The 111,636-nt window shown below is 63.6% G+C and carries 111 protein-coding genes, 3 tRNA genes and 2 pseudogenes (2 of these 116 only partly in view); 51 read left to right on the top strand and 65 right to left on the bottom strand.

Features of this window, described 5'->3' with window-relative positions; genetic code table 11:
• On the bottom strand, nt 1-129 hold the start of the coding sequence (locus BB934_RS17320; RefSeq protein ID WP_099510750.1) for a hypothetical protein. The gene continues 264 nt to the left of window position 1, outside the view; 129 of the gene's 393 nt are visible here — the first part of the coding sequence; the start codon lies at nt 127-129; the stop codon falls past the left edge of the window.
• A 230-nt stretch (nt 130-359) separates the two neighbouring features.
• Here BB934_RS17320 and BB934_RS17315 point away from each other — a divergent pair, with 230 nt between their 5' ends.
• Entirely contained in the window at nt 360-1,100 is a 741-nt protein-coding gene (locus tag BB934_RS17315) for an ankyrin repeat domain-containing protein (RefSeq protein ID WP_099510749.1), read from the top strand.
• A 4-nt stretch (nt 1,101-1,104) separates the two neighbouring features.
• Here BB934_RS17315 and BB934_RS17310 read toward each other — a convergent pair whose 3' ends face one another.
• On the bottom strand, nt 1,105-1,533 hold the full coding sequence (locus BB934_RS17310; protein WP_157934211.1) for a GFA family protein: 429 nt from the start codon (nt 1,531-1,533) through the stop codon (nt 1,105-1,107).
• Nucleotides 1,534-1,849: 316 nt separating this feature from the next.
• Between BB934_RS17310 and dnaK the strand changes: the two genes are divergently transcribed.
• The 11 genes from dnaK (at nt 1,850) to BB934_RS17255 (ending at nt 10,954) form a co-directional block, all read left to right on the top strand.
• Nucleotides 1,850-3,769: a molecular chaperone DnaK gene (gene dnaK / locus BB934_RS17305; RefSeq protein WP_099510747.1), complete on the top strand. Its 1,920-nt coding sequence runs from the start codon at nt 1,850-1,852 to the stop codon at nt 3,767-3,769.
• A gap of 87 nt (nt 3,770-3,856) precedes the next feature.
• Entirely contained in the window at nt 3,857-4,048 is a 192-nt protein-coding gene (locus BB934_RS17300) for a YdeI/OmpD-associated family protein (protein WP_099512961.1), read from the top strand.
• Nucleotide 4,049: 1 nt separating this feature from the next.
• Entirely contained in the window at nt 4,050-5,198 is a 1,149-nt protein-coding gene (dnaJ, locus tag BB934_RS17295; RefSeq protein ID WP_099510746.1) for a molecular chaperone DnaJ, read from the top strand.
• A gap of 65 nt (nt 5,199-5,263) precedes the next feature.
• Entirely contained in the window at nt 5,264-5,887 is a 624-nt protein-coding gene (locus BB934_RS17290; RefSeq protein WP_099510745.1) for a class I SAM-dependent methyltransferase, read from the top strand.
• A gap of 8 nt (nt 5,888-5,895) precedes the next feature.
• Nucleotides 5,896-6,621 carry an orotidine-5'-phosphate decarboxylase gene (gene pyrF, locus BB934_RS17285; protein ID WP_173909463.1) on the top strand — a complete coding sequence of 242 codons (726 nt, stop codon included), beginning with the start codon at nt 5,896-5,898 and terminating at the stop codon, nt 6,619-6,621.
• 160 nt (nt 6,622-6,781) lie between these two features.
• Nucleotides 6,782-7,069: a DUF1330 domain-containing protein gene (locus BB934_RS17280; protein WP_099510743.1), complete on the top strand. Its 288-nt coding sequence runs from the start codon at nt 6,782-6,784 to the stop codon at nt 7,067-7,069.
• Between the two features lie 3 nt (nt 7,070-7,072).
• Nucleotides 7,073-7,375, top strand: a complete 303-nt coding sequence (locus tag BB934_RS17275; protein ID WP_099510742.1) for a DUF1330 domain-containing protein — start codon at nt 7,073-7,075, stop codon at nt 7,373-7,375.
• Between the two features lie 224 nt (nt 7,376-7,599).
• Entirely contained in the window at nt 7,600-8,406 is an 807-nt protein-coding gene (gene dapB / locus BB934_RS17270; protein ID WP_099512959.1) for a 4-hydroxy-tetrahydrodipicolinate reductase, read from the top strand.
• A 187-nt stretch (nt 8,407-8,593) separates the two neighbouring features.
• Nucleotides 8,594-9,214 (top strand): 2,3-bisphosphoglycerate-dependent phosphoglycerate mutase, encoded by a 621-nt coding sequence (locus BB934_RS17265; RefSeq protein WP_099510741.1) that lies wholly within the window; start codon nt 8,594-8,596, stop codon nt 9,212-9,214.
• 114 nt (nt 9,215-9,328) lie between these two features.
• Nucleotides 9,329-9,985 carry an alpha-ketoglutarate-dependent dioxygenase AlkB family protein gene (locus BB934_RS17260; RefSeq protein ID WP_418294698.1) on the top strand — a complete coding sequence of 219 codons (657 nt, stop codon included), beginning with the start codon at nt 9,329-9,331 and terminating at the stop codon, nt 9,983-9,985.
• 30 nt (nt 9,986-10,015) lie between these two features.
• Nucleotides 10,016-10,954 carry a hypothetical protein gene (locus BB934_RS17255; RefSeq protein ID WP_099510740.1) on the top strand — a complete coding sequence of 313 codons (939 nt, stop codon included), beginning with the start codon at nt 10,016-10,018 and terminating at the stop codon, nt 10,952-10,954.
• 8 nt (nt 10,955-10,962) lie between these two features.
• Here BB934_RS17255 and BB934_RS17250 read toward each other — a convergent pair whose 3' ends face one another.
• From BB934_RS17250 to BB934_RS17240, 3 genes are all read right to left on the bottom strand, one after another.
• Nucleotides 10,963-11,598, bottom strand: coding sequence for a trimeric intracellular cation channel family protein (locus tag BB934_RS17250; RefSeq protein ID WP_237049998.1), 636 nt, complete (start codon nt 11,596-11,598; stop codon nt 10,963-10,965).
• Between the two features lie 210 nt (nt 11,599-11,808).
• On the bottom strand, nt 11,809-12,426 hold the full coding sequence (gene grpE / locus BB934_RS17245; RefSeq protein WP_099510739.1) for a nucleotide exchange factor GrpE: 618 nt from the start codon (nt 12,424-12,426) through the stop codon (nt 11,809-11,811).
• A 63-nt stretch (nt 12,427-12,489) separates the two neighbouring features.
• Nucleotides 12,490-15,240, bottom strand: a complete 2,751-nt coding sequence (locus BB934_RS17240) for a [protein-PII] uridylyltransferase (protein WP_099510738.1) — start codon at nt 15,238-15,240, stop codon at nt 12,490-12,492.
• A 251-nt stretch (nt 15,241-15,491) separates the two neighbouring features.
• Here BB934_RS17240 and BB934_RS17235 point away from each other — a divergent pair, with 251 nt between their 5' ends.
• The 4 genes from BB934_RS17235 (at nt 15,492) to BB934_RS17220 (ending at nt 18,829) form a co-directional block, all read left to right on the top strand.
• Nucleotides 15,492-16,460 carry an aliphatic sulfonate ABC transporter substrate-binding protein gene (locus tag BB934_RS17235; protein ID WP_099512953.1) on the top strand — a complete coding sequence of 323 codons (969 nt, stop codon included), beginning with the start codon at nt 15,492-15,494 and terminating at the stop codon, nt 16,458-16,460.
• Between the two features lie 23 nt (nt 16,461-16,483).
• Nucleotides 16,484-17,338, top strand: coding sequence for an ABC transporter permease (locus BB934_RS17230; protein WP_099510737.1), 855 nt, complete (start codon nt 16,484-16,486; stop codon nt 17,336-17,338).
• 170 nt (nt 17,339-17,508) lie between these two features.
• Nucleotides 17,509-18,297, top strand: coding sequence for an ABC transporter ATP-binding protein (locus BB934_RS17225; protein ID WP_099510736.1), 789 nt, complete (start codon nt 17,509-17,511; stop codon nt 18,295-18,297).
• Nucleotides 18,298-18,319: 22 nt separating this feature from the next.
• On the top strand, nt 18,320-18,829 hold the full coding sequence (locus BB934_RS17220) for an OsmC family protein (protein ID WP_099510735.1): 510 nt from the start codon (nt 18,320-18,322) through the stop codon (nt 18,827-18,829).
• 225 nt (nt 18,830-19,054) lie between these two features.
• Here the strand turns inward: BB934_RS17220 and BB934_RS17215 are convergent, their stop codons facing one another.
• Nucleotides 19,055-20,317 (bottom strand): penicillin-binding protein activator, encoded by a 1,263-nt coding sequence (locus BB934_RS17215; RefSeq protein ID WP_099510734.1) that lies wholly within the window; start codon nt 20,315-20,317, stop codon nt 19,055-19,057.
• A 134-nt stretch (nt 20,318-20,451) separates the two neighbouring features.
• Here BB934_RS17215 and rsmI point away from each other — a divergent pair, with 134 nt between their 5' ends.
• Both rsmI and BB934_RS17205 read left to right on the top strand, forming a co-directional pair.
• Complete coding sequence (gene rsmI, locus BB934_RS17210; protein ID WP_099510733.1) at nt 20,452-21,390, top strand: 16S rRNA (cytidine(1402)-2'-O)-methyltransferase; 939 nt, start codon at nt 20,452-20,454, stop codon at nt 21,388-21,390.
• Nucleotides 21,387-21,764 (top strand): YraN family protein, encoded by a 378-nt coding sequence (locus tag BB934_RS17205; RefSeq protein ID WP_099510732.1) that lies wholly within the window; start codon nt 21,387-21,389, stop codon nt 21,762-21,764. Before rsmI ends, BB934_RS17205 begins: the two co-directional genes overlap by 4 nt.
• 201 nt (nt 21,765-21,965) lie before the next feature.
• Here the strand turns inward: BB934_RS17205 and BB934_RS17200 are convergent, their stop codons facing one another.
• On the bottom strand, nt 21,966-22,838 hold the full coding sequence (locus BB934_RS17200; protein WP_099510731.1) for a LysR family transcriptional regulator: 873 nt from the start codon (nt 22,836-22,838) through the stop codon (nt 21,966-21,968).
• Between the two features lie 105 nt (nt 22,839-22,943).
• Here BB934_RS17200 and BB934_RS49125 point away from each other — a divergent pair, with 105 nt between their 5' ends.
• Nucleotides 22,944-23,153: a YjiS-like domain-containing protein gene (locus tag BB934_RS49125; RefSeq protein WP_237049997.1), complete on the top strand. Its 210-nt coding sequence runs from the start codon at nt 22,944-22,946 to the stop codon at nt 23,151-23,153.
• Nucleotides 23,154-23,156: 3 nt separating this feature from the next.
• Here the strand turns inward: BB934_RS49125 and BB934_RS17190 are convergent, their stop codons facing one another.
• A complete protein-coding gene (locus BB934_RS17190; RefSeq protein WP_099510730.1) occupies nt 23,157-24,032 on the bottom strand; it encodes a lipid kinase in 876 nt (291 codons plus the stop codon).
• Nucleotides 24,033-24,287: 255 nt separating this feature from the next.
• On the opposite strand from BB934_RS17190, the gene gshB reads away from it, so the two are divergent.
• Nucleotides 24,288-25,232 (top strand): glutathione synthase, encoded by a 945-nt coding sequence (gshB, locus tag BB934_RS17185; protein WP_099510729.1) that lies wholly within the window; start codon nt 24,288-24,290, stop codon nt 25,230-25,232.
• 183 nt (nt 25,233-25,415) lie between these two features.
• Here the strand turns inward: gshB and hemW are convergent, their stop codons facing one another.
• On the bottom strand, nt 25,416-26,576 hold the full coding sequence (gene hemW, locus BB934_RS17180) for a radical SAM family heme chaperone HemW (RefSeq protein ID WP_099512949.1): 1,161 nt from the start codon (nt 26,574-26,576) through the stop codon (nt 25,416-25,418).
• Nucleotides 26,577-26,998: 422 nt separating this feature from the next.
• On the opposite strand from hemW, the gene BB934_RS17175 reads away from it, so the two are divergent.
• Together BB934_RS17175 and BB934_RS17170 are read left to right on the top strand one after the other, a co-directional pair.
• Entirely contained in the window at nt 26,999-27,655 is a 657-nt protein-coding gene (locus BB934_RS17175; protein ID WP_099510728.1) for a TetR/AcrR family transcriptional regulator, read from the top strand.
• Nucleotides 27,656-27,746: 91 nt separating this feature from the next.
• Nucleotides 27,747-28,226, top strand: coding sequence for a DUF2852 domain-containing protein (locus tag BB934_RS17170; RefSeq protein WP_099510727.1), 480 nt, complete (start codon nt 27,747-27,749; stop codon nt 28,224-28,226).
• A 215-nt stretch (nt 28,227-28,441) separates the two neighbouring features.
• Here the strand turns inward: BB934_RS17170 and BB934_RS17165 are convergent, their stop codons facing one another.
• Together BB934_RS17165 and rph are read right to left on the bottom strand one after the other, a co-directional pair.
• Nucleotides 28,442-29,077: a non-canonical purine NTP pyrophosphatase gene (locus BB934_RS17165; RefSeq protein ID WP_099510726.1), complete on the bottom strand. Its 636-nt coding sequence runs from the start codon at nt 29,075-29,077 to the stop codon at nt 28,442-28,444.
• A gap of 133 nt (nt 29,078-29,210) precedes the next feature.
• The gene (gene rph / locus BB934_RS17160) at nt 29,211-29,924 is read right to left on the bottom strand and encodes a ribonuclease PH (RefSeq protein ID WP_099510725.1); all 714 of its coding nucleotides are present in this window, start codon (nt 29,922-29,924) and stop codon (nt 29,211-29,213) included.
• A 153-nt stretch (nt 29,925-30,077) separates the two neighbouring features.
• On the opposite strand from rph, the gene hrcA reads away from it, so the two are divergent.
• From hrcA to BB934_RS17140, 4 genes are all read left to right on the top strand, one after another.
• A complete protein-coding gene (hrcA, locus tag BB934_RS17155) occupies nt 30,078-31,169 on the top strand; it encodes a heat-inducible transcriptional repressor HrcA (RefSeq protein WP_099510724.1) in 1,092 nt (363 codons plus the stop codon).
• A gap of 111 nt (nt 31,170-31,280) precedes the next feature.
• On the top strand, nt 31,281-31,673 hold the full coding sequence (locus BB934_RS17150) for a hypothetical protein (RefSeq protein WP_099510723.1): 393 nt from the start codon (nt 31,281-31,283) through the stop codon (nt 31,671-31,673).
• A gap of 366 nt (nt 31,674-32,039) precedes the next feature.
• Nucleotides 32,040-33,845 carry a translation elongation factor 4 gene (lepA, locus tag BB934_RS17145; RefSeq protein ID WP_099510722.1) on the top strand — a complete coding sequence of 602 codons (1,806 nt, stop codon included), beginning with the start codon at nt 32,040-32,042 and terminating at the stop codon, nt 33,843-33,845.
• A 256-nt stretch (nt 33,846-34,101) separates the two neighbouring features.
• Nucleotides 34,102-35,337 carry an MFS transporter gene (locus tag BB934_RS17140; protein ID WP_099510721.1) on the top strand — a complete coding sequence of 412 codons (1,236 nt, stop codon included), beginning with the start codon at nt 34,102-34,104 and terminating at the stop codon, nt 35,335-35,337.
• 10 nt (nt 35,338-35,347) lie between these two features.
• Here the strand turns inward: BB934_RS17140 and BB934_RS17135 are convergent, their stop codons facing one another.
• The 9 genes from BB934_RS17135 to BB934_RS17095 form a co-directional block, all read right to left on the bottom strand.
• Nucleotides 35,348-36,124, bottom strand: coding sequence for an SDR family oxidoreductase (locus BB934_RS17135; protein ID WP_099510720.1), 777 nt, complete (start codon nt 36,122-36,124; stop codon nt 35,348-35,350).
• A 62-nt stretch (nt 36,125-36,186) separates the two neighbouring features.
• Nucleotides 36,187-36,612 (bottom strand): arsenate reductase (glutaredoxin), encoded by a 426-nt coding sequence (gene arsC, locus BB934_RS17130; RefSeq protein ID WP_099510719.1) that lies wholly within the window; start codon nt 36,610-36,612, stop codon nt 36,187-36,189.
• A gap of 81 nt (nt 36,613-36,693) precedes the next feature.
• Nucleotides 36,694-37,305, bottom strand: coding sequence for a hypothetical protein (locus BB934_RS17125; protein ID WP_157934210.1), 612 nt, complete (start codon nt 37,303-37,305; stop codon nt 36,694-36,696).
• Between the two features lie 156 nt (nt 37,306-37,461).
• A complete protein-coding gene (locus BB934_RS17120; protein ID WP_099512947.1) occupies nt 37,462-38,550 on the bottom strand; it encodes a TRAP transporter substrate-binding protein in 1,089 nt (362 codons plus the stop codon).
• A gap of 221 nt (nt 38,551-38,771) precedes the next feature.
• Complete coding sequence (locus BB934_RS17115) at nt 38,772-38,945, bottom strand: DUF1328 domain-containing protein (RefSeq protein WP_099510717.1); 174 nt, start codon at nt 38,943-38,945, stop codon at nt 38,772-38,774.
• Between the two features lie 93 nt (nt 38,946-39,038).
• Nucleotides 39,039-40,130 (bottom strand): ATP-dependent DNA helicase, encoded by a 1,092-nt coding sequence (locus tag BB934_RS17110; RefSeq protein ID WP_099510716.1) that lies wholly within the window; start codon nt 40,128-40,130, stop codon nt 39,039-39,041.
• A complete protein-coding gene (locus BB934_RS17105; protein WP_237049996.1) occupies nt 40,127-41,146 on the bottom strand; it encodes a DMT family transporter in 1,020 nt (339 codons plus the stop codon). The genes BB934_RS17110 and BB934_RS17105 overlap by 4 nt, the downstream gene beginning before the upstream one ends.
• Before the next feature lie 196 nt (nt 41,147-41,342).
• On the bottom strand, nt 41,343-42,221 hold the full coding sequence (locus BB934_RS17100; RefSeq protein ID WP_210422105.1) for a hypothetical protein: 879 nt from the start codon (nt 42,219-42,221) through the stop codon (nt 41,343-41,345).
• A 159-nt stretch (nt 42,222-42,380) separates the two neighbouring features.
• On the bottom strand, nt 42,381-42,791 hold the full coding sequence (locus BB934_RS17095; RefSeq protein ID WP_099510713.1) for a PRC-barrel domain-containing protein: 411 nt from the start codon (nt 42,789-42,791) through the stop codon (nt 42,381-42,383).
• Between the two features lie 186 nt (nt 42,792-42,977).
• On the opposite strand from BB934_RS17095, the gene BB934_RS17090 reads away from it, so the two are divergent.
• Both BB934_RS17090 and mepA read left to right on the top strand, forming a co-directional pair.
• Nucleotides 42,978-44,144, top strand: coding sequence for an SDR family oxidoreductase (locus tag BB934_RS17090; RefSeq protein ID WP_099510712.1), 1,167 nt, complete (start codon nt 42,978-42,980; stop codon nt 44,142-44,144).
• 180 nt (nt 44,145-44,324) lie between these two features.
• Nucleotides 44,325-45,236: a penicillin-insensitive murein endopeptidase gene (mepA, locus tag BB934_RS17085; protein ID WP_099510711.1), complete on the top strand. Its 912-nt coding sequence runs from the start codon at nt 44,325-44,327 to the stop codon at nt 45,234-45,236.
• 79 nt (nt 45,237-45,315) lie between these two features.
• Here the strand turns inward: mepA and msrA are convergent, their stop codons facing one another.
• Nucleotides 45,316-45,975 (bottom strand): peptide-methionine (S)-S-oxide reductase MsrA, encoded by a 660-nt coding sequence (gene msrA, locus BB934_RS17080; RefSeq protein WP_099510710.1) that lies wholly within the window; start codon nt 45,973-45,975, stop codon nt 45,316-45,318.
• An 85-nt stretch (nt 45,976-46,060) separates the two neighbouring features.
• Entirely contained in the window at nt 46,061-46,381 is a 321-nt protein-coding gene (locus tag BB934_RS17075; protein WP_099510709.1) for a PetM family of cytochrome b6f complex subunit 7, read from the bottom strand.
• A gap of 200 nt (nt 46,382-46,581) precedes the next feature.
• Between BB934_RS17075 and BB934_RS17070 the strand changes: the two genes are divergently transcribed.
• A tRNA-Ser gene (locus BB934_RS17070) sits at nt 46,582-46,671 on the top strand.
• A gap of 405 nt (nt 46,672-47,076) precedes the next feature.
• Here the strand turns inward: BB934_RS17070 and BB934_RS17060 are convergent.
• Entirely contained in the window at nt 47,077-47,259 is a 183-nt protein-coding gene (locus BB934_RS17060) for a helix-turn-helix domain-containing protein (protein ID WP_237049995.1), read from the bottom strand.
• 174 nt (nt 47,260-47,433) lie between these two features.
• Here BB934_RS17060 and BB934_RS17055 point away from each other — a divergent pair.
• The 4 genes from BB934_RS17055 to BB934_RS17040 all read left to right on the top strand — a co-directional run bounded on the left by BB934_RS17055 (nt 47,434) and on the right by BB934_RS17040 (nt 51,050).
• Nucleotides 47,434-47,518, top strand: a tRNA-Leu gene (locus tag BB934_RS17055).
• 12 nt (nt 47,519-47,530) lie between these two features.
• Nucleotides 47,531-47,607: transfer RNA gene (locus BB934_RS17050), tRNA-Asp, on the top strand.
• A gap of 339 nt (nt 47,608-47,946) precedes the next feature.
• Nucleotides 47,947-49,026 carry a calcium-binding protein gene (locus tag BB934_RS17045; RefSeq protein ID WP_162299173.1) on the top strand — a complete coding sequence of 360 codons (1,080 nt, stop codon included), beginning with the start codon at nt 47,947-47,949 and terminating at the stop codon, nt 49,024-49,026.
• 536 nt (nt 49,027-49,562) lie between these two features.
• The gene (locus BB934_RS17040; protein ID WP_099510707.1) at nt 49,563-51,050 is read left to right on the top strand and encodes a lectin-like protein; all 1,488 of its coding nucleotides are present in this window, start codon (nt 49,563-49,565) and stop codon (nt 51,048-51,050) included.
• A gap of 51 nt (nt 51,051-51,101) precedes the next feature.
• Here BB934_RS17040 and BB934_RS17035 read toward each other — a convergent pair whose 3' ends face one another.
• From BB934_RS17035 to BB934_RS16990, 9 genes are all read right to left on the bottom strand, one after another.
• Entirely contained in the window at nt 51,102-51,680 is a 579-nt protein-coding gene (locus BB934_RS17035) for a hypothetical protein (protein WP_099510706.1), read from the bottom strand.
• A 758-nt stretch (nt 51,681-52,438) separates the two neighbouring features.
• On the bottom strand, nt 52,439-52,750 hold the full coding sequence (locus BB934_RS17025; RefSeq protein ID WP_237049994.1) for a winged helix domain-containing protein: 312 nt from the start codon (nt 52,748-52,750) through the stop codon (nt 52,439-52,441).
• A gap of 290 nt (nt 52,751-53,040) precedes the next feature.
• A complete protein-coding gene (locus BB934_RS17020; protein WP_099510704.1) occupies nt 53,041-53,292 on the bottom strand; it encodes a helix-turn-helix transcriptional regulator in 252 nt (83 codons plus the stop codon).
• 456 nt (nt 53,293-53,748) lie between these two features.
• Nucleotides 53,749-54,960 (bottom strand): tyrosine-type recombinase/integrase, encoded by a 1,212-nt coding sequence (locus tag BB934_RS17015; protein ID WP_099510703.1) that lies wholly within the window; start codon nt 54,958-54,960, stop codon nt 53,749-53,751.
• Nucleotides 54,961-55,445: 485 nt separating this feature from the next.
• Nucleotides 55,446-55,697, bottom strand: a complete 252-nt coding sequence (locus BB934_RS17010; protein ID WP_099510702.1) for a ParB N-terminal domain-containing protein — start codon at nt 55,695-55,697, stop codon at nt 55,446-55,448.
• Nucleotides 55,698-56,053: 356 nt separating this feature from the next.
• Nucleotides 56,054-56,305, bottom strand: a complete 252-nt coding sequence (locus BB934_RS17005; RefSeq protein WP_099510701.1) for an SMc00767 family acetate metabolism repressor — start codon at nt 56,303-56,305, stop codon at nt 56,054-56,056.
• A 156-nt stretch (nt 56,306-56,461) separates the two neighbouring features.
• Nucleotides 56,462-58,051 carry an isocitrate lyase gene (locus BB934_RS17000; protein WP_099510700.1) on the bottom strand — a complete coding sequence of 530 codons (1,590 nt, stop codon included), beginning with the start codon at nt 58,049-58,051 and terminating at the stop codon, nt 56,462-56,464.
• Between the two features lie 420 nt (nt 58,052-58,471).
• The gene (locus BB934_RS16995; protein WP_099510699.1) at nt 58,472-59,290 is read right to left on the bottom strand and encodes a transglutaminase-like domain-containing protein; all 819 of its coding nucleotides are present in this window, start codon (nt 59,288-59,290) and stop codon (nt 58,472-58,474) included.
• Entirely contained in the window at nt 59,287-60,240 is a 954-nt protein-coding gene (locus tag BB934_RS16990) for a transglutaminase family protein (protein WP_099512941.1), read from the bottom strand. Before BB934_RS16990 ends, BB934_RS16995 begins: the two co-directional genes overlap by 4 nt.
• 287 nt (nt 60,241-60,527) lie before the next feature.
• Here BB934_RS16990 and BB934_RS16985 point away from each other — a divergent pair, with 287 nt between their 5' ends.
• From BB934_RS16985 to BB934_RS16975, 3 genes are all read left to right on the top strand, one after another.
• A complete protein-coding gene (locus BB934_RS16985) occupies nt 60,528-61,064 on the top strand; it encodes a P-loop NTPase family protein (protein WP_099510698.1) in 537 nt (178 codons plus the stop codon).
• A gap of 30 nt (nt 61,065-61,094) precedes the next feature.
• Entirely contained in the window at nt 61,095-61,400 is a 306-nt protein-coding gene (locus BB934_RS16980; RefSeq protein WP_210422104.1) for a helix-turn-helix domain-containing protein, read from the top strand.
• An 86-nt stretch (nt 61,401-61,486) separates the two neighbouring features.
• The gene (locus BB934_RS16975) at nt 61,487-61,795 is read left to right on the top strand and encodes a hypothetical protein (RefSeq protein ID WP_099510697.1); all 309 of its coding nucleotides are present in this window, start codon (nt 61,487-61,489) and stop codon (nt 61,793-61,795) included.
• Between the two features lie 53 nt (nt 61,796-61,848).
• On the opposite strand, the gene BB934_RS16970 is transcribed toward BB934_RS16975, so the two are convergent.
• Together BB934_RS16970 and BB934_RS16965 are read right to left on the bottom strand one after the other, a co-directional pair.
• Nucleotides 61,849-63,474 (bottom strand): phytoene desaturase family protein, encoded by a 1,626-nt coding sequence (locus tag BB934_RS16970; RefSeq protein ID WP_099510696.1) that lies wholly within the window; start codon nt 63,472-63,474, stop codon nt 61,849-61,851.
• A gap of 184 nt (nt 63,475-63,658) precedes the next feature.
• A complete protein-coding gene (locus BB934_RS16965; RefSeq protein WP_099512937.1) occupies nt 63,659-64,315 on the bottom strand; it encodes a dioxygenase family protein in 657 nt (218 codons plus the stop codon).
• A 315-nt stretch (nt 64,316-64,630) separates the two neighbouring features.
• Between BB934_RS16965 and BB934_RS16960 the strand changes: the two genes are divergently transcribed.
• A complete protein-coding gene (locus tag BB934_RS16960; RefSeq protein WP_099507925.1) occupies nt 64,631-65,614 on the top strand; it encodes an IS481 family transposase in 984 nt (327 codons plus the stop codon).
• Between the two features lie 18 nt (nt 65,615-65,632).
• Here BB934_RS16960 and BB934_RS16955 read toward each other — a convergent pair whose 3' ends face one another.
• A complete protein-coding gene (locus BB934_RS16955) occupies nt 65,633-65,914 on the bottom strand; it encodes an alpha/beta hydrolase (RefSeq protein ID WP_157934209.1) in 282 nt (93 codons plus the stop codon).
• Between the two features lie 79 nt (nt 65,915-65,993).
• Here BB934_RS16955 and BB934_RS16950 point away from each other — a divergent pair.
• A protein-coding gene (locus tag BB934_RS16950) for an IS3 family transposase (protein ID WP_418294697.1) occupies nt 65,994-67,135 on the top strand; the annotation gives its coding sequence in 2 pieces (ribosomal slippage) (nt 65,994-66,252 and nt 66,252-67,135; 1,143 coding nt in all).
• A gap of 18 nt (nt 67,136-67,153) precedes the next feature.
• Here the strand turns inward: BB934_RS16950 and BB934_RS16945 are convergent.
• The 3 genes and pseudogenes from BB934_RS16945 to BB934_RS16935 form a co-directional block, all read right to left on the bottom strand.
• Nucleotides 67,154-67,339 (bottom strand): hypothetical protein, encoded by a 186-nt coding sequence (locus BB934_RS16945; protein WP_099510693.1) that lies wholly within the window; start codon nt 67,337-67,339, stop codon nt 67,154-67,156.
• 197 nt (nt 67,340-67,536) lie between these two features.
• Complete coding sequence (locus BB934_RS16940) at nt 67,537-69,216, bottom strand: MFS transporter (protein ID WP_099510692.1); 1,680 nt, start codon at nt 69,214-69,216, stop codon at nt 67,537-67,539.
• Between the two features lie 440 nt (nt 69,217-69,656).
• Nucleotides 69,657-70,146 (bottom strand): annotated as a pseudogene (locus tag BB934_RS16935) (sulfatase-like hydrolase/transferase); the annotation flags it as partial.
• Between the two features lie 350 nt (nt 70,147-70,496).
• Here BB934_RS16935 and BB934_RS16930 point away from each other — a divergent pair.
• Nucleotides 70,497-70,916 carry a hypothetical protein gene (locus BB934_RS16930; protein ID WP_099510691.1) on the top strand — a complete coding sequence of 140 codons (420 nt, stop codon included), beginning with the start codon at nt 70,497-70,499 and terminating at the stop codon, nt 70,914-70,916.
• 233 nt (nt 70,917-71,149) lie between these two features.
• On the opposite strand, the gene BB934_RS16925 is transcribed toward BB934_RS16930, so the two are convergent.
• From BB934_RS16925 to BB934_RS16875, 11 genes are all read right to left on the bottom strand, one after another.
• Nucleotides 71,150-72,205, bottom strand: coding sequence for a malate/lactate/ureidoglycolate dehydrogenase (locus tag BB934_RS16925; protein WP_099510690.1), 1,056 nt, complete (start codon nt 72,203-72,205; stop codon nt 71,150-71,152).
• A gap of 73 nt (nt 72,206-72,278) precedes the next feature.
• Nucleotides 72,279-73,082 (bottom strand): transporter substrate-binding domain-containing protein, encoded by an 804-nt coding sequence (locus BB934_RS16920; protein WP_099510689.1) that lies wholly within the window; start codon nt 73,080-73,082, stop codon nt 72,279-72,281.
• Between the two features lie 87 nt (nt 73,083-73,169).
• Complete coding sequence (locus BB934_RS16915; RefSeq protein WP_099510688.1) at nt 73,170-73,838, bottom strand: amino acid ABC transporter permease; 669 nt, start codon at nt 73,836-73,838, stop codon at nt 73,170-73,172.
• 18 nt (nt 73,839-73,856) lie between these two features.
• Nucleotides 73,857-74,522 (bottom strand): amino acid ABC transporter permease, encoded by a 666-nt coding sequence (locus tag BB934_RS16910; RefSeq protein WP_099510687.1) that lies wholly within the window; start codon nt 74,520-74,522, stop codon nt 73,857-73,859.
• Between the two features lie 71 nt (nt 74,523-74,593).
• A complete protein-coding gene (locus BB934_RS16905; protein ID WP_099510686.1) occupies nt 74,594-75,616 on the bottom strand; it encodes a C-terminal binding protein in 1,023 nt (340 codons plus the stop codon).
• Entirely contained in the window at nt 75,616-78,036 is a 2,421-nt protein-coding gene (locus tag BB934_RS16900; protein ID WP_099510685.1) for a thiamine pyrophosphate-dependent enzyme, read from the bottom strand. Before BB934_RS16900 ends, BB934_RS16905 begins: the two co-directional genes overlap by 1 nt.
• 3 nt (nt 78,037-78,039) lie before the next feature.
• Complete coding sequence (locus tag BB934_RS16895) at nt 78,040-78,837, bottom strand: SDR family NAD(P)-dependent oxidoreductase (RefSeq protein WP_099510684.1); 798 nt, start codon at nt 78,835-78,837, stop codon at nt 78,040-78,042.
• 79 nt (nt 78,838-78,916) lie between these two features.
• Complete coding sequence (locus BB934_RS16890) at nt 78,917-79,777, bottom strand: GntR family transcriptional regulator (protein WP_099510683.1); 861 nt, start codon at nt 79,775-79,777, stop codon at nt 78,917-78,919.
• A gap of 348 nt (nt 79,778-80,125) precedes the next feature.
• Nucleotides 80,126-81,163 carry an amino acid ABC transporter substrate-binding protein gene (locus tag BB934_RS16885; protein WP_099510682.1) on the bottom strand — a complete coding sequence of 346 codons (1,038 nt, stop codon included), beginning with the start codon at nt 81,161-81,163 and terminating at the stop codon, nt 80,126-80,128.
• Between the two features lie 55 nt (nt 81,164-81,218).
• Complete coding sequence (locus BB934_RS16880; protein WP_099510681.1) at nt 81,219-81,824, bottom strand: L,D-transpeptidase; 606 nt, start codon at nt 81,822-81,824, stop codon at nt 81,219-81,221.
• Between the two features lie 70 nt (nt 81,825-81,894).
• Nucleotides 81,895-82,428 (bottom strand): hypothetical protein, encoded by a 534-nt coding sequence (locus BB934_RS16875; RefSeq protein ID WP_237049993.1) that lies wholly within the window; start codon nt 82,426-82,428, stop codon nt 81,895-81,897.
• A gap of 643 nt (nt 82,429-83,071) precedes the next feature.
• Here BB934_RS16875 and acnA point away from each other — a divergent pair.
• From acnA to BB934_RS16855, 4 genes are all read left to right on the top strand, one after another.
• A complete protein-coding gene (gene acnA, locus BB934_RS16870) occupies nt 83,072-85,762 on the top strand; it encodes an aconitate hydratase AcnA (RefSeq protein ID WP_099510680.1) in 2,691 nt (896 codons plus the stop codon).
• A 53-nt stretch (nt 85,763-85,815) separates the two neighbouring features.
• Nucleotides 85,816-86,781, top strand: coding sequence for a Bug family tripartite tricarboxylate transporter substrate binding protein (locus tag BB934_RS16865; protein WP_099510679.1), 966 nt, complete (start codon nt 85,816-85,818; stop codon nt 86,779-86,781).
• Between the two features lie 136 nt (nt 86,782-86,917).
• Nucleotides 86,918-87,835 (top strand): GntR family transcriptional regulator, encoded by a 918-nt coding sequence (locus BB934_RS16860; RefSeq protein WP_099510678.1) that lies wholly within the window; start codon nt 86,918-86,920, stop codon nt 87,833-87,835.
• A gap of 32 nt (nt 87,836-87,867) precedes the next feature.
• Entirely contained in the window at nt 87,868-88,254 is a 387-nt protein-coding gene (locus BB934_RS16855; RefSeq protein ID WP_099510677.1) for an acyl-CoA thioesterase, read from the top strand.
• A gap of 25 nt (nt 88,255-88,279) precedes the next feature.
• Here BB934_RS16855 and BB934_RS16850 read toward each other — a convergent pair whose 3' ends face one another.
• The 7 genes from BB934_RS16850 to BB934_RS16820 form a co-directional block, all read right to left on the bottom strand.
• A complete protein-coding gene (locus BB934_RS16850) occupies nt 88,280-88,603 on the bottom strand; it encodes a hypothetical protein (RefSeq protein ID WP_157934208.1) in 324 nt (107 codons plus the stop codon).
• 268 nt (nt 88,604-88,871) lie between these two features.
• Nucleotides 88,872-89,732, bottom strand: coding sequence for an endonuclease/exonuclease/phosphatase family protein (locus BB934_RS16845; protein ID WP_099510675.1), 861 nt, complete (start codon nt 89,730-89,732; stop codon nt 88,872-88,874).
• Nucleotides 89,732-90,541, bottom strand: a complete 810-nt coding sequence (locus tag BB934_RS16840; RefSeq protein WP_099510674.1) for a carbohydrate ABC transporter permease — start codon at nt 90,539-90,541, stop codon at nt 89,732-89,734. Before BB934_RS16840 ends, BB934_RS16845 begins: the two co-directional genes overlap by 1 nt.
• On the bottom strand, nt 90,538-91,455 hold the full coding sequence (locus BB934_RS16835; protein WP_418294696.1) for a carbohydrate ABC transporter permease: 918 nt from the start codon (nt 91,453-91,455) through the stop codon (nt 90,538-90,540). Before BB934_RS16835 ends, BB934_RS16840 begins: the two co-directional genes overlap by 4 nt.
• 65 nt (nt 91,456-91,520) lie before the next feature.
• The gene (locus BB934_RS16830) at nt 91,521-92,804 is read right to left on the bottom strand and encodes an ABC transporter substrate-binding protein (RefSeq protein ID WP_099510672.1); all 1,284 of its coding nucleotides are present in this window, start codon (nt 92,802-92,804) and stop codon (nt 91,521-91,523) included.
• A gap of 78 nt (nt 92,805-92,882) precedes the next feature.
• Complete coding sequence (locus BB934_RS16825) at nt 92,883-93,884, bottom strand: ABC transporter ATP-binding protein (protein WP_099510671.1); 1,002 nt, start codon at nt 93,882-93,884, stop codon at nt 92,883-92,885.
• Between the two features lie 27 nt (nt 93,885-93,911).
• Complete coding sequence (locus BB934_RS16820; protein ID WP_335645573.1) at nt 93,912-94,769, bottom strand: HAD-IIB family hydrolase; 858 nt, start codon at nt 94,767-94,769, stop codon at nt 93,912-93,914.
• A 144-nt stretch (nt 94,770-94,913) separates the two neighbouring features.
• On the opposite strand from BB934_RS16820, the gene BB934_RS16815 reads away from it, so the two are divergent.
• A complete protein-coding gene (locus BB934_RS16815; protein ID WP_099510670.1) occupies nt 94,914-95,711 on the top strand; it encodes a DeoR/GlpR family DNA-binding transcription regulator in 798 nt (265 codons plus the stop codon).
• A gap of 64 nt (nt 95,712-95,775) precedes the next feature.
• Here BB934_RS16815 and BB934_RS49120 read toward each other — a convergent pair.
• From BB934_RS49120 to hmgA, 5 genes and pseudogenes are all read right to left on the bottom strand, one after another.
• A pseudogene (locus BB934_RS49120) lies at nt 95,776-96,062 on the bottom strand (FAD-dependent oxidoreductase); the annotation flags it as partial.
• Nucleotides 96,063-96,263: 201 nt separating this feature from the next.
• Nucleotides 96,264-97,220: an MBL fold metallo-hydrolase gene (locus BB934_RS16805; RefSeq protein ID WP_099510668.1), complete on the bottom strand. Its 957-nt coding sequence runs from the start codon at nt 97,218-97,220 to the stop codon at nt 96,264-96,266.
• Nucleotides 97,221-97,235: 15 nt separating this feature from the next.
• The gene (locus BB934_RS16800) at nt 97,236-97,571 is read right to left on the bottom strand and encodes an oxidoreductase (protein WP_237049992.1); all 336 of its coding nucleotides are present in this window, start codon (nt 97,569-97,571) and stop codon (nt 97,236-97,238) included.
• An 86-nt stretch (nt 97,572-97,657) separates the two neighbouring features.
• On the bottom strand, nt 97,658-98,965 hold the full coding sequence (gene fahA, locus BB934_RS16795; RefSeq protein WP_099510667.1) for a fumarylacetoacetase: 1,308 nt from the start codon (nt 98,963-98,965) through the stop codon (nt 97,658-97,660).
• Between the two features lie 8 nt (nt 98,966-98,973).
• The gene (gene hmgA / locus BB934_RS16790; protein ID WP_099510666.1) at nt 98,974-100,332 is read right to left on the bottom strand and encodes a homogentisate 1,2-dioxygenase; all 1,359 of its coding nucleotides are present in this window, start codon (nt 100,330-100,332) and stop codon (nt 98,974-98,976) included.
• A 17-nt stretch (nt 100,333-100,349) separates the two neighbouring features.
• Here hmgA and BB934_RS16785 point away from each other — a divergent pair, with 17 nt between their 5' ends.
• The 4 genes from BB934_RS16785 to rocF all read left to right on the top strand — a co-directional run bounded on the left by BB934_RS16785 (nt 100,350) and on the right by rocF (nt 103,346).
• Nucleotides 100,350-100,826, top strand: a complete 477-nt coding sequence (locus BB934_RS16785) for a MarR family winged helix-turn-helix transcriptional regulator (RefSeq protein WP_335645572.1) — start codon at nt 100,350-100,352, stop codon at nt 100,824-100,826.
• A 269-nt stretch (nt 100,827-101,095) separates the two neighbouring features.
• The gene (locus BB934_RS16780) at nt 101,096-101,731 is read left to right on the top strand and encodes a L,D-transpeptidase (protein ID WP_099510665.1); all 636 of its coding nucleotides are present in this window, start codon (nt 101,096-101,098) and stop codon (nt 101,729-101,731) included.
• A 75-nt stretch (nt 101,732-101,806) separates the two neighbouring features.
• Complete coding sequence (locus BB934_RS16775) at nt 101,807-102,250, top strand: hypothetical protein (RefSeq protein WP_099510664.1); 444 nt, start codon at nt 101,807-101,809, stop codon at nt 102,248-102,250.
• 145 nt (nt 102,251-102,395) lie between these two features.
• Nucleotides 102,396-103,346, top strand: a complete 951-nt coding sequence (rocF, locus tag BB934_RS16770; RefSeq protein ID WP_099510663.1) for an arginase — start codon at nt 102,396-102,398, stop codon at nt 103,344-103,346.
• Between the two features lie 83 nt (nt 103,347-103,429).
• On the opposite strand, the gene BB934_RS16765 is transcribed toward rocF, so the two are convergent.
• From BB934_RS16765 to BB934_RS16750, 4 genes are read right to left on the bottom strand one after another with little or no spacing between them, the layout of a single operon-like run.
• Complete coding sequence (locus tag BB934_RS16765) at nt 103,430-104,284, bottom strand: PCC domain-containing protein (protein ID WP_099510662.1); 855 nt, start codon at nt 104,282-104,284, stop codon at nt 103,430-103,432.
• Between the two features lie 15 nt (nt 104,285-104,299).
• Nucleotides 104,300-105,103 (bottom strand): SDR family NAD(P)-dependent oxidoreductase, encoded by an 804-nt coding sequence (locus BB934_RS16760; RefSeq protein WP_099510661.1) that lies wholly within the window; start codon nt 105,101-105,103, stop codon nt 104,300-104,302.
• 56 nt (nt 105,104-105,159) lie between these two features.
• On the bottom strand, nt 105,160-106,170 hold the full coding sequence (locus BB934_RS16755) for a TRAP transporter substrate-binding protein (RefSeq protein ID WP_099510660.1): 1,011 nt from the start codon (nt 106,168-106,170) through the stop codon (nt 105,160-105,162).
• Nucleotides 106,171-106,225: 55 nt separating this feature from the next.
• Nucleotides 106,226-108,094 carry a TRAP transporter large permease gene (locus BB934_RS16750; RefSeq protein WP_099510659.1) on the bottom strand — a complete coding sequence of 623 codons (1,869 nt, stop codon included), beginning with the start codon at nt 108,092-108,094 and terminating at the stop codon, nt 106,226-106,228.
• Nucleotides 108,095-108,464: 370 nt separating this feature from the next.
• On the opposite strand from BB934_RS16750, the gene BB934_RS16745 reads away from it, so the two are divergent.
• The 3 genes in view from BB934_RS16745 to BB934_RS16735 are tightly spaced (at most 31 nt apart) and all read left to right on the top strand, a layout consistent with a single transcriptional unit that may run on beyond the window.
• Entirely contained in the window at nt 108,465-109,262 is a 798-nt protein-coding gene (locus BB934_RS16745) for an IclR family transcriptional regulator (protein ID WP_099510658.1), read from the top strand.
• 25 nt (nt 109,263-109,287) lie between these two features.
• Nucleotides 109,288-110,928: an acyl-CoA synthetase gene (locus BB934_RS16740; protein ID WP_099510657.1), complete on the top strand. Its 1,641-nt coding sequence runs from the start codon at nt 109,288-109,290 to the stop codon at nt 110,926-110,928.
• 31 nt (nt 110,929-110,959) lie between these two features.
• Nucleotides 110,960-111,636, top strand: partial view of an SDR family NAD(P)-dependent oxidoreductase gene (locus BB934_RS16735; RefSeq protein ID WP_099510656.1) — the 5' portion only. It continues 85 nt past the right edge of the window; only the first 677 of its 762 coding nucleotides appear in the window; it begins with the start codon at nt 110,960-110,962; the stop codon falls past the right edge of the window.

Genomic DNA, 111,636 nt, shown 5'->3' with positions numbered 1-111,636 from the left:
GCAATCCTTGTCGTCGCAACAGCTGTTGCCCCACGAATCCGTCAGATGCGAGTAGATGTCGTGGGCTTCGGTCGGATGGCAGAGCGCCACCGCAACGACGACTGAGGAGAGGAGAAGCTTAAGGGCCATGACCACTTCCGCGCGGGACGAGTCAGGGGCGCTCGTGAGAGCGTCGAGGGAACGCGACGAGGTCTCATTCTAACCCAGGCAGACACCGTCGGCACCCGGAAATACGGGGCATCCGCATCGCCGATTGTGAGCCGGGAGGTCCATGGATCTGCTACAGGCGCCAGGCGACGTGTGCTAAACTCCCGTCCGCAACGGAGGATCTGCGGATCCTGTGACGGGAGGGCGCCATCATGAAATGGCCGGTCCATCTCATCTCTGGCATGCTGGTTGCGTTTTCACTGCAAGATCCCGGACAGGCAGACGAGCTGCACGATGCGGTCATCGCCGGGAAAGCGGACGCCGTCGAAGCCCTGCTCATCGCCGGCGCCGACGTCAACGCGCCCGGGGACCTCGGATCGCCGCTCCATCTGGCCGCGTTCGACGGCAATGTCGAAATAGCCAGGCTCCTGATCGCCAAACAGGCTGACGTGAACGCGCGTCATGAGGCAGACGGCGCCCGCCCCTTGCATGTCGCCGCCAACTACAACCATGCAACCCTCGCGGCCCTGCTCCTGGACAATGGCGCCGAAATCGACGCCCGCGATGCGACCGCGCGAACCCCTTTGTTCGTGGCGGCGAGATTGGGCCATGTCGACACGGCGAGGCTGCTGCTGGCCAGAGGAGCCGACGTCAATGCGCGGAGTGCCAGTCAAATCACCCCCCTGCATCAGGCCATCGTGAACGACAAGATCGACATGCTCGGGCTGCTTCTCGACGCCCGCCCCGATCTTGAGGCCGCAAACCAGAACGGCGAGACGCCGCTGCATGTGGCGGCCTGGGTCGGCTCGCTGCGCGCGATAGAGCTTCTCGTGGCGAAGGGCGCCAAGCTGCAATCGCGCCGGTCGGACGGTCTGACGCCCATGCTGGAGGCCCAGGGCAGCCAGCATCCGGAAGCCGCGGACCTCCTCCGGCGGCTCGGAGCGACGGAATAGGACGCTAATCCGGCTCTTCCGGATATTGACGGGCGCTCTCCGGGATGATCACGCCGGTGAGCTTGCGGGAGGTCCAGATATGGATCGCGCCCGTCAGGTCGACCGGTTCGTCGAGGGAGCCGCCCTTGACGCTGACCTCGTCCTCCCGGTCCCTGTCCCCGTGCCAGACGCGCGATCCGCAGGCCGGGCAGAAGAAGCAGGCGAGAGTCCCTCCGGAATCGGTCATGCGGGTCCAATGCTCGAGCCGGCCCGAGACGAGCCGGACATCGGCGCTTCGGGCCATCGCGGAGATCCCGAAGGCCGAGGCCGACTGCTTCTGGCACTCCCGGCAATGGCAGACATAGATTGCGTGAGGAGGGGCTGCGAGCTCGTAGCGCACCTGGCCGCATTGGCAGCCGCCCTTGAGGGAATATTTCTCCTGTGGGGGTTCCATGACCTTCCCTTTTGCCGGGGCTGCATCGAGCGCAGCGCCGCCAGAGAGGACGGCCCCGCGGACGAAAAGTTTCAGCGGCCAAGCTGGGAAACCGCCTCCATGGCAGAAGTGCAACATATGCCCGATCGGACGAATTGCCCCAATCTAGCCCTCACGTTCGTCTTGCACCCCTCAAAACCCCTTCTTATATCAGCGCCAGCACGGGGCATGGCTCGGTTTGAGGCGGTCCCGGCATTTTTGTCAGCAACATCCAGTAAGCCATGGGCCGGGCTGCTTTTAGGGCCCGGCGGTCTGCTTGAAAGTGAGGGATCCCGCCATGGGTAAGGTCATCGGTATCGACCTCGGCACTACCAATTCCTGCGTCGCTGTCATGGAAGGCACGACGCCCAAAGTCATCGAAAACGCGGAAGGCGCGCGGACGACCCCGTCCATCGTGGCCTTCACGGACGAAGGCGAGCGCCTCGTCGGCCAGCCGGCCAAGCGTCAGGCGGTCACGAACCCGTCGCGCACCTTCTTCGCCATCAAGCGCCTGATCGGGCGCACCTTCGACGATCCCATGACCAAGAAGGACATGGGCCTCGTTCCCTATCACATCATCAAGGGTCCGAACGGCGACGCCTGGGTCGAGGCCGACGGCAAGCAGTATTCGCCCTCGCAGATCTCCGCCTTCACCCTTCAGAAGATGAAGGAGACCGCCGAGTCCTATCTCGGGCAGCCGGTCACCCAGGCCGTCATCACGGTTCCGGCCTACTTTAACGACGCCCAGCGCCAGGCTACCAAGGACGCCGGCAAGATCGCCGGCCTCGAGGTCCTGCGCATCATCAACGAGCCGACCGCTGCGGCCCTGGCCTACGGCCTGGACAAGAAGCAGACCGGCATGATCGCGGTCTACGATCTGGGCGGCGGCACCTTCGACGTGTCGGTGCTCGAGATCGGCGACGGCGTGTTCGAGGTGAAGTCGACGAACGGCGACACCTTCCTCGGTGGCGAGGACTTCGACATGCGCCTCGTCGAGTACCTGGCGGCCGAGTTCAAGAAGGAGCAGGGCATCGACCTGACCAAGGACAAGCTCGCCCTGCAGCGCCTGAAGGAAGCGGCCGAGAAGGCCAAGATCGAGCTCTCCTCCGCCTCGCAGACCGAGATCAACCTGCCCTACATCACGGCGGATGCCTCCGGTCCGAAGCACCTGGCGCTCAAGCTCTCGCGCGCCAAGTTCGAGCAGCTCGTCGACGATCTCGTGCAGAAGACGATCGAGCCCTGCCGCAAGGCCCTCAAGGATGCCGGCATCTCCGCCGGCGACATCGACGAGGTGGTCCTGGTCGGCGGCATGACCCGCATGCCCAAGATCCAGGAGGTCGTGAAGACCTTCTTCGGCAAGGAGCCCCACAAGGGCGTCAACCCGGATGAGGTCGTGGCCATCGGCGCGGCGATCCAGGCCGGCGTGCTCCAGGGCGACGTGAAGGACGTCCTGCTTCTCGACGTGACCCCGCTCTCGCTCGGCATCGAGACGCTCGGCGGCGTGTTCACCCGTCTGATCGATCGCAACACGACGATCCCGACCAAGAAGAGCCAGGTGTTCTCGACCGCGGAAGACAACCAGAACGCGGTCACCATCCGCGTCTTCCAGGGCGAGCGCGAAATGGCGGCGGACAACAAGCTGCTCGGTCAGTTCGACCTCATGGGCATCCCGCCGGCACCGCGCGGAGTGCCGCAGATCGAGGTGACCTTCGACATCGACGCGAACGGCATCGTGAACGTCACGGCGAAGGACAAGGCGACCGCCAAGGAGCACCAGATCCGCATCCAGGCCTCAGGTGGTCTCTCCGACGCCGACATCGACAAGATGGTCAAGGACGCCGAGGCGCACGCCGAGGAAGACAAGAAGCGCCGCGAGCTCGTCGAGGCCAAGAACCAGGGCGAGAGCCTGATCCATGCCACGGAGAAGTCGCTCGCCGATTACGGCGACAAGGTCTCCGAATCCGACAGGCAGGGCATCACGACCGCCATCGACGCCCTCCGTCAGGCTCTTGCGGCTGAGGATTCCGAGGTCGTCAAGGCCCGCACCACGGACCTGATGCAGGCTTCCATGAAGCTGGGCGAGGCTATGTATGCCGCGCAGGCGGCTACCGGCGAAGGCGGCGAGCAGGCTCCTGAAGGCGAGGCTGCCCAGAAGGACGACGTCATCGACGCCGACTTCCAGGAAGTCGACGAGGGCGACAAGAAGAAGCGCGCTTAAACCGCATGACCGCTCTTTGAGGAATTCGGCACCCGGTTTGATGCCCGGGTGCCGTTTTCATGAATGGCCGAAAGGCTGGCACCAACAATGATGGACGTACCGCCCGATATCCGCGATGCTTTGGCTAAAGATGCCGAGGCCCGCCGCGTCTTCGACAAGCTGCTCCCTTCTCACCAGCATGAGTGTCTGCGCTGGATCGAGGAGGCGAAGAGGCGAGAGACGCGATCGAAACGGATCGGCGGCATGATGGAGCGGCTAACCGCTCCGAGGGGCGCCTGATATGTCGAAGCGCGATTACTACGAGGTTCTCGGCGTCTCGAAGACCGCGACCGATGCGGAGATGAAATCCGCCTTCCGCAAGCTCGCGATGCAATATCATCCGGACCGCAACCCGGGCGATCACGAGGCGGAGGTCAAGTTCAAGGAACTCAACGAAGCCTACCAGACCCTCTCCGACGGCCAGAAGCGCGCGGCCTATGACCGCTTCGGCCATGCGGCCTTCGCCAATGGCGGACCGGGCGGTGCAGGGCCGGGCTTCGGCGGCGACTTCTCCGACTTCATGTCGGACATCTTCGAGAATTTCTTCGGCGATGCCACCGGACGCGGCGGGCGCGGTCGGAGCACCGGCGGGCGCGAGCGCGGCGCCGACATGCGCTACAACCTCGAGATCTCCCTCGACGAGGCCTTCCACGGCAAGACCGCCGAACTCAAGATCCCGACCTCCATCACCTGTGAGGCGTGCTCCGGTTCCGGCGCGAAGCCGGGCTCGAAGCCCAAGGCCTGCCCCACCTGCGGCGGCGCCGGGCGCGTGCGGGCGACGCAAGGGTTCTTCTCCATCGAACGCACCTGCCCGAACTGCCATGGGCGCGGCGAGGTGATCGACGATCCGTGCGGCTCCTGCGGCGGCGCCGGCCGGGTCACCCGCGAGCGCACGCTGTCCGTCAACATCCCGGCAGGCGTCGAGGACGGCACGCGCATCCGGCTCGCCGGCGAAGGCGAGGCCGGCCTGCGCGGCGGACCCGCGGGCGATCTCTACATCTTCCTGTCGATCAAGGCCCACCCCTTCTTCCAGCGCGACGGGGCGGACCTGTTCTGCCGCGTGCCGATCTCCATGGTCACGGCGGCGCTGGGGGGCGAGTTCAGTGTTCCGACGCTCAGCGGCACCGACGCCCTCGTGAAGGTGCCCGAGGGCACCCAGACCGGCAAGCAGTTCCGCCTCAGGGGCAAGGGCATGCCGGTGCTGCGTTCCAGGGACGTGGGCGACCTCTACATCCAGGTTGTTGTGGAAACCCCGCAGAAGCTCACCAAGCGCCAGCGCGAGCTCCTGACGGAGTTCGACCAGGAGTGCTCGAAGGAGAATCACCCGGAAAGTTCCGGCTTCTTCTCGCGTTTCCGGGAGTTTATCGACGGGCTCGGTGGATCAACTTAACTTGACGGTCGTTTTCTTTGGGTTCTAAACAGCCAATGTGATCCGCCGCGCAAGGGGCCTCCTCAGTGCATCAGTCGTTTCAACGGCCAACCGCCCGGAAACTTCCCCTCAAGAAGGATCGCTTCGCCGACGAAGCCCGTTTCCTGAGGTCCTGGCTCGAGCGGCCGCTTGTCATGGGCGCGGTCACGCCCTCCGGCAAGATCCTGGCGCGGACCATGGCATCCTTCGTGGATCCGCGCATCCCGGGCCCCGTCATCGAGCTTGGCCCCGGCACGGGACCTGTCACCGATGCCCTGATCCGGCGCGGCGTGGCGCAGGACCGGCTCGTCCTGATCGAATACAATCCCGAATTCTGCCAGCTCCTGAAGCGCCGCTTCCCGAAGGCGACCATCGTCCAGGGCGATGCCTACGATCTCAAGGAGACGCTCTCGGGCATCCTCCAGGAACCGGCCGCGGCCACCGTATCGAGCCTGCCGCTCTTCACCAAGCCCATGGACCAGCGCCTCGACCTTCTGGAGATGGCGCAGGAGCTGATGCATCCGGGCGCGCCCTTCATCCAGTTCACCTATGCGGTGGTGCCCCCGATCCCGGCGCGCTCCAAGAGCTATAAGGCTCGGGCCTCCAACCGGATCTGGCGCAACCTGCCCCCGGCCCGCGTGTGGGTCTACAACAAGGTCAATCATCCATGAGCGCTGCGATGTCTCTCCCGACGAATCCCGTCCCGACCGGAGACATTCGCGACAAGCTCATCATCGGCCTCGACGTTCCCTCCGTGGAGGAAGCGCGTTCCGTCGTCACCCGCATCGGCGATGCCGGCACCTTCTACAAGATCGGCTACCAACTGGCCTATGCCGGCGGCTTCGGATTCGCCCGCGAACTGATCGGCCAGGGCAAGAAGGTCTTCCTCGACCTCAAGCTCCACGATATCGGCAATACCGTCGAGGCGGGCGTGCGCTCGGTGGCGAGGCTCGGCGCAACCTTCCTCACCGTCCACGCCTATCCCCAGACTATGCGCGCAGCCGTCGCCGGAAAAGCAGGCACGAACCTGAAGATCCTCGCGGTGACGGTGCTCACGTCCTATGACGACAACGACCTCGTCGAGGCGGGCTATGTACCGGTTCCGGCGGCAGAGCTCGTCGCCCGCCGAGCCGGACAGGCGCGCGACCTCGGCATCGACGGCATCGTCTGCGCCGCGACGGAAGCGGAGCGCGTGCGCGCCATCCTCGGGCCGGACCGCCTGATCGTCACCCCCGGCATCCGCCCGGCGGGAGCGGATGCCGGCGACCAGAAGCGCATCGTCACACCAGCGGAAGGCATCCGTCTCGGCGCCAACCATCTCGTGGTGGCCCGGCCCATCGTGAAGGCCGCCGATCCCAGGGCGGCGGTGGAAGCCATCGTGCGCGAGATCGCTCAAGCATCGTAAACCTAAAGTCAACACGGCGTTTTCCCCTCCCCCTTGTGGGGAGGGCCAGGGTGGGGGTGCCAGCGCCAGACGTTCATAGGCTATCGCCCACACCCCCACCTCCAACTCCTCCCCACAAGGGGGAGGAGGGTTTCCTTCCACGACATAAGAGGAGCGCTCCATGCCCAAAGGCTATGTCATTGCCCGCGTCACCGTCACCAATCCCGAGGCTTACGCGGAATACGCCAAGGGCGCGACGGAGGCGATCCGCCAGTATGGCGGCCGGCCGCTGGTACGCGGCGGAGCCTACGAGGCGCTCGAAGGCGAGGCGCGCCCGCGCAACGTGGTGATCGAGTTCGACTCCGTCGAGCAGGCCCGCACCTATTATAACTCGCCGGAATATCAGGCCGCCAAGGCCAAGCGCGAGGGCGCCTGCGTCGCCGAATTCGTGCTGGTGGAAGGAGCGTAAGCGATGAAGGGCTATTGGATCGGCCGCGTCGACGTCTCGAACCCCGACGCCTATCAGAATTACGTGAAGGCCAATGCCGTCCCCTTCGCCAAATACGGCGCCCGCTTCCTGGTGCGCGGCGGCACGTATCGCGTGGCCGAAGGCGGCGCACGCGCCCGCAACGTGGTGATCGAGTTTCCGTCCTATCAGGCGGCCTTGGAATGCTGGGACTCGCCCGAGTACCAGGCCGCGAAGGCCGAGCGCGACGGCCACGCGGTCGCCGACATCATCATCATCGAAGGCTATGAAGGGCCGCAGCCGGGTTGACGTGCGCCCTTCCCCTCTCCCCTCTGCGGGAGAGGGTGGCCCTCGCGTCAGCGAGGGTCGGGAGAGGGCCGCGCTCAATCGTCGAACGCCCCCTCTCCCGGCTCACTTCGTTCGCCACCCTCCCCCGCAAAGGGGGGAGGGTTAAGGCGGCCTCCGCGCTTCTCAGCGGCACCTCGAGCCGCTATACCCTGACCCCGTAACAACAGGAGAGCGGCATGAGCGAGATGCGACTCGTCGTGGTGGGGGCAGCCGGACGCATGGGGCGCATGCTCATCAAAGCCGTGGCCGAGACCGAGGGCTGCACCCTCGTCGGCGCCATCGAGCGGGAGGGCTCCTCCGCGCTCGGTCACGATGCCGGGCTGCTCGCCGGAACCGGCCTGCTCGACGTGGACGTGACCGACGATCCGCTGCCCGTCTTCGCCCAGGCCGACGGGGTGCTCGACTTCACGGCGCCTGCCGCCACCACGGCCTTCGCGGCGCTTGCCGCCCAGGCCCGCATCGTCCACGTGATCGGCACCACCGGCCTGCAGGAGGCCGATTTCACCAAGCTGGAGGCGGCCGCGCGCCATGCGCGCATCGTCCAGTCCGGCAACATGTCGCTCGGCGTCAACCTGCTCGCGGGCCTCGTGCGCAAGGTAGCGGCGACCCTCGGAGAAGACTTCGACATCGAGATCCTCGAGATGCACCACCGCATGAAGGTGGATGCGCCATCCGGCACTGCGCTCCTCCTCGGCGAGGCGGCGGCGGAAGGCCGCAAGATCTCTCTGAAGGACCGCTCCGTGCGCAGCCGCGACGGGCATACCGGCGCGCGCAATCCCGGCGATATCGGCTTTGCGACGCTTCGCGGCGGCACCGTGGTCGGCGAGCATTCGGTGATTTTTGCGGGCGCCGGCGAGCGCCTGGAACTGGCGCATCGCGCCGAGGACCGGAGCATCTTCGCCCGCGGCGCAGTCAAGGCCGCCCTCTGGGGCTTCGACAAGAAGCCCGGCTATTACACCATGGCCGATGTTCTCGGCCTCGACCGGCTCTGACTTTTTCTTCCCTCCCCTTGCGGGGAGGGATGGAGGGTGGGGGTCGGAAAGTCGGAACGCTGCGGCTAGTAATTGAAACCATCAGTCAATACAGCCCCTGACTCTCAACCTCGCTTACCTGGTCGAACCACCCCCACCCCTACCCCTCCCCGCAAGGGGGAGGGAAGCGAAACGGAGACGCTGAGACATGAACCGCCTTCTTGTGCTTGCCCGCCACGGCCAGAGCGAATGGAACCTGAAGAACCTGTTCACCGGCTGGAAGGATCCGGGGCTCACCGATCTCGGCATCGAGGAGGCACGCAATGCCGGCCGTCGCCTGAAGGAAATGGGCGTGCAGTTCGATGTCGCCTTCACCTCCGACCTCGGGCGGGCCCAACGCACCTGCAAGCTGATCCTGGAAGAGATCGGCCAGCCGGGTCTGAAGACCATCGCGGACCAGGCCTTGAACGAGCGCGATTACGGCGATCTGTCGGGTCTCAACAAGGACGATGCCCGCGCCCGCTGGGGCGAGGAGCAGGTCCATGTCTGGCGCCGCTCCTACGACGTGCCGCCTCCCGGCGGCGAAAGCTTGAAGGATACCGTCGCCCGCGTGCTGCCCTACTACATCCGCGAGATCCTGCCCCGAGTGATGCGCGGCGAGCGCGTGCTGGTCGCCGCCCACGGCAATTCGCTGCGCGCCCTCGTGATGGTGCTCGACGGCCTCACCTCCGAGACCATCCCGAGCCTCGAGCTCGCGACCGGCATCCCGCTGGTATACGACCTCAACGACGACACCACCGTCGCCAGCAAGAAGGTGCTGGAGGGTTAGGAGGCATTACGGCCTTGTCGCACCTCATACGTCATGGCCGGGCTTGTCCCGGCCATCCCAATGCTGAAGGGCGTTGCGCGTCTCCGAATCGAGATCACCGGCACGAGGCCGGTGATGACGTCGAGAGATGGCAGGCGCCACATTAATCCCATGTCTCCCATCACCCTCGCCCCCGGCCTCACCTACCATCCCGATTACCTCGACCGTCCGGCGCAGGAGCAGCTGCTCCGGAGCCTGCGCGAGATCACGCGTCAGGCACCGCTCTTCACGCCGCGCATGCCGCGCACCGGAAAACCGTTCTCCGTGCGCATGACCAATTGCGGGCGGCTCGGCTGGGTGTCGGACGTGGAGGGTTATCGCTACCAGCCGGCGCATCCCGAGACCGGCGAGCCCTGGCCCGCCATGCCAAGCCAAGTGCTGCGCGCCTGGGAGGACCTGAGCGGCTATCCGCATCCGGCCGATGCCTGCCTGATCAATTTCTACGAGCCCACGGCCCGCATGGGGCTGCACCAGGACAAGGACGAGGAGGAGTTCGCGGCCCCCGTCGTTTCGCTCTCCCTCGGCGACACGGCGCTCTTCCGCTATGGCGGCGTGGAGCGCAAGGACCCGACGCGCTCGATCAGGCTCCGTTCCGGTGACGCGATCGTGTTCGGCGGGCCGGCACGGCTGATCTATCATGGCATCGACCGGCTGAACGCGGGAAGCTCGGACCTGCTGCCGCAGGGCGGGCGCCTCAATCTCACCTTGCGCAAGGTGGGAAAGCCGCTCTAGCCTCATACTATGAAATTCGGAGGGGCCTCCATGAAAGCTTTTGCAGCCGCCGCCTTGGGCCTCGTCCTGTCGGTGCAGGCTGGCTTCGCGGCCGAGCCGGTTTTCCCGCCCGCCTCGCGGATCGGCCTCGTGCCGCCGGAGGAGATGACGGTGTCGAAGCGGTTCAGCGGCTTCGAGAACCCGGAGAAGGCCGCGGCCATCAACTTCGTGGAAATGCCCGCCGATGCCTATCAGCCGCTGGTGAACGGGCTGACCAAGGACGCCCTGAAGCGCCAGGGCATGAGCGAGACCTCGCGCGAGAACCTGAAGATCGGCACGCGGACGGGAATCTTGATCGGCGGCACCATGACCGGGCCGGGGGCGGGCCGCAAATGGGTGATGGCGGTCAAGGACTCGGGCGTCACCGCGCTCATCATCGCGCAGGTGCGCGGCGGGGGAGACGGCTACAGCGAAGCGCAGATGCGCGATGCCCTGAAAAGCATCGCGTTGCGCGGTCCCGTCTCCATCGAGGAGCAGGTCTCCGCCCTGCCCTTCCGGCTCGGCGACATGGCCGGCTTCCGCCCGGTGCGGGTGATGTCGGGCAACTCGGTCCTGTTCACCGATGGGCCGCAGGACATCGTCAAGGCCGTGGAGCAGCCCATGTTCATCGTGGCGGCCTCGCTCAATGTGCCGGTCCCGCCGGCCGAACGGCGCGGCCAATTCGCCCATGCGGCCCTGAACTCGAACCAGATCCTCAAGGACATCAAGGTCGAGCGCTCGGAATCCTTCCGCTTCAAGGGCCAGGACTGGCACGAGATCGTCGCCAAGGCGGTCGAGGTGGAATCGGGCCAGCCGATCATCGTGATGCAGACCATCCGTTTCGAGCCCGACCGCTACGTGCGCATGGTGGGCCTCTCCCGGGTCGAGCAGCGCGACCGGAACCTGCCACGCTTCCGCAACGTCATCGATGGGATCGATCTCAGTCCCTAATCCCTTGCCTAGTCCCGTGCCGGGAAGGCCGGCAGCGACCAGCCGCGCAGGATGGCGAGCGCCCGCAGCGTGAAGGCGGCCGCGAAGCCGGCGGCAGCGCAGAGGAAGGCATCGAGCCCGGTCGCCAGGAGGGCGACCATGACGGCAGCGCCCAGGGCGGCGGCCGTGACGTAGATCTCCTGACGCAGCACGAGGGGCGTCGTTCCGGCAAAAATATCGCGGATGATGCCGCCGAAGGTGGCGGTGGTGGTGCCGAGCGCGACGGCGGAGAGAAGCGGAACGCCTGCCGCGAGCGCCTTGCCGGTGCCCGTGACGGCGAAGAGGGCCAACCCTAAGGCATCGGCCCAGAGAAGAAGCCGCCCCCGGCGGCCGCCTTCGATCATGGCGACCCTCCTGGGGCCGAGGGCGAAGACGAGCTCCGCCACGATCAGACAGACGAGCACGTCAGTCGGGTCCCCGACCCAGAAAACGGGCCGTGTGCCGATCAGAAGGTCCCGGATAGTGCCGCCGCCGACCCCGGTGAGCGTGGCGAGAAGGGCGAACCCGAACGGGTCCATGCCCTTGCGCGCCGCCATCAGCGCGCCGGACAGGGCGAAGACGGCAACGCCGATGGATTCGAAGGGGATGTTTTGAAGGAAGGTCACTTCTGGCCTGCATGGGCCGGCGGCACCGCCATTTTCCCTCCCCCTTGCGGGGAGGGATGAAGGGTGGGGGTGGTGCGACCGGGTGAGAGATCGACAGGTCGGCACTGTAGCGACGTCGCGCTTCCCTCACCAGAGCCAGAGGCTCGACTTTGCGACCCCCATCCCTACCCCTCCCCGCAAGGGGGAGGGAAAGGTACGGAGGCTAGTTTCTTACGACGCCGCCGAGGGGTTATCCGCCGCCTCGGAGCCGTTGCCGTTGGCAGGCGCCTTCGGACCGCCGCGGGAGACGCCGACCAGGGCCGGGCGCAGCACGCGGTCGCCGATCACGTAGCCGGACTGGACCACCTGCAGCACGGTGCCGTTGGGCACCTCCGCATTGGGGATCTCGAACATCGCCTGATGCAGGTTCGGATCGAATTTCTGGCCCTGAGGGTCGAGCTGCTTGACCCCGTGGCGCTCCAGGTTCTTCAAAAGGTCGCGCTCGGTGAGGTCGATGCCTTCGATCAGGCCCTTGAAGGAGCCTTCGGCGGTGCTGCGATCCTCCTCCGGCACGCTCTCGATGGCGCGGCGGACATTGTCGGCCACGTTGAGCATGTCGCGGGCGAAATTGGTCACGGCATAGGTGCGGGCATCGGTGATCTCGCGTGCCGTCCGGCGGCGAAGATTCTCCATGTCCGCCATCAGGCGCAGAAGCTTGTCCTTGAGATCGGCCTTCTCGGCCTCGAGAGCGGCGATCGGATCCGCTTCGGCAGCTGCCGCCGGGGCGGCATCATTGGCGGGCTCGGCCGTCTGGGCCACGTTCGGGTTTTCCGTGTCGTTCGGATTCATGGTCGACCAACTAAGATGGGATGAGAAAGGTTTCGGCTCATATCAGGTCCCTTGCGCCACAAATCAAGCGCTGCGGCGCTGGAGAGGCTCGGTTTCCTCCGCCTTGAACACCTCGAGAAGGGTCCGGGTGATGGTGGCCTGGCGGCCGACATGGGTGACTTTCGTGCCCGTCAGGTCGGTTACGTAGAACACGTCCACCGCCTTCTCGCCGAAGGTGACGATGTGGGCCGAGGCGATGTTGAGGTTGAGCTTGCCGAGAGCCGTCGTGAGGTCATAGAGCAGGCCCGGCCGGTCGAGCCCGGACACCTCGATCACGGTCTGGCGGCTCGACAGCGAGTTGTCGATGGCGACCTCCGGCGGCACGTGGAAGGCCTTCGAGCGCTCCTTCGCCGGGCGCTTGCCGTCGACGAGGTCGGCGATCTTCACCTCCCCCTTGAGCGCCTGCTCGATCGCCTTGGCGACCCGCCCGGCCCGGCGCAGCTCGTCCTCGTCCCGATCGAAGGCGCGGGACAGCACGATGGTGTCGAGCGCCATCCCGTCGGTCGTGGTGAAGATCTGCGCATCGACGATGTTGCCGCCCGAGGCCGCGCAGGCGCCGGTGATGATGGCGAGCAGGCGGGGATGGTCAGGCGACAGGATGGTGAATTCGGTGACCCCGCGGAACTGATCCGTCTCGTAGGTCGTCCGGACCGTGTGCCCGGCCCTGTCCGTTTCCCGGAGCAGCCGGGCCTGGTTCGCCCGGCGGGTCTCGTCGGTCTTGAGCCAGTAGCCGGGCGTGTGGCGGGCGGCATAGGCCTCGAATTCCGCGTCGGTCCAGTCGGGCAGCTCGGCGCGCAGCCGCTCCTGTGCGATGCGCACCCGCTCCGAGCGGGCGAGATCCACGGCCCCGCCGCCGAGAAACACCTCAGTCTCCTGGTAGAGATTGCGCAGGAGCTGACCCTTCCAGCCGGTCCAGGTGCCGGGGCCGACCGCCTTGATGTCGGCGATGGTGAGCACGAGCAGGAGCTTCAGACGCTCCATGGTCTGCACCACCTCGGCGAAGCTCTTGATGGTGGCAGGATCCGAGAGATCGCGGCTCTGGGCCGTGTTCGACATGAGCAGGTGATATTGCACGAGCCACGCCACCGTCTCGGTTTCCGCCTCGGTGAGGCCGAAGCGCGGTCCGAGCTTGCGGGCGATAGCGGCACCGGCCGTCGAATGATCCTCCGGCCGGCCCTTGGCGATATCGTGCAGGAAGACGGCGACGTAGAGCGCGCGTCGGTTGCGGATGGTCGGGAAGATCTTGTTCGCCAGCGGATGCTCGCTCTCGAGCTGGCCCGCCTCGATCTCGGTCAGCACGCCGACCGAGCGGATCAGGTGCTCGTCCACCGTGTAATGGTGATACATGTTGAACTGCATCATGGCGACGATGCGGCCGAAATCCGGGATGAGGCGCCCGAGCAATCCGGTCTCGTTCATCCGCCGCAGCACCACCTCCGGCGCGTTGCGGGAGGTGATGATCTCGAGAAAGAGCTTGTTCGCCTCCGGGTCGTTGCGCAGGTTGGGGCCGATGAGCCGCAGCGAGCGGGTGGCGAGCCGCGTCGCGTCGGGATGGATCGCGAGGTTGTGCCGGTCGGCGAGCCAGAACAGGCGGATCAGGTTGACCGGGTCGCGCTCGAAGGCTTCGTCGCAGGCGACGTTGAGACGGTTGTTGTCGACGGTGAAGTCGTCGCCCACCAGCGCCCCGCCGCGCTGGCGGCGGAAGCGGCCAAACATGCGGTCGAGCATCGGGCGGCGCTTGGTCTGGCGCGCCTCGAGCTCGGCGCAGACGATGGCCGTGAGGTCGCCGACATCCTTTGCGATGAGAAAGTACGCCTTCATGAAGCGCTCGACGGCGGACAATCCGCCGCGCGGCGCGTAGCCGATGCGCTCGGCGATGCTGCGCTGCAGGTCGAAGGTCAGGCGCTCCTCGGCGCGGCCGGTGGCGAAATGCATGTGGCAGCGCACGCGCCACAGAAACTCCTCGCAGCGCGAGAACAGGTTGAACTCGCCTTGCGTGAAGAGTCCCGCCTTCACCAGCTCCTTGGGCTCCTTCACCCGGTAGACGTATTTGGCGATCCAGAACAGCGTGTTGAGGTCGCGCAGGCCGCCCTTGCCGTCCTTCACGTTCGGCTCGACGAGGTAGCGCGAAGCGCCGGCCTTGGCGACGCGGGCGTCACGCTCCTTGAGCTTGGCGTCCACGAATTCCGCCGCTGAGGTCGCGACGATTTCCTGCTCGAAGCGCTTCTCCAGGTTGTCGAAGAGCTCCCGGTCGCCGAAGAGAAAGCGCGCTTCGAGCAGGGAGGTGCGGATCGTCATGTCCCCATGCGCCTCGCGCAGGCATTCCTCGACCGAGCGGGTCGCGTGGCCGACCTTCAGCTTGAGGTCCCACAGCACGTAGAGCATCGCCTCGACGACGCTCTCGCCCCAGGCGGTCTGCTTGTAGGGCAGCAGGAACAGGAGATCGACATCCGAGCCCGGCGCCAGGGTCCCGCGCCCGTAGCCGCCGGTCGCCGCCACGGCGAGACGCTCGCCGGAGGAGGGGTTGGCCGCCGGATAGAGATGCCGGACCACCGCGTCGTGGACGATGCGCACCAGCTCGTCCATCCGGTCGCAGAAATAGCGGGCGCAGACGAGGCCGTTATTGCTCTCGAGAAGCTTCCCTTGAGCCTCCCGGTGCGCCTCTTCGAGGAGATTCTTCAGCTCGGGCACGAGCTTGGCGCGCAAGTCCGCGGCATCGCGGATCGGCTGGGAACCGAGGCTTTTCAGGACGCTCTTGGCACTATGGGCTGGCATGGAACAACCGTCTGCGAGGAACAGTTTTGACTTATACTCGATAAGCCCTCCACCCAAGGGCGGAGTGGCATTATGAGCCGAAACCGATCGAGCGTTCTTTATAGAAGATAGAGTTTGACATAAAAAACGCATGGTTCTATAAACCGGACACGCGCCGATTTGAGCATGCAGATTGCGGGCGCGAAACAAGTGCAGCTAAAGCGCCGGGCGCCTCGAACGATGCTCCCATGCGCCAAACATGGGACGAAACAATGAGCCTGACCCGCCGCCTCCTCATCGCCGCTTCTCTCGCCACCGGCCTTGCCTCCCTCGCCACCGCCGCCTCGGCGCAGGTGAAGGAAATCCGCATCGATTACGCCACCTACAACCCGGTCAGCCTCGTCCTGAAGGACAAGGGCTTCCTGGAGAAGGAGCTCGAAAAGGACGGCATCAAGGTCCGCTGGGTACAGTCGCTCGGCTCCAACAAGGCGCTCGAATTCCTCAATGCGGGCTCGATCGATTTCGGCTCCACCGCCGGCGCCGCCGCCCTGATCGGCAAGATCAACGGCAACCCGATCAAGTCGATCTACGTCTATTCCCGCCCCGAATGGACGGCGCTCGTGACCCGCAAGGACACCGGCATCACCAAGGTCGAGGACCTGAAGGGCAAGCGCGTCGCCGTGACCCGCGGCACCGATCCGCACATCTTCCTCGTGCGCGCCCTGCAGGAGGCCAAGCTCACCGAGAAGGACGTGAAGCTCGTTCTGCTCCAGCATCCTGACGGCCGCACGGCGCTCGAGCGCGGCGACGTCGATGCGTGGGCCGGCCTCGACCCGCTGATGGCGGCCGCCGAAGTGGAAAGCGGCGCGCAGCTGTTCTACCGCAACGCCGGCGCCAACACCTGGGGCGTGCTCAACGTTTCGGAATCCTTCGCCAAGGACAATCCGGCTCTCGTCGAGCGCGTGCTCAAGGCCTATGAGGAAGCCCGCAAGTACTCGCTCGCCAACAAGGACGACCTGAAGAAGACGCTGGTCACCTACACGAAGCTGTCCGATGCGGTGATCGAGCGCCAGCTCGAGCGCACGGAGCTCACGCATTCCTCGATCGGCCAGCCGCAGACCGACACGATCCTCGCCGCGGGTCTCGCCCTGCAGCAGGCCGGCGTCATCACTCCCGAGACCAATGTGCGCGCCGCCGTCGATTCCCTCATCGACCGCCGCTTCGCCACCGCATCGCGCTGATGTCTTCATCGCGGGAGAGCGCCGTGACAGGCAACGCTGTAAGCAACGCCTGGTCCTCCCATGAGGGTGCCGCCGCTCTCGCGGCCCCTGACTTAACCGAGAAGCGACGCGCCTTCGACTGGCGCATCCTTCTCGGCTTTTTATTGCCCATCGCCATCGCCTTCCTCTGGGAGGCCGTCGTCTCGCTCGGCCTTGCGGAAGGGCGCCTTGTGCCGCCGCCGAGCCGCATCATCGCGACGCTCTGGGGCCTCGCGGAAACCGGCGAATTGTGGACCCATGCCTGGATGACGCTCTGGCGCGTTCTCGTCGGATTCGTCACCGGGGCCGTTGCGGGAATCGCGCTCGGCGCGCTTTCCGGTTCCAGCCAGACCATGCGGCGTCTGCTCGATCCGACGCTGCAGGCTCTGCGCGCCATTCCCTCCATCGCCTGGGTGCCGCTGTTCATTCTCTGGCTCGGCATCTTCGAAGCCTCGAAAGTGGCGCTCATCGCCGTCGGCGTGTTCTTCCCCGTTTATCTCGGCATCGCGGGCGCGATCCTCTCCGTCGACCGCAAGCTCGTCGAAGTCGGCCATGTGTTCCGTCTCTCGCGCGTCCAGCTCGCCCGGCGCATCCTGCTGCCGGCGGTTCTGCCGGAGGCCGTGATCGCCCTGCGCTCGGGCCTCGGCCTCGGCTTCATGTTCGTGGTCGCCGCCGAATTCATGGGCGCATCGGAAGGCCTCGGCTATCTGCTCGTCGACGGCCAGCAGATGGGCAAGCCCGACCAGATCCTCGCCGCCATCATCGCCTTCGCGCTCCTCGGCAAGACCGCCGACAGCCTGCTCGTCGCCGGCACCAAGCCGCTCGTGCGCTGGCAGGACACCGTGCGGGAGCGGTTGTGATGCAACTTTCAACCAAAGGCCGGACCACCAGCAATCCTCATCCTGAGGAGCCGCATAGCGGCGTCTCGAAGGACGAGGGTTGCGTGTTCAGTGCACGCTGGACCCTCCTTCGAGACGGTGCTTCGCACCTCCTCAGGATGAGGTCGGTGTATCGTGCGCGAGGTCATTAGATGCTTTTCCTCGAACACCTCTCAAAGACCTATGCCGACGGCACGCGGGCGCTCTCCGATATTAATCTCACCGTGCAGGAAGGCGAGATCGTCTCGCTGATCGGCGGCTCGGGCTGCGGCAAGACCACGCTCTTACGCCTCGTCGCCGGCCTCGATCGGGAAAGCGCTGGGCGTATCCGCCTCGACGGCGAGGTGCTGTCGGGCCCTCATCCGGACGTGGGCATCGTGTTCCAGGAGCCGCGCCTGCTGCCCTGGCTGTCGGTTTTCGACAACATCGCCTTCGGCCTCGACGGCGTGAGCGCTTCGGAACGAAAGGCGCGCGTTTCGCATGCGCTCGACAAGATCGGATTGTCCGAGCATGCGGACCGCTGGCCGCGCGATCTCTCGGGCGGCCAGCAGCAGCGCGTCTCCATCGCGCGCGCTTTCGTCACCAACCCGAAGGTGCTCCTTCTCGACGAGCCGTTCTCGGCGCTCGATGCCTTCACCCGCGCCAGCCTGCACGAGCACCTGCTCGGGCTGTGGGAAGAAACGCGCCCGACCGTGGTGCTCGTCACGCACGACGTGCAGGAGGCGGTGACGCTCGCGGATCGTGCCGTCGTGATGCAGCCGAAACCCGGCCGCATCTTCGATGAACTGCCGCTCACGCTGTCGCGTCCGCGCGACAAGACGGGCCTTCCCTTCGAGACCTCCGTGCGCCGCGTCTTGACGGCGCTCGACCATTCCCTCAAAGCACCTCAGCAGCAGCCCCAGCGCGAACGCGATAGGCAAGCCGCCGCGCTGTGGTGGTAAACTCGACCCAAGGACGAAAATCATGGATGCGACCGCGCTTCGCGCCCTTCAGGCGCCGTTGAAGGACCAGTACCGCAGCGACCCGGACTCCGCCGTCATCACCCTGAAGGCGCAGGGCACGCTCGATGACCAGCACATCGCCTGCAAGGTCGAGGCCGGCCGCGCGCTCGCGGTCGCGGGCCTGCACCCCGCCACCGGCGGATCCGGCGCGGAGCTGTGCTCCGGCGACATGCTGCTCGAAGCGCTCGTCGCCTGCGCCGGCGTGACCTTGAAAGCGGTGGCGACCGCGCTTGAAATCGATCTGCGCCATGGCGCCGTGAAGGCGGAAGGCGACCTCGATTTCCGCGGCACGCTGGGCGTCGACAAGACCGCGCCCGTGGGCTTCAGGAACATCCGCCTCTCCTTCGAGGTCGACACCGATGCGCCGCAGGAAAAGGTCGACCAGCTGCTCAAGCTCACCGAGCGCTACTGCGTCGTGTTCCAGAGCCTCAATAACAAGCCGGAGCTGAGTGCGACCCTGACGCGCAAGTAGGGTTGCTGCTTCGCACTGCCGTCATCCTGATGGCTTGGCCAATTCTCTCACCTCATCCTGAGGAGCAGACGTAAGTCTGCGTCTCGAAGGAGGATCCAGTGCGCGCTGGAACCTCCTTCGAGACGGTTGCTGCGCGACCTCCTCAGGATGAGGGCCAAGGATGGCTTTTCCCTCGGCGATGACGTGGGGGATGCCAAGGGTAAGGTTGAGGAAGCGGAGATGTTTCTAGTTCCCAGCCACCAAGGTTCGCGGTGCGCCGCTGATCGCGACCGCGGTGCCGCCGCGGATTTCCTGCACGGTGAGCGAGCGGCTGTTGGTGCCGTCCGGGTTGAAGCGGAAGACGCCGTCGGCGCCGGCGAAGCCCGCCGGATTGGTGAGCATGGCCTCGCTGAATCCCTGCACGCCCTGCATCCGCGCCAGGGCGGCGGCGAGCGTTACCGCATCATAGGACAGCGTCGCAAGACGGATCGGATCGGTGTTGAAGCGCGCGCGGTAGCGTTCGGCGAAGGCCTCGAAGCCGCGGTTGTCGGGCGTTGCGAACCAGCCGCCCTGCAGTGCGGGAAGCCCGAGGACGCGCGGCTCGTTCCACACGCCCGTGCCGAGGGGCTTGACGCGCATCGGATCGAAGCCCGCAACCTGCAGCGCCTGCGCGACGGCGGGAAGGCCGTCGCCGTTGTCGGGCACGAACAGCGCATCGGCCTGGGGCGCTGCGCCGCCGATGATAGGGGCGATGCGCTGCACGCCGACCTGCGGCTGCCCCGGCGGATAATGCTCGAGCGCGACGATGCGGATGCCCTGCCGCGACGCCGCCTGCTGCAGCCGCGCCTCGGCCACGCGACCGTATTGCGTCTCCGGGATCAGGGCAGCGATGGAGCGCCGGCCTTGGGACGCTGCGAAGGAGACGATGCGGTCGACCTCCTCCTGCACGAGGAAGCTCAGGAGATAGACGCCCTGGCTGGCGACGCCCGCATCGGACGAGAAGCCGATGACGGCTCTGCCGCGCTCGCGCGCCACCTGCCCCGCCGCCTGGACGGAACCGGCAAAGAGCGGGCCGACGATGAGCTCGGCGCCCTCCGCCAAGGCCTGCTGCGCGGCCGCCTGCGCGCCTTCCGGCGTGCCGAGATCGTCCTTCACGAGGAGGGTGATGTCGGAGCCCTGGGATTCGCCGAGCGCCAGTTCGGCGGCGTTGCGCATGCTCTGCGCCACCACGGCCCCCTGCCCCGCCCCGGTCATGGGCAGGATCAGGGCGACCTTGACGGGTCCTGAGCTGATGCGGATTTCGCCACCGAGCGGCGCGCCCGGCGGTGGCCCCGCAGCGTAAGCTGGCTCGGCCGATGCCGGAGCGGAAACGGGCTGGCTTGCCTTGCGTGGTGGCGACAGCCGGCTCGATCCGACGCATCCGGCGAGGGCGAGCGACCCGGCCAGAACTGCAACCCATGCAACGCGGCCCGCAGGCCACGCGGCTGTACTCGACCCTACGCGCGCCATCTCCACCCCCTTTGGAAACAGCTTCAGTCACCGCGCAGCGTGACAGCAAAAAGTAAACATTGTTTCCAATGCAGGATTTCAGGCTCGACAACCCGGCTTTTGCAGGGATGGCCTTCATGCGACAGTGACCGACGATGAGCCAGAGAATCGACAACCGGACCAAGCGGCGCGAGCCGACCGAACGGACCGCCACTTTCACCGCCTTCGGCCTTGCTGCCGAAGCCAAGCCCCTCACGCCCGGCCTCTATGTGGTCGCGACCCCCATCGGCAACCTGCAGGATGTGTCGTTCCGCGCGCTGAACGTGCTTGCCGCCGCCGATGCGGTCCTGGCCGAGGACACACGGGTGACGAAGACGCTGCTCGCCCATTACGGCATCACCACGCCGCTCGTCTCCTATCACGAGCATTCCAACGATGCCGTGCGCGAACGCATGGTCCACCGGATTAAGGAAGGGCAGGCCTTGGCCCTGGTCTCGGACGCGGGCACGCCGCTCGTGTCGGATCCCGGCTACAGGCTCGTGCAGGCGGCGATCGAGGAAGGCTTGCCCGTCACCCCGATCCCCGGCCCCTCCGCCGTGCTCACCGCGCTCGTCGCCTCGGGCCTGCCCACCGACCGCTTCTTCTTCGAAGGCTTCCTGCCGCCGAAGAGCGCCGCGCGCCGCACGCGGCTGGCCGAGATCGGCGCGATCCCCGGCACGCTCATGCTGTTCGAGGGCCCGCACCGCCTGCCCGAAATGCTGGCGGACGCCGCCGACGTGCTCGGCGAGCGGCAGGCCGTGGTGGCGCGCGAGCTCACCAAGATGTTCGAGACGATCCGGCGCGGTCCCCTGCCGGAACTGGCGCGGCAATTCGCCGAGGAAGGTCCGCCGAAGGGCGAGATCGTGGTGCTGATTGGCGAAGCGACGAAGGCGATGCATGCGGCGGAGGCCGATGCGGCCCTCAACGGCAGGCTCGAAGCGGCGCTGAAGAACCACTCGATCAAGGACGCCGCGGCGCTCGTCGCAGCCGAACTCGACCTGCCCAAGCGCGAGGTCTATGCCCGCGCTTTGATCCTCGCGAAAAAGGACGCATGAAGAGCGCGCTTGAACGCCGCCGCGCGACTTTTCAGCGCGGCCATCGCGCCGAATGGGTCGCGCTGCTGTTTCTCGTGATGAAAGGCTATCGCCCGCTGGCACGCCGCTATGCGTCCTCCGGCGGCGAGATCGACCTGATCGTCATGCGCGGCGACACCATCGCCTTCGTCGAGGTGAAGGCGCGCGGGCTCATGGACAATGCCCTCATCGCCATCACCGCCCGCAAGCGCCAGCGCTTCTCCCGCACCGCACGCGCCTGGCTCTCGCGCAACGATTGGGCCGCGACCAAGACATGGCGCGCCGACGCGGTGTTCATCGCACGGAGACGATGGCCGCAGCACATCGTGAGCGCATTCGAGCTGGAGATGCAGTGAGGGGCTGCAGCAGCCCATTGTCATTCCGGGGCGGCTCGTAGAGCCGAGCCCGGAATCCATAAACACGACAGTGATCGAGAATGGCGCTTCTGATGCCGCTACATTCTTCTTGCAACGTTAGCGGTTATGGATTCCGGGCTCCGCTTACGCGGCCCCGGAAAGACAGTGGAGAATGCGGAAAGCGCCCTGGCCTCATGCTCCTTAAGCCGCCATCCGGTGCCGGTCTGCGACCGCCTCGCGGATATGCCGCGCCAGTTCCTGCACGACGTGGCTGCCGCCGTCGCGCGGCAGGTAGAGATTGACCATGAAGGGCGGAAGCGACGGCAGGCCGGATTCAGGGCCCAGCACCTCGAAGCCGTTCGGAATGGTCGAGGCCATCCACGCCATCACCGCGATGTCGGCGGCAACCGTCGCCACCTGAGCCGACGTGTTCGTGACCTCCGAGACCGAGCGCCATTCGATGCCGGCCTTCTGCAGCACCTCGCGGATCGGGGCGCGGAAGGCGCAGTCGGAGCAGCCGATGGAGACCGGCAGCGGACGCTGGCGCGCCGCATCGCCGCCGCGGGCGCCGACCCAGACGAGACGGTCCATGACGAGGTTCTCGCCATCGGCATCGCAGGCCATCTCGGTGGCGAGCACCACATCGACCTTGCCGCCATAGAGCTTCGAGCGGAGCGATGCGCTGGAGCCGCTGTTGAGCGAGATCTGCACGCGCGGGTAGCGGCGCGCGAAATCCTTGAGAAAGGTCGGCAGATAGGTGGTGATGATGTCGCTCGGGATGCCGAGCCGCACCTCACCCTCGAATTCCGGCGTGGTCATCTCGGTCCAGATTTCGTCATTCAAGGCCAGCATCCTTTTCGCCCGCCCGAAAAGGCGCTCGCCGGCGGTCGTGAGCTTCATGCCGCGCCGGTCGCGGGTGATGAGTTCCTCGCCGAGCGTCTCCTCGAGCCGCTTGATCTGCTGGCTCACGGCGGCCTGGGTCAGGTTGAGAACGCCGGTCGCGGCGGTCATTCCGCCGGCATCCACCACTGCCACGAAAGCCCTGAGAAGGCTGACATCGAGATTGCGTGCCATGGTCGGCCTCAATAAGTGATCGTTATTCTCAATATAATGAACATTCGTTTCACTTATGCAAGGCCTAGGCCCATCATCTTCTCATCGAACAAGAGGAGATGAGCCATGACCGCCTATTCCACCACCTGCGATTGGACCTCCGAGAAGCCGGCGCCCAAGAACTCGCGCATCAGGAGCTTCTTCGCGTCGCTCATGCATGAGATCGAGATCCGCCGGGCCCTGCGCGAGGTCGGCACCCTCGACGAGGCGGCCCTGCACGATATCGGCATCAGCCACGGCAACATCGAGGACGCCGTCCGCTGCGGCCGGCACTGAGTGCTAGGTCTTGGGTGCGAAGACAGTCACGGCCGCCGGCCGGATCGAGAAATGGGCGGGCGTCTGGGTCACGATCTCGCCATCCGCATTGACGGGCCTCGGCCTGCGCGTGCGAATGTCGAACTCCTGGGCCCGGACCGCCCGCACCTCTTCCCAGGCGCCATGCTGACCGTAGCGGAACGAGCGCGCCATCAGGGCGAGCTTCCAGGCGCGATCCAGCTCCAGGCTGTAGAGATCGAGATGCTGGTCGTCGATGGCCGCATCCTTTTCCACCGCATTGCCGCCGCCGTAGAAGCGCCCGTTGCCGACCGCAATCTGCAGGGTCCGCACGTGCACGGTTTCGGTGTCGCTGGCGATCGTCGCCCGGAATGGCTTTGCGTGTGCCAGAACGTTCAGGGCCACCAGGGCATAGCCGAGGCGCCCCCATCGGCGCTTGATGTCCCGCGTCAGCTTCTGCGCCAATTCCGCCGAGAGCCCGAGGCTCGCCACGTTGAAGAACGGCTCGCCATTGACGATGCCGAGATCGATCCTGCGGGTGATGCCATCGGCGATGACATCGGCGGCGCCATCGAGATCGAAGGGAATGCCGAGCGTTCGCGCAAGGTCGTTGGCCGTGCCCATCGGCAGGATCCCCAAGGGCAATCCCGCTTCGATGACGCCGAAGGCCGCCGCATTGATGGTGCCGTCGCCGCCCCCGACGATGGCGCAATCCACGTCCCTCGCATGCTCCACGATGAGCGGCGACAGGTCCTCCCGCCGGCCGCAATCTAGATGAACGGGCTCGATGCCATGATCCTTCAGGCGCTCCATGGCGATGTCGCACTGGGCGGCGCCGCTGCGGCTCTTGGTGTTGACGATCAGAAGGGCGCGGCGTGGCATGAAGCATCACATGGAAAAGCTTGAGGGGATCCGCAAGGGGCGGAGCGTAAGCGGGGCTGTTCGACAACACCGATCCCCTGCTTTCGTTCATTCGGGCGAGCCGAAGAGTTGCCATCCTGCCTTTTCAGGCCAATAACCCTGCTTCCCTAGAGCATTTTTCGGCGAAGTGGATCCGGTTCGCCGTCAAAAAATGCGGCAACCCAAAGTAAAGAGATGATTCCATGGCAATGGAAGCAGCTCCAGGAGGCCCGACCCATGACCCTCACCGTCGCGATCCAGATGGATCATATCCGCAGCATCAAGATCGCCGGCGATACGGGCTTTGCGCTGCTCCTCGAAGCCCAGCGGCGGGGGCATCGGGTGCTGCACTACACGCCGGACCGCCTGTCCCTGCGCGACGGCCAGGTGATCGCCATGGCGGAGACCATCGAGGCCCGCGACGTGGAGGGCGATCACTTCACCGTGGGCACGCCCGAGCGGATCGATCTGTCGACGGTGGATGCGGTGCTCATGCGCCAGGATCCGCCCTTCGATCTCGCCTACATCACCGCGACCCATTTCCTGGAGCGCATCCATCCGAAAACGCTCGTGGTCAACGATCCGACCCATGTGCGCAACGCGCCGGAAAAGATCTTCGTCACCAAGTTCCCGCACCTGATGCCGCCGACGCTGATCTCCCGCGACAAGGAGGAGATCGAGGAGTTCCGGCGCGAGCACGGCGAAGTGGTGATGAAGCCGCTCTACGGCCATGGCGGCGCCAGCGTGTTCAAGGTCGGGCGCGAGGACCCTAATTTCGGCTCGCTCTACGACCTGTTCGCTAACCTGTTCCGCGAGCCATGGGTGATCCAGCGCTTCCTGCCGAAGATCACGGAAGGCGACAAGCGCATCATCCTCATCGACGGCGAGGCGGCGGGCGCTATCAACCGCGTGCCGGCAGCGAATGACATCCGTTCCAACATGGTGCGCGGCGGCGCCGCGAAACCTACGGACCTGACGCCGCGCGAGCGCGAGATCTGCGAGACCATCGGCCCGGATCTCAAGCGCATGGGCCTCATTCTGGTGGGCATCGACGTGATCGACGGCAACCTCACCGAGATCAACGTGACGGCGCCGACAGGCGTTCGCGCCATCAAGCGCCTCGGCGGGCCGGATCTGGCGGTGACGGTGTGGGACGTGATCGAGGGCAAGATCAGGAAGTAGCTACGACGTCATCCGGACGCCGCAGGTGATCCGAGTTCCCGTAAAGAGCTTGGTGCGTGAACCTCAACGCTGTCATCCCCGCGAAGGCGGGGATCCATAACCGCTGACGGTCCCAAACTGGTCGAAGGTCGTGGTTATGGATCCCGGGCTCCGCTACGCGGCCCCGGAATGACATTGGCGTATTTAAGCCGCCAGTTCCGCGATCACCGCATTGAGCACCGGAAAGCCCTTGGGCGTCACCGCGAGGCGGGAGCCGTCGACCTGGATCAGGCCTTCCTCTTCGAGGATCCGTAAGCCGCGTTGATTGAGCGACTTGCCCGTGAACGCCTCGAAGCGGCGCGGATCGACGCCCTCCTTCAGACGCAACCCCATGAGCAGGAACTCGTCGCCCTCGGCCTCCGAGGTCAGAACCTCCTCGTCGATGATTCCGTGTCCCTCGCGCTCCACGAGCCCTAGCCACGTTTCCGGATGCTTCTCCGTCGCGGTGGCAAGGCGCGCATTGCCCGTCACCAGACGGCCATGGGCGCCCGGGCCGATGCCGGCATATTCGCCATAGCGCCAGTAGAGCAGGTTGTGGCGCGATTCAGCGCCGGGCCTGGCATGATTGGAAATCTCGTAGGACGGCAGCCCGTGCTTCTCGCAGGTTTCCTGCGTGATGTCGTAGAGCGCACGGCCCGTCTCCTCGTCCGGTACGGTGATCTTGCCGGCATCGTAGAGACGCTGGAACCAGGTGCCGGGCTCGATGGTGAGCTGGTAGAGCGAGAGGTGCTCGACCGCGTGGGCGATCGCCCGCTCCAGCTCCGCGCCCCATGCTTGGGGCGTCTGATCCGGACGGGCGTAGATCAGGTCGAAGGAGTAGCGCTCGAAGATGGAGGCCGCGATCTTCACCGCGCCCAGAGCCTCGTCGACGGAATGCATGCGGCCTAGGCGCTTCAGGTCGGGATCGTTGAGCGCCTGGACGCCGAGCGACACGCGATTGATGCCGGCCGCCCGGTAGCCGCGAAAGCGCTCGGCCTCGACGCTGGTGGGATTGGCCTCAAGGGTGACTTCGGCGTTGGGATCGATGGCCCAGGCGCCGCCGACGGCATCGAGGATCGCGCCCACGGTCTCCGGCTTCATGAGCGAGGGCGTGCCGCCGCCGAAAAAGATGCTCGTGACCGTCCGCCCCGGAATGCGCGCGGCCGTATGGGCGATCTCGCGCCGGAAGGCGGCGAGAAACCGCTCCTGGTCCACCGGCTGGTGGCGGACATGGCTGTTGAAGTCGCAATAGGGACATTTGGAGGCGCAGAACGGCCAATGGACATAGATTCCAAAGCCCACATCGCGCGTCGGATGATCGATCATGAGGCGTATATGGCAGGTCGAAGGGGGAACGTCACGGGTGGCGATGTCGCGATTCAAGCTTCCCTCCACCTTGCGGGGAGGGATTGAGGGTGGGGGTCGTAAAGTCGGAGCGCTGTGCTTTGTAGCTCTCTCGACGTCATCACCGGCCTTGTGCCGGTGATCTCGATTAAGAAAAGCGCTGAGCTCCACCGTATTGGGATGGCCGGCACAAGGCCGGTGATGACGTAGCGGGTATGACGGGACGGACTCGCCCCGTCATACCACCCCCACCCCTGCCTCTGCCCGCAAGGGGGAGGGAAACGGCGCTCAAAATTTTCCGGATCTCTCCCCTCACGTGGTTGTTCACTCCTATGGAGCCATCGGTTCTGGCTTCCGCAGCGGCGGGGACTTAAGATCGCTGGGTAGAGCAGTAGGAATCCACCATGCGGCATTGGCGCGGCCCGTTCGACCGGCAGGGCTATCACCACGGCAATCTGAAGGAGGCGCTGATCGAGGCGGCGCAGCGCTTCATTGCCGAGCGCGGGATCGGCGGGTTCACCCTGGCCGATGCGGCCAAGCTCGTGGGCGTCACCCCGGCTGCGCTCTACCGCCATTTCCGCGGCCGCGACGCCCTGGTGGCCGAGGTCGCCTTCCGCGGCTATGACGAGCTCGCCAAGCGCCTCGGGCGGGCCCTGCAAGGCGAAGGCACCGCCCTCGAGCGCTTCACCCGCATGGGCGAGGCCTATCTCGCCTTCGCCGAGCAGGAGCCGGGCTTCTACGCTGCCATGTTCTCGGCGAAGCCCGCCGAGAGCGAGGCCTCCTGCGGGCCGTTCTGGGCCAAGGCTGTGGAAAGCGGGGGCAAGCCTGCCGGCACCGCCTTCGACTTCCTGGTAAAGGCCCTTTCGGAAACCTTCCCGGAGGGTTTTCAGAACGTCGACGTACGCTTCATCGCCATCGAGGTCTGGGCCCTCTCCCACGGGATCGCCACCCTCGATGCCGCCGGACAGTTGCCGAAAGGCCCTGGCCTGCCGGACAAGTACGAACTCCTGCGCGCCGGCGTCCTCGCCCTCGTTCATGGCGCCCTGAAAGGCAAAGCGTAGGCTTCGTCCGATTTTTCGCAGCCTCTCTCTTGAAAGCGCCAAAATCGATCCGCATGTTAATGTTGTTAGCATTAACATAGGACCCATCTCGATGTCTGATACTGCCTCCGCCGCCTGGAATGCGGGCCCGCACGCGGGTCCCTGGAACCAGGGCGCTCACCGCCGCTGCGGGCGCAAGCCCGGCCGCGGACTGGAGATCGCCGGCATCATCCTGGGCTTCATCTTCGTCTGGCCGCTCGCTCTGGCCTATCTGGTGTGGAAAATGTGTGGATATCCGAAATACGACGAGGCCAAGGCCTTCCTGAATGAGACCTTCGGCCGGGCCAAGGACGACCTCTTCCGATCCCGCGGCCCCGCCGGCTTCGGCTTCGCCAGCACCGGCAACGCGGCTTTCGACGATTATCGCCGCAGCGAGCTCGAGCGCCTCGAGGAAGAGCGCCGCAAGCTCGACGAGGAAGCCCGCGACTTCCGCAACTTCGTCGAGGAGCTGAAGCGGGCCAAGGACCGCGAGGAGTTCGACGCCTACATGGCCAAGCGCCGCAGCGCCGGCAACGGTACGGCGAACGCCTGATCGGCCTCATAAGCCAAGCGGAGCGCCCTTCGGGGCGCTCTTTTCTTTTGAGGGGCTTTTCTCACTGTCATTCCGGGGCGCGCCTTTGGCGCGAGCCCGGAATCCATAACCACGACGTGTCAGGAATCGACGATCAGCGTCGTGTCCGCTTCTGCGGTGTTAGCGGTTATGGATTCCAGGCCCCGCTGCGCGGCCCCGGAATGACAGTAGCGAGTTCATCCCTTCTTCAGACACCCCGCCGCGAGCTTCACGAAGGCCCGCGCCCGATGCGAGAGGCCGGAGGGCTCCGGCTTCGACCAGTCGATGCCGTGCTTCTCGTCCGAGGAGATTTCGCCGAAGGTCTCAGCAAAGCCGTCGGGCTGGAACATGGGATCGTAGCCAAAACCCTTGTCGCCGCGCGGCGGCCAGACCACCTCGCCGAAGATGCGGCCTTCGAACAGCTCCTCGTGCCCGTCGGGCCAGGCGATGACGAGGGCGGAGACGAAATGGGCTTTGGAATCCGTCGCCTCGCGCTTGTCGAGCTCGCGCTTCACCCGTTCCATGGCGGCGTAAAAATCCCGCTTCGGCCCGGCCCAATCGGCCGTGAACAGGCCCGGCGCGCCGTCGAGCGCATGGACGCAGAGCCCGGAATCGTCCGAGAGCGCCGGCAGCCCCGTGGCCTTGGCGGCGGCATGCGCCTTGATGGCGGCATTCTCGGCGAACATGTGGCCCGTCTCGTCGGGCACGGGCAGGCCGAGCGCGCCGGCCGACACCGCCTCCACCCCGAACGGCGCCAGCAGCTCCTGCATCTCGCGCAGCTTGCCGGCATTGTGGGTGGCGATCACGACCTTACCGGTCAGGGGACGATGCATATCAAATTCTCCAGGCAAACAATGTCATTCCCGGCCGAAGCGCAGCGGAGGGGAAGGGAATCGACCCGCATGCTCGGCGTTACGGATCCCCTCCCGGCCTTCGGCCGCCGGGGATGACATAAAGGGCCGTGCCTTAAGCCACGGCCTTCTTCTGCAGATCGACGAGCTGCGCCACGCCCGCCTTGGCAAGACGCAGGAGGTTCAGGAATTCCTCTTCCGAGAACGGCTTGCCCTCGGCGGTGCCCTGGACCTCGACGATGCCGCCCGAGCCGGTGATCACGAAGTTGGCGTCGGTCTCGGCGGCGGAATCCTCGGCGTAGTCGAGGTCGAGCACCGGCTTGCCCTGGTAGATGCCGCAGGAGATCGCGGCGACGGGCTCGCGCAGCGGGTTGATCGAGATGATCGAGCGGTTCTGCATCCAGGTGAAGCACTCGTGCAGGGCCACCCAGGCGCCGGTGATGGAAGCGGTGCGGGTGCCGCCATCGGCCTGGATCACGTCACAATCGACCACGATCTGCTTCTCGCCGATGGCGGGCAGGTTGACGACAGCGCGGAGCGAGCGGCCGATCAGGCGCTGGATCTCCTGCGTGCGGCCCGAAGGTTTGCCGGAATTGACCTCGCGGCGGGTGCGCTCGTGGGTGGCGCGGGGCAGCATGGAATATTCCGCCGTCACCCAGCCACGGCCGGTGCCGCGCAACCACGGCGGGCCTTTTTCCTCGAGCGAGGCGGTGCAGATCACCTTGGTGTTGCCGAAGGAGACGAGGCAGGAGCCTTCCGCATAGCGCGCAACCCCGCGTTCCAGGGTCACGGGACGCAGTTCGTCGGGGGCGCGGTTGGACGGGCGCATGGCGGGTTTCTCCTTGAGGACTTAGTGATTCCACGCCTGTTTGGAGCGCCGCGGCTCTTTGCGCAAGGGTCAAGCCTTGCCTAAAGGCCCGCTGACCCGCACATAATGCTGACCTGCAGGGTCCTATTGTCGAAAGAGCGTAGAACGCGTCGGATGCATGCAACCGGTTCCTTTTCCCACCTGTCGGAAGCCCGCGCCATCGCGGAGCTGAACGACCGCTCCCGGGAAATCTTCCGCCAGATCGTCGAGAGCTATCTGACGACCGGCGAGCCCGTGGGCTCGCGCCATCTCTCGCGCATCCTGCCCATGGCGCTCTCCCCCGCCTCGATCCGCAACGTGATGGCCGATCTCGAGGCGGCGGGGCTGATCTTCGCACCCCATACCAGCGCCGGGCGCCTGCCGACGGAAACGGGCCTGCGCTTCTTCGTCGATGCCATGATGGAGATCGGCGACGTCACCTCCGACGAGCGCGCGCGCATCGAGGCGCAGATGCGGGCCGCTGCCTCCGGCCACACCCTGGAAACGGCCCTGGCCGAAGCCTCGGCCATGCTGTCGGGCGTTTCGCGCGGGGCCGGCGTGGTCGTGACCTCGAAGTCCAATGCGCGCCTCAAGCATATCGAATTCGTGCGGCTCGATCCGGCCCGCGCTCTGGTGGTGCTCGTCTCCGAGGACGGCTCGGTGGAGAACCGCCTCCTCGACCTGCCGGCCGGCCTTCCGGCAGGCGCCCTGGTGGAGGCCGGCAACTTCCTCAACGCCCGCATCCAGGGCAAGACGCTCGGCGACATCAAGCGCGAGGTCGTGGCGCGCCGCGGCGACATGGAGCGCGAGCTCGATGTCCTCACCGCCCGGCTCGTCGAGGCAGGGCTTGCCACCACGGCAGGTCCCGCGGATTCCCGCCAGCTCATCGTGCGCGGCCAGGCCAATCTCCTCGACGATTTGAAGGCGGTCGAGGACCTGGAGCGCATCCGCCTGCTCTTCTCCGATCTCGAGACCCAGACCGACGTGATCGACCTCCTGAGCCGGGCCGAGGGCGGCGAAGGCGTGCGCATCTTCATCGGCTCGGAGAACAAGCTGTTCTCGCTCTCCGGCTCCTCGATGATCGCGGCTCCGTTCCGCAACGGCAGCCAGAAGATCGTCGGCGTTCTCGGCGTGATCGGCCCAACGCGCCTGAACTATGCCCGGATCGTGCCGATGGTGGACTACACCGCCAAGGTGATCTCGCGCATCCTGGAACAGGGCCGATAGGGCCCCGCTTCACGACATAAAGCCGCGATATAAGGAAACCATCTCACGCTCAGGCGTTAAGCCTCCTGTCCGCGAAAGCGGCCTCTATTCCCATCGATTCAGGAGGTTTCCTTGAAGACCTTGAAGATTCTCGCCACAACCGGCCTCGTGATGCTCGGCACCGTCGGCCTTGCGCAGGCTCAGACCAGCGGCACACCCGGCTCGCTCTTCCCGAATGCCGCTCCGCACGAGATTCAGACGATCAACGGCGTTCCCTGCCGCACCATTCTCGACCGAGAGAGCAACCAGCGCATTCCGGTGCAATGCGCTGTTCCGTCCGGGATGGTCGGCATGGATCCGATGACCACCGGCAGCGTTCTCGTCGCTCCTCGCGCCGGGGCGCCCGTCGCCGGAACGCCGGCCTCCGCCTTCCCGACCGAAATCCGCATGTTCAACGGCGTTCCGTGCCGCACCGTCCTGGTCCAGGGCACCGATCAGCGCGTTCCCGTGGAGTGCGCCCGCTAAGCTCGTTCTGAGGTCTGCCTCGTAAAGCGCGACTTCCTCTCCTCCCCTCAAGCCTCGGGCTTGCCCGAGACTTGTCTTTGACCTGCCGCAAGTTGGGAACACCCGACTTGCGGTGGGGAGGAGTTGGAGGTGGGGGTGTGAGCGATAGCCTATGAAGGTTGGGCGCCTACACCCCCACCCTTTATCCCTCCCCACAAGGGGGAGGGAGAAGGCGCCTGAGCCTCTCAACGAATGACGAGCCACCCTCTCCTCTTCCTGCTTCTCCGCTTCCCTCACCCAGCCGGCGACCTGCGCGACACCGGCCTCCCTTGGCTTTGGGGGGCTGCCCTGCTATTGCGGCCTGACCATTCTTATATTTGAAGAATTATGACCGCACGCACCTTCGACAACATCCGCAACTTCTCCATCGTGGCCCATATCGACCACGGCAAGTCGACGCTCGCCGATCGCCTGATCCAGGCGACGGGGGCGCTCTCCGCCCGCGAGATGACGGAGCAGGTGCTCGACAACATGGATATCGAGCGCGAGCGCGGCATCACCATCAAGGCGCAGACCGTGCGCCTGGAATACAAGGCCGAGGACGGCAAGACCTATATCCTGAACCTGATGGACACCCCCGGCCACGTGGACTTCGCCTACGAGGTCTCGCGCTCGCTAGCCGCCTGCGAAGGCTCGCTGCTGGTGGTCGATGCGAGCCAGGGCGTGGAGGCGCAGACGCTCGCCAACGTCTATCAGGCCATCGACGCCAACCACGAGATCGTCCCCGTCCTCAACAAGATCGACCTGCCCGCCGCCGATCCGGACCGGATCAAGGAGCAGATCGAGGAGGTGATCGGCATCGATGCCTCGGAGGCCGTGCCGATCTCGGCCAAGACCGGCCTCAACATCGAGGGCGTGCTGGAGGCCATCGTCAAGAAACTCCCGCCGCCCAAGGGCGACCCGAACGCGCCGCTCAAAGCCCTGCTCGTCGATTCCTGGTACGACGCCTATCTCGGCGTCGTCGTGCTCGTGCGCATCGTCGACGGCACCATGAAGAAGGGCCAGACCATCAAGATGATGGGCACCGGCGCTGCCTACGGCCTCGACCGCGTCGGCGTGTTCTCGCCGAAGATGCAGGAAATGGCCCAGCTCGGCCCCGGCGAAGTCGGCTTCTTCACCGCCTCGATCAAGGAAGTGGCCGATACCCGCGTCGGCGACACGATCACCGACGAGCGCAAGCCCACGGCGCAGGCGCTGCCCGGCTTCAAGCCCGTGCAGCCGGTGGTGTTCTGCGGCCTCTTCCCGGTCGACGCCGCCGATTTCGAGAACCTGCGCGGCGCCATGGGCAAACTGCGCCTCAACGATGCGAGCTTCTCCTACGAGATGGAAACCTCGGCCGCGCTCGGCTTCGGCTTCCGCTGCGGCTTCCTCGGCCTGCTGCATCTCGAGATCATCCAGGAGCGCCTGGAGCGCGAGTTCAATCTCGACCTCATCTCGACCGCGCCTTCGGTGGTGTACCATCTCAAGCTGCGCGACGGCACGACCATGGAGTTGCACAACCCGGCCGACATGCCGGATGTGATGAAGATCGAAACCATCGAGGAGCCGTGGATCCGCGCCACTATCCTCACGCCCGACGATTATCTCGGCGCCGTGCTCAAGCTCTGCCAGGATCGGCGCGGCGTCCAGATCGACCTCAACTATGTCGGCAAGCGAGCCATGGTGGTCTATGACCTGCCGCTCAACGAGGTGGTGTTCGACTTCTACGACCGGCTGAAATCCGTCTCGAAGGGCTACGCTTCCTTCGACTACCACATCTCAGACTATCGCGAGGGCGACCTCGTGAAGATGTCGGTGCTGGTGAACGGCGAGCCGGTGGACGCGCTCTCGATGCTGGTGCACCGCGACCGCGCCGAAGGCCGTGGCCGCGCCATGTGCGAGAAGCTGAAGGAACTGATCCCGCCGCACATGTTCCAGATCCCGGTGCAGGCGGCCATCGGCGGCAAGATCATCGCCCGCGAGACCATCCGTGCGCTGCGCAAGGATGTGACCGCCAAGTGCTACGGCGGCGACGCTTCCCGCAAGCGCAAGCTGCTCGACAAGCAGAAGGAAGGCAAGAAGCGGATGCGCCAATACGGCAAGGTCGACATCCCGCAGGAAGCCTTCATCGCGGCATTGAAGATGGATACCTGATCCAGACCATCTGACAGGATTTACAAGGCCCAGCTCGCGAGCTGGGCCTTTTCTTTTGTTGTCGCACCGCAACAATAAACCCTGGAACATCCCCCTGCCCCCTGAGTTCAACCCAGGCACGGGGCTCGAAGTCCTCCATGGTCGAATGCCTGCAGAACGGCCCTGTCCGAGGCCGGGCTTCTGCATGTTCACATCACCCGGATGGCCCCGTCGACCGCATATCCGAACCACAGGATCTCGCGTCACAGGAGAGCCCATGTCTTCGTCCCTGCGGACCACGCTGCCGACCCTTTTCGCGCTTCTTCTCGGCTATGCCCTCATGCAGGTCGGAAACACCCTGCAAGGCACGCTGCTCAGCGTGCGCGGGAGCATCGAGCAGTTCACGCCGACGGAGATCGGCGCCGTGGGCGCCGCGTTCTGGGCCGGCATCGTCCTCGGTTCGCTCTATGCCGGGCGCGTGATCCAGCAGGTGGGGCATACGCGCACTTTCGCAGCGCTGGCGGCCGTGGCTGCATCGACCGCGCTGCTGCACCTGCTCGTGATCAGTCCGGCCGTATGGATCGCGGCGCGCGGGCTGACCGGCTTCTGCTTCGCGGGCCTGTTCATCGTCGTCGAAAGCTGGCTCAACGCCTCCGCCAGCGCACAGACGCGCGGGCAGGTCCTCAGCGTCTACGGGATGACCGGTCTCGTCGCCGGGATCGGCGGGCAGATGCTGCTGCCCACGGGCGATCCCTATGGCTACAAGCTGTTCTGCTTCGTCGCCATCCTGATCTCGCTTGCCCTGGTGCCTCCGGCCCTGTCGCGGGCGAGTGCGCCGGTTCATGCGGTGAGCGACACGAAGATCAACCTGATGCAGCTCTACCGGCAATCGCCCTTCGGCGTGGTGGCAGCGGTTCTGTGCGGCATCACCACCAGCTCGTTCTTCGCGCTCGGGCCGATCTGGGCGCAGGAGCGCGGATTGGACACGGCGGAGATCGCCCTCTTCATGACCTTCGGCACGCTCGGCGGCTTTCTCACCACCTGGCCCCTGGGCTGGCTCTCCGACCGCATGGATCGCCGCCATGTGATCGTCGGCACCGCTGCCATGGCGGCGGCGATCATGCTCGCGCTCATCCACTTCGTGCCGCTCACGGTGCCGGTTTGGCTCGTCTTCGTCTACGTGAGCATTTTCGGCGGCAGCGTCATCCCCACCTACAGCATCGTCACGGCGCATGTGAACGACATGGTCAGGCCCGGCGAGTTCGTGGCCGCGGCGGGCGGTCTGCTGATCTTGTTGGGCGTCGGCGCCACCATCGGTCCCGTGATCGCCGGCATGGCCATGACGCAGTTCGGACGCCTCGGACTTCTCTATGTGGTCATCGTCGCCCAGGCTCTGATGGCGATCTGGGGCGCCTATCGCAGCCTGCAGCGCGCTTCGCCTCCAACGGAGGAAAAGGAGACCTTCGTTCCCGAGCCGACGATCCCCGTGGGCACACGGCTGGAGGCGTCCTAGAGCATAGAGCCTACACGACGAGCGATTGTGCGCCGTCGATCCACACCGGCGTGCCGGTGATGTGGCGCGCGCGGTCGGAGGCGAGGAAGAGCACGAGTTCCGCCACCTCATCGCTCGTTCCGGGGATGTCGTCGGTGAGCGGAATCCGGTCCTCGTTGAAGTCGGCGACTCCCGCTTCCTGCGTGTGCCGCTTCTCCGTATTGTCCGTGATCGCCGTGTCGATCTTGCCGGGGCAGACCGCGTTCACGCGGATCCTGTGCTTGGCGAGTTCGACCGCCAGCATCTGCACCATCGCCACCTGCCCGGCCTTGGTGGCGGAATAGGCCGTCGCGCCAGCGCTCGTGAAGGTGCGGGTTCCATTGATCGAGGCGGTGACCATGATCGAGCCGCCCTCCTTCTTGAGATGCGGCACGGCGTGATGAAGCGTGAGATAGGTGCCGCGCAGGTTGATGGCGATGGTGCGGTCCCACTCGGCCGGCTGCAGCTCGTCGATGGGAGCCCAGACGCCGTTGATGCCGGCATTGGCGAAGACGATGTCGAGCCTGCCATAGGCCTGCACGAGATCGGCCACGGCTTGCCTCATCTGCCCGTCATCCGCCACGTCGGCGACGAGCGGGATCGCCTTGCCGCCGGCCCGCTCGATCTCATCGGCGGTCTCGCGGATCTCGGCTTCCGTGCGGCTCAGCACGCCGACCGCAGCGCCCTCGCGCGCGAAGAGCAGGGCCGCCGCCTTGCCGATGCCCGATCCCGCGCCGGTGACGAGCGCGACCTTGCCTTGCAGTTCCATGGCTTTGCCTTTCCTTGGGTTCTGTTCCTGAATCGGAGGTCGGACCGCTGCTTCCCGTTGCCTCAGGCGATCCCGATGCGCCGTCCCGCGGAATCGACCACGGGCTCGCCGTCCTCCTTCGTGAACTCTCCTTGCTGCGGCGGCAGGAGGTCGAGCACGGTTTCGGACGGGCGGCAGAGCCTGACGCCGAGCGGTGTGACCACGATGGGGCGCTCGATCAGGATCGGGTGCTCCATCATCGCATCGAGCAGCCTCTCATCGCTCAATGCGGGATCGTCGAGCCCGAGCTCGTGAAAGGGCGTGCCCTTCTTTCGCATCACCTCACGAACGTCGACGCCCATGCGCTCGATCAGCTGGCGCAGGAGCAGGCGCGTCGGCGGGGATTTGAGATACTCGACGATATGCGGCTCGATCCCCGCATTGCGAATGAGGCCGAGGGTGTTGCGCGAGGTTCCGCATTGCGGATTGTGGTAGATGATCACGTCCATGGCAGATCCTCGAAAGGCAGATGAGGGCGGCTTTCTTCATGCCACCGGGCTTGCTGAAAGGCCATTGCCTGCCTCTCTAAATCAGCCCTGGCAGGACGCCCTGCCCTGTACCCGCAGCCGCGCGAGCACCCGCGCGGCAAGAGCGTCGTAGGCCTCTCGCGTTTCGACGCCGGAGAGGGAAAGTTCGAGCACCCATGCGTTCGAGAGCGGCACGATCAGCGTTTCGACCGTCATGGCGTGAGAGGCCATCGGCAGATTGGCGTCGACCCAGGTCGCGGACCAGCGGGTCGCACCGGCATCGGTGGACTGGGACACCGATTGTGCGGGACGCCCGAGCAGATCCTCATAATCCTGCTGGAGGGCAGCGGCATCGCGGCTGGCGAGATCGGGTTGAGGCAGGGCGCTCAGCTCCTCCGCCGAGCGCAGACCGAGTGCGAGGGACGCATCCGAGCGCACGGCCTTCAGGCCCCCTTCGGTCCGCCGCCATTCTTCCGGCAGGGACAGCGAGAAGCAGAGGTCGGGCGCAGCCTTGCCGGTCACCAGCGTCTGCTGTGCGGCGGCGTTGAAGCGCGCCTCGATGGCTTGGTTCGGAACGCTCGCATCGAGCGGATCGCTGGATGCATGCGCAAGGGAGGCTCCGGCAAGTCCTGCCAGAACAATGGCCCCGCGCGGCCATGCCCTCCACCCCGTCATGCTGTGCACCATGGCCTCCAGCGAACCCTCATATCCATGGCAACGCAGGCGAAGCGCAACGGTTGCCTGTTAAAGCCACGCTTTTGCGTCGGCTAGCGACCGCAAGCCGACGACGGCAACAAAAAGGCGGGTTTGGGCTCGCCTCTCCTTTGTCCGTCACCCGCGGGCGCGGGCGCGGATCATGAAGGTGTCGTAGGCGTATTCGGCCACCTGGAACCAGAGATATTCCTCGCTCCGGAACGCCTTGTAGCTGTCGTAGAGCTTCTTGAAGTCGGCATTCTTGGCCGAGAGATCGTCATAGATCTCGTTGGCCGCCTTATAGGCCGCTTCCATGATCTCCTGCGAGAACGGGCGCAGCTGTGCGCCGTTGCCGATCAGGTTGCGCAGGGCTGCCGGATTCTTGGCGTCGTACTTGGCCTGTGTGTCCACGTTGACGTAGCCCGCCGCCGCTTGGATCGCCGCCTGGTAGCTCTTCGGCAGCTCGTTCCATTTCTGCAGGTTGATGAAGAAATGGATCGCAGGCCCGCCCTCCCAGAAGCCGGGATAGTAGTAGTACGGCGCGACCTTGTTCAGCCCGAGCTTGTCGTCGTCGTAAGGTGCGACCCATTCGGCGGCATCGATGGTGCCGCGCTCGAGCGACGGATAGAGATCGCCGCCGGCGATCTGCTGCGGCACCACGCCGAGCTTCTGCACGATCTGGCCGGCGAGACCCGCGATGCGCATCTTCAGGCCCTGAAGGTCCTGGACGGTCTTGATCTCCTTCCGGAACCATCCGCCCATCTGGGCACCGGTGTTTCCGGCCGGCAGCGCGTAGACATTATGCTTGGCATAGAATTCGTTCAGCAGAGCCGTGCCGTTGCCGTGATAGAGCCACGCATTGGTCTGACGGGAATTGAGGCCGAAGGGCAGATTGGTGCCGATCGCGAAGGTCGGATCCTTGCCGACATAGTAGTATGAGCAGGTATGGCCCATCTCCACCGTTCCGCCCGCGATGGCATCGAGCGCCTGGGGCGTGCCGACGATCTCGCCGGGCGCGAATGTCTGGATCTGGAACTTGCCGTCGGTGGCCTCGGACACGAGCTTGGCGAAGGTTTCGCCACCGCCGAACAGGGTGTCGAGAGATTTCGGGAAGGCCGATGTCAGGCGCCAGCGAACTTCAGGATTCGACTGCGCGATGGCAGGCTTGGCGAGGGTTCCTGCGGCTGTGCCGAGGGCGGCGGCGTGAAGAAAAGCGCGGCGTTTCATGAGCGTCCCTTTCATCGTTTACGTTTCAAGGCGCGCATGAGACAGAAAGTTTCGGCGAGGCGCATTCAAACGAACAGTTGAGACGCTCCTATAGCCCTCCATGTGGAAGAAGGGAGATCTTCCGAAGCAGGGAGTTCATGCATTCAGTGCATGCGTCGTCGGCCCCGAAGCAGCGGGCGGAGCCGGATGACAACCGTCGTATGGGCTTGCGGGCGAGCGCGTCAGAAGATCAGTTCACCTGCTCCCCAGGCCAGGAGGATCAGGATGAGGAAGCCGAGGAGAAAAAGGCCGAACAGGATCTTGGCGAGGGTCTTCGCTCCCGAGGCGACACCGGTGAAGCCGAGAGCACCGGCGACCAGCGACACGACAAGAAAGATCAGGGCCCATTTCAGCATGCCTGCACCTCTATCGAAACGGTTCAGCTACGGGACATAAGCGCTCAAGCTTGATCCAGTTCCGAAACCATCCGCAGGATAGCGGAGTGCGGGTCAGATGACGACGGTGATCTTTTCCGCCGCCCGCGTCAGGGCGGTGTAGAGCCAGCGGCTGCGGTGCTCGCGGAAAGCATAGGATTCATCGAAGAGCACGAGATCGTCCCATTGAGACCCTTGAGCCTTGTGCACAGTCAGCGCATAGCCGTAGGTGAACTCGTCCGATTCCTTTCGCAGGACGAAGGGCACTTCCTCCTCGGTTCCCTCGAAGAAGGCCTTGTGCACCGACACGTCCACCGACCGGCGGCGGGCATCGTCGTCGGGCACCACGTCCATGCGGATGAAGTCGTTGCGGATGCCGCGCAGGGCCTGGATCGTCCAGGTGCCGCCGTTGAGCAGGCCCTTGGTCTTGTCGTTGCGCAGGCACACCAGCTTCTCGCCTGCCGCCGGCATGGGATCGCGGTAACCGTTCAGTTCGCGCAGGCGCGTGTTGTAGAGCCGCCTCGTCTTGTTGAGGCCGACGAGCACCTGGTCGGCCGCCATGACGGCGGCAGCATCGATCTCGCGGCGGCGGATGATGCGGCTCTCGCCGTAGCTGCCGGTCTCCAGGCGGCCGCCCTCGCGCACCATCATCGACAGGTGGATGATGGGATTGTCCTTGGCCTGACGATGCACCTCCGTGAGCATCACGTCGGGCTCGCCTTCGGTAAAGAAGCCGCCGCCCTTCACCGGCGGCAGCTGGGCCGGATCGCCGAGCACCAGCACCGGCTGGCCGAAGGACAGGAGATCGCGCCCGAGCTCCTCGTCCACCATGGAGCATTCGTCGATGACGATGAGGTCGGCCTTCGACGCCGGGCTCTGGCGGTTGAGGACGAATTGCGGCCCGTTCTCATCCGATTCCCGCGAGCGGTAGATCATCGAGTGGATGGTGGATGCATCCGGGCAACCCTTGGTGCGCAGCACGAGGGCGGCCTTGCCGGTATAGGCGCCGAACGCGACGTCGCCGTCCACCGTCTCGGCGATGTGCTTGGCGAGAGTCGTCTTGCCGGTGCCGGCATAGCCGAAGAGACGGAACACCGGACGGTCACCGCGGCGGAGCCAATCGGCGACGGACTTCAGGGCGGCATCCTGTTGTGGCGACCAGGTCATGCGGGCTTCGCCTCGCGGTGCAGGGAATAGAGAAGGCCGACGATGATGCAGAAGCTGCCGAGGAAGACGTAAGGGTCGAGCGGCTCGCCGTAGAACTGCCAGCCGACGAAGGCGATTAGCGGGATGCGCATGAAGTCCAGCGGCACGACCATCGTCGCATCGCCCCACCGGTAGGCGTTGGTCAGGCAGTAATGGGAGAGCAGGCCGCCGAGACAGATGCCGCCGAACGGCACGATATGCGACGGCTGAACCTGAAGCCAGAACGCCCGGCTCACCCCCAACAGGTTCATGGGCAGCTGCAGCAGGTTCATGAAGAACAGGATCGAGAAGGTGCTCTCCGTCATCGTGAGGCGCTTGGTCATGATGGCCACGAGAGCGAAGCAGAATGCGACGCCGAGCATGAGGAAACTGGCCGGCTGCAAGGTTTCCATGCCCGGGCGGAGGATGATGAGAATCCCGATGAAACCAAGGACGACGGCGACGAGACGCCCTCTCGTCATCGTCTCGTTGAGAAGCGGAATCGCCAGCAGCGCAACCCAGGCCGGCGTGGTGAATTCGAGTGCGAAGACGGTCGCGAGCGGCAGAAGCGTGAGGCCGAAGGCCCATCCGTCCGTCGCGGCAAAATGGATCACGTTGCGCGCAAGGTGGAGCTTGAAACGCCTCGGCTTCAGCCCCGGCCGCAGCTCCGGCTTGACGAACGCGAGAGCGAGCAGGATCAGGACGCCGGCGGCATTGCGGACGGCCAGCATCTCGAAGATCGAGAACGTGGGTGCAAGAGCGCGCACCGCGATGGCGGTGGCGGAGAAGGCGAGGAGAGCGCCGCTCATCCAGAGGACGACGGCGAGGATGCTGCGATGGGGCACGGCGGACCAGACGATGTGAATGCCTCTTCCGATTACCCTGCCTCTTCCACCGCGTGAAGCCTTCATCGTCATCGCAGGCGCAGCGGCGAAGGCGCACAGGATGGATGAACCGCGACGAAGCCGTCGATCTTCGCTCGATCGCGACTCGCTCACGCGTGATTCTTGACTCGTCCGACCGCTCGAAGCCCGCTTTGAGGGTCCGAGAGCCAAAATTTTTTCGACTCGCGCGAGGGAGATTTCTGGAGGGCAGAAAACCGCATTCCGACCTCTCCAACTGGATAGGATTCTCGCTGCGATGTTGAACTTGTTTGAAGACGCTCGAATACTCACAAGGAAGCAAGCATCATCTTTACAATCCCGCTAAGTCATTAATAAACAAATCATTTTCAGAGAGTCGATTGCAGGGATTCAACACATGCTCCAATCGCGATGCGCCTGAGGGAGAGACTCTAACTGCCTCATCTTGAACCCGATCTCGCGACTCAGACCTGCAAGCGGAGAGCGTCGTCGCGATTGAAATATCCACAGAAAAAGTGAGCGCTCTACTGTCTACACTTTCCGATATTCGGAACCCGCTTGGTATAACGACGTTGCCTTCGAAGCGTGACGGTTGCACGCGAAGGCCCTTGAAGGAGGCGGCAATGCCGACAGACACCAAGAACCCGCTGACGATGTTGTTCACGGGTGATACCGGTGCGACCAGCACCAAGAAGACCGCGAAGAAGAGCAGCGCTCGCCGCTCGTCGACCGCGAAGAAGAGCTCGAAGTCCTCTTCCGCCAAGAAAGCCGGAACGAAGACCGCAGCGAAGTCGGCCTCGCGGTCGGCCGTGAAGAAGAGCACCGCCAAGAAGGCCACGGCCAAGAAGGCGACTGCGAAGAAGACGGCCGCAAAGAAGACCACCGCCAAATCGGCGACCCGGTCCTCCGCGAAATCGGCAGCGAAGAAGACCACTGCCCGGAAGACAGCTGCTAAGAAGACCACTGCCAAGAAGACGGCAGCCAAGAAGACTTCGGCCAGGTCGGCCGCCAAGAAGTCCTCTGCGCGCAAGACTTCGGCGCGTTCCGCTGCTTCCCGCTCCACCGCCAAGAAGACTGCATCCCGCAGCTCCAGCCGCGGTGCCGTGAAGGCTTCGGCCTCCAGGGCTCGCAGCGCTTCCAAGACCACGAAGCGCGCCGCAGCCGCTTCGAGCCGGACCTCGGCAACGAAGAAGTCGGGCAAGGTCGCCAAGCGGTCTTCATCGAAGAGCGCTCGCAAGAGCCCCTCGAAGAAGCGCTGAGACCGCCATGCCGCAAGCGCCGGGATTGGAGCGATCCTTTCATCGGCGCATGCGCATAAAAAAATCGCCCGGCGAAAGCCGGGCGATTTTGCTTTTGAGGGGTTGGGCGGTTACCGGCCCGTGCTCATCGGGTCGCTGTCGCCCCAATAGGGAGTGGCGTTGTAGTAGCGGTGGACATGCTCCTCCCACTCCCGGTCGTAGGACGCATCATGCCCCTCCGCGCTGCGGCGTGGAGCGCCCCGCAGCTGATCTTCGGACAGGTTCAGCTCATAGGCGTCCAGCTCGACATTGTACTTCAGGACGCCCCAGGGCAGCGTGTAGTACTCCTCGCCAAGCCCCATGAAGCCACCGAAGCTCATGACCGCATAGGCGACCTTGCCGGACCGCTTCTCGATCATGACGCGCTCGATCGTGCCGATCTTCTCGCCGTCGGAGCGGCGCACCGGCGTTCCCTCGACCTTGTCGCTGGCGATCAGGCTGTGGGTTTCGCGGACGTCGCCGCTTTGTGCCGTCGTCTGCATAGTCTCGCTCCTTCCTCTGTCAGGATCCTACGGCAACGCACGTGCGGAAAAGGCGGTTCCTCGACCGGCATACCAAGGATTTCCAGGATTCCGGCAGATCCGCCAAGCGCTGCCATAGGAACCCCCTCCGGACCGTCACGTTGATCCACGTTTCGTGAAGACCTGAGGAATGGGAAGGAGAGTGCCATGGCGGTTCGGCAGAAGCCGGTCGAGGAACAGGTGATCGTGATCACCGGCGCATCCAGCGGCATCGGCCTCGCGACGGCGCATGCGTTCCGCTCGCGGGGGGTGAAAGGACTGGTTCTCGTCGCGCGCAATGAGGAGGCCTTGCGCAGCATCGCCGAGGAACTCAGCGGCGGCCGTACATGCGCGATCGCTGTTACCGCGGATGTCAGCCGGCGCGAGGATCTGGAACGGGTCGCCCGCACGGCCATCGACACCTTCGGCGGCTTCGACACCTGGGTGAACGACGCCGCCGTGGCCCTCTATGGCAACGTCGCCGAGATCCCGATCGAGGATCAGCGGCAGCTCTTCGAGGTGAACTACTGGGGCGTCGTCAACGGCTCGATGATCGCGGCGGATCATCTGCGCCATCGCGGCGGCACGATCGTCAATGTGGGCAGCGTCCTCTCCGAGCGCGCCATGATCCTGCAGACCCAATACTCGGCCTCCAAGCATGCGGTGAAGGCCTTCACCGACGGTCTGCGCATGGAGCTCGAGAGCCAGGAGGCTCCCGTCGCCGTCACGCTCGTCAAACCCTCGTCCATCGACACGCCCTATGTGGAACATGCCCGCAACTATCTCGATCGGGAGACCGCCGTTCCGCCGCCCGCCTACGATCCGCATCTCGTCGCAAAGGCGATCGTCTTCGCGGCCGAGCACCGGCGCCGGGAGATCACGATCGGGCTCAGTGGCTGGGTCATCGGCGCGATGGGCAAGGTCGCGCCCCGTCTCGTGGACAAGGCCATGGAATGGACGGGTCATGGCTCGCAGACGACGGACCATCCGGAGCGTCCGGGGATGCGCGACAACCTCTATCAGGCGCGTGAGGATGGCGACATCTATTCGTCCCTGCCCGGCGAGCCGCGCAAGACGAGCCTGCTGCTCGAGGCGCAGCTCCATCCCTTCGTATCGGCTGCGATCCTGGCAGGCATCGCCGCAGGCGTCGCAGCTTTGTTCGTCGCACCGCTGATGGGCGCTCGCCGTCCGCGCAGGCCACCCAGGCGCCGGCCGGTTCCGCGCTACCAGCGCACCGTGCGGCACAGCGGCAACGGCCACGACAAGCGCGTCCTGGGGCCAGGGCATGTGAGTCAGCGCAGTGCACGCGAAGGCCGTCCGCAACTCAGGCATTGAGGATGCAGGGAGGGGCCGCTGGCCCCTCCTCCTTCGAGAGCGACAAGATGGCCGCAGCGGATGCGTTTCGAACTTGGCGGATGCTCCTCTTTGAAGAGCGCATCGTTCGGGGCGGACCCAGAGGGCCGCGTCAGCGAAAACCGGATCCACTTTTCCGCACGATGCGCTAGCCTTTGCCACATGAACGCGATTCGTACTCTCGCCGTCACCCTTGCTCTTCTCACCGGCGGCACCGCGACCGCCCAGGACAAGGGCACGCTCGATCCGAAACCTCTGCCGCCTCTGGCCAATCCAGGCGATCCGAGACTTGCGGCCAAGGAGCTGTTCGGACGGCGCGCCACGCCCGCCGATCTGAGATCGCGCTCCATCGGCGGTTATGCCCGCGGCTGCGTCGCAGGGGCTGCGGCGATCCCCGTCGACGGCGAGAACTGGCAGGTGATGCGCCTGTCCCGCAACCGCAATTGGGGCCATCCGCAGATGATCGGCTTCCTGCAGCGGTTCGCCACGCGGCTTCCCGCCGTGAACGGCTGGCCGGGCCTTCTCGTCGGCGACATCTCGCAGCCGCGCGGCGGACCGATGATCACGGGCCATGCCTCGCACCAGATCGGTCTCGATGCCGATATCTGGCTCACTCCAATGCCGAACCGCCGCCTGTCGCGCGCCGAAAGGGAGGAGATGTCCGCCACCAATGTGGTGCGCAGCGACTGGCTCGACATCGATCCCGCCCGCTGGACGCCGCAGCACACCGCCCTGATCCGCGCCGCCGCCTCGGAACGCAGCGTCGCGCGCATCTTCGTCAACCCGGCCATCAAGAAGGCTCTCTGCCGGGAAGCCGGCGCGGACCGCGGGTGGCTGACCAAGGTGAGGCCGACCTGGGGCCACAACTACCATTTCCACATCCGCCTCGCCTGCCCGGCTGGAGAGGCCGGGTGCTCCGACCAGGACCCGCCCCCGGGCGGCGACGGCTGCGGCGCGGACTTGGCCGCCTGGTTCACGCCGGAGATGCTTTTCCCGAAGCCCGGCAAGCCCCGCCCGCCGCTGACGATGGCGCAGCTGCCCACCGAGTGCCACCGGGTCCTCGAAGCGCCCTGAACAGCCCTTAAAACGAAAAGAGCGGCCGGCACCTTGAGGCGCCGGCCGCTCTCTTTGACGGTCCAGGCCGGATCGCGGGCTATTCCGCGGCGACGCCGACGCCGATCTGGCACGACACCCCCGTGCCGCCCAGGCCGCAATAGCCGTTCGGGTTCTTAGCCAGGTATTGCTGGTGATAATCCTCGGCGAAATAGAACGGACCTGCATCGAGGATTTCGGTGGTGACCGCTCCATAGCCCTTGGCGGCGAGAGCCTGGCCATAGGCCGCCTTCGACGCCTCGGCCGCCTTGCGCTGCGCCTCGTCGAACACGTAGATGCCCGAGCGGTATTGCGTGCCGGCATCGTTGCCCTGGCGCATGCCCTGGGTCGGGTCGTGGTTCTCCCAGAAGGCCTTCAGCAGGGCCTCGTAGGAGATCTTCCTTGGGTCGAACACCACCAGCACGACCTCGTTGTGGCCGGTCAGGCCCGAGCAGACCTCCTCGTAGGTCGGGTTCGGCGTGGTCCCGGCGGCATAGCCCGCGGCCGTGATCCAGATGCCATCGCCCATCTGCCAGAACTTGCGCTCGGCGCCCCAGAAGCAGCCGAGACCGAAGAGAGCCTTCTCCATGCCTTCCGGATAGGGCGGCTGCAGCGGATTGCCGTTGATGAAATGCCGCTCGGCGGTGGGAATGGGGCTCGACCGGCCGGGCAGAGCCTCAGCGGCATTGGGCAGGTCCAATCGTTTGCGGAAGTTGAACATGAGGATCCCTCGCGTGACTTCGCTTATGTAGTCACGGCGCCTATCCGGCGGGAGTGGCCGCCCGCGTCACCTTCCCGTGAAGGCTTCAGCGCTCCGCAAGGTATCCGATCGGCTCCAGGGGCTTCTGGCCGATCCACATCAGCAGCGCGCCGATCGCGAAGCCGGTGAGCGAGGCTGGCATCTGCAGGAAGTTCGTGACTATGGGATCCCATAGCCAGGGATAACCGCGCTGGGCGATGCTTCCCTCGAGCCCGGCCATCCCTCCCGGGAACAGGAGGCCTACGACCTTCGCGATGGGAGCGAACGATACAGCATTGTTGACGATGGACCACGTCCCATCGATCACCAACCCGATAAATCCCGCCGCAATGAGCAGGAGGCCAAGGCTACGCGCAACGAACTTCAAGGGAATACCTCTCTGGACAGAGAGGAAAATATGTAGTGCGTTTTGTCGCAATGGCAAAGGCGATTCCGACTCATTTCTCGGAACTTCGGTCTTGCCTTCTGCCCTCATTTAGCGATACACGGGCGCTCCGCAGATAAGGCGGACGACCCGCTTCACGGCAGACCGTGAACTTAGGGTCGCTGAGCCCCCCGGGGCTCGCTGGAGGGGTGGCCGAGTGGTTGAAGGCGCACGCCTGGAAAGTGTGTATACGGGAAACCGTATCGCGGGTTCGAATCCCGCTCCCTCCGCCATTCTTCACCGACAAGGCCTTGAAATAGCTGGCAAATTCGACAGGTAGCGAGAGGCTTCCCCACCGCTTTCCCCACCTTTATAATTGGCTTGGCTATAAAACCCTCACGTCTGGCCACCTGTCGCCCTGCCTGCTCCGTGAGCCCTGGCGTACAGTTCCATTACGTTGACCATTATCCTGATCCGCCGGCTCCCACACTGTGAGCATCGCAGTTTCAAGGCCATGTCAGGTACCGGCAGACGAGAAGGCCACCCCTTCAGCGGCACCTCAGCACCGTGTCCGCAGTTGTGGGCTTCGCAGTAGGCCATCACGGTCCTGTCCCCATCGGCAAGGCTCTGCCCGACCGTGACCGGCGGGATTTCGTTGCCGTTCGCATCATAGGCGCGGCGGGGATTGCGACCGGTTCTCACCTGCGTCTCTTGGGCGGCATGGGCAGGTCCTTGAAGGTCAGCCCCTCGGCCGCGTGGCGTACGGCGTCTCTGCTGACCCCAAACTCACGGGCCAGCTTGCTGTATTCCCGCTCGCCAGACGCATAGCGCAGCCGTGCCTCCAGCACCTGCTCCACTGTCAGTTTGGTTCTGCCCATCATCGCGCCGCATCTGCATAGAACAAAAACGGAACATCTACTTGGATAAGCAGAGCTGTCGAGAGAGGTTCCTTCCCTGCAACCAAGCCTGTGAAGAGCGTGGATAAGAGGTTGCCGGATGGCGCTTCAGCTGGAGCACCCCAGGCGGTTGCTTTTCCAACACGCTGGCTCTGGCAGGCGGTTATGGCTGAATTGGTAGACGCACTACCTTGAGGCGATAGCGGGGAGACCCGTGGAGGTTCGAGTCCTCTTAACCGGTCCAATGGTTCTGTACGCGGGCGTAGCTCAGTCAGTTAGAGTGCTGGCCTATCACGCCGGAGGTCGCGGGTTCGAGCCCCGTCGTCCGCGCCACTCCCTCGTGATTTCTAAATCGAAATCTCTTGGCTACCCCCCACCTTCAATGGAATCCGGGCGGCAAAGACCATCAACCGCGCCGCATCATACCGATTTGCGAAGTTCAGGCACAGAAACTAGCGGTCAACGGGTAGGCCAATAGTAGGGCAGGTCCTCACCTAGAGAGAAGCATTGTAGGCTAAGTACAAACAATCAACACATTCTTTGCCACGGAAAGAATGGATCGTTGACGGAACATTAGCACGAAAGCAATAAACTCAGGGGTACGCGCAGCTTTTGCAGCGACAGGCCGAATGATGCGCGTCTATACACTTGATAGAGAAAATGGGGGCTAATGTGTCGAACTTTACGATATACGACTATGCATTTTTTGGGATGGATAATGTCAATTGGACGGTCTTTGGGCTCTCTTTCGCAGAAGAGGTTCTAACAATCACTAATAATTCTATCCCAGGACAGGTAACCTACTCTGTTGCTAACAATCCGGCAGTTGACCAGTTTGTAATTTCTTACTCCACTGTAACTGGAGGATTCATCATCAACGATGTAGTTGCCTCACGGGATGGATACTTGGTGTTTGAGGCTCACAATGTAGGGTCATTCATCACATCGGGCGATATCATCAACAATGACCTATTCTCTAACATTCCACTTGATGGCTTCAACACCTTCAACGGCAATTCGTATAATGATGTAATCGATGCCGGAGCAGGCGATGACGTTGTTTACGGGAATGGCGGGAACGACACTGTTTTTGGCGGGTTCGGAAACGACTTCTTGGTCGGTGGAGCGGGTTACGACGTGCTCTACGGTGGCTATGGTGATGACACCTTTGTGCTGGACAATCCCTTAGATCAGTTTGCCGACGACGGCGGAACTGACACACTCATAGTCACCTACAACGACGCAGCGTTGCCCGATGGGCCGAACTGGATTGAGAACCTCGTGTTCTCAGGCGTTGGCGATTTCTATGGACGCGGTAATATCCTGAGCAACGTAATTATAGGCGGCAACGGCAAGGACAAGCTAGCTGGGATGGGAGGTAACGACATCCTGACAGGTGGTTTGGGCAAAGATGCTTTTATGTTCGATACGAAGCTCGGCACGGCGAGGACGGACCGCAAGGTGAACTTCGACACCCTGAACGACTTCAGCACGAAAGATGACAGCCTTTACCTCGACAATGCCATCTTCAAGAAGCTCGGCAAGAAGGGTTCTGAACAGAAGCCGATTAAGCTCGACAAGAAGTTCTTTGCTCTCGACAAGGCCAAAGACAAGGACGACTACGTCATCTACAACAAAAAGACGGGCGTGCTGTCCTATGATGCCGATGGCTCCGGCAAGGGGCAGGCTGTTGAGTTTGCCTTGCTCAAGAATAAGGCTACCCTGAAGTACGACGACTTCTTCGTTATCTAAGCTCGTGCGGGAGTGCCTGGGCTTCGTCTCGGACACTCCCCACCTTTCACCTACAGTCGCTTCATCAACCGCGCCGCTGCCATGACGAGCTGCGCATTGAGCATCTCCTCGGCGGCATCATACTTTGTAACCCATCGCTCATAGTCGCCCATCGCATGCCCTTCGGCTTGGGCGGCAAGTCCCACTTATCGGGATCTGCATCTCCGAGCAGAACCGCCTTCACCTTCGCCTTCGTCCGCCACGCCCGCCCGATTGGGTCGAGGAACTGCGAGGCATAGGCAGCCCTGCGGCCCCAGGCATATCGACTGGCGAAGTACGTCGCCCCAAGAGGCCGGCACAGCACGCGGACCACCGGCTTGTTCTCGGGCAGGCCGCGCACTATTGCAGACCGCAAAAAATGCCACTTCCTATCGTAAGATTTGCTTGAAAGGTCCTCACCTGACGTGAGTGTGTCAAGATGGGCTATTGGACCTGTCCCAGCATATAGACAAGCTTACCGCTCCCTAGTAGGGTCCGCGCCTAATTTGGGGGGTATAATGTCTATTCTCTATCGTGACGGTCACACGTACTTTGTGCTGACCGCAGCTTTGAACCAATTCAATGCCCAAGCAGAAGCCCAGTCGCGCGGTGGCTATCTAGCTAAAATTACTTCAGCCGAGGAGAACGCCGACGTCTTCGCGTTTATCCAAGCAGAGTCCGAGACTTGGGGTGACACGTACTATGTTGCTCCAGATGGTGGAGGTGCATCATACGTCTGGATCGGCGCTTCGGACTACACGAGCGAAGGGATCTGGAAGTGGTCTGACGGAAGCACACTGACATATACTAATTGGGGTTCTGGAGCCCTAGGACAGGAACCTGATAACTATCAGGACCAGGATGGCGCAGCGATAGGCCTTTGGGCTTGGCCTCAACCCGAAGGCGGACTTGGTAGCCCAGGGCAGTGGAATGACATTGATGTCACCAACGGCCTGTATTCACTTGTCGAGATTGATGGACTAGTTGGCTCCGATGATGCGGATGCGTTGCTGGGCACGGCTAATGCGGATTCGGCTTGGGGCTGGGGCGGCAACGACTCCATCAATGGCGGCGCGGGAAACGATTCCATCAACGGCGGCGTTGGGAACGACATCCTGGACGGCGGATTAGGCAATGACATTCTTTCGGGCGACCTCGGCAACGACACACTGATGGGAGCAGGAGGGAGTGATACGCTCGACGGCGGTGAAGGGGACGATATAGCCGTGTTCTCCGGCAACCGAGCGGACTACACCGTTTCAGAAACACAGGAAGGTCTGCTTGTTACCCACCTTTCCACTAAGGGTGTGCAGGTCATATCAGACGTGGAGTTCTACCAGTTCGCAGGTGCCACGCTCAGCCGTGCTCAGTTTATAGCGTCTGAGCCTCCAGTTGTTGTGAAACCTGAGCCTCCTGTTGTGCAGCCTGAGCCTCCTGTGGTCACGCCTCCAGTGACCGTCGAGACGACTACCAGCACCACACTTGCCGAAGGCTCGCTCAATCTGGTTGCGGGCGGCAGCAGCAACATCTCACTAACCGGCAATGCTCTCAACAACAGCATCACTGGCAACGTGGGCAAGAACACCATCAACGGCGGCGCCGGTGCCGACAAGGTAAACGGCGGATCTGGCAACGACACCCTTTACGGCGGCAGCGGCAAGGATGCGTTCCTCTTCACTACCAAGCTCGGCACGTCCTCAACCGACCGCAAGGTGAACTTCGATACCGTCAAGGACTTCAACGTTAAGGATGACAGCCTCTACCTCGACAATGCCATCTTCAAGAAGCTCGGCAAGAAGGGCTCGGAGCAGAATCCGGTCAAGCTCGACAAGAAGTTCTTCACGGTGGGCGACAAGGCCAAGGACAAGGACGACTACGTCATCTACAACAAAAAGACGGGCGTGCTGTCCTATGATGCCGATGGTTCCGGCAAGGGCCAGGCGGTTGAGTTCGCGTTGCTGACGAACAAGCCTACCCTGAAGGTCGACGACTTCTTCGTCATCTAAAGCTCTTGCCGGAGTGCCCGGGCTGAGGCTCGGGCACTCGTCGCCTTCCATCTACAGCCGCTTCATGAGCCGCGCCGCTGCCATGACGAGTTGCGCGTCGAGCATCTCCTCAGCAGCATCATAACGAGCCACCCATCGCTCGTATGTCGCCCAGCGCATGCCCTTCGGCTTGGGCGGCAGATCCCACTCATCAGGGTCCTCGTTCCCGAGCAGAGCTGCTTTGACTTTCGCCTTGGTGCGCCATGCCCGCCCGATAGGGTCTAGAAACTGCGAGGCATAGGCTGCTCTTCGGCCCCAAGCGTGCCTGCTGGCAAAGTACGTCGCTCCCAGTGGTCTGTAGAGCACCCGTACTCGCCGTCCGGTTCTGGGGCAGATAGCATACCATTGAAGCCCGCCGAAGTGCCTGGGATCCGCTATCAAAGAGAATGACTGCACACGTCCTTGATAGGACAGTTCCAACAGCCCTCCATAATCCGACAGCTTCAGGGTGGCAGTGATGGTCTCGCCCGAACCATAGGTGAGCACGCATTGGATATGGCGGCCCGACTTACCTGCTCCACTCGGGATGAGCTTGGCGAGATCCAGCTTGGGTCCGCTTTCAAGAGTGAGGCGCTGACGGTCACGAGGCATTGCGACGTCCTCTCGGCTGTAGTTTCACCACGACTGATGACTGCTCGTTCGTCACCTCCACCCCAGACCCCGTCTGGTAGATTATATGTGTCCCTGTGGTGGGACCGCTGAGTGGCTCGGATGGGCGTTTGCGGTCCCGTGAGAGGGACAGTTCCCGGCAATTTTCTATCGTGGCGCTGGTTACTGTCCCTGTGGTGACACCGGCTGTCCCTCTGGTGGGACCGGCTACAGATTTCTGCTGGTCAGGATGCCAGCTCATAAACCGCTTGGACGAGCGCTCACCTGAGCGGTCACATGGATGCAGCGTCAGGCGGTACTCGGCAGCATGCGGCGTCTTGCGGTCGAAATGACCGCGTGAGCACAGGTCAACGAAGCCCTTTTGTATTAACTCAGCGAATGCCCGTGCTGCCGTGTTCTTAGAGCAGCACACACGTTCGGCAGCGTCTCGGGCCGACAGCGCAAGACGACCGTTGTTGCTACCGTTGTAGATGGCAGCGAGTTCAACGAAGACGCTGCGAGCGACAGGCGACAGTGAGCGCCAAGCGGGCGATTGTAGCATCCAATATGGGAGGGACACGAAGCGCTCTATTGTGCTCCGTCCCTTGTGGTTGTGACGTTTGGGCATGAGGTGCCTCACAGCGGCCCTGAGAAGCTCAAGGACGCCTGTTCTGAAGATTGATGAGAGAGGTGCAGCCGAGGCACAAACCCCGGCTGCTGGGCTTCTCAGAGTCAGGAAGCGCTATGGGAACTGCGACCTGTCAGGCTGCTCGGCGTTTCTCCCCGGCAGAGGTTGCCTTGAGCACCCGCAAGGGCGTCCGCAAGATGTAGCGCCCATGTGTCCCGGAATATGGACCAGCGTGGGGCTCATCGATGGTGTCGATGACAAGCCCGCGCTTGCGCAGCGAGTGAACGTATGCGGACCAGCGTGGGGCGGGTCTCTCCAGAGGGATGATACCGCTTTGACCTGTCTCCAGAAGGCAGCTGAGTGTCCACGCCTCACGCCCTTTTACGCGCAACATCTCGCTGGTATCGAGCCGCTGCACGAAGAGTTCGACAACATCGTTAGGCATTGTGCGCCTCCATGTTGAGGCCCGCCAGTTCTGCGATGGTCAGCGCAAGCGCAGGAGACACTCCGAACCGCGTGGATAGGCTCCTGACCACACGAGGATGAGAGTGGAGTGGCTGCGATGCAGCCCATGCAAAGAGCGGAAGCGGGCACAAGTTCGCGTTGCGACGCAAGCGCCGCTCGGGTATTCTCTTCATTGTTGAAATCCTTAGCCCCGTGCGAGAACCCCTTGTACGGGGCTTTCTTTTGCACGGTCATGAACGGGATGGATTCAGAAGGCGAGAGCTTCTGAAATCAGCGGTCGTTCGCAGCGCCAGCGATGAGGGCACGAATATCCTCGACGCGCCACGCGGTAATGCGCGGGCCGAGTTTCACGGGCTTGGGATAACGCCCGTCCTTGATACCAGCCCACCAGGTGGACTTGCTGACGGGAATAGGCCCATTTGGGGCGAGGATGCCAGGAAGCCGGACAAATCCAGTTTTTGGCAATTGGGATTGTGTTGAAGAGTCTGTCTTCAGGCGTGCGTCAAAGCTCTGCAAAGCCATCGGGCCTGCGTCCTTTCATTGTTCAGTTGTGAATGAAACGACCGGCGAGGATCAGGGGATTTGATTGACTCGCACCCTGAGCCCCCAGTAGGCTTAGCCCGCTCTGCAACGAGTACGGGTTTAGGCCCACCGCGCCGCCTTAGCCCCCTGGCAGGGGTTGGGGCGGCACTTTTTTCCGTGTCGCTGACCTCTCTCACGAGAGGCCAATCCTCAGCGGCTTTTCTTAACCCGCGTCGGACTACTAGTTACGATATTGGTTGTTACGGAATTCTCAAAGGGTTTCTCGGGCATCGCTGTACCTTCTGGCGGAAGGCTGGTCCGCAGCGAACCACCTTGATTCGCTTGGGACAACTTCGCACGATTCTTTTCTAAGGAAGGATTGCTCGGGATACCGAGACAGGTTGAAATAACATTAATGCCCGACATCCACAGGAGCCTGTGGACATCTTGAGTGTGTTACTTCGAGGAGCCGCCTGAATTTACATTCAAACGCACAACGTTGTTTTGGGGCTGCTGCTCAACGAATCGAGCCCACGCGTCCATGAGTTCGCGCCGCTTCTCCAAGGCATCACCGCGCCGGTACGCCCGCTCGACTGCATCACCCACGAGGTGCGCCAGAGCAGCCTCCGCCACCTCTCGGGGGAAATGAGTGCGCTCTCCTGCCCAATCGCGGAACGCACTGCGGAAACCGTGAACCGTCACATCCAGCTTCATCCGGCGCAGCACCATCTCCAGAGCCATAACCGACAGGGGCCGCCCTGGCTTGGTGCCGGGGAATACCAGCTCGCTGAGCCGCTTCTGCTCCATCTCCCGCAGGATCTCGACTGCCCGGTCTGAGAGCGGCACCCGATGCACCCGCCCTGCCTTCATACGAGCGGCAGGCACAGTCCACACCCGCCCCTCAAGGTCGAATTCCTCCCACAGTGCTCCGAACACCTCCCCGGACCGGGCGGCGGTGAGAATGGCAAACTCCAGAGCACGCGGTGCCATCCCGTCCCGCTCCCGCAACGCGGTCAAGAAGGCAGGCACCTCATCGAAGGGCATGGCCTTGTGGTGTCCCCGCGTGAGCTTGGCCCGCTTCGGCAGGACGGCATCAAGGTGGCTCCGCCAGCGGGCCGGGTTCTCACCCACCCCCTGCCCTCGTGCACGGGCAAAGTCGAACACCCGCTCCATCCGTCCCCGCAGGCGTGAGGCCGTCTCGGGCTTGGTGGTCCAGAGGGGCTGGAGCACCCTGAGAACATCCTCGGTTCCAATCTCCGTCACCGGCTTGGACCGGAGTGGCTCGCAGTAGGCCGTGAGGGTCATCTTCCATTGGGCGCGGTGCTTCTCATTGCGCCAGGAGGAGGACATGCTCTCAATCAGAGCGCCAGCAGCCTCACCGAAGGTCATCACCTTGGGCTTGCTGTCCCGTGCTGCGATGGGGTCGAGCCCATCGGCCAGCTTCTGACGGGCCTCTGCCGCCCTCTCTCGGGCTTTGGCAAGCGGCACATCCCGCAAGGCACCAAGCCCCATCTCCCGGCGTTTGCCGTGCGCCTTCCACATGAACACCCACGAGCGGGCACCGCTGGTCGTGATGTTCAGGTATAGCCCGCCGCCATCAGAGTGCCGCCCAGGCTTTGTCAGTGTTGCGACCGTCCTGGCGCTCAACGTGTGCAGCTGTCGTGTCATCTGCCCCAATCCTTCCCCACCTTGTTCCCCACCTTTGAGGCTGGATTGTAGCGGATGAAGCTGGACAACATAAGACACACAGCGGCGTAAAAGCTTAGGATTCCACGGTATTTCGGGACGCGACTGATTGCAGCCGGACACTAGTATGGCGGACGCTCCCTCCGCCATTATCCTAAGTCTCCGTATTGCAGGAATTTTTACTTAAGAGCGCTTTCTCTTAAGTGTCGGATTTCTTGTGCCAATTTCCGGATAGTCATTCTCTGGGCGCTCCGAAAGGCCCTTGGGGGCCAACTATGCCTCTGCTCTCCGCCCTAAACCCACCCGGTCCGGCTGTGAGGTGAAGGGGGCTCGTTCTCATCTGCAGCCGCTCGGAGGTCGACGAATCATAGATATCGGCTGGCATATCCCCCAAATCGCCGATCATGACAATTTTCTCGCGCCGCACTCTCCAACCGGTAAGGGATCCACGTGATAGTCGTTGCAGCTCAGTGTCTACGAGCCTGCACCAGGTAGGCCGGGACGGTTGTCTCTCCCAAAGCCTTGCACGCCTCGAGCCGATGTAACCCCTCCACCAGGACGAACCGTTGGCCGTCAGGCCGTACGAGAATAGGTGTTTCCTGCCCCTTTTCCATCATGCTTTCCGCCAAAGTCTCAACCTTCTGCGGATCCAGGGTTTGCCGCCGCTTCACAGGCACATAGACATCCTGGATCGCAAGGATCTGCTTCTTCAACACCATCCCGACTGCTCCTGCGCCGTGTCAAGTCCGACGGAAGGTTAGGCGCTACGAGCCGACTTGCCTAGGAACTTGCGTTGCCAGGATCGTTCGAGCCGATCCCATAGGAACGGGACCATTGCGTCAGGCATCGATCGGCAGACGTGTCGATGCGCCTGAATGTTTTCGGAAGCGCTCGCCTCGGCGCCAGGTTCGCTTTGGAATGTGCGGACTTCCACGAATTGCGCGCTCCGGGGTGATGAGTCTGCGGTGGTTGGCCGTGCCGCTCTGCAAGAGCCAACCTTGAGCGGCTCCGCCCCTTCCGATCCCTCTCGCGAGGAGCGGGTACGTCGGCTGACGTTACCCACCCAAAATTCCACTCAGCCCTGTTTGTCACTCTGCTTGACGATAACCGGCACGATCATGTCACCCCAGTACCCTGTCTCGGAATGACAGCGCTTGACCCTTTGCAACTCGATCGACAGACCATGGTTGACGCAGTTCATCACCGCCTCATTCACGCGATGGAGCTCATTGGCCAGGATCCGAATGGCGGCATCCTGGTCATGGGACAGCGAGCTGGCGGCATCGTCAAATCGGCTCTTCAGTTGCGGCTTGTCAGAGATCGTCATTTGTCTCACTCCAGCTAAAATCAAGGGTTTGCCGCAGCGTCCATTATAGCAATAGGCCTGCGGCCTCAGTGTCGTTAGGCTTCGACTGACCGCGAGGACGAGCGACGATTGACCAGCGTCCACATGGACCACCGCCGCTCTACCCGCATCACCGGTCTAGCCGAACTGGTTCATCGTATTGTGGGAGCCCCCCGCCTTGAGGGCGGCCTCGCCAGCGAAATATTCCTTGTGATCGTCGCCGATGTCGGAGCCGGCCATATTCTGGTGTTTCACGCAGGCGATGCCCTGGCGGATCTCCTGGCGCTGAACGTTACGCACATAACCGAGCATGCCCTCACTGCCGAAGTACTCTTTCGCCAGGTTGTCGGTGGAGAGCGCCGCCGTGTGATAGGTCGGAAGCGTGATCAGATGGTGGAAGATCCCGGCGCGCTTCGCACCGTCGGCCTGGAACGTGCGGATACGCTCATCCGCCTCCTTGGCGAGATCAGTGCCATCATAGTCCACGCTCATCAGCTTGGTGCGATCATACTTCGACACGTCCCTACCAGCCTTCTCCCAGACATCGTAGACCTGCTCCCGGAAGTTGATGGTCCAGTTGAAGGACGGTGAGTTGTTGTAGACGAGCTTGGCGTTCGGGACGACCTCACGGATGCGGTCGACCATGCCGGCGATCTGCTCAACATGCGGCTTCTCAGTTTCAATCCACAACAAGTCCGCGCCGTTCTGAAGCGCGGTAATGCAATCGAGCACGCATCGATCTGCACCGGTCCCAGGACGGAACTGGAACAGGTTGCTCGGCAGGCGCTTCGGGCGCAGCAGCTTGCCGTTGCGGTTGATCACCACATCGCCGTTGACACAGTTCTCCGGCGTGATCTCCTCGCAGTCGAGAAAGCCATTGTAGAGATCGCCGATATCGCCCGGCGTCCGGCTAAACGCAATCTGCTTCGTGAGGCCTGCGCCGAGCGAGTCGGTGCGGGCGACGATCAGGCCGTCGTCGACGCCGAGCTCGAGAAAGGCGTAGCGGATGGCACGGATCTTGGCGAGGAAGTCCTCGTGCGGAACGGTGACCTTGCCGTCCTGGTGGCCGCACTGCTTCTCGTCCGAGACCTGGTTCTCGATCTGAAGGCAGCAGGCACCGGCCTCGATCATCTTCTTAGCGAGCAAATAGGTCGCCTCCGCATTGCCGAAGCCGGCATCGATGTCGGCGATGATCGGGACGATATGGGTCCGGTAATTGTCGATGGCCGAGACGATCTCCTGCTCCTTGATCGCGTTGCTGCTCTTGCGCGCAGCGTCGAGGTCGTGGAACAGAAGCCCGAGCTCGCGGGCATCGGCTTGGCGCAGGAAGGTGTAGAGCTCTTCGATCAGCGCCGGGACGCTGGTCTTCTCGTGCATCGACTGATCGGGGAGCGGACCGAACTCTGAACGGAGCGCCGCCACCATCCAGCCGGACAGGTAGAGATAGCGGCGCTGGGTGGAGCCGAAGTGCTTCTTGATCGAGATCATCTTCTGCTGGCCGATGAAGCCGTGCCAGCAGCCGAGCGACTGGGTATAGAGCGACGGGTCGGCATCGTAAGCCGCCATGTCCTCGCGCATGATCTTGGCGGTGTAGCGTGCAATGTCGAGACCGGTCTGGAAGCGGTTCTGCAGCCGCATGCGGGCAACCGACTCCGGGCTGATGCTGTTCCAGGTGCTTTGGCCCTCGATGAGCGTTTGAGCCTGCGTGATCTGATCGTGATACGCCATATCCATGTTCCTCGACGAAAAGGGTCTCTGGATTGGCAGTATAGGCGGCCTGACGGCCCGTGAAGGTCGGTAAAGGTGCAGGTGAAAAGCTTTACACTCTGTCTCATGTAAATCTGTAAAATATTTACAATTACTAGAACCAATCCTGTCAGCGCCAACGCAATGAGACTATTGGGGAAACTTCCAGGCACCTCCTGGAGAGCAACGATTTGACTGACGCTCGTTGGAGATACCTAATCCTAAAGGCGAAGGAGTCCCGACTGATTGTGGTCGATAACGGCTCATGTGGAATTGTGACAAATCGGGAGTCACTCATTTTACAATTCCGTTCGTGCCGACACGGTTTTGTGTGTAAAGGCCGCTTGCCGCAATGTTCCGGGATCTCGGCTCGAGCGACGCCACGATCCCCTTCTTGCCCAATCACTCCGATGCGTTGTGGAACTCATCCGTCGTGACGGAGAAGTCCGCCAGGGACGATGGACCGAAACTCGTCGAGATCGCGACGTCAGTGGCGTCGCGGCCTGTGGCCATTAAAATCCGTCCGATCCTCGGCGTATTGTGCCGGGCGTCGAAGGTATACCACCGGCCGTCCAGGTAGGCTTCGAACCAAGCGCTGAAATCCATCGGATAATCCACGGGCGGAATGCCGATATCGCCCAGGTAGCCCGTGCAATAGCGCGCCGGGATGTTCATGCAGCGGCATAGGGTGATGGCGAGATGCGCGAAGTCGCGGCAGACACCGACCTGATCGTTGTGTCCCTGCCAGGCCGTTCGGGTTGCACAAGCGTCCTGGTAATTGAACGTGATCCGGTCATACACGTAATCGCAGATCGCCTGAACACGCGCCCACCCTCCCTCGATGCCGCCGAAGAGTTGCCAGGCGGTATCCGAGAGTCGATCGGTTTCGCAGTACCGGCTCCCGAGCAGATAGACGATCACATCGTCGGGCAGCTCCTCGACAGGCTGCTGCACGGCATCCGGAACGATCGGATCGGCCAATCCGGAATCGCGGATCAGGAAATCCGCGGAAACCTCAAGCCGCCCAGCTGGCGCAAGCAGCCGGGTGCAGACGTTGCCGAAGACATCACGATACTGCCTGTGCTCGACCGGGGGATCGCACACGAGGTCATCGGGCGTGATGAGATCCGGCATCCGCGATGGATGAACATTCAGCATTAGAAGCATAGGCGTCGGCTGTGGGCACTCGAAGGCGATCCGATAGCCTGCCTGAATCTTCATCGGGCACCCTGCGGGTCAGCGAGCCAAGGCCTACTGTTGGGCGAGGTTGAATCGGCGGCGCGTTGGGCGCCCTCGCCCTCTGAAGAGGTAACGTTCACCTCGACAGTCATCCCCTCGAAATCGCTCGCCTCGCCCATCCATGTCCCGGAGAGCGGCACGGCCTGCCGGGGATCCCGAGCCACCGCGATGCGGATGAGATCACGATTGCCGATGATGCCGTTGGTCGGGTCGAACTCGACCCAGCCTGCACCGGGTAGGTAGACCTGGCACCAGGCGTGGGTCGAGCCTCCACCGACATGGCCGGACCCGTCCAGGCTCGGGCTGTAGATGTAGCCGGACACGAAGCGTGCCGCGAGCCCGAGGGCGCGCACGGCCTCGATCATCAGGATCGCGAAGTCACGGCAGGTCCCGCGATTGAGCATGAGGGTCGTCAACGGGTCCTGTATCCCGGTTTCAGAGCGCCTGTTATAGGTGAAGCTCTCTTTGATGGCGTAGGTGAGGGTCATCAGGAGTTCGCCGGTTCGGGTCGGGCGACCCTGATGCAGGAACTTCTGAACCCAACGATGGATCTGGTGGTCGGGATCGAGATACTGCCGCTCCATCGCGCGCATCAAATCCGGCATTTCCTCTGCGCTGTAGGCGAAGGGATAGGTCTGAGCATAATCCTCCATCTGAAAGTCCGGCGCGTTCGACGGCTGGTGGTCGAGGCGGATATTGCTCTCGAACCGCAACTCGGATGCCTCTTTGGTGAACCGCGCAATGGCAACGCAGTTCCCGAAGACATCATGGATCCACCGCATTGCGCTTGGAGCCGGACCGATCTCGATCCGGGCATCAAGGAGTCTTTGATCATAGCTATCGCGTGGTCGAAACATGACCCGGTGCTCGCCGAACGAGACCGGCTGCCGGTATCGATACGTCGTTACGTGCCGGACCGCGAGAAGGGTCATCTCATCCACCAACCAGTGAGCACTGCCGTCACCTGACCTCCTGCTTGTGAAGAGTTTAGGATCTAGTGATCTGGAGGAGGAAGCCCATAGTTTAGGCTTCCCAGTCTGGAAGGTCACAAACGGGGTAGCTGCTTGGACGAAGCCGTCCAATGAGGTTGCCTCCCTCGGTCGGTCACAGAAACCGATTTGAAGCCGGAAGTGCGAATTAGCGGACTGTCCAATCTCTGCCTTGTTCTGTGGGTTCCGCGGACTAAACTTCTGTGCGTGCTGGTGCGCAGGACCGGACGATGCGATCTTTGGAGCGCGTCCACATTTTCGGAGCAGCAGGCTGCGGCTCATCCACGCTCGGGCAGGCTCTTGCCCAACGGCTGGAGTGTCAGCACGTGGATGCGGATGATGTGTATTGGCTTCCGACGGCTCCGCCTTACCAAACCAGACGAGCGGCAGCCGAGCGAGTGCTGATGCTCGAAGCCGCGACCCGTTGGGCTGGAAACTGGGTGCTCTCCGGTTCGATCGTCGGTTGGGGCGACTCCTTAATTCCGTCCTTTGATCTTGTGGTCTTTCTGTACCTCCCTGCCGAGGTTAGACTGGCGCGCCTTCGTGTACGTGAACGGGAGCGCTTCGGACGCGAGATTGAGCCTGGCGGCTCGATGTATGAGCAGCATCGGGCCTTTCTTCGATCGGCTGCCGGCTATGACACGGGTACCAGTGGGCGAACACTTGAGACCGACGCTAACTGGCTGGCACAGCTCAACTGTCCTGTCATGCCCATGACAGGCGAATGCTCAACCTGTGATCAAGTCCACCACATTCTGTCGTTATAGTGCTATCCTGAAATCAGCCGAGGCACGGTCATGATGCAAGAGAGACCGGTTACATCCGCTCAGTTGCGCGCCGGACGGGCGCTGCTCGGACTGTCCCAAGCCGTACTTGCCGGATGCACCTGCCTGTCCATCCTGACTGTCCAGCGGGCTGAGGCGGAAGGTGATCCTGGCGCGTCCGAAGCTGCTGTAGCGGCCATCCGGGTCGCCCTGGAGGATCAAGGTGTGATCTTCCTCGAGGCAGATGGCCGTGAAGGGCCCGGCGTTCGGCTGAGACATTCCGGTCCTCCCGACGAGGGCCTGCGGCCGGATCAGCTGACGAGCGACAACGACATTTGACCCAGCGGCAGCGGCCAACCGCATCAGCCCCTGTCAGCCCCCGGCTGGCATGCCATGTTAGGCCTCGTGATACTGGAACCCTCCCCATGGCCTACCGTGTTCGGTGGCAACTTGTCGGACGATCCGGTCAGCCACTCGACAACGGCTGGCTTGGCGAGGGCTTTGTCCCATACGGCGACGCAATGGCGGCCGTGACTGAATTCCTGCGTCCCTACCCGGAGGTATACCGGTGCCCGACCGAAAGCTATTGGCTGGCACGCCGGTCGATGGATGCCGATCTGGCGGTGTGGGTTTGGATTGAGCGTCACGAGACCGCAGAATTGACCGGGACCGACAATGCATGGATGTCCTCAAGTGCGGCAGCAGAGCAAGCTTCGACGCTCGTGCGCGATTAACAGCAGAGCTTCCAACAGCGCCGGGCTGTGCTGCCTTGCCCATGCTGCAGGTCCTATCGCGTCAGACCTGCGAACCGGCGCCGACCACTGTCTGCGAGGATTGCCCGTGCTGCATTGTGGCCCGGGGCGCCCGTGACGCCACCACCGGGATGGGTGCCCGAACCGCACATGTACAGCCCTGCCAACGGTGCCCGATAATCGGCATGGCCCAGCATCGGCCGGGCGCTGAACAGCTGATCGAGCGTCAGAGCGCCGTGGAAGATGTCGCCGCCGATGAGCCCGAACGTGCGCTCGAGATCAAGCGGGCTCATGATCTGGCGCCCCAGCACGCTCTGCTGGAAGCCGGGAGCATAGCGGTCCACCGTCGCGATCATCAGGTCGGCCACCGTTTCGCGGTGATCGTCCCAGGAGCGACCATCGGAGAGGACCGGCTGCACGTGCTGGCAGAACAGGCTCGCCACATGCTGGCCCTGCGGCGCCAGGCTGTCATCGAGGGTGGAGGGGATCAGCATCTCGACAATCGGCTCGCGGCTCCAGCCCTCCCGCTTGGCATCGTCATAGGCCCGGTCCATGTAGGCGAGCGAGGGGGCAATGATGATGCCCGCCGTGTGGTGATCGGCAAGCTCTCGGCCGGGCAGCGCGGTGAAGCTCGGCAATTCAGACAAGGCGACGTTCATGCGGAAGGTGCCGGAGCCTGACTTCCAGCGTCGGATGCGGGCGAGAAACTCCGGCGGCAGCGCCTCCTCGGGCACCAGTTGGTCGAAGAGGAGCTTTGGATGAACATTGCTGGCCACGGTCCGGGCGCGGATGGAACGACCGTCCTTGAGCACGATGCCCACTGCCCTGCCCTTCTCGACGATCACCTCCCGGACGGGCGCATCGACCTCGATCTCTACCCCACGCTCGCGAGCAGCTTTGGCCATGGCCTGCGTGATCGCCCCCATGCCACCGATGGCATGGCCCCACGCCCCCTTCTTGCCATTCACCTCGCCGAAGACGTGGTGCAGCAGGACATAAGCGGTGTTGGGGGTGTAAGGGCTGGCGAAGGTGCCGACGATGGAGTCGAAGCCGAAGGCGGCCTTGACGCAGTCGGTTTCGAACCAGCCGTCGAGGTAATCGCCGGCCGACTTGGTGAACAGGTCGAGCAGGGCCCGCCGCTGGGTCATGGACAGCCGGCGCAGGCGATTGCCGGTGCCAAAAGCTCTCCAGCCTTCCGACAGAGCTGCGCGCCAGCCGCCGTCCACGAGATTGGGCGGTTGCTGCAGGGTGAGATCGCGCAGCACATCCGCAATGGCGTCGATCTCGGCCGCATAGGCGTCGTAGCGCTCGGCATCGCGTGGGCTGAAGCGGGCGATCTCGGAGCGCGTCACGCCCTCACCTGTCTTGAGGTACTGGCCATCCGGCAGCGGGAAGAAGTTGGCCAAGCGGCGCTCGACGATTTTCAGGCCGTGGCGGGGCAAATCGAGGTCGCGGATGATCTTCGGGTTGAGGAGGCTGACGGTGTAGGATGCGACCGAGTTGCGAAAGCCCGGGTGAAACTCATCCGTCACGGCCGCTCCTCCGACCACGGAGCGCTGCTCGACCACCTTCACCTTCAGGCCCGCGGCTGCGAGATAGCAGGCGCAGACGAGGCCGTTATGCCCTGCCCCGATGATCACCACATCATAGCTTTCGGTCACAGCATCCTCCTGCCGATACACCCTAAGACCAAGATATCGGCATCTGGAGGGTAAGAGACAGGTCAAAGAGAACGGTCAATTGGATCTGTGCGGAGGTCCGTTCACCGCCTCGTTGACGAATTTCAGCTTCTCGCGCTGGCATTTTACGCTGTTCGGCTCGCTGGCCAGTTAAATGTAAGGCCACCTAGACCGCCACGACGATGTCGAAGCGCCCGTGGAGAGCGCCCGGCTCAGGTGATTGCCTGGAAGCCAAGGGAACGATCACGCTGAGGCGTGCCTGAGGATCACGAATGCTGTTGAGGACCCCGTCGCGTGCATTGAGAGGCTCGCCCTCGATGTACATCTGCGTGACCAGGCGTCCCTGCCCCGGCACGTGCACGGCAAAATGGATGTGCGGCGTCCGACCGGGATACGGCACCGGCCGGATGGTGCGGAACCGGTATTGGCCCTTCTCGTCCACGGACGTGCGGCCATAGCCCTGGAAAGCCTGATCGATGCGCCCCTGCCCTCCTGCGCGCGGATGGCGATAGATGCCCTTCGCATCGCACTGCCAAATCTCGACTACACTTCCCGGCCGTGGCTGTCCGCGGGTATCCAGCACACGCCCCGAGATATGGATCACTTGACCCACAGCCTGCGTGGCTTGGCCTGTGACCTTCACCAAGTCGTTATCCATGTCGGGCGGAAACTCGATCGGGTAGAACGGGCCTTCCGTCTGCCCTGGCGTCGGGACGAGCTCAGCTGCAATCAGGCCCCGCGGGATTGAAACAGAAGCTGACACGACGGCCACCTTGATCACCAAAGACCGTCGATCAAGATGGAGAGCAGGATGATTGGTCATCGCAGAACTCCGGCGCAGATCACCGCTTGGCAGCATAGACCATTAGCTCCCTCGAGCCAGTTCACGCATCTTACATCGCATGAACGTGATGAAAGTCCCAATGGTCCTGCTCCAGGGGCAGGGACGGGGCAGGCAAGTCCAGCGAGCTTTCGTATCGAGCGACGTCACAACGAATATCGCCCTCGCGCCCGAGGCGACCTTGCCTAGCTGTTTGGTAGCGGAACGTTGTTGGGATCGGGTGCGTTACGCAATTGAGGAGTACACTTGGCGCTTCGATGGCCTGCGACGCCGAGCCCCTCGTCGAAGGAGGACGTGATGCACTCCCTTCATCCGCAAGCCCGCACCACCCCAGCCGTTCGCCAGGAGATCGCCCGCTCGCGCGAGCCCACCGGCGTGCTGGCCCAGCGCTTCAGCGTCAGCACCGAGACCGTCCGCAAGTGGCGCAAACGTGGGGCGCAGGACTGCCAGGACCATAGCAGCCGGCCGCACAAGCTGCCCTGGAAAGCCACGGAGGAAGAGCGCGCCATCGTCTGCGCCCTGCGCCAGGCCACCGGCTTTCCGCTCGACGACATCACCTTCATCGTCACGCACTTCCTGCCACATCTCAACCGCGATGCCGTCTACCGCATCCTCAAGGCTGAGGGCTTGGGACGCCTGCCGGCGCAGCAGCACAAGCGGAAGAGCGGCACCTTCAAGGACTACGATCTCGGCTTCGTGCATATGGACATCAAGCACCTGCCCAAGCTGCAGACCGCAAATGGCGAGCGCCGCAAGCGCTTCCTGTATGTCGCCATCGACCGTTGCTCACGCTGGGTGCATCTCGCCGTCAAGGACGACGAACTGGCCACCAGCGCGATCGCCTTCCTGAATGAGGCGGTGCGTGCCTTCCCGTTCAAGATCACGCACGTGCTCACCGACCGCGGCTCCTGCTTCACCGCCGACGGCTTCGAGGACGCCTGCCGCAAACTGAAGGTGGAGCACCGCAGGACCAAGCCGTACACGCCGCAAACCAATGGCCTTGTGGAGCGCTTCAACGGGCGGGTGCAGCGCGAGGTGCTGGGCATTACGATCTACAGCCACCGGGATCTGGAGACGCTGCTCAAGGGCTTCAACCAAGCCTATAACCAGAGACGCCAACGCGTGTTGAAGGGACGATCCCCCGAGCAGGTGGTGCACAGCCGCTTGGCCGCCGAGCCGAAGCGGGCCAACCGGCGCTACAAGCCGCCCGATTCAGACGCTTTGTCGCCAGCCCTCAGGGTCGTCGCTCGCGCCAAGGAGGTCTCGCATCCAGACAGCTAGTCAGCGTCGGCTCCAGGCCTAGGGCGCTCGCGCGGGCGTGACGGCGCCCGTGGAGGCCCGGTCTGGCGACCGGGACTCGATGGCCGCAAGAAACTCCTCCACCGCAGCCATCCTACCCTGCTCCAAGTTCCGGGCGTGGTTGCCGCCCTCGATACGGACGAAGCGCTTCGGCTCGGACGCAGCGTCGAAGAGCTGTCGGCCGAACGCGAAGGGAATGATGCGGTCTTCGGTGCCGTGCAGGATCAGGATCGGCGCCTTCACGGCCAGGATGGTCTCGAGGGACCGAAATTGGTCCAGCATCAGCCACCGGACAGGGACATACCAATAGTGGTCTTGCTTCGAAAAAATGGAGAGCTTCTGATGAAGCAGGAGGATCTCCATGCCGAAGACCCGTTTTAAGAGAGAGTTTCAGGATGAGGCCGTCCGCCTCGTTTTGACGAGTGGGCGCTCGCAACGCGCGATCGCCGACGATCTTGGGGTGAACCGTTCGACGCTCGCGCGCTGGATGGCGGAGCACCAGGATATGCGGCCTTCGTCGGCCCCGCCGCCCAATGAGGATGTCATGGACGAGCTCAAGCGCCTCCGTCGCGAGAACGAGGTGCTGCGGCAAGAGCGCGACATCCTCAAGAAGGCCACCGCTTTTTTCGTCAAGGAGGGAAGTCGATGAGGTTCACGTTCATCGATGCGGCGAAAGCGGAATTCCCCATCCAGCGCCTGTGCCAGGTTCTTGAGGTGAGCCAGAGCGGCTACTTTGCCTGGCGAAGTCGTCCGGCCTGCCAGCGTCAGCGCGACGATCTGGTGCTGCTCGCCCATGTCCGATCCGCCTTTCGAGAATCGAATGGCACCTATGGCAGCCCACGGATGACGCGCGAACTCCAGGATCAGGGCCTGCCGATCGGGCGCCGTCGGACGGCCCGACTGATGCGCGAGAATGGGCTCAAGGCCCGGCAGAAACGTCGCTTCAAGCGCACCACCGACAGCCACCACGCCTTTCCTATTGCTCCCAACCTGCTCGAGCAGGACTTCTCGGCCGAGCGCCCGAACCAGAAATGGAACGCGGATATCTCGTACGTGTGGACGAGCGAGGGCTGGCTCTACCTGGCCGTGGTCCTGGATCTCTTCGCGCGCCGGGTGGTTGGCTGGGCGGTGAGCGACCGGCTGCACAAGGAACTGGCGCTCGAGGCGCTGCGCAAGGCTCTGGCGATCCGAAGACCCGGTGAGGGGCTGACCCATCACGCGGACCGCGGCAGTCAATATTGTTCGATCGAGTATCAGGCCGAGTTGCGGAAGCACGGCATCCGGATCTCAATGTCCGGGACAGGCAATTGTTTCGACAATGCCGTGGTCGAGACTTTCTTCAAGACCTTGAAGTCCGAGCTGGTCTGGCGCACCGTCTTCCAGACGAGAGCCGAGGCCAGGAAGGCGATCGGTCGTTACATCGATGGCTTCTACAATCCCGTCCGGCGTCATTCGACACTGGACTATGTCAGTCCGGCTCAGTTCGAAAGGCTGGCCGGATAGCTACCAAACCGCTCTCCACTAAACCGAAGCAAATCCAGTTGGCAGGACCAGATCCTGAAAGCCGACGAGTCCTGCCTCGGACGCCGTGGCACGCCGATCGGACGCCGGATAGAGCAGGCTGCGCTGGTTCACAAACAGCACGGCAAGCGCACAGGCATAGAGAGCGAGCACGGTGAGGGCGAGAAGGCGAAAGCGACGGGCCATAGGGATCTGCTGACACCCGGTTGACGGATTTGACGGACTCGGCGGTTACATATAGCGGCACATCACTAAACGATGCCCGAGACATGGCAGCAAGTGCGTCCAGTGAGCTCGTGCGGGGGTGCATCGCCGATGCCGCACGCCGGCCGACAGGAAGAGCCGGATCCGTTTCGGCAGCTTGGACGCGCCACATTATGGCCTCAGGACGATCGGGCCGGATCGGTGAGCGGCTCGGTTAGGTCATGGGCTTGAGATCGAGGGTCCGGACCCGGCCCGCCGGTCTGGCGCTCGATCATGCGGCGAACGCGCGGCTTGTCCGGCCCTCGATGCAGCGCCCTGAGCCGCTCGCCCACGGCGGCGTCAGCCTGCGTGATGCGCTGATTGTGCCGCACATAGTCCAGCCAGGTCGGACTGTGATAGCGCTCGATCCAGATTTCGGGGTTTTCCAAATCCCGCGATAGCGTCCAATGGCGTGCCCCGTCCCGACGCCGGATCCGCCGCCGTCCCGCCATCACAGCGAGGAACGCCACCACATCCGCTTCCCGGATCACGTACTCGATCGTGATCACGATCGGGCCGCTCCTCGGCAGAACGTCGATTGCGAGATTAGGCTCCGTCCACCGATTGAGCGGATCAAGGTTCAGCATCTTCAGCTCGGGCAGAGGAAGGCGCACGCCGAGTGCGGCCCCGCCGACCAGCATGCCTGCCGCGATCAGCAGAGCATCCGCTGTCCCATACCGGTCGGCCACCACGCCCCAGATCCAACTGCCGAGGGCCATCCCGCCGAAGGTTGCCATCTGGTAGAGCGCAAGGGCACGGCCAACCACCCAGCGGGGTGAGGACAGCTGCACGGTGGCATTGAAGCTGGAGAGCGCCAGCACCCAGCTGGCCCCGCCCAGAGCCATTGCCGCGATGCTCAGGGCTGCAAGGTTGCTCAGCCCCGCAACAGCCGCGCAGACGGCAAAGCTGATGAAGGCAACGCGGACGAGGGCCTCGAGTGACAGGGCCTGTCTCAGACGGGTGCTGAGAAGAGCCCCACCGACCGCACCGGCGCCGAAGGCTCCGAGCAGGAGGCCATAGGTGAGCGGTCCTCCCTGGATCAGGTCACGGGCGATGAGTGGCATCAGGGCCTGAACCGCAATGGCTGCCAGACCGAACGCCGCTCCCCGCAAGAGCACCACGCCGAGATTGGGAGACATGGCAACATAGCGGATCCCTGCCGCCATGGCACTGCCAAGCGTCTCCGGCGGCAAAGCCCTCGGCGGCCGAACAGGCTGCCAGCGTGCCAGGACCACGATCAGCCCGAGATAACTGAGCGCGTTCACCGCAAAGGCGGCGAAGGCACCGATCGTTGCGACGATGATACCGCCGAGCGCCGGGCCAACGCTGCGCGCGATGTTGAAGCCCATGCTGTTAAGGGCGATCGCGGCCGGCAGGTCGGAGCGGGGCACCATCTCGCCCACCAGCGACTGCCAGGCGGGTCCATTGAAGGCGGTGCCGCAGCCAACCAAGAAGGTGAAGGTGAGCAGCAGCCAGGGTGTTACCAGGCCAAAATAAGCGCAAAGGGTCAGGGCCACCGAAACTGCGAGCAGGAAGATCTGCGCGGCGAGCATCAGCATGCGCCGGTCGAAGTTGTCGGCAATGGCGCCGGCCATGAGCGAGAACAGCATGATCGGAAGCGTCGTCGAAGCCTGCACCAGGGCAACAAGATTCGCCGATGCGCCGATGGACGTCATCAGCCAAGCCGCCCCCACCGACTGGATCAGCCCCCCGAAGTTGGAGGCGAGACTTGCAAGCCATACAGCGAGAAAGATGCGATGCCGGAAGGGGGACAAAGAGGATGCCCGCCTGTCCGATCCTTCAGCGTCTTTTGTCGGCATGGAAAACTCGATCTGAGGTCAGGGCCAGAGTCAGCCCAAGGGCGACTAGGTAGGACCTACCACATCTCCTGCATGGCGGCGATCAAGTCTCTGGAGATGGCTGGCGCGCTGGGACGGGCTTCACTTTCTGGGCTTAGACAGCAGGAGATCCCTGCCCGCCCCTATGCTGTGTTAACACTGGACGAAGCTCATCGCCTCGATGCTCAGCAACCTCCCATAGCTGGGCCGGCGGCCGCTCCGCCACGCCACTTGGCTGAGAGGGCCTCACCTGCTGTGTCCGCTGCACCGCGATCCGGTGCATACGAGCGAGTGCGTCCTGAACCTCATTGCGATCTGACACATTCTTGGCGGAGAACTTGTGCCGACACGGATCGGCATCATTGGCGAAGAGTGGGTAGGCCTCATCATCGTCCGGATCCGGCCGCTTGCCCTTGGAGCGGGAGACTGAGCGAATCCCACTCCGGCAGGTCCTTCGACCAAGGGGTCAATTGGGCATTCGCAGGCATGATGCCCAGCCGCTTCTGGTTGGCGAAGATAGTCTCGCGCAGCTTGTTCCAGCCCTCGTCGAAGAAATGCATGTCGCTGATCTTCTTGATCCACTCCGGCGTCGGTTGATGCGTGCGTGCCGCCGGGTACGTAGTAGACGAAAAAGCGCTTGTCCGGAGTGACGGCCTTGAGTTCCCTCATGTGCTGCATGGCCTCGTCGGCCATGGCGGTGGTCAGGTTCCAGCCGGAACTGCCCTGGAAGGGATAGATGGCTGTCGTATTGCGGAAGAGGTTCGGCTGCCACTGGCTGGTGTCACCGCCGGCGAAGCCATAAAAGTACTCGAAGCCCATGCCGTTCGGCCATTGGTCGACCGGCCCGGCCTGGGTCGCCTGATAGAAGGGCGTGTTGTGGTCCTTGCCGAACCACGAGTCCGCCATCTCGTTCGTTTCGCGGCCATCAGCGAGGAGCGCTTGCAAGTAACGCATGCTGCAATTCATATCGGCGAGGCCGTCTCTGAGTTTGTGATGGCACAAGTTCTGTCATTCTTGCGACACCCCTCAGAGCTCGCGGACGGCATGCGGAACAATGAACCCTAGTTCGACCTGCGGACACGCTTGCTCGGGAGGCTTCTAGGGGAGCATACAGTTGGCCTGTTGGGCGCAGGGTACATCGGACGAATGATGATGCGCTTGTTTCGTGCCTTCGCGAAATCGCCAAAAGAGATTGTGTGACGCAGGTCACAGCAGGCCGCGAGGCCTTGTGTGACGCTCGGAGTCAGCAAGAGGAGGTTTCGATGAGCGTGAAGATCATTCCCCTAATCTCCATCCCGAAGCTGGCCAACTGGTTCGAGGCACTCTTCATCGATCGGCAGCCGATCCCAGTCAGGGTCTCTGCTCGTCCACGATACGCCTCGATCCGCCGGCCGCTTGCAGCGATCCTCACACTTGGTTGCCTAGTCACGTTTGGGCACGAATCCGCTCATGCTCAAGGGGCATGTGGCCCTCGAGACAAACTCGTGGAGGCGTTGTCCGACCAATACAAGGAAAGCCCTGTCGGGATCGGCTTGGTTCAGTCCGGACAGGTCCTTGAGGTCTTTGCCTCCTCGTCCGGCTCGTGGTCGATGGTCATGACCGCGACAGACGGCAAGACATGCATCATCGCGGCCGGAGACAATTGGGAGATGATCACCAAGGTGAAGGGGATCGGTATCTGACGCCTCGTCGCGCTTCAGCTACAGGGCCTCGAACCTCCTGCTGCCCGAACCCCACTGAGCGGTGGCTCAGCCTGAGTCAGGGCGTGTGCGGTCGACGGGAGAGCCTGGAATGATACGAGCAGGAGAGGACGTTGGTCCGTGGTGCGGCCAGTGGGCGCCCTGTTCGAGAAGGGCGAGCGAACTCGATTGCCGGCAGCGCGGTGAAATCCGAAACCGCGGATGAACTCGACAGGTCAGGCAAGTCTTGGCACGCCCACGGATTCAGCCGCTGCCTCGATCTCCTGCCAGGTCCGCGCGTCGATTGGTATGCCGTTAGCCTCGCGCCACCGCTTGGTTTCCCGCTCCGGGTCGCCCGGCATTAGGATTTGTGAGGCGCGGTCTGCCTCCGACCGAACCCACGAGACGAACGCGTTCGTCTCGTCGTCGAGATTCGCTCTTGTGCCGAGGCGGTCTGGCGAGACGAGGATGGACAGCATGGAGTTTACGATGGCGTTGCCCTGCTTCGGGCCTGACTGGGTTTTGCCGCCGATGAGCGCCGCACCTAGAAGCTCGCAAGCGACGGACAGCCCCCAGCCCTTATGCTCCCCAAAGGGCAAGAGGGCGCCCGGCGGGTCCGAGAACAGGGCGGACGGATCGGTCGTCGGGTGGCCGTCCGCGTCCAGCAAGGCTCCTTCAGGAATGGAAACGCCCTGATTGAAGGCCACGTGAACTTTCCCGGCCGCCAGGCGGCTGGTCGCGAAATCGACGACGACGGGAGGCATATCGGTTCGAGGGATGCCGACCGCGAACGGATTGGTGCCGACACGTGCCTTGGTGCCGCCGAACGGCGCGACCGCCGGGGTACTCACGACATTGACGAAATGGATGGACACCAAGCCAGCCGCTGCGCACTGCTCGGCCCAGTGACCGATGCGGCCGATGTGATGCGAATTCCGCAGTCCCACGATACACGCGCCGGTGCCCGCGGCCCGTTCGATTCCGGCCTCGATCGCATCGTGGGCCATGACTTGGCCGATACCCACGCCGCCGTCGCAAATGATGAGCGCACCGCTGTCGAATGCGACGGACAAGGCCTGGTTCAGGACCAGGCTTCCGTCGAGTGCGTTGGCGACGTAGGCGGGGATCATGCTCACCCCGTGGGAATCGTGGCCGCGCAGGTTGGCCCCAACAAGGTGGTCGGCGACGAGCCCCGCTTCCCGCTCCGACGACCCGGCCGCCGAAAAGATCGTCCGGACGATCTCTCTGAGCCTATCTGCTGGGACGATCACGGGCGTAGAAGTGAGGCTCATCGGCCTTCCTCGGTAGAGTGTCGCGGTTGACGAGGGATGCCGGTTCGGCGGCATCCCTTCCAGCTTGCAGTTCCTAGAAGACCGGCAGCGGGATCATGGGCTGGCCATTGCGGAACTTGCGGGAAATCGCGTCCAGATCGCCGCTGTTCTTGATCTGATAGACGAATGTGTTCAGCCATTGCAGCAGATCGGGGTTTCCGCGGCGGATGCCGATCCCGAAGTGGGCCGCCCTCAGGGGGAACTTCTGCTCGTACTCTTCACCCTTGGCGCCCTTCCGGAGATAGATTTCGCCGTAATCCCCTCCCCCCATGGCATCGATCTGGCCGGAAAGCATGGCCTGCGAGACCGATGGGCCGTCATCGAACCGAAGCAGGTTCATGCCGGCTGGGTTCATTTGCGTGAGGGCACCGTCCTCAAGCGCGCCGCGCGTGACGCCGACCTTCAGACTCTTGAGATCATCCGGCCCTTTGATGTTAGCCGTCTTGGGAGCAATGAGGACAGCGGACTGGCCCGCATACGGGATCGAGAACGACACTTGGAGTGCTCTCTCCGCCGTGATCGAGAAGATCGCGACCACCATGTCGACACGGTTGCTGAGCAGGGCGGGAATACGCCCGGGCGAGTTCACCGTGACGAGCTCGACCGGAACCTTGAGGTTCTTGCCGATGAGGTTCGCCACCTCGACGTCGATACCGGTCGGCTGATTGTTGGCGTCGAGCATGCCATAGGGCGGCACCGTCGTGTCTATGGCAATGACGACCTTGCCGCGCTTGATGATCTCGTCGACGGTCTGGGCCCTGGCAGTCTCTGCCGACAGGCCGACGATGGCCATCGCCGTCAGCGCGAGCACGGATTTCATGATTCCTCGCATACCCATGGTCTCCTCCCTCCTTTTCAGCCCGCCCTCGTGGCGGTCATACGTCGCGCGCGGGCTTCTCCGGCCAGCACGCCGTACCTCTTCGGATCACATGGCCTGGATGTTCACGTGACCGACCTTCAACTGCCTTTCCAGATAACCGCTGAGCAGCGACAGGGGCCAGCAGATCAGGAAATAGATGCCCGCTACCGTCCCGAAGACCAGAACGGGCTCGAAGGTGACGGTGTTGATCTGAGCACCGGCCTTCGCGAGTTCCGTGAATCCGATCAGGGCCGCCAGGGAGGTTCCCTTCACGACCTGCACCATGTACCCGACCGTTGGCGGCAAGGCCATCCGAACCGCCTGCGGGATGATCACCAGGATCAGCGCCTTCGGAAAGGTCAGCCCGAGCGATCGGGCCGCATCCCATTGCCCTGCGGGAACGGCCTGGAGGCAACCGCGCCAGATCTCGGCCAAGAAGGCGCTTGTCGATAAGGTGAACGCCAGCACCGCCGCGGTCCACGCGTCGATCCGGATGCCGAACAGGTTCAGGCCGTAGTAGAACAGGAGCAGGAGCATGAGGCCCGGTATGGCCTGCACGAACTGGATGTAGCCGGATGCAATGTATCTCAGCGCCCTGAAGGGCGAGATCCTCGCGATGGCGAGGACGAACCCGACCGTCCCCCCACCGGCGAATGCCGCGAGCGACAGGGCGATCGTCCATCGGGCGGCCAGGACGAGAATCCAAACTTCGTTGAGAGTGAACGTTCTCAGCAATTCCCGTGCCTCTCGAAATCATCCGCGCCTCGCGAAGGCAAAGGCATAGATCGATGTGAATATCGCCCTGAACCCGAACACGATCACCACGTACATGAGGGTCACGATCGTGTAGATCTCGAAGCTCCGGAATGTCTGCGAATTGAGGGTATTGGCGACGGCGGTGAGCTCGTCCGCGGCGATGGCGGAGACGATGCTCGATCCGAGGAGGACAAGAATGAACTGACTTGTCAGCGCCGGATAGACTGCCTTCAGGGCCGGGAAGAGGATCAGGAACCGGACGATTTGGATCGGCCTCAGCCCGAGCGCCCGTCCGGCCTCGATCTGGCCATGCGGGATAGACTCGACGCCGGCTCGTACGATCTCAGCCGAATAGGCGCCTAGGTTGATCACCATCGCGAGCAAGGCGGAATTGTTGGGGCTGAGGCGCACCCCGAGGTGAGGGAGCGCGAAGAACACGAAGTAGAGCTGGATCAGGAACGGCGTGTTGCGGATGAGCTCGATGTAAGACGTCGCCAGCCACCGGAGCGGCCGTGGACCGTAGGCCTTGGCCACCGCACACGCCATGCCGATGGCCAACCCGAAGACCATCGTGAGCGCGGACAGGCGGATCGTCAGCGCGGCCCCGGCGAGGAGGTCCGGAAAGTGGTCAATCACGGTGCCGAACTGGAACGTGTAGTTCAATGGCTCACCTATCTCCTTGCCCCAGCCTCTACGCCTGGGATCGTGCCGGAGCCTGTGGATCTTTCCCTGGATCACACCGGGCGGCGCACCAGAAACTCCCTGTTGACGCAGTTGGAGAGATCGCCGCTCCGGATGTGTCGGAGGACGGTCTCGACGCTCTTCACCCGCATGTCGATGACGGACGAAGGCGAGTAGAATGCAGCATGCGGCGTGAGAACCAGCCGTCCATTGATCCAGTCCTCACCACGACGCCATGCATTGATCAGCGGATGCGTGGAATCGGCAGGCTCGGTCGGCAGGACGTCCAGCCCCGCAGCCATGATCCGCCGCGTCCTGAGGGCATCGTGAAGCGCGTCGAGGTCGACGAGCGAGCCGCGCGCCGTGTTGACCAGGACAAGACCGGGCTTGGCATGCGCCAACGCTCCCGCGCCGATGAGGCCGCGTGTTTCCTCGTTCGAGGGGGCATGGATGCTGACCACGTCCGAGATCGCGATCAATTCGTGGAGGCTCGCGCATCGCTGTGTATCGACGGCGATCTCCATGCCGGATGGCAGATACGGGTCGTGGAAGGCGATCCGCATGCCGAAGGCGCGTGCCCGGATTGCCGTGGCCAGTCCGATGCGGCCGAGACCGACGATCCCGAAGACCGCGCCCCGCAGGCGGCGGACGGCGGGCGCGATGCCCTGTGTCCATCCGGTTGCCGGATCGGCCCTGATGGCATCGTTGTAGGTGAACACGCCCCGGGTGAGTGATAGCATGAGCGCGATCGCATGGTCGGCGACCTCCGAGGTGGCATAATCCGGGACGTTGAAGACGGCCGTGCCATTGCGGCCCCAGGCCTCAAGGTTCAGTCCATCGAACCCGACCCCGGAGCGGACAAGCGCTTTTACGTTCGGATACTCCGAGGGCGGTCCGTCTACGTCTGTGCCCGGAGGCGAGTGGATGATGCCGTCGATGCTCGCACGTGCATCCTTCGGTACCGAACACCACGCGCCATCGTTGACCGATTGAACGATGAGTTCGCCTTCGCTGCCTATCGCCTCCCGCTCGATCCGGTCGTCGGGATGCCTGAACTGGGACAGCAGGATGCGCATCAGTTCACCTCCCGAACGATACCGATCGGCGATCCCATGGCGACCGTCGCCCCGTCCCTTGCAAGTATCTCGGCGAGAATTCCGCTGGCGGGGGACTCGATCTCGACAACGGCCTTGTCTGTCTCGATGTCTGCCACGTGGTCGCCCTGCGTCACGCTTTCTCCAAGTCGGCGATACCATTTGACGAGCTTGCCCTCGCTCACCGTCAGGTCGCCGAAGGGCATCGTAATCGGGGTGCCGTCGACCGTGCCCCGCGCAGGCACCTCGGCCTCGGGACGGGGCCGCCGCACAGATAAGTCATCGGACACTGGTGCCGTGTGTCTGGCCTCTGCGGAGAACCGGCCCACACGGTCGATCGGATCGACCTCGCCCTGCGCAAGGCGTCTCGCGGCGGCGACGATGCGGTCGGTGGACACCAGCATGGCGCGCTCGAGGGACGGTGCAAACGGATGGGTAACGGGCGCTGTGTGAAGACGGGCGACGGGAGCATCCAGGTGATCGAAGCAGAGTTCGTTCATGGACTGGCCGAGCTCGGCGCCAACCCCGAACATGGCATACGCCTCATCGACGACGAGAAGGCGATGGGTGCGCCTGACGCTGTCAGCCACGGTCTCGACGTCGAGCGGCTGAATGGTCCGGAGATCGATGACTTCGGCGGAGATGCCGCCCTCGGCCAGGATGTCGGCGGCCTCGAGCGACCTGATGACGAGCTGTCCGGCGCTCGCGATGGTGAGGTCGGTCCCCTTCCGGGCGATCCGTGCGAGTCCGAAAGGCACGAGATGCTCGCCTTCCGGCACAGGCCCCTTCGACGAGAACAGCGCCTTCGTCTCCAGCATGATGACCGGATCGCGGGCTCGGAGGGCGGTCTTCATCAGTCCCTTGGCGTCGGCCGGCGTCGACGGAAGGCAGACCACGAGACCCGGAACATGCGCCCATACCGGATGGTAGGTGCCCGAGTGGTGGGGGCCAGCCGAGCGCACAGCACCCGCGCCGACGCGGATGACCATGGGGGCCTGCATCTGGCCGTTCGACATGTAGCGCAGCTTCGCCGCCTGCAGGACGATCTGTCCGGCTGCCTCGAACAGGAAGTCGGCGAACATGAGGTCCGCGATGCAGCGGGTGCCCGTGGCGGACGCGCCGAGCGCCGCGCCGGTAAAGCCGAGTTCCGAGATCGGCGTGTCGACCATGCGGTCCCTGCCGAACTCCTGGTACAATCCCTTGGTGTGCGCGAAGGTGCCGCCGCGCTCGCCGGTTCCCTCCCCGAAATAGATCAGGTTGCGGTTGTGCCGCATCTCCTCGGCGATCCCCTCCCTGACGGCATCGAGCCAGCCCGTTTCGACCGTGGGACGGCCTCGGGGCGTCGGTGCCGTCGCCTCGGGCGGATTGATCGGGTCCGCGAAGACGTGAAGCGAATAGGTGCTTGGCTCCGGTTCAGGCGATCGGCGGGCGAATTCGATTGCGGCCTTGACCGAAGCGTCGACGGACTCGTCGATCTGATCGAGCTCGCGTCCTGTGACGATCGCGTAATCCTCCATGATCCGGCGCCTGAAGGTCTCGACCGGGCACCGCTTGGCCCATTCGTCCACTTCCTCCTGCGTCCGGTACATGCCGACTACGGGATCGCCCTCGTGGTGGCCGACGGTGCGGTAGGTCTTCGCCTCGATCAGGGTCGGTCCGTGCCCCTCGCGGGCGCGCTCCACCGCTTCGCGAGCTGCCTGCCAGACCGCCACCACGTCGTTGCCGTCGACGGCGATGCCCGGGATGCCATAGGCCGCCGCCCGGCTCGCGATCTCGGGATTGAGAGTGACCGACGAGAGAGCGGTTGCCGTCGCGTAGAGATTGTTCTCGCAGACCAGCACCACCGGAGCCCGCCTCACCCCGGCGAAGTTCAGCGATTCATGGAAGGCGGCATGGTTGGTCGCTCCGTCTCCGAAGAAAGCGACGGAAACATCACGCGTGCCTCGATACTTGGCGCTGATCGCTGCACCGACCGCCGAGGGGATGCCGCCTCCCACCAGACCGTTCGTCCCGAAGAGACCGATCGCCGGATCGTACAGATGCATGGTGCCGCCGCGTCCGCCGCAGCATCCGTCGTGCTTGCCATAGAGTTCCGCCATGAGCACGCGCGGGTCCATGCCCTTTGCCAGCGCGTGTCCATGACCGCGATGCGTGGACGTGATCCAGTCGGTCGGCTGCAGGTGGGCGCAGATTCCGGAGGCAGTCGCTTCCTGGCCCACATAGAGGTGGAGGAAGCCCGGCGTCTCTCCCGTCCGGCACGCGACCTGTGCCGCCAGCTCGAATTTCCTCAGGAGAACCATGCTCCTGTAGAGCCCGACCATTGCTTCGGAGGATAGCCCATCCGGCAGCGGAAACCGGTTGCTGAGTTCTCCGCCGCCGGTGTCCCGCTGCAATGGCGCCATGGCTCAGAAATCCCGCGCGAAGCCGGCGGTCCAGCCGCCGTCGATGGGAAGGATATGTCCTGTGATGTAGGAGCTTTCCGGGGCTGCGAGGAAAAGGGCGCCGTTCGCGATCTCCTGCGTAGAGGCAGGCCTGCCAAGGGGGATATGCGACAGAAGCCTCGCATGAAGGTCGAGCTCCTCGCTCTTCGCGTCGCCGACCCAGCGCTTCCAGCCCTCGGTCGCCGTCGAGCCCGGCGCGATCCCGTTGACCAGGATGCCATGGGGCGCCAGCTCGAGCGCCATCGAGCGGGTCAGGTTGACCACTCCCGCTTTTGCGGCGACGTAGGAGCTTTGCAGACGCATCGGCACAAGGCCGAGGACGGATGCGATGTTGATGATCCGACCAGTGCGCTGGGACTTCATGTGCGGAATGACGGCACGGCTGACGCGAAACACCCCGGTCAGGTCGATCCGAAGCATCTCCTCCCAAGTGTCGACCGGAAATTCGTCGATGGTTTTTCGATCCGCCGCCTTCACCCCGATCCCGGCATTGTTGACGAGAATGTCGATCCGGCCCGCCGCCGCTGCCGCCTCGGCGACCGTCGCGTCGATGCAGGGTCCGTCAGAGACATCCATTGCAAAGGCGAGATGACCTTCGTCGCATGGAGTCGAGGTGCGTGCAGCATCGACCGCACGATCGATGTCGAGGTCCGTATAGATGACCCGCGCGCCGTTTCGCGCCAGCGTATCGGCTATGGAACGGCCGATCCCTTGCGCTGCGCCAGTCACCAGTGCGACCTTCCCTTGGAGGTCGACCTGCATGGCGTTTTCCTCTGGGGCGTCCCCGTTTCTGCCGGGTTGGTGCCTCAACTTGTTATAACAACCTTTGTCCACAAAATTGTCAAGGAACTCGCGCCGAGGTGACGAGACGCGTGGAAAGTTTGGCCTCGGATGCGAGAGCGCGGCTATAGGCGATCTCGATGAGGGAAGCGTTCTCGTCCCTGTATTGCAGTTGGGTCGCCAGGAGGGCACTGCCCACCTCGCACCGAAGATCTCGAGCATCCTCTTCGGAAGCGAGTTCCGACCATACGGTCAGCTGGACGTCCTCGATGTGAATACCCAGCAACCGCTGGAGCACGCGGAAGACCACCGCGTCGTCGAAAGCGCCGCGTGACAGCCGTGCCCCGATCTGCGGCGGGAAATAGATGATCGAGCGGGCATAGGGTCGTCCGTTGCGGGAAAGGATTCCGCGCAGGCAGTGGAGTCGCGTCGCAAGCGGTAACCCGAAGTCTCTCGCGTCCGGGGCGGAGCGTTCCTGCCTCCAGCTTCTGATGTCGAGGCGCGCGTCGCCGACCATCTCGACGATGTCGGCCATGGACTCCATGAACCAGCCTTCCCTGCGGGCCGGAGCTGCGGCCATGACGACCGGACGCCGGGATTGCGCCTTCCTGATATAGCCGTCCGCCTCGAGGAGCCGGAGTGCGTGGCGCGTCGTGATACGGCTGACGCGGAAGCGATCCGACAGATCGGCCTCCGACGGCAGCGAGGCACCGACCTTCCATTTGCCGACTTGGATTTCGTCTCGCAGCGAGTCGTATACCGCGAGATAGAGTGGCTGACGGGCCTCGGACTGGCCCTGCCGAACGGTTTCAGCTTCCTGCCCCGAGATCTCCATCGCGTCTACCCCATGCGCCCTCTCGAGGCCGCGCCGGTCGATGTCAAACGATGAGACATTAGCGCAAATGGGGCCAGCGGGAACCATCTTGCAGCATCGTCGCTATCGGATCCCCGTGACGGCGCATCCTGGGCGCGGCCGGCGCGCCAAGGCCACCCGAACCACCATACGCCTGGACCAAACACCCCAGCTTGGGGCAGGCATGGCTAAACAATAGAGGGGCTGGCCTGGCGACCAGCCCCTCGTAGGGACACGTGACGGATGCCTAAGTGACCAATCTCATTCCGGATCGGCAGGAGGTCCGGCATGCGAAGCAGGATTCTGACGCACCGAGGAGACGATCTCCGCTGCTTCGACCTCGTCACGGTATCCAGGAAAACCCCGAGAACCCAACAGGCAATTCCTCGCCGCACCGAAAGTTCATACCGCCAGCAACTACCGAAGCGGTGGCGCGTAGAGCACGCCTCCCATGCTCCAAAGCTGGTTCAGCCCACGCGGGATGCCGAGTCGGGACTCGACGCCGAGATTTCGCTCGTAGATCTCGGCATAATTCCCGGTGGCCCGCACCGCGCGAAGCGCCCAGGCATCATCCAACCCCAGCATCTTGCCGAACCCGCCCTCCAGGCCGGCGAAGCGGCGCACATCGGGCTTGCCGGACGTCGTTGCCTCGGCTGCATTCCGGGATGAGATCCCGAGTTCCTCCGCATTCACGAGGGCAAAATTCACCCACTTCACGATGGTGAACCAGGCAAAATCATCCGCGCGCGTCACCGGCCCGAGCGGCTCTTTCGAGATGACATCCGGGAGGATGATGGCGTCTTTCGGCCGGGGAAGTTTCAGGCGTTCTGCATAAAGCGCGGATTGATCCCGCGTCAGGACATTGCATTGACCTGACTGGAAGGCATTGAGGGCCTCCCCGGCCGTCGGAAAGGCGCGCTCCTCGAACGTCATCGAGTTGGCACGAAAGAAATCCGCCAGATTGAGCTGGCTTGTGGTGCCTGTCTCGACGCACACCTTCGCGTCGTTGAGCTCCAGGGCGGAGGTGACATTGAGATCGCGCATGACCATGAAGCCCTGGCCATCGTGATAGGTGATCCCGGCGAAGGCCAGGCCAAGGCCCGCCTCTCGCTCCAAAGTCCATGTCGAGTTCCGGGACAGCAGGTCGACACGGCCCGCGCGAAGAGCCTCGAACCTGTCGCCGGCTGACAATGGAACGAACGTGACCTTCGACGGATCGTCCAGGATCGCGCCCGCGACGGCGCGGCAGAAATCGACATCGAAGCCCGACCATTGTCCCTGGGCGTTGCGCTCAGAGAATCCGAACAGGCCCTCGCTGACGCCGCATTGCAGGACGCCGCGCTGCTTCACGGTCTCGAGAGTTCCGGCTGCCGCAGGCAATGCGGAAGCGCTGAAAAGGAGGGCTGCGAACCCCGCGAAGACGCAGCGGATATCGGCGTTGGCTGCTTTCAACATGATCTCCAATCCCCATGTCGTGAAGCGTCGCAATCCCGAGGCCGGGATGCCCGCGTTAGAGACTGGCGCCGTGCCGGACCACCACCTTCGTGCCGATCGGAACCCGCTCGTAAAGATCGATGATGTCGCCATTGGCCAGCCGGAAGCAGCCCGACGAGATGGCATGCCCGATCGTCTCCGGCTGGTTGGTGCCGTGGACGCGGAAGACCGTCGATCCGAGATAGAGCGCGCGGGCGCCCATCGGATTTCCGGGACCGCCTGCCATGAAGCGCGGGAGATAGGGCTGGCGCGATATCATCTCCGGCGGCGGACGCCAGTCGGGCCACTCGGCCTTGCGGCTGACACTCACCAAACCGGACCATTGAAAGCCTTCACGCCCGACACCGATGCCGTAGCGCAGCGCACGGTTGTTGCCCTGAACGATGTAGAGAAACCGCTCCGACGTGTGGATGACCAGGGTGCCGGGCGGCTCGCTGGACCTGAAGAACACGAACTGGCGAGCGTAAGGTCCGTCGTTGATGACGACTTCCTCGGTCGAGATGCGCCCCGGTTCGTCGAGCACCTGGAGCGTCTCCTGCGCGGCTGGCCTCGCTTGTGCATGAAGCTGCTGAAAGGGAAGACAGGCAGCAAGCGCAAACCAAGCCGCCGCAGTCCAGTGCACTGGCACCGGTCGATCAGGATTCTTTCGCAGTTTTGGCAAATCCCTGTCCTCCGCTTTTTGGATTCTATCGTCAGGCGCTGCAGCGCACGTATACGAAGGTTCCATAGCGCCGGTTCGCGTCCGGATCGACGAAGCGCATGAGCATGAGATTGTCCGTCGCCGACAGAATCTCGCGATCCTGCGGGTCGCCCGGCGGCGACTCGAAGCCGAGATAGGTCCGGCCCGCCCTGTCGCCCTTGAGTCTCAACTCATACAGCTTCGGGTCGTCGGCGACATGCATCATCACCCCGTCGGTCGGGCCCTTGGCGATCGTATAAGGCAGATTGCACTGAGCCCGCGCCTCGCGTTCCGTTCGCGGCCGATCCTTGTCGGTGTGGAACGACGCGACACCCCACCGGCCGACCAAGCGCTCGCGCGCAAAGGCTGCAGGAGCCTCGACATTGGCGACGGTCGCTGGCCCACTTCCCGAGGTGGTGCAGCCGACCAGCATCGGCGCAACGATCGCCGCCGCCGCGAGCCCGCAAAGGGCTCCGGGACGGGACAGAAGAATTCGGGACGCCACGAACGAACTGACGCTTTCGCTGCGGCGGTCGTTACCGTCCATTCTCACTCCCGCGATAGATGCTTCCGGCGGCACATCCTGCTCCTGCTTTCGCGATCTCGAACTCACGTCGGCTCGACGGCAGCGGTAGGCCCGTCCCGAGGATCATGCCCCCTGGTCCGCACCGCAAGAAGACTACGGATCGATATTATCCGCGCTGATCGCTTCCCCGCTCAACCGTTTGCTCGTTCTGTCTGGCGCGATGGACTTTATGCAGGTTCACACAATTATGCTTGACAGTTTGAGACGCATGCTTGGCAATTTCGGACAGGTAAGGCCGGTCCCGCTGGCGCGGGCTCAAGCGGCAGACCGCTCGCATGAAACGCAATATATGCACGGCACATCGCCGTGAGCGGCTAGCTCTTCACCTCATCAAGCCGAAAAGGCAGTCGAATCTCTTGTCCGGCTCGACGAAGTCGCTGGCACCCTTGAAGCGAACTCCGCTGGGCTGTCTCCATGATGCGAGCCAACGCGAGTGACCCCGACTGATCTAAAATCCATTAAGACATTGATTTAAATAGCTTTAACCGCTTATGGCAACAGCGAAACAGCATATTGAATATTTAAAATGCAATTTATATTGTATTTATGAGTCATTTTATGCAAATCCTGGAGACCTATTCATCAAGGGAACGCGGGAGGTCCGATGCGGAAGGACGCCGACATCACGGTTGCCGGGCGACGCCATCGCATTGTCGATCTTCCTGCAGCAGCCGAGGGGCAACTCGAACGGCTTCCGTACATCCTGCGGATCATGCTGGAAAACGTCCTGCGGAACGCGGGCGACGACGCACCGCGTGCCAAGGCGGCGATTCTGAACTGGCTGGCGGAGGGGCGCAGCGAGGACGAGATTCCGTTCCTGCCCCGCCGCGTGATGATGCACGACACGACCTGCGGCCCGGCCCTCGTGGACATTGCCGGCATGCGCGCGTCCCTCGCAGAAGCCGGGTATGACCCGCGCCGGCTCAATCCGGTGCTGCCGGTCGACGTCTCGACCGATCATTCCCTGGCCGTCGACGTGTTCGGCGCGCCCGACGCGCTCCGACGCAACATGGAGCGTGAGTTCGGCCGCAATACCGAGCGCTACCGCTTCATGAAATGGGCGACGCGCACCCTCTCGGGCGTCCGTGTTCATCCGCCCGGCACCGGCATCATGCACACGCTCAACCTGGAGCGCCTGGCAAGTGTCGTCACCACCGCGGAGCGCGACGGCGTATCGTGGGCCATGCCCGATACCTTGATCGGCACGGACAGTCACACGCCGATGATCAACGGCATCGGCGTGCTCGGCTGGGGCGTGGGCGGCCTCGAGGCCGAGAGCGTCTTCTTCGGCATGCCGGTGATGATCCGCGTGCCGGACATCGTGGGCGTGCGTCTTAAGGGCCGTCTGCGGCAGGGCGTGCTCGCCACCGATCTAGCGCTCACGGTGACCGAGCGCCTTCGGCGCATCGATCTCGCGGATCGCTTCGTCGAATTCTATGGCAAAGGCGTCTCGACGCTGTCTGCCGGCGATCGCGCCGTCATCGCCAATATGACCCCGGAATTCGGCGCCAATTCCGGCTTTTTCCCCCTCGACGACCATACGCTGCAGTATTTGCGCGAGACGGGTCGCAGCGCCGATCACGTCCGTCTCGTGGAGGAATACGCAAGGCGGCAGGGCCTCTGGTTCGACCCCAAGGCGTCTCCGCGCTTCACGGACACGATCGAGATCGATCTCGATAGGGTCGAGGTCAGCCTCGCAGGTCCGCGCCGGCCGCAGGACCGCATCGCGGCTGGCAGAACGGTCGAGGCGCTTGCGCCGATGCTGGCCGCCCACCCTGCCGCGTCATCTGTCGAGCAGCCAGGCAACGGCGCAGTGGCAATCGCTGCGATCACGAGCTGCACCAACACGTCCGATCCGAGACTTCTGGTCGCCGCAGGTCTGCTCGCTCGCAAAGCACGCCGCTTCGGCCTCACCCCGCCCGCCTGGGTGAAGACGTCACTGGCGCCCGGCTCGCCCACCGCCGAACGCTACCTGCGCCGCGCCGGCCTGCTGGCGGACCTCGAGGCCGTGGGCTTCGGCATCGTCGGCTATGGCTGCACGACCTGCATCGGCAATTCCGGCCCGCTGCCGGCGATCATCGAGCAGGCCATGGCCGAGCGGAACATTCTTCCCGTTGCAGTTCTCTCGGGCAACCGCAACTTCCCCGGTCGCGTCCATCCGCAGCTCGAGGCGGGCTTCCTGGCCTCGCCTCCGCTGGTGGTCGCCTTCGCGCTCGCAGGCGACGTCAATCGCGACATCCTCACCGATCCCATCGGACGCTCGCACTCGGGCGAAGACATTCGCCTCGCCGATCTCTGGCCGACAGGCGACGAGATCGATGCGGCCCTCGCCATCGCCATCGATGCAGGCGATTACGAAACCTCATACGCAGAGGCCGAGGCGAGCGAGGCCTGGCGCGTGCTCGATGCGCCGGCCACTCCCCTGTTCCCATGGAACGAGAGCTCGAGCTACATTCGGCGCCCCCCCTTCGCGGGCTTCGGCAAGGGCACGCTGCTCGGCACCTATGCAGCGCATCCGCTGCTCGTGCTCGGCGACGACATCACCACCGATCACATCTCTCCGGCCGGGCTGATCCCGCCGCAGGGAGAAGCCGCCGAATATCTGGTGGAGAGGGGCGAGAACCGTCGCGACCTGAACGTCTTCGCCTCCCGCCGCGGCAACTGGGAGGCCATGGTCCGGGGCCTGTTCACCAACAAGTCGGTGCGCAACCTGCTCGACCCCCAGATCGCACCGGGCTTCACCGTTCATGTCGGCTCGGGCGAGCATCTGCCGCTGCTCCGCGCAGCCGAGCGCTACGCCCGCGAGGGCGCCTCCGTCGTTGTGGTAGCGGGCGAACGCTATGGCATGGGCTCGTCGCGCGACTGGGCCGCGAAAGGCGTGGCGCTGCTCGGCGTACGCGCGGTGCTGGCCTCGAGCTTCGAGCGCATCCATCGCTCCAACCTGATCGGCATGGGCATCCTGCCTCTGCGTCTTCCGCCGGAGCGGCATCCGAACGATCTGCACCTGCGTCCCGGCGATAGGATCCTCATCGAGGCCGATCCCGCAAAGATCGGTCCGCGCGGCCCGGTGCCCGTCACGATCCGGCGTGGATCGGGGGCGAGCGAAACCTTCATGGCCATCGCTGCCATCGAGACCGGCCTCGAGGTCGAGATCCTGCGCGGCGGCGGCATCATTCCCCTCATCCTGCATCGTGCCGTCAACGCGGAGGGCACAAGCCGCGAGACACCAACACCAGACTTCACCGGAAACAGTGGACATCTTCGGCGAGAGGTTTCGCCGAACATCAAGCGCTGAGCGGCAACGTCCGCTTCGCGTTCATCACCTCACGCAACCCAAGGGAGGAACTCGTGAGCCACTTCACCAAGACAATCCGCGGCGTCGCCGTTGCGGCTCTGACACTTGTCGCGTCGTCTGCCTTCGCGCAGCAGGAACTCAAGATCATGGCCCCGGCAGGGCCCGGCGGCGGCTGGGACTCGGCCGCCCGCTCGATTCAGCAGGTGCTGACGCAGACCGGCCTCGCCAAGAGCGTTCAGGTCACCAACGTGACCGGCGCCGGCGGTACCATCGGCCTGGCACAGTTCGTGAACAACGGGAAAGGCGATCCGAGCCAGCTCATGGTCAACGGCATCACCATGATCGGCGCGATCCTCAGCAACAAGTCGCCGGTCGGCCTCGATCAGGTCACGCCGATTGCGCGTCTCACGGGTGATCCTCTCGTGATCGTCGTGCCGGCGAACTCGCCGATCAAGAATGTTCAGGAGCTTGCCGCCGCCGCAAAGGCCGATCCGGCCAAGGTGACCTGGGCCGGCGGCTCGGCAGGCGGCGCGGACCACATCCTCGCGGCCCTGTTCACCAGGGCGGCCGGCTCCGATCCGGCGAAGGTCAACTACATCGCATTTTCGGGCGGCGGCGAGGCCCTGGCGGCGATGCTCGGCGGACGGGTGACGGCCGGTGTTTCGGGCTATGGCGAGTTCGAGAGCCAGATCAAGGCCGGCAAGCTGCGGGCACTGGCGATCTCCTCCGGCAAGCGCCTGGCCGGCGCCGACGTTCCGACCCTGAAGGAGCAGGGTATGGATGTCGAGGTCGTGAACTGGCGCGCCATCATGGCCCCGCCGGCCATCACGGCGGACCAGCGCAAGGCACATGCCGAGACCGTCGAGAAGCTGGTCAAGTCGAAGGAATGGGCCGACATCCTCAAGCAGCGCGGCTGGGAGGATTTCTACCTCGCGGGAGCGCCTTTCGAAGCCTTCCTCAAGGAGGAACAGGCTCGCGTCGGCGACATCCTGAAGTCGATCGGCCTCGTGAAGTCCTGAGGAAAATCGAGGGGGCCTGGCTCGGGCTCCCTCTTTCCCTTCCACATTCCGAAGCCTGCGGCCTGAGAGTACCGTGGCCTCGACAAATCGGTTAAAGAAGGATCGAGCCAACTTCCACGGGTCCGAGGTCAAGTTTATGAGTTCAGCCGGCGAGCGCACGGTCAACGGAAAGCGAGAGTTGACCGAGGGTCTCGCCGCGCAGATCCTTGACCATATTCGCGGCGGGGTGCCTGTGGGGACCCACCTGACAGCCCAGGAGCTGGCCGAGCGGTTCAGCGTCTCCCGCTTCCCCGTCGGCCAGGCCTTGCAGCTGCTCGCCGCCAAGGGCGCCCTCACCCATCAGCGCAACCGCGGCTACTTCGTGTCGGACGTCAAGGGCGTGTCGCCGGAGAGCCTCGGCTTGGCGACCCGGGATGATGCCTCCGACGTCTATTTCAGGATGGCCGACGATCACCTTCATGGCCGCCTGCCCGATCCTGCCTCCGAAGCCTTCCTGAAAGAAACCTATCAGCTGACGAAAGCGCAGTTGAACGCGGTTCTCGGCCGGATCGCCCAGGAGGGCTGGGCCGAGCGCCGCCCCGGCTACGGCTGGTCCTTCTCGCCGATGCTCACGACTCCGGAAAGCCTCGAGCAGACCTATCGCGTGCGCCTCGCCCTCGAGCCTGCAGCCCTTGTGGAGCCGACATACCGGCTCGACCCCGACATCGCTGCCCGCTGCCGCGAGGCCGAGCTCCGGCTTCTCCGGGGCGCCATCGAGACGGACAGCGCCGACGCCCTCCACGAGCGTGGCGTGCGGTTCCACGAGGCGATCGTCGGCGCCTCGGGCAATCCCTTCTTTCTGGAAGCGGTGCGGCGCATCAACCGTGTCCGCCGTCTGCTCTCCTATCGCTCGATGATCGACCGCAAGCGCTACCGCCAGCAATGCGAGGAGCACCTGCAGATCCTCGACCTGCTCGAGCGTGAAAGAAACGAGGAGGCCTCACAGGCCCTGCGCCGGCACCTGGAGCACACGATCGGGAACCTCCAGGAGATCAGGCCGATCCTGGAACACTGAACGCCGCCATCGGGGCGAGGAAGGAAGCAGTCATGACGGTCGAGGACAACGGGATGCGCGAGGCCGTCATCCGGACGATCGCGATGCCCTCCGACACCAATCCTGCGGGCGACATCTTCGGCGGCTGGCTGATGTCGCAGATGGACCTGGCGGCCGGCAATGCGGCCGCGAGGCGGGCTCGCGGGCGCTGCGTCACCGTCGCTGTCGACGGCATGGTCTTTCACACGCCGGTTCATGTCGGCGACGAGGTGTCTGTCTATGCCGACCTGACCTCCACCGGACGCACATCCATGAAGTTCCAGGTCGAGGCCTGGCGTCGCTCCCGCGATGGCGACGAACAGATCAAGGTGACCGAAGCGGTCTTTACCTTCGTCGCCATCGACAGCGGCTCGCGTCCGCGGCCTTTGCCGCCGGGCTGAGTATCAGGGCTTCTCAGCTTGGATATTATCGGTGGAGGTCCACTGGGATCGACGGATGCGATCCCGCCTCAATCGAATCCGTGCAGCCGTTCCGTTTTGGGCTGAGACCAAGATGCGCCAGCAATGCGAGTATCCTCATGCTCGGCATGGCGGTTTCCAGCGCCTTCAACAGATTGTTGAAGAGCAGCGCTGCCAGCGCAGTTCCCATGAGCCCGATCCCGACGGGTAGGAATCCGACCAGATCAGAGGCAGCACCGCCGATTTTTGGAAAGCCAGCGAGGGCGATCATGGTTGCACCGGGTGTCACCAGCGCACTGCCGGATGACCAAAGTGCGACGGAGGCAATCACGCTGTGCCAGGGGCAGTAGACGCGGGCCGATGGAAGTTTAAGGCAGCAACGGCAATGAGCGTCAGCCCGACCGGAATCAGCTCCGCAGCCTCATACCGCTGCTGCAGGCGCCCCCGTGATGCCCCCGGAAAGAATGGTTCGGTGTATCGATTCAGTTAGTCCGTCCAATATAAGACCACTTTTTTATCTAGCGGTTGTGGCCGGTAGCTCGGCAAAGTGGGTCTGAAATCGACTTACGGTGACCCGAGCTTTGCCGAGAGGAGTCGCTTCAGAGCGATATGCCATCCCCGGAGCGAAGTTCGAGCAAAAGAGGCTGGTGGTCGGATGCCGTCGTCTCGACATCCGCTCTTACATTTGCAACGCGCTCGCCCAGGTTCTCGGTCACGAAGAAGTAATCCCGACAATGGGGACCTTGAGGCCATTGCTTGGAATCCGCGACTCCTGTGGTGGGCGCATGCGGAACTGTCCCGTGAGCGACGGTCCAGGCATCGACGAAGGATGGAATCCCGACGGGGAAGGGTTTCTGAATGTCCTGATAGAGTTGCTCGTCCGGCCCCAGATTGAAATCGCCGCAGATGACGGTTCCCACGGGCCGCGGCATCGTGCGGTAGGATCCTTCGGAACGGTCCTCGAACGCGATTTGCCCCCGCTTCTCGCCTTCTTCATGAATGGCGCGCAGGTATCGGATCTGCGCCTCCCGTTGGATCTCGGAATGATATTCCAGATGAGTGGTGATCACACGCACGGCACCGAAGGAGGTCTGGACGAGAACCTCCAGCGCTTGACGTTGCATGCTTTTGCAAGGTGTTGCCGGCCAGGGCAACATGTGGCTGGTGATCTGCAGCACCGGCAGACGGGACAGGATCATATTGCCGAAGACCTGAAGCCTGCCATTTGTGTCGATCTTCTCGACCGCCGGACGGAAGATCGGCCTGTATCCTGGGAGCAGAGACGCGAGGATGGCATGCTGATCCTCATCGCCGTCATGGGCTGCGAAGCCGTGGGAGATCTCCTGGAAGCAGAAGATATCCGCATCGCCGAGATCCTTTGCCGTCGTGACGATGCGGTCGAGATCGATTCGCCCGTCGCAGCCCAGGCCCCATTGGATGTTCCACGTCACGAGCTTCATCAGCGGATTCCGGCACGCATGAAGGATTGAACGAATTGGCGCTGGAACAGCAGAAAGGCGATAAGCAGCGGAGCCATCGTCATGATTGTGGCAGCCGTGATGACCGACCAGTCCACCCCTGTCTCGGGCGCTCCGAAGACGGCCAGGCCCACTGTCAGCGGGCGGCTCTCAACCGAGTTCGTGACGATGAGCGGCCAGAGGAAATTGTTCCAGTGATAGCTCACGGAGACGAGGCCGAAGGCGATATAGGTGGTCTTGCCGAGCGGCACGAAGACACGCCACAGCACGCCGAAAGACGAGGCGCCCTCCACACGTGCCGCATCAACGAGTTCGTTCGGCACGCCCTTGAATGTCTGGCGCAACAGGAAGATGCCGAAGGCCGACGCCATGTAAGGCAGGGCGATTGCCGGGATCGTGTCGAGCAGGTTGAGCGCGCTGATCACCCGGTAGTTCTCGACGATCAACACATCCGGCATGATCATGAGTTGCACGAGAACCAGCGCGAACAGAACGTCCCTGCCGACGAACTTGAAGCGGGCAAAGGCATAGGCTGCCAGCGTCGCGATGACGAGTTGTCCCGCCAGCACCAGGCTGACCAGCATGACAGTGTTCAGGTAGTAGCGGGCGAACGGCGCCTGGTTCCAAGCTTTGACGAAATTGGCGAACGTGAGCGGCGCGGTCAGGTCGAACCGCGTCGCGTATTCCGACGGATGGAACGCGCTCCAAAGGCTGTAGGCCAGCGGCAACAGCCAGAGAAGAGCAAGAGCCCAGGCGGCGACGGTCTCGATCGAGTAGCTGTCTCTTCTCATTGGTAGTGGATCCTGCGATCGAGATAGACGAACTTGGTCAGCGCCACAGCCGCCAGGATGGCGATAAGGGTTACGGTCAGCGTCGCGGCATAGGTGGTGTCCCAGAACGTGAAGGCCACCTCGTAGATGTAATAGAGCAAAAGAGAGCTGGCATTGTTCGGGCCGCCCTTCGTCATGATGACAAGCTGGTCGACGAGCTTGAACGAGTTGATCAGGGCATTGATGGAAATGAACAGGGTTGTCGGCATGAGCAGCGGAAGCGTCACGCGTCGGAAGAAGTACCAGCGGCTCGCTCCCTCGACGGAAGCCGCCTCCTTCAGTTCCGGCGGGATCGTCTGCAGGGCGGCCAGATAGAAGATCATGAAGAAGCCGGCCTCTTTCCAGATCACCATCACAGCGAGACAGGTCATGACGGTGGCGGGATCGCCGAGCCAGTTGTGGCCCGAAAAACCGAGAAATTTGAGGAATTGGTCGAGGAGGCCGTAATCCGGCGTGTAGAAGAACAGCCAGATATTGGCGACCGCGATCATCGGCAGAACCGTCGGCGTGAAGAATGCAAGGCGCAGGAAGGAGCGGCCGGCGATCTTCTTGTCGACCCAAACCGCCATCAGGAGCGCGAGCGCAATGCTGGTCGGCACCGTCGCGAGAGCGAAGACGAAATTGTTGCGCAGCACCTGCCAGAAGACATCGTCGTCCAGCATGTAGCGGTAATTGTCCAGGCCGATGAACTCCGCCGGGCCGCTGCGGCCCAGGGAGAAGAAGCTGTGATAGAGCGTCGCGAGGATCGGATAATGGGTGAACGTCGCAAGAAGGACGACGGCCGGCAACAGCAGGAGCCAGGCATTGATGCTCGTCGTCCAGTTTCTGCGCTTGGCAGCCTTCGGCAGGGCATCGCTCATCACGGCGGCTACCATAGGTCTCTCCCGCATTCGAGGCAGTTGCGTCGCGGCGGGGGTCGCCGCGACGCCTTTATCGCTGACTATTTGTAGCGGCTGAGAACGCGCTCGGATTGCTTCTGCGCACTCTCCAGGGCCTCCTGCGGGCTCTGTGTGCCGGTGACAGCGGCCTGCACGGCATCGTTGACGATCTTGTAGATGCGTCCGTTGTCATGCACCGACAGCTCGGCCACCGCGTGCTTGAGCTGATCGCGCGCCACGATCGCCTGTGGGAAGTCCTTGACGTAGGTCTTCATCGTCCCGGTCTCGTAGGCGGCCGGGGTGACGGCCACATAGCCGGTCTTGATGCTCCAGTCGGCAGCCCGCTCAGGAGCGGTCATCCAGCGGATGAACTTGACGGCGGCCTTCTGCTGCTCGGGCGTGGCGCTCTTGAAGACATAGAAGTTGCCGCCGCCGGTCGGCGACCCGCGCTGCTCCTTCGCAGGAAGCATGGCGACGCCGAAGTTGAACTTGGCACCTTCCTTCACAGCCGTCAGGTTGCCCGTCGTGTGCCACATCATGGCGGTCTTGCCTTCGAGGAAGTCCGTGCGCAGGGTTCCCCATTCCACGGCGCCCTTCGGCATCACGCCATCCTTGGCGGACAGATCGACCCAGTACTGCAGGGCCTCGACCGTCTTCTTCTCGTTGAAGAACGTCTTGTTGCCGGTCTCGTTCATGAGCTTCTGCCCATTCTCGATGGCCAAGGCCTGCAGCATCCAATAGCCGTAGCCGGTGGAGGGAATCTCCACGCCCCAGCGGGACACGTTGCCGGAGGCGTCTTTCTTCACGAGCTTCTTCGACACCTCTGCCATCTCGGCCCAGGTCGCCGGCGGCTTCTCGGGGTCGAGTCCGGCCTCCTTGAAGGCGTCCTTGTTGTAATAGAGCACGATGGTGGAGCGCTGGAACGGCACGCTCCAGGTCTTGCCACCGACCTGACCGTTTTCCATGAAGGCGGGATAGAAGCTGTTGAGCCACTCCTTGCCATCCGCCCCGGCAAGCTCATCGATCGGCACGATAGCCTGCTCGTCCATCAGCGTGAACAGATCGGTTGAGAACAGAACCGACAACTGCGGCGGCTGTCCGCCCTTCATGGCCGTCATGGCCTTGGTCATCGTGTCGGTGTAGTTGCCGGCATAGACCGCCTCGACCTTGATGTCAGGATTCTCCTTCTGGAACCCCTGCACCATGTCGTCGATGATCTTCGTGACCGGGCCGCCCACCGCGACCGGATAATACATGGTGAGATCGACGGCCTGAGCGGCGGTCGCGCCCAAGCCCGCAATCGTCATGAAACCTGCGGTGAGCAGGGCCTTCGATTTGAACTTCATTCTACCCTCCCGTTTCGAGCTTCTTTGAAGCTTCGCGCCTGCAGCTGCCGCCGCCTGCGTTTCTTCAGAAAAAAGCGATCAATGCGGTGAGACACCGCCCATGCGACGCTTTCCGCTGTCCTTGTCAAACAGATGTGTATGACAGTTTTGCCACCCCAGCTCGACTTGTGCACCGGCCGGAAGCGAGCAGTACCCCGTCTGGCGGACGCAGACCGTTCCACCCTCCATATCGCAGAGGACGATGCTGTCCGCGCCAAGATACTCAACGGCCTTGACCGTCGCCGCCACCCCATCGCGCTCGACCAGGGAGATATGCTCGGGGCGGACACCCAACAGAGACCCGTCGCGCCATGCGATGATGTTCATGGGCGGAGTGCCGATGAACCGCGCGGTGAAGTCACTTTCGGGTTGGTTATAGAGCTCGTGCGGAGCGCCGTTCTGCTCGATGTGGCCGTCACGCATCAGGATGACCCGGTCGGCCATCGTCATGGCCTCGGTCTGGTCGTGGGTAACATAGACCATGGTCATGCCGAGCCGCTGCTGCAGGCTGCGGATTTCGGTGCGCATTTCGTGACGCAGCTTGGCATCGAGGTTCGACAGGGGCTCGTCCATCAGGCAGACGGGAGCCTCCGCGATGATGGCACGCCCGAGGGCGACGCGCTGGCGCTGGCCGCCGGACAGCTGGGAGGGCTTGCGCTCGAGCAGGTGCGTCAGCCCGACGATGTCGGCAACCTTCTTCAGCCGCGCGTCCCGCTCGGCACGTCCGACACGGCGAACCTTCAAGCCGAAGATGATGTTTTCTGCGACATTCAAATGAGGAAAGAGGGCGTATGACTGGAACACCATGGAGATATGCCGCTCGGCGGGAGAGAGATGGGTGACATCCCGCCCTCCGATGGTGATAGTGCCCGAATCGACCTCCTCGAGCCCGGCGATGAGCCGCAGGGTGGTGGACTTGCCGCATCCGGAGGGACCGAGGAGGACGAGGAGCGTCCCGGCCTCGGCCTTGAAGCTGATCCGGTCGACGCCTCCCACGCCTCCCCAGGATTTCGACACGGCATTGACAACGATTTCGGACATGAGCGTCGAACCTATGGCTTTCTGATATCAGGCAGTTTTCTCGCGTGCCCCGAGCAACACTTCCGCAAGCTGGATGAAGCCGTCTCCCGAATGGCCCTGCGCAACGAAGGCTGGCTTGTGCTTGAGCCGATGCGCGAAGGCCTGAATGTTCGCAACGCCGACACTCAGCGGGAAGGCCGCGAACATCGGCTCGTCATTCGGTGAGTCGCCGGCATAGATCACGCAGGCCCTGGCCTCCTCCCAGCCGATCCCGAACTCATCGGCCAGCACGACCTTCGCCATGCTCAGCTTGTCGTAAGTCCCGAACCAGCCATTGACATGGATGGAGCTGACCTTGGCCTGTGCGCCATGACGTTCGAAGATCGCCACGATCCGGTCCACCTCCGTCTCCGGCAGCGGCGGCACGTCCTCACAGAAATCGATGGCGAGATCGGCCAGGCGGTAAGGCTGGTCGCTGGCGAGCGCCGCGCCCGGCACGGCTGCCAGCACTTCCTTTTCGATGACCGCGAGCCTAGCACGGTTGTGCGAGAGTTCTTCCGGACCGGCCCAGAAGCGCTGCCTCATGGTCTTGGACGCACGATCGTAACGGAAATAGAAGGCACCGTTCTCGCCCACGACCGCATCCACCGGCCACATGCGGGCGATGTGATCGCACCATCCAGCGGGCCGGCCGGTGACTGGGATGACGATGAAACCGGCCCGGTGCAGCCGCTCCAGGGCGACGTAGGCATCCGCGGTGAGCAGGCCCTCGGTGGTGATCGTGTCATCGATGTCGGACAGCACCACGCGGATGGACCGCGCCGCCTCCGGAGACAGGGCCGACAGAGGCTTCATGGTCTCGATTTCTCGTGCGCCGGACGCGCCATGAGCTGGCTCCGAATACATCTCTCCCCCTGAGCGGCTTCCTGCGCCTCTTATGTGGACCTTAGGAATAGAAATTTGGGAGATCAATCATACTAATGTGGGATGTCCAAAATTTTTGAGGAAGGCCACACAATAAGGCCACTCGACCGTTTCAGGATTTTGTCGATGTCATTCTCGGAAGGGAAAAAGGCCACCCGTCAGCGGGTCATCATGACGGAACTCGCCCTCAGCCCCAGCGTCAGGACTTCCGAACTCGCGACCCGGCTCGGCGTGTCCGCCGAAACGGTCCGGCGCGATATCGAGGAGATGACGCGGCGCGGGCTTGTCAGCCGTACCTATGGCGGTGCGACTGGCCTCCAGCTCGGCCTGCAACCCGGATTTCAGGACCGTGACGCAACGGCAATCCAAGAACGCGATGCCATCGCACGCATTGCCATTCGGATGGTCAAGCCGGGCGATGTGCTTATGATCGATTCAGGATCAACGACAGCTCACTTCGCACGGGCCCTGGCCTATTCGGTCGACGGCCTGACGGTGATCACCAACTGCCTTGCCGTCGCGCAAGCGCTCGCCCCGCAGAAGAAGACCCGTGTCGTACTTTGCCCTGGGGAGTTCTCCGCTCACGAGGGCGGCGTCTACGGACCTGAGACCTGCGCCTTTCTGAATCGCTTCAACGCCGACATCGCCTTCATAGGAGCCAGCGGACTGACCCTCGACGGACCCAACGATGTGGAATCGGATGCCTGCTGGGTGAAGCGCAAGATGCTGGAGCGAGCCGAGAGACGCTCTCTGCTCGTTGCGTCCAGCAAGTTCAACCGGCGCCATCTCGAGCTTGTCTGCCCTTTGGCACATCTCTCGGACGTTGTAACGGAAGCTCTTCCGACCGGGTCTCTGGCAGACGCCCTCCAGGCAAGCGGCGTTTCGCTGCATGTGAAGATCGATACGCTGTCCGAAGCATCATAGCACATATCTGGCCGCATTCTGCCGCCGGTGCTTTAAGATCCTTACGCGGCCAGCCTCTCCCTGCCACGGCCTGTCTGACTTTCTCGGCAACGATTTCCGACATGGCCGCAGACAATGTCCAACCGAGTTGACCGCGGCCCGTGTTGTAGAAAACGTTCGGCCGCCGGCTGGCTTTCATATGGGGAGCATGCTCGGCATCATCGGCCGCAAGCCACTCCACGGCACAACCTTCGTCATCTCGATCGCTGGGAAGAGATCGCGGGTCCAGTCAGCCAAGGGTCGAATCCGGTGCGCTCTGATATCCTTGTTGAATCCATTGAATTCGGCGGTTCCAGCGACGCGGAATCGGTCGATGCGTCCCCAGAGAGCGCCGGCTGCGACCGCTTTCCAGTTGTTTACCTGAAGGTCGCTCGTTCCGGCAAGAGACATCGATGGAACCTGCGCGCGGGGCCTTCGTCATCCGGACCGGACGGTCGAGCGATTTGTTTCTGCGCGAATGACGGTCTCGATATCGACCCACCGCTCGCGCAGGATTCTCTTGAAAGTTCCGTCTCAGTTCTGGAGTGCAACCCACATGTCGCGATCCCGCTCGGCAGTCCAGATCACGGGATGGTCGATGCCGGAGGCCTCGTCAAAGGCGCGCGAGACATTGAAGGGCAGGCAATGCTCGTAGATGGCGAATGAGCCGAACTTCGGATCCATCACCTCACGAGTCGCCGCAAATGTCTCCTTCAACGACCGCCCCTTCGCCACCGAAAGTTCCGCCGCGCCGTAGAGGCTCGTCACGAAGTCGCGGGTCATGGCGACGGCTTCGCGGACCTGGCGCTCGCCCTGCAGGGCATCGCCGCGGCCCGGCGCAATCGCCTTGGGCTGGAAGTCCATGATCGCATCGAGCGTCTGCGGCCATTCGCGTAAGTGAGCGTCACCGCAATAGCAGGCGGAGTGGTATTCCACGAGATCGCCGCTGAACATCACCTCCGCATCGGGCACCCAGGCGACGATGTCGCCTGCCGTGTGGCCGGCGCCGAGATGGAACAGCTTGACCTCGCGCTTTCCGAGAAACACCGACATGCCGCTCTCGAAGGTGAGCGTCGGCCAGGTCAATCCTTCCGGGATGCTGCTCTCGCCGCGGAACAGGCGCGGGAAACGGCCGATCTCGGACGCCTTGTCCTGCTCGCCGCGTTCGACGATGAGGTCGTAGGTGGCGTTGGAAGCGATGATGCCCTGTGCGTTGTAGGCCGAGGCGCCGAGCACGCGCACGGCGTGGTAGTGAGAGAGGACGACATACTTGATCGGCTTGTCAGTGATGGTGCGCACGCGGGCGATCACGTCTTCGGCCATGGCGGGGGTCGCCTGGGCATCGATGACCATGCAGCCGTCATCGCCGACGACGATGCCGGAATTGGGATCGCCCTCCGCCGTATAGGCATACAGATCCGGTCCGATCTCCGTGAACGACACCTTCTTGTCCGACATGTCGCCCGTCGAGGCAAACGATTTGGCGGTCATTGTCTGTTCTCCCGTCTAGCGCCCGGAGCCGGTCAAGCTCCGGACATTGTTGTCCGTGAATTGGAGTTGTTCCATGAGCGGTGCCCGCTTGGCGAGCCACGGCCCATGCTGAATCGGCCAGTCTCCGAAGCGAAGATCGTAGCCTAGGCTATGGGCCGCATGGTGCGCCCAATAGGGATCGTAGAGAGCCTGCCGCCCGACGGCGACCAGATCCGCTCTGCCTTCCTGCAGGATGGCTTCCGCCTGATGGCCGTCGAGGATGGCGCCGACAGATTGGGTCATGACGTCCGCCTCGCGGCGGATGCGTTCCGAGAAGGGAACCTGGAAGCCAAGCCCGCAAGGAACGTTCATGCTGCGCGTCTCGTCGGACAATCCTCTCGACAAGCAGTTGATCACGTATGTGGACCCCAATAGGTATAAAGCTTCATGCTTGTGCCTTATGCCGCTGGCAGGATCGGCGCCCGGCATTCGCCGAAGCCGATAGAAGCATAGCCCTGGCGGGTGCCGCGAGCCTTCAGGATGATCTCGTCACCATCCTCCAGAAAGCGCCGCTCCTCACCGGAGGCAAGCACGACCGGGTCCTTTCCACCCAAAGTCATCTCCAAGATGCTGCCGCAGCTCTCCTGATCGGGGCCGGAGATCGTTCCTGTGCCCAGGAGATCGCCGGGCTGAAGATTGCAGCCGTTGCTGGTACGATGCGCGATCATCTGGGCCACGGTCCAGTACATGTGCCGGGCATGGGACAGAGCGAGCCGATGCGGAGCCATCCGCTTCGCCTTCATGGCGGGGGTGAGAAGCAGAACCTCCAGCTCGAGATCGAGAGCGCCTTCGCTCTGATCGCCTGCATCGGTCAGGTAGGGCAGCGGCGCAGGATCGCTCTCGGGGCGCTGCGGCTGGGGGATGCGGAACGGCGCAAGCGCCTCCGGCGTGACGATCCACGCGGAAATCGTGCTCGCAAAGTTCTTGGAGAGGAACGGTCCGAGCGGCTGATACTCCCAGGCCTGGATGTCGCGTGCAGACCAGTCGTCGAGGAGGCAGAAGCCGCCAACATGATCTGCTGCCTCACCGATGCTGATCGGCTCCCCCTGAGCGTTGCCGGACCCGAACCAGACGCCGAGCTCCAGCTCATAGTCGAGCCGACGGCTCGGACCGAAGCCCGGGCTTTCGGCATCTGGCGGTTTCGTCTGGCCCTTCGGACGCCGCACCGGCGTCCCGGTGACATTGATTGACGAAGCGCGGCCATGATAGCCGATAGGAACGTGCTTGTAGTTCGACAGCAGCGGATTATCGGGACGGAACTGCTTGCCGACATTGGTGGCATGATGAATGCCGACATAGAAATCGGTGTAGTCGCCGATATGTGCTGGCAGGTGCAGCGTGCAGGCTTCCGCAGCATGCGGGCACGTCTCCACCTTGTCCCGATCGGGACTACCCTTTGCCAGCAATTCGGACAGCCTCAGCCGCAGAGCCCGCCGCGGTCCGGCACCGAGTGCCAGAAAGGCATTGAGCGCCGAACCGGAAGCAGCCTCGGCAGGCCTCGCCGCCTCGCCCGCAAAGAGGCCCGCAGCGAGAGCAGCTCCTAGGTCCAGAACCTGATCGCCGATGGCCACGCCGCCCCGCTTCCCGCCGGCACGGGGGCTGAAGACCCCGAGCGGCAGGTTCTGGATGGGAAAGTCCTGATGACCATTGGCCGACTGCACCCAGCTTTCGAGCTTCGGATCATGGGTTTGATCGATTTGAGCCATCGTCGCACTTATCTCTTATTCGGATTGAAGTGCTTTTTGAGCTTGTGTCCGTAGGAAGCGTAGTCCTTTTGCAGGGCGTTCGTCTGCGCGGCGAAGGCCGTTACCTTCTGTGGGAAGCGCGTCTCGAACATGAAGGCGAGCGTGCCCTCCAGCCGGTGCGGCTTCAGCTCCACGTTGCTGGCTTTCTCGAAGGCGTCCACATCCGGCCCATGCGGCAGCATGGTGTTGTGCAGCGACATTCCACCTGGCACGAAGCCTCCGCCTGTCTTGGCGTCGTAGACGCCGTAGATCAGCCCCATGAACTCGCTCATCACGTTCATGTGGTACCAGGGCGGGCGGAAGGTATTCTCGGCTACCAGCCAGCGGTCAGGGAAGATCACGAAGTCGATATTGGCGGTTCCGGGCGTCTCGGACGGCGAGGTCAGCACGGTAAAGATCGATGGGTCCGCATGATCGTACAGGATCGGCCCCACCGGGGAGTAACGCCGCAGGTCGTACTTGTAGGGTGCGTAATTGCCGTGCCAGGCGACGACATCGAGCGGCGAATGGTCCATCTCTGCCACCCAGAGCGTGCCGCCCCACTTCACGTACATCTTCGAGGGTGCGTCCCGGTCTTCGTAGGCGGCCACCGGCGTATGGAAATCACGCGGATTGGCGAGGCAGTTGGCCCCGATCGGTCCGCGCTCCGGCAAGGTGAAGGCACCGCCGTAATTCTCGCAGAGATAGCCGCGCGCCGGCCCATCCTTGAGCTCGACACGGATCTTCACCCCGCGGGGAATGACGGCAATCTCGCCCGGCTCGATGTCGATGATGCCGAACTCGGTCCACAAACGTAAGGCCCCCTGCTGCGGCACGAAAAGCAGTTCGCCGTCGGCATTGTAGAAGTACTCGTCCGCCATCGAACGGGTCACGAGATAGACATGCGAGCCCATGCCGGCCTGCGATCCGGCATCGCCCGCCGTGGTGATGGTGTGGATGCCTTCCAGAAACGAGACCGGCGTCTCCGGCAGCGGAATCGGGTCCCAGCGCATGGGAGCAAGCGGCACTTCGACTTCGACGGCAGGCGCTGTGCGCCAGAGGCCGATATCGGCCTTCTGGAACTGGCCCCAATGGGTCACAGTCGGGCGGATGCGGTAGAGCCAGGAGCGCTCGTTGGTGGTGCGCGGCGCGGTGAACGGCGAGCCGGAAAGCTGCTCGGCGTAAAGACCGTAGGCGCATTGCTGGGGCGAGTTGCGGCCGATGGGAAGCGCGCCGGGGAGCGCCTCGGTCTCGAAGCCGTTGCCGAAGCCCGACATATAGCCCGGCTTGATGGCGCTCTCGGCCCGATCAACGGCCTGGGTCGTCAGGGATGGATTCTGGACATTCATGGGCATGACCTCCATAATTGGTCACGAATGTAACTGTCGATTTTGTAACCAACAACATCATGGCCGATCTCGCGCTCGAAGCCTTCCTGCCCTACCGCCTGAACAGGATCGCGGCTGCGGTCTCCCAGGATTTCCGCTCCGTCTACGGTCCGCATCACGACCTCACCATCCCGGAATGGCGCGTTCTGGCGACGCTTGGCCAATCCGAGAAGATCAGCGCTAAGGAGATCGGACGGCACTCCTCCATGCACAAAACCAAGGTCAGCCGGGCCGTGAGAGCATTGGAGGAGCGGCGCTGGCTGACCCGCCGCGAGAGCGAGGAGGACCGGCGCGAGGAGATTCTGTCCCTGACTACGCAAGGCCGCAAGGTCTACAACGACATCGTGCCCAAGGCCCTAGCCTTCGAGAAGCAGATCCTCGACCGACTCGGGCCGGACGCCGCCCATCTCCTATCGGCCCTCAGCCGCCTCGAGACAATCTTCGAGGTTCGATAGGCATTTCCAGGCCTGATCGACGCACAGATACCACCGACCCTGCCGATGGCACATCAATGATACTTCGTTCCTGACAGACGATGCCAGGTGCCATTTGATGTGCGACAGCCAAAGGTCGTCAGCCTGGGCCAAGATCCGTTGAACTTGGATTCCTCCGCGCCGTTCAGCCCGGATGAAGAGGTGCGAACAATCATAGTCAGCGAGGCATATGGAACCTTAGCCTTAATCAGCCGTCATCTTCTCATCATGTGCGGGGCGGAGATCGGCCGATGTGCAGGGCAAGCTCGTCTGTGGTTGCTGTCATCGCTTTCCTTGCGACTCTGTCCGCTGCCACAGCAGCGGAGGTGCGGATCACGGTCGACAAGAATATCCAGCGCATGACCGTGACGGTCGACGGCATCGAGCGATATTCGTGGCCGGTCTCGACGGGCCTGGAAGACTATGCCACGCCGACCGGTGCCTTCATGCCCTCGCGGCTGGCAAGGCAGCATTATTCCCGCGAATGGGACAATGCGCCGATGCCGCATTCGATCTTTTTCACCGATGCCGGGCATGCCATCCATGGGAGCAACATCATTGGCCGGTTAGGCCAGCCGGCCTCCCATGGCTGCGTCCGCCTTGCACCGAGAAATGCCGAACTGCTCTTCAGGCTCGTTCTCGCGGAAGGGCTGGAGAACACGAGGATCGACATCACCGGCACCGACCCCATCGGAATAGCGCTCGGGGGCGAATCCGGAGCGCCGAAACGCTACAGCCGCCTGACCAGCTTCGATCCGCTGACGACGGGGATCATGGCCGGCGGCTCGGGACCGAGAGTCAGAGCGAGTGAGAATCCAAGCCTGTCCGAAAAACCTTCGTCGCCACCACAGACGCAGGCGCCGATGGCCGCCACAGGCGCACCGTGATAGATTGGCGGCGCAGGAACCGGCCCAGCTCTTCGCAGGCGAATTCGATATCGCGCGTCCTTGCAGGAGATCCCGATGACCAAGACAGTCACGTCTCTTTTCCACACTGACCAGCATGCGGCCTCTGCAGCGAAGCATCTGGAACAGGCGGGTATCCCGAAGGACGAGATCGACATCTGGTCGACACCGCACAATCTCCCTCCCCTTCTGGAGGATCTCGGCGTGTCGCGAACCGATGCCTATGCTTACGCGGAAGGCGTCATCCGCGGAGGATCGGTCGTCATCGTGCGGTGCGGCGATGCCGATGTCGGCAAGGCCGTCGCCATCCTGGACCAGGAAGGCGTGCTCGACCTGGACGAGCAGCGGGAATCCTGGCGCTCGGAGGGATGGCTCGACAGCGAAGCGGCGGAAGAGGAGGAAACGCTCATGCAGCCGGCCTCCTCAGGTCCAAAGGATGCTCTCGGACACGGTCGGGTAAGAATCCAGCCCCGCAATATGGATCGCCCCGCAAAGTCATAGAATGGCAGGCGCCGTACGTTCCATCGATGCCTGACGCAGACTCGAACTCTGCCGGGGCTGGAGCATCGGCCGATCTTTCTGCTACACGACCTTGCTTCATATGCCGCGACTCCGCTTCGGCGGACGGCTTCGGAGGGAGGGTAGAATGACATCGAAGCCCTGTATTGTCCTGGGCGCCCCGGTTCAGGAGGGCGCAGGCCGGCTCGGCTGCGATATGGGTCCGAGCGCCTTTCGCACCGCCGGTCTGCTGACCGAGCTGCGCAGCCTCGGCTATGAAGTGGAGGATCGGGGCAACATCGTCCCCAAGCCGCGCAAGGATCTTCGGCACCCCAACGCCGCCGTCAGGGCTCTGCCGGAGACGGTCGCCTGGACCGAAGCCATCGCGGAGGCAGCCTATGACGCCAGCGGTGACGGCATCCCGATCTTCATCGGAGGCGATCACAGCCTTTCGGCCGGCTCGATGACCGGCCTTGCCCGCCGCGCCGCGGAGGACAATCGCGAGCTGTTCGTTCTGTGGCTCGATTCGCATCCGGACTTCCACACCCTCGCGACGACGACGAGCGGCAACCTGCACGGGGTGCCCATGGCCTATGCCACGGGCCTCGATGGCTTCGAGGGCTATTTTCCGGCGCTTGCCGCGGCGCTCAAGCCGCAGAACGTGTGCATGATGGGCATCCGCAGCGTCGATCCTGCGGAGCGCGCCGCGCTGAAGAACGCAGGCGTGACGATCCACGACATGAGAGCCATCGACGAGAACGGGGTCGTGTCGCTTCTCAACGCATTCCTGAAGCGGGTCGCGGACGCGGACGGCATCCTGCATGTCAGCTTCGACGTCGATTTTCTCGATCCCGCCATCGCGCCGGGCGTCGGCACCACCGTTCCCGGCGGCGCGACGTTCCGGGAGGCGCATCTCATCATGGAAATCCTCCACGACAGCGGCCTCGTGACAAGCCTCGATCTGGTCGAGCTCAATCCGTTTCTCGATGAGCGCGGCCGCACGGCGCTGCTCATGGTCGACCTCGTCGCCAGCCTCATGGGGCGACGCGTTCTCGACCGCCCGACCCAGAGCTTCAGCCATACGCCGAAGATGGGCTGACGTCAGAGCAGAAAACCGGATCCAGTTTTCACTGACGTGGCCCTTCGGGTCGCTGACGCGGCCCACTGGGTCCGCACGATGCGCTAGGCGGCCGCCTCGATCACGAGCTCGAACGTGACGCAGACGGGATTGTCGCCGCGCAGCAGTTCGCCGGAATGGATGCCGCCGTCCATGTCGACGACATCGATGACGAGCTTGGAGTGCGGCCGGCCGTCGATGTTCGACACGCGGCCGCTTTGGATCAGGACCTCGGTCGCATACGAGTCAACCTTGCTGCCATCGGCAAAGCGCACGCCGTTCAGGCTTCCGATGCCGTAGACATTGGCCGCAGCCAAGCCCTGCCTCCGGCAGATCTCCTCGATGGCAAGATCGATATCCTCGTTGGGACGCACCTTGGCGAGCAGCATCCGAGGCCCCGCGGTTCCATGGCCATCCCGAGCGGTCGGAACCGGCTCGAAGAGGGTAAAATTCGTCTCTGCATCCGGCATCGCCTCGAAGGTGGCATCGGTGAAGCCGATGCCTGTGACCTCGATCGGTTCGGCCACAATCGTCAAAGGAGCGAGCATATGTCCCGCCCTTAGTCCGTCGGCCGTATGCCAGAGGCCGTGACAATGCAGAAAGGTCTTTCCCTCGCGAATGCCGACGATGGCGCAGGCGCGCGTCACGTCGACGGGCCCTGCCGGCTCATAGGTCTCGCTATACCAGGCGGCGTAGCGCGGATCGGCGGACGCCGCCGGCATCACATAGCGAAAAGGCTCGCATCGGCCACCCCGGAACGTCACGAAGCCGCCGATGCAGCCTGCAGCCCTCATGCCCTCGGCAACTGCCTCGTCCACCATGCGGCCGGGCTGCAGCACGAAGCGCAGTGGAACGCCGGAGCCTGCGACCGCAGCGACGCGCTCCGGTGCAGGCGGGCCTGGATGTTGAATGCGTCTCATGAAGCGCTCGATCCGTTAGCGGAACTCGGAGACCGCGCAGCTCTGTCCGCCGTCCACGGGGAGGCAGATTCCGGTGATGAACTGCGCCTCGTCGGATGCGAGGAACACCGCGGCATTGGCGACATCCCAGGCCGTTCCCATGCGCCCGACCGGCACCGCCGCGTTGCGGGCCGCCACCATCTCCTCCACCGACGCATATTGCCCGGAGATCTGGCGGTAGATCAGCGGCGTGTCGATGAGGCCGGGCATGATGCAATTCGCCCTTATGCCTTGGCGGGCATATTGCATGGCGAGCGCCACCGTGGCCTGGTTCACGGCCGCCTTGGTGGCGTAATAGGCGAAATAGGGATAGCCGGTCCAACGGATCGCGGCCAGCGACGAGATATTGACGATGGCGCCCCCGCCCTGCCGCAGCATGTGCGGAATGACGGCCTTCGCCGTGCGGTAGACGGGACCGAGATTGAGCTTCACTGCGGCCTCGAACTGCTCATCGGTCAGCTCGACCGGGCCGCCCATATGGGTCACGCCCACATTGTTGTGCAAAATATCGATGCTGCCGAAATGCGCGATTGCCTGCGCGACCGCCGCTTCGACGGAGGCATTATCGGTGACGTCCGCCGCGACCGCGATCGCCTGTCCACTTTCGTTCGCGATGATGGCGGCGGTTTCCTCCGCCGTTTCGCGCACGAGATCGACGCAGACTACCCGCGCGCCCTCGCGCGCATAGGCCACCGCCGCCGCCTTGCCGTTACCCCAACCGGGTCCTGAGGAACCGGCTCCGAACACGATGGCCGTTCTTCCCTTCAGACGGTCGACCATGACTGTCTCCAGCGCCGCAATCCGGCGCGTGTTTCTGGCGATTGATGGGAAGCCGATCAGCTCAGGCTGCTGCCCACGGACTTCTCGAGGATCGCCCAGGCTTCGTCGCCGTACTTCTTCTTCCACTCGGCATAGAAGCCGGCCTTGCGCAGCGTCTCGCGGAAGAGAGCCGGATCCGGGTCGTTGAACTGCATGCCCTTGGTGGTGAGCTCGCCTTTGACGGTCGCATTGAGCTTCGCCACATCGGCGCGCTCCTCGACGGCCGAGGCATTGAGGTGCTTCGCCACGACGGCGCGCAGATCCTCCGGCAGGCGCTCCCAGGCGCGGCGGTTGGCCAGGAACCAGAAGCCGTCCCACATGTGGTTGGTCATGGAGACGAATTTCTGCACTTCGAACAGCTTCGCGGTGGAGACGATCGCCAGCGGATTCTCCTGGCCGTCGACCACCTTGGTCTGCAGCGCGGTATAGACCTCGGCGAAGTTGATGCTGGCCGGCGCCGAGCCGAAGGCGCTGAACATCGAGGTCCAGAGTGGGCTCACCGGCACGCGGATCTTGAAGCCTTTCAGATCGTCGGGCGTTTGGATCGGCTTGTTGGAGCTGGTGATCTGGCGGAAGCCGTTGTCCCAGATCTTGTCCATCACGACGAGGTTGGCTTTGGTGATCTGACCGCGCACATAGGCGCCGAGCTCGCCGTCCATCGCCTTCCAGACCGTGTCGTAGTTCGGGAAGGCGAAGCCGATGCCGCTGATCGATGCGTTCGGCACGAGGGTGGAGAGGATCAGAGGCGAGAGCGTGAAGAACTCCACCCCGCCGGACCTGACCTGGCTCAACATGTCGGTGTCGGAGCCGAGCTGGTTGTTGGGAAAGATCTGGATCTCGACCCGTCCGTTCGTCTCCTGCTTGATCTTGTCAGCCGCCTCTTTCGCACGCAGGTTCATCGGATGCGTGACCGGAAGGTTGTTGGCGTATTTGTAGGTGAACTCGGCCGATTGGGCGCGGGCTCCGAACGTGCTGACCATCGCGACAGAGGCAGTGCCCTGCAGCAGGGTGCGGCGTGAGATCGTCATGTCTTCTCTCCCTTGTGGCTGTTTTGGTGGACGGTTTTGAAGGTGGGCTCCGGTGTCACAGGACGGCAGTGGAGATTCCCGGGATCGCGGCGATCAGCACGAGGCCGACGAGCAGTGCCAGGATGTAGGGCCAGATGGCCCCCATGGCTTCGTCCGGCGAGACGTTGCCGATCTTGCAGGCGATATAGAATCCGATGCCGATGGGCGGCGTCATCAGGCCGATGTTCATCGCCGTCACGACGACCATGGAATAATGGATATCGTTGATGCCGAGATTCTTCGCGATGGGAAACATCAGCGGCGCCATCAGCACGATGGCCGGCAGGCCCTCGAGCACGCAGCCGAGAAGCAGGAAGACCACGATGGTCACTGCCATGAAGATGATCCAGCCGCCGGGCAGGCTCGCCATGAAGGTTGCGAGCTGCTGCGCGAAGCCGGTCTGGGTCAGCGCCCAGGCCATGGCAAGCGCCGTGCCGAGGATCAGCAGGATCGCGCCGGAGAGCGCCGCCGTTTCGACGAGCATCTGATAGAACTTGCGCGGCCCGATGCCGCCATACAGGAAGATGCCGATGATGAGCGCGTAAAGAACCGCGATGGTCGACACCTCCGTCGCGGTCGCGACGCCGCCGCCGACCGCGCTGCGGATGATGAAGGGCAGCACCAAAGCGGGCGCTGCGATCAGCATCGTCTGCCCGATGACCTTGAGCGGGGCGCGGCGCACGTTGCCGAGATGCTCGCCGGCGGCCTTGATCCGCGCCAGGACGGCCAGAACCGCGAGCAGCACCATGGCGACCACGAAGCCGCTCGTGAACAGGCCGGCGATGGAGACGCCGGCGACGGAGCCGAGCACGATCAGGACGATGCTCGGCGGAACCGTATCGGCCATCGCCGCACCGGTCGCGAGCAGCGCGATCATCTCGCGCGGCTGGTGCCCGCGCCGCTTCATCTCCGGAAACAGGGCCGGGGCGACGGTCGCCATGTCCGACACCTTGGAGCCGGAAATGCCCGAGACCAGGAAGAGCGAGCCGAGCAGCACGTAGGACATGCCGGCGCGCACGTGGCCGAGGAGCGAGGCGAGGAAGTCGACGATGGCCTTGCCCATGCCGGTCGCATCGAGGATGCAGCCGAGAAAGACGAAGATCGGAACCGACAGAAGAATGATGCTCGACATGCCCTCATCCATGCGGCCGATCATCACGAAGATCGGAACGCGGGTGCTGAAGGCGAGGAAGGCGAGCGTGCCGATGCCGAAGCAGAAGGCGATCGGGACGCCCATGACGAGGCATAGCGCCACGACACCGACGAGGAAGATGAGAATGTTGATGTTGCCGAGCCGCAGCAGCGCGGGCGACAGAAGCCAGAACGCTCCGGCAAGGGCGGCGACGAGCACGACGGACAAGACGAGGTCGCGCAGGGTCGATGTCTTCACCGCCTGCGCCACGATGAAGCTCAGCATGGCGAAGATGCCGAACGCGATGGCAGCGACACGGAAGCTGTTGGGGATGTTGAGGGCGGCGGAGGTGACGTACCATTCCTCTTCCACATATTCGACGGCCGGCTGCAGCATGACGAGCAGGAACGTCGCGGTCAGGACAAGGCCGAGGGTCTGGATGAAGCCCTGGGTTCTCCGGGGGAACATCCCGAGAAACAGTGTCAGCTTGAGATGCTCGTTCCGATCGATGGCGATGGCGGCGCCGAGCATGGCGAGCCAGAGGAATGAGATCGAGGCGGCCTCGTCGATCCAGACGACCGGATAGGAGAAGACATAGCGCGAAGCGACGCCGACCAGAAGCAGGACGATGATGACGCAGAGAAGCAGCGCCGACACCACCTCGAGCGGCCGGACCAGCAGGGAACCGACGCGATGAGTCACCGCCTCTTCGGCATCCGGCAGTGGGGCGATCGTGTCGCTGACGGCAGCCATGTTGCTCTCCCTATCTCAATTCACGCTGCCGCGTTCCAGGGCCGCGCATGGCTCAGGGACGACCGGTTGCGAATCCCGCGCGGTACCTCGCACTCCGACTGGGCAAGCGAACGGATGCCTCCGCTGCCGTGATTGAGAGGGCTCATTCGGGTTCCCTCGGCCTTCATTGTGCGTCCTTCCCGTTTTCGCGGCAATCGCAATGAATGCGATTGGATAGGTCCATTGTATGGATCTTTATTTCCTAACGGCTGGCGAAAAGATACACTTCTTGCAAGCCATTGCAACATGAGTCGAAGCAATTTAGCCTGCGACTGAAGTTCGAGCGTGGAATTTTTAGGTCCACATTATGGATCATCGACGGACCAGCACGATGGATGATGCTCCCCTAGCGACCGGCGATCTGTCAGGATCCCAAAGCGTCGACCGCGCCCTGCGCCTGCTGGCGCTGGTCGGGCGCGAGGCAGAGGGCGGCGCCAAGCTGAGCGACATCGTCGAGGACAGCGGCCTCAACAAGCCGACGGCGCGGCGGCTGCTGCTCGCCCTGATGCGCGCGGGACTCGTCGAGCAGGAGGCGCGCACGCGGCGTTATTACCTGGGCGAAGAGGCCTATGTTCTCGGCACGCTCGCCTCGCGGCGCCACGGCCTGCTCGAACTCTCGCTCGAAAGCCTGCGCAACCTGTCCGAGGTCACCATGGATACGAGCTTCGTATCCGTGAAGCGTGGCAACTACGCCATCTGCCTTCATCGCGAGGAGGGCACCTATCCCGTTCGCACCCACGCGCTGCAGGCCGGCAACCAGCATCCGCTCGGGATCGGAGCCGGTTCCCTCGCCATGCTGTCCGCCCTCAGCGATGACGAGGTGGAGCGCGTGCTTGCGGCGAACCGGAAGGCTCTGGAGACGCAATATGCCTTTTACCCCGAGGCGCAGATCCGGGAGGATGTGGCGAAGACGCGCGAGCGCGGCTACGCCCTCAATCCCGGTCGCATCGTCGCCGGCTCCTGGGGGCTCGGCACCGCGGTCATGTTTCCTGACGGCCGGGTGGCGGGTGCGCTCAGCATCGCGGCGATCGATATTCGCATGAACGCCGAGCGGCAGCCCGAACTCGCTCGGCACATGAAGGTCGAAGTGGAGCGCATCGAAGGCAAGCTCCGCACGATGTTCCTCTAACAATCGCGATCCTGGAACGAAGCACATGACCGACAGCTCCTCCCCTCCTCCCGGCAGCATCAGGCGCGAATCGAACCGGGTGATGAACCTGTCGCATTTCCTACGGCAGGCGGCGCGCCGGCATGCGGACGAGATCGGCTTCGTCTGGGGCGATCGCAACTGGACATGGTCGGATCTCGACCGGCGCGTCGATGCGATGGCGGCAGCGCTTGCCGCAAAGGGGATCCGAAAGGGAGACCGCGTGCTGGTGCAGTCCAAGAACTGCAACCAGATGTTCGAATCGATGTTCGCCTGCTTCCGGCTCGGCGCCGTCTGGGTGCCGACGAACTTCCGCCAGACGCCGGACGAGGTCGCCTATCTGGCGCAGGCGAGCGGCGCGTCCGGCATGATCTGCCACAGCGACTTTCCCGAGCACGCCGCGACCGTGCGGCAGGCAGCACCGGCGATCCGCTTCGTGATCTCCATCGGGCGCTCGAGTTTCGGCGAAGACTACGACGCGCTTGTGGAGGACCACATGTCCCAGCCCGTTACCGTGGCGGGCGTGGAGCACGACGATCCGTGCTGGTTCTTCTTCACCTCCGGCACGACCGGGCGCCCGAAGGCCGCCGTGCTCACCCATGGCCAGATGGACTTCGTGATCACGAACCATCTCTGCGACCTGATGCCCGGCACGACCCATGCGGATGCCTCGCTGGTGGTCGCCCCGCTCTCGCATGGGGCGGGGGTCCATCAGCTCGTGCAGGTGGCGCGCGCCGTGAAGACGATCCTTTTGTCGAGCGACCGCTTCGATATCGACGAGGCCTGGACATTGGTGGAGCGCTGGCGCGTGACGAACCTGTTCACGGTGCCGACGATCGTCAAGCTGCTGACCGAGCACCCCTCCGTCGACGCGCACGACCATTCCTCCCTACGCTATGTCATCTATGCCGGCGCTCCCATGTACCGGGAGGATCAGAAACACGCGCTCAAGACGCTCGGAAAGGTGCTGGTGCAGTATTTCGGCCTCGGCGAGGTGACGGGCAACATCACCGTGCTGCCGCCGGCGCTCCATGAGCCCGAGGATGGACCACACGTGAAGGTCGGAACCTGCGGCTACGAGCGGACGGGCATGCAGGTTTCGATTCAGGACGATCAGGGGCGCGAGGTGGCGCCCGGTGCGACGGGCGAGATCTGCGTCTGCGGCCCCGCCGTCTTTGCCGGCTACTACGACAACCCCGAAGCCAACCGGAAGGCGTTTCGCGACGGCTGGTTCCGAACCGGCGATCTCGGCCACGTGGACGCGCAAGGCTTCCTCTACATCACCGGACGCGCCTCCGACATGTACATCTCGGGCGGCTCGAACATCTATCCGCGCGAGATCGAGGAGAAGATCCTCACCCATCCCGCCATCGCCGAGGTGGCAGTGCTGGGCGTGCCCGACCGGACCTGGGGCGAAGTCGGGGTTGCAGTCTGCGCGCTGCGACCTGAGGCGGCGCTCGACGAGCGCGAACTCCTCGCCTGGCTCGAGAGCAGGATCGCCCGCTACAAGCTGCCGAAGAGGGTCTTCTTCTGGGATGCCCTGCCGAAATCGGCCTATGGAAAGATCACCAAGAAGACGATCCGGGAGGAGCTTGAGGCGAAAGGATGCCTCCCTCTCGAACGGCCCGTCGAGCCGTCCGCCCAATAGCTTTATGCCTTCCCGACAGCGGAGAAACGCCATGTCGACGCAGGAAACCGTATTCGTCACCGGCGGAGCCTCGGGCATCGGCCTCGCCATCGTCGAGGCCGTGCTTGAAAATGGCTGGCGCGCCATGGTCGTCGACCGTGACGAGCGAAGCCTCGCCCAATGCCGGGAAGCGCTCAAAGCCTCGGGCGAGCTCGTCCGCTTCGTGCAGCTCGACATCGCGGACGAGGCGGCCGTCGTGCAGGCGGTCGAGCGCTGCGAGGCCGAGTTCGGCCCGATCACCGGCCTCGTCAACTCCGCCGGCATCGCGCGTGACCAGTTCTGCCTCGACACCGGTGCCAATGATTTTCGCCGCATTCTCGACGTCAATGTCGTCGGCAGCTTCGTGGTCTCCCGCGAGATCGCCAAGCGCATGCGCGAGCGCGGACGCGGGTCCATCGTCAACATCGCATCGGTCTCCGGCATTCGCGGCAATGTGGGCCGCGTCGCCTACGGCGCATCGAAGGGCGCCGTCATCATGATGACCCAGGTGATGGCCGTGGAGCTTGCGGAGTCGGGGATCCGGGTCAACGCGGTTGCGCCGGGGCCGATCGAGACCCCGCTCGTCAAGGAAGTGCACACCGACGAGATCCGGGCCGAGTGGCTCTCCCGGGTTCCCCAAAAGCGCTACGGCAAGCCGTCGGAGATCGCCAGCATGGCGGTCTTTCTGCT

The sequence above is a fragment of the Microvirga ossetica genome (genome assembly GCF_002741015.1).
Classification (GTDB): domain Bacteria; phylum Pseudomonadota; class Alphaproteobacteria; order Rhizobiales; family Beijerinckiaceae; genus Microvirga; species Microvirga ossetica.
This window is presented reverse-complemented; position numbering and strand designations above follow the sequence as displayed.

Coding starts and splice junctions, on each gene's coding strand:
- BB934_RS17315 (WP_099510749.1), top strand. CDS start 360: ATGAAATGGCCGGTCCATCTCATCTCTGGCATGCTGGTTGCGTTTTCA.
- BB934_RS17310 (WP_157934211.1), bottom strand. CDS start 1,533: ATGGAACCCCCACAGGAGAAATATTCCCTCAAGGGCGGCTGCCAATGC.
- dnaK (WP_099510747.1), top strand. CDS start 1,850: ATGGGTAAGGTCATCGGTATCGACCTCGGCACTACCAATTCCTGCGTC.
- BB934_RS17300 (WP_099512961.1), top strand. CDS start 3,857: ATGATGGACGTACCGCCCGATATCCGCGATGCTTTGGCTAAAGATGCC.
- dnaJ (WP_099510746.1), top strand. CDS start 4,050: ATGTCGAAGCGCGATTACTACGAGGTTCTCGGCGTCTCGAAGACCGCG.
- pyrF (WP_173909463.1), top strand. CDS start 5,896: ATGTCTCTCCCGACGAATCCCGTCCCGACCGGAGACATTCGCGACAAG.
- BB934_RS17280 (WP_099510743.1), top strand. CDS start 6,782: ATGCCCAAAGGCTATGTCATTGCCCGCGTCACCGTCACCAATCCCGAG.
- BB934_RS17275 (WP_099510742.1), top strand. CDS start 7,073: ATGAAGGGCTATTGGATCGGCCGCGTCGACGTCTCGAACCCCGACGCC.
- dapB (WP_099512959.1), top strand. CDS start 7,600: ATGCGACTCGTCGTGGTGGGGGCAGCCGGACGCATGGGGCGCATGCTC.
- BB934_RS17265 (WP_099510741.1), top strand. CDS start 8,594: ATGAACCGCCTTCTTGTGCTTGCCCGCCACGGCCAGAGCGAATGGAAC.
- BB934_RS17260 (WP_418294698.1), top strand. CDS start 9,329: ATGACGTCGAGAGATGGCAGGCGCCACATTAATCCCATGTCTCCCATC.
- BB934_RS17255 (WP_099510740.1), top strand. CDS start 10,016: ATGAAAGCTTTTGCAGCCGCCGCCTTGGGCCTCGTCCTGTCGGTGCAG.
- grpE (WP_099510739.1), bottom strand. CDS start 12,426: ATGAATCCGAACGACACGGAAAACCCGAACGTGGCCCAGACGGCCGAG.
- BB934_RS17240 (WP_099510738.1), bottom strand. CDS start 15,240: ATGCCAGCCCATAGTGCCAAGAGCGTCCTGAAAAGCCTCGGTTCCCAG.
- BB934_RS17235 (WP_099512953.1), top strand. CDS start 15,492: ATGAGCCTGACCCGCCGCCTCCTCATCGCCGCTTCTCTCGCCACCGGC.
- BB934_RS17225 (WP_099510736.1), top strand. CDS start 17,509: ATGCTTTTCCTCGAACACCTCTCAAAGACCTATGCCGACGGCACGCGG.
- BB934_RS17220 (WP_099510735.1), top strand. CDS start 18,320: ATGGATGCGACCGCGCTTCGCGCCCTTCAGGCGCCGTTGAAGGACCAG.
- BB934_RS17215 (WP_099510734.1), bottom strand. CDS start 20,317: ATGGCGCGCGTAGGGTCGAGTACAGCCGCGTGGCCTGCGGGCCGCGTT.
- rsmI (WP_099510733.1), top strand. CDS start 20,452: ATGAGCCAGAGAATCGACAACCGGACCAAGCGGCGCGAGCCGACCGAA.
- BB934_RS17205 (WP_099510732.1), top strand. CDS start 21,387: ATGAAGAGCGCGCTTGAACGCCGCCGCGCGACTTTTCAGCGCGGCCAT.
- BB934_RS17200 (WP_099510731.1), bottom strand. CDS start 22,838: ATGGCACGCAATCTCGATGTCAGCCTTCTCAGGGCTTTCGTGGCAGTG.
- BB934_RS49125 (WP_237049997.1), top strand. CDS start 22,944: ATGACCGCCTATTCCACCACCTGCGATTGGACCTCCGAGAAGCCGGCG.
- BB934_RS17190 (WP_099510730.1), bottom strand. CDS start 24,032: ATGCCACGCCGCGCCCTTCTGATCGTCAACACCAAGAGCCGCAGCGGC.
- gshB (WP_099510729.1), top strand. CDS start 24,288: ATGACCCTCACCGTCGCGATCCAGATGGATCATATCCGCAGCATCAAG.
- hemW (WP_099512949.1), bottom strand. CDS start 26,576: ATGATCGATCATCCGACGCGCGATGTGGGCTTTGGAATCTATGTCCAT.
- BB934_RS17175 (WP_099510728.1), top strand. CDS start 26,999: ATGCGGCATTGGCGCGGCCCGTTCGACCGGCAGGGCTATCACCACGGC.
- BB934_RS17170 (WP_099510727.1), top strand. CDS start 27,747: ATGTCTGATACTGCCTCCGCCGCCTGGAATGCGGGCCCGCACGCGGGT.
- BB934_RS17165 (WP_099510726.1), bottom strand. CDS start 29,077: ATGCATCGTCCCCTGACCGGTAAGGTCGTGATCGCCACCCACAATGCC.
- rph (WP_099510725.1), bottom strand. CDS start 29,924: ATGCGCCCGTCCAACCGCGCCCCCGACGAACTGCGTCCCGTGACCCTG.
- hrcA (WP_099510724.1), top strand. CDS start 30,078: ATGCATGCAACCGGTTCCTTTTCCCACCTGTCGGAAGCCCGCGCCATC.
- lepA (WP_099510722.1), top strand. CDS start 32,040: ATGACCGCACGCACCTTCGACAACATCCGCAACTTCTCCATCGTGGCC.
- BB934_RS17140 (WP_099510721.1), top strand. CDS start 34,102: ATGTCTTCGTCCCTGCGGACCACGCTGCCGACCCTTTTCGCGCTTCTT.
- BB934_RS17135 (WP_099510720.1), bottom strand. CDS start 36,124: ATGGAACTGCAAGGCAAGGTCGCGCTCGTCACCGGCGCGGGATCGGGC.
- arsC (WP_099510719.1), bottom strand. CDS start 36,612: ATGGACGTGATCATCTACCACAATCCGCAATGCGGAACCTCGCGCAAC.
- BB934_RS17125 (WP_157934210.1), bottom strand. CDS start 37,305: ATGACGGGGTGGAGGGCATGGCCGCGCGGGGCCATTGTTCTGGCAGGA.
- BB934_RS17120 (WP_099512947.1), bottom strand. CDS start 38,550: ATGAAACGCCGCGCTTTTCTTCACGCCGCCGCCCTCGGCACAGCCGCA.
- BB934_RS17115 (WP_099510717.1), bottom strand. CDS start 38,945: ATGCTGAAATGGGCCCTGATCTTTCTTGTCGTGTCGCTGGTCGCCGGT.
- BB934_RS17110 (WP_099510716.1), bottom strand. CDS start 40,130: ATGACCTGGTCGCCACAACAGGATGCCGCCCTGAAGTCCGTCGCCGAT.
- BB934_RS17095 (WP_099510713.1), bottom strand. CDS start 42,791: ATGCAGACGACGGCACAAAGCGGCGACGTCCGCGAAACCCACAGCCTG.
- BB934_RS17090 (WP_099510712.1), top strand. CDS start 42,978: ATGGCGGTTCGGCAGAAGCCGGTCGAGGAACAGGTGATCGTGATCACC.
- mepA (WP_099510711.1), top strand. CDS start 44,325: ATGAACGCGATTCGTACTCTCGCCGTCACCCTTGCTCTTCTCACCGGC.
- msrA (WP_099510710.1), bottom strand. CDS start 45,975: ATGTTCAACTTCCGCAAACGATTGGACCTGCCCAATGCCGCTGAGGCT.
- BB934_RS17060 (WP_237049995.1), bottom strand. CDS start 47,259: ATGATGGGCAGAACCAAACTGACAGTGGAGCAGGTGCTGGAGGCACGG.
- BB934_RS17040 (WP_099510707.1), top strand. CDS start 49,563: ATGTCTATTCTCTATCGTGACGGTCACACGTACTTTGTGCTGACCGCA.
- BB934_RS17035 (WP_099510706.1), bottom strand. CDS start 51,680: ATGCCTCGTGACCGTCAGCGCCTCACTCTTGAAAGCGGACCCAAGCTG.
- BB934_RS17025 (WP_237049994.1), bottom strand. CDS start 52,750: ATGCCTAACGATGTTGTCGAACTCTTCGTGCAGCGGCTCGATACCAGC.
- BB934_RS17020 (WP_099510704.1), bottom strand. CDS start 53,292: ATGGCTTTGCAGAGCTTTGACGCACGCCTGAAGACAGACTCTTCAACA.
- BB934_RS17015 (WP_099510703.1), bottom strand. CDS start 54,960: ATGACACGACAGCTGCACACGTTGAGCGCCAGGACGGTCGCAACACTG.
- BB934_RS17010 (WP_099510702.1), bottom strand. CDS start 55,697: ATGGTGTTGAAGAAGCAGATCCTTGCGATCCAGGATGTCTATGTGCCT.
- BB934_RS17005 (WP_099510701.1), bottom strand. CDS start 56,305: ATGACGATCTCTGACAAGCCGCAACTGAAGAGCCGATTTGACGATGCC.
- BB934_RS17000 (WP_099510700.1), bottom strand. CDS start 58,051: ATGGCGTATCACGATCAGATCACGCAGGCTCAAACGCTCATCGAGGGC.
- BB934_RS16995 (WP_099510699.1), bottom strand. CDS start 59,290: ATGAAGATTCAGGCAGGCTATCGGATCGCCTTCGAGTGCCCACAGCCG.
- BB934_RS16990 (WP_099512941.1), bottom strand. CDS start 60,240: ATGACCCTTCTCGCGGTCCGGCACGTAACGACGTATCGATACCGGCAG.
- BB934_RS16985 (WP_099510698.1), top strand. CDS start 60,528: ATGCGATCTTTGGAGCGCGTCCACATTTTCGGAGCAGCAGGCTGCGGC.
- BB934_RS16980 (WP_210422104.1), top strand. CDS start 61,095: ATGATGCAAGAGAGACCGGTTACATCCGCTCAGTTGCGCGCCGGACGG.
- BB934_RS16975 (WP_099510697.1), top strand. CDS start 61,487: ATGGCCTACCGTGTTCGGTGGCAACTTGTCGGACGATCCGGTCAGCCA.
- BB934_RS16965 (WP_099512937.1), bottom strand. CDS start 64,315: ATGACCAATCATCCTGCTCTCCATCTTGATCGACGGTCTTTGGTGATC.
- BB934_RS16960 (WP_099507925.1), top strand. CDS start 64,631: ATGCACTCCCTTCATCCGCAAGCCCGCACCACCCCAGCCGTTCGCCAG.
- BB934_RS16955 (WP_157934209.1), bottom strand. CDS start 65,914: ATGCTGGACCAATTTCGGTCCCTCGAGACCATCCTGGCCGTGAAGGCG.
- BB934_RS16945 (WP_099510693.1), bottom strand. CDS start 67,339: ATGGCCCGTCGCTTTCGCCTTCTCGCCCTCACCGTGCTCGCTCTCTAT.
- BB934_RS16940 (WP_099510692.1), bottom strand. CDS start 69,216: ATGCCGACAAAAGACGCTGAAGGATCGGACAGGCGGGCATCCTCTTTG.
- BB934_RS16930 (WP_099510691.1), top strand. CDS start 70,497: ATGAGCGTGAAGATCATTCCCCTAATCTCCATCCCGAAGCTGGCCAAC.
- BB934_RS16925 (WP_099510690.1), bottom strand. CDS start 72,205: ATGAGCCTCACTTCTACGCCCGTGATCGTCCCAGCAGATAGGCTCAGA.
- BB934_RS16920 (WP_099510689.1), bottom strand. CDS start 73,082: ATGGGTATGCGAGGAATCATGAAATCCGTGCTCGCGCTGACGGCGATG.
- BB934_RS16905 (WP_099510686.1), bottom strand. CDS start 75,616: ATGCGCATCCTGCTGTCCCAGTTCAGGCATCCCGACGACCGGATCGAG.
- BB934_RS16900 (WP_099510685.1), bottom strand. CDS start 78,036: ATGGCGCCATTGCAGCGGGACACCGGCGGCGGAGAACTCAGCAACCGG.
- BB934_RS16895 (WP_099510684.1), bottom strand. CDS start 78,837: ATGCAGGTCGACCTCCAAGGGAAGGTCGCACTGGTGACTGGCGCAGCG.
- BB934_RS16890 (WP_099510683.1), bottom strand. CDS start 79,777: ATGGTTCCCGCTGGCCCCATTTGCGCTAATGTCTCATCGTTTGACATC.
- BB934_RS16885 (WP_099510682.1), bottom strand. CDS start 81,163: ATGTTGAAAGCAGCCAACGCCGATATCCGCTGCGTCTTCGCGGGGTTC.
- BB934_RS16875 (WP_237049993.1), bottom strand. CDS start 82,428: ATGGACGGTAACGACCGCCGCAGCGAAAGCGTCAGTTCGTTCGTGGCG.
- acnA (WP_099510680.1), top strand. CDS start 83,072: ATGCGGAAGGACGCCGACATCACGGTTGCCGGGCGACGCCATCGCATT.
- BB934_RS16860 (WP_099510678.1), top strand. CDS start 86,918: ATGAGTTCAGCCGGCGAGCGCACGGTCAACGGAAAGCGAGAGTTGACC.
- BB934_RS16855 (WP_099510677.1), top strand. CDS start 87,868: ATGACGGTCGAGGACAACGGGATGCGCGAGGCCGTCATCCGGACGATC.
- BB934_RS16845 (WP_099510675.1), bottom strand. CDS start 89,732: ATGAAGCTCGTGACGTGGAACATCCAATGGGGCCTGGGCTGCGACGGG.
- BB934_RS16840 (WP_099510674.1), bottom strand. CDS start 90,541: ATGAGAAGAGACAGCTACTCGATCGAGACCGTCGCCGCCTGGGCTCTT.
- BB934_RS16835 (WP_418294696.1), bottom strand. CDS start 91,455: ATGGTAGCCGCCGTGATGAGCGATGCCCTGCCGAAGGCTGCCAAGCGC.
- BB934_RS16830 (WP_099510672.1), bottom strand. CDS start 92,804: ATGAAGTTCAAATCGAAGGCCCTGCTCACCGCAGGTTTCATGACGATT.
- BB934_RS16825 (WP_099510671.1), bottom strand. CDS start 93,884: ATGTCCGAAATCGTTGTCAATGCCGTGTCGAAATCCTGGGGAGGCGTG.
- BB934_RS16820 (WP_335645573.1), bottom strand. CDS start 94,769: ATGTATTCGGAGCCAGCTCATGGCGCGTCCGGCGCACGAGAAATCGAG.
- BB934_RS16815 (WP_099510670.1), top strand. CDS start 94,914: ATGTCATTCTCGGAAGGGAAAAAGGCCACCCGTCAGCGGGTCATCATG.
- BB934_RS16805 (WP_099510668.1), bottom strand. CDS start 97,220: ATGACCGCCAAATCGTTTGCCTCGACGGGCGACATGTCGGACAAGAAG.
- BB934_RS16800 (WP_237049992.1), bottom strand. CDS start 97,571: ATGAACGTTCCTTGCGGGCTTGGCTTCCAGGTTCCCTTCTCGGAACGC.
- fahA (WP_099510667.1), bottom strand. CDS start 98,965: ATGGCTCAAATCGATCAAACCCATGATCCGAAGCTCGAAAGCTGGGTG.
- hmgA (WP_099510666.1), bottom strand. CDS start 100,332: ATGAATGTCCAGAATCCATCCCTGACGACCCAGGCCGTTGATCGGGCC.
- BB934_RS16780 (WP_099510665.1), top strand. CDS start 101,096: ATGTGCAGGGCAAGCTCGTCTGTGGTTGCTGTCATCGCTTTCCTTGCG.
- BB934_RS16775 (WP_099510664.1), top strand. CDS start 101,807: ATGACCAAGACAGTCACGTCTCTTTTCCACACTGACCAGCATGCGGCC.
- rocF (WP_099510663.1), top strand. CDS start 102,396: ATGACATCGAAGCCCTGTATTGTCCTGGGCGCCCCGGTTCAGGAGGGC.
- BB934_RS16765 (WP_099510662.1), bottom strand. CDS start 104,284: ATGAGACGCATTCAACATCCAGGCCCGCCTGCACCGGAGCGCGTCGCT.
- BB934_RS16760 (WP_099510661.1), bottom strand. CDS start 105,103: ATGGTCGACCGTCTGAAGGGAAGAACGGCCATCGTGTTCGGAGCCGGT.
- BB934_RS16755 (WP_099510660.1), bottom strand. CDS start 106,170: ATGACGATCTCACGCCGCACCCTGCTGCAGGGCACTGCCTCTGTCGCG.
- BB934_RS16750 (WP_099510659.1), bottom strand. CDS start 108,094: ATGGCTGCCGTCAGCGACACGATCGCCCCACTGCCGGATGCCGAAGAG.
- BB934_RS16745 (WP_099510658.1), top strand. CDS start 108,465: ATGGATGATGCTCCCCTAGCGACCGGCGATCTGTCAGGATCCCAAAGC.
- BB934_RS16740 (WP_099510657.1), top strand. CDS start 109,288: ATGACCGACAGCTCCTCCCCTCCTCCCGGCAGCATCAGGCGCGAATCG.